The following is a 113,033-nucleotide window of genomic DNA, read 5'->3' as shown; positions in this document are numbered from 1 at the left end:
AGCGGCGTTCCGACGAGTGCGAGCGGCGACCCCGCAGCATCGGGCATCGGACCCCGGTGCGCCGCTCTGAAGTCCGCCCGCAGACCCCGCCGCAGTAGCCCCGTGGGCCGACCGAGGGCGCAGATCCGCACGCGAGGCCGGGCAGGCGACGGCCGGGCGAGCGGTCGTCCGGGAGCGGCCCGGCCGATCCGACGGCGGATGACCGACTGACGGTCCGTTCCCGGTATAGGATGGGGAGGCGGCGTGTCCGTGCGCAGCGTCTTCCCGAACCCACCCTGACCCCGCCTGTGTCGGACCGTCGTCGCGTCGTCTGGTACGAGGGCATGACCCTCGACCCCCACCATCTCCAGCAGTGGGACCGCGCCATCCGCGCCGACCTCGACGCCCGCGTGGACGCCGTGTCGCGCTACGGCTGGGGCCTCGCCCACCTCGACCTCGACGCCGACCGGCTCGCCAACGGCGAGGTCGCCGTGAGCGCCGTCCGCGCGGTCATGCCGGACGGGCTGCCGGTGCGCCTGCCCCAGGACGGCCCCGTGCCCGCCGCCCGCGACGTGCGCGACGGGCTTGGCCCCACCGCAGACCGCGTCCGCGTCTACCTCGCCGTGCCGTCGGTCCGCGCCGGGGGCGCCAACGTGCTGCTGGACGGCGCCGCCGCGCGCCGCGAGACCCGCTTCATCGCCGAGACCGCCGCCGTCGTGGACGACACGACCGGAGCCGACGAGCGAGACGTGCAGGTCGGCCGCCTCAACGCGCGCCTGCTGTTCGACGGCGAGCCCCGCGCCGACTTCGTGACGGTCCCCATCGCCGAGGTCGTCCGCGCCGCCGACGGCACGTTCGCCGCCGACCCGGCCTACCTCGCGCCGTCCGTCCAGACCGGCGCGACGCCCGCGCTCGACGGGCTCGTCCGCGGCCTGACCGAGCGGCTGGCCGCCCGCGCCGGCGAGTTCGCGCGCCGCTGGCAGGCCGTCCGCAACCAGCGCGAAATCTCGCCCGCCGACGTGACCGCGCAGGCCGTCCTCGCCGCCGCCGCCGCGTCCACGCCGCGCCTGGACCACCTCCGCCGCACCGAGGCGCACCCCTCCGCCGTGTTCGGGGAGATGCTGGGCCTCGCCGGTCGCCTCTGGGCCGCCGTTCCCGGCACCGGCCCCTCGCCGAGCGACCTGCCGCACTACGACCACGCCGAGCCCACCGGCCCCTTCCGCGAGCTGGTCGCCGCCATCGACCAGCTGCTCGGCGGGCGGGCGCCGAAGCAGAACTACACCCGCGTGCCCTTCGTCCGGCGCCGCGCCAACCTGTTCCAGGCCGCGCTCGCGCCCGAGCTGATGGCCGCGCCCGACCTCGTGCTGGCCGTCCGCCGCGAGGGCGTCTCCCCGGAGCACCTCCGCCAGATGCTGCCGCAGATGCTGCGGATCGCGTCGCCGGACACCATCGAGGCCGTCATCCGGTCGGCCACGCTGGCCCTCGCCGTGCAGGCCGCGCCGACCCCACCCTCCGGGCTGCCCGTCGACCCGCGCGCCGCCTACTTCGTGCCGCGCCGCAGCGGCCCCTTCTGGGACGCCATCCGCGACGCGGGTGCGATGGCCCTCTTCACCCCGAGCGAGTTCGCCGACGCCGAGTTCGAGCTGCTCGCGCCGACGCCGGGCTGACCCCCTCCCCATGGCCGACGACGCCCCCCGCCCCGACGACGACGACGCGACGCGGATCTACCGCCCGTACGGAAGCCCTCCGCCCGAGGAGAGCGAGCCTGCGCCGAACCCGTTCGCGCCGGACGCCCCGTCCTCCGGGTCGCCAGACCCCTTCTCGGCGGACCCCTTCGCGCCCTCCCGGCCGTCCGCTCCGGACCCGTTCGCGTCGGACCCCTTCGCCCCGGACCCCCCCGCCCCGCCCCCGGGACCGCCCGCCTCGAGGGCGCCGTCGGCCGACCCGTTCGCGCCCGATCCCTCGCCCGAACCGTCTGCACCAGATCCGTCACCGACCGACCTCTTCGGGCCGCCGGTCGACTTCGACCCCCCTGCGGCGCCCCCGTCGCCCGCGGCGAGCATGGTGGACCCGTTCGCGCCGGATCCGCCCGCTCCTGCCGCGCCCGACCCGTACGCGCCGCCGCCTACGCCCCAGCCGCCGGACCCGTTCACGCCGGTCTCGGGGCCGCCCCCGGCCGATCCCTTTGCGCCGCCCCCGCCGGACCCGTTCGCGCCCCCCGCCGAGGACCCCTTCGCGCCGTCAGCGCCGGATCCGTTCCGTGGCGGCGAGGCCGCGTCCGACCCGTTCGCGCCCGCCCCGTCCCCGGCCGAGGACCCGTTCGTGCCTCCGGCACCGTCCCCTCCGACCCTGGAGCCGCCGCCCGCACCCCGGCCCGGTCCGTTCGCGGTGACGCCGGCCGACCCGTTCGCGCCGCCGCCGCCGGTCCCCGCGCCCGCGCCGCCCGAGCGCGCGCCCGACCCGTTCACGGTCCAGCCCGGCACCGCTACCGACGACCCGTTCGCCGCGCTCAAGGGCCCCGGCCTCGGCGGCGGGGGCGGCGGCTTCGACTCGTCCATCCGCGACCACCCGCTGGGCGGCGACGGGGCGATGGACCTGCCCGACGCGTTCGGCACCGAGCGGACGTTGGCGGGCGCCTTCACTCCGGTCTTCTCGCTCATTCTCCAGCTCCGCGCCGCCGACCGGCTGGGCGACGGCACCGCGCTGCGCCAGCGCATCGAGGCGCTCCTCTCCGACGCCGCCCACGCCGCCCGCGACCTCGGCGTGCCCACTGCCGACATCGACGAGGCCACGTTCGCGGTCGTCGCCTTCCTCGACGAGGCCATCCTCGCGACCGACTGGCCGGGCCACGGCGCGTGGTCCTCGCAACCGCTCCAGCTGACGCACTACGACCGCTACGACGCGGGCGAGCAGGTCTTCGAGCGCCTCAAGCGGCTCCTCGACGAGGGCGGCACGCGGACGGCCGTGCTGGAGGTCTACTACCTCTGCCTCGCGCTCGGCTTCAAGGGCCGCTACGCGATCCACGGCCGCGAGGTGCTGCGACGGCTCGTGGATGATCTCCACGGGCGCCTGGAACGGGCGCACGGCGCGCCGGGCGTGTTGTCGCCGCGGGGCCGCTCGCGCGAGGTGCCCACCGAGGCCGAGAAGGGCGGCATCCCGACGTGGGCCCTGTGGGTCGGCGCGGCCGTCCTCGTGGCGCTCCTCTACATCGGCCTCAGCGTGTCGCTCTCGGGCGCCGCCCGCGACACCGCCGACGACCTCCGCTCCCTCTCCGCCGCTCCGGCCGAGTAGCCCCGCCCTGGCATGACGCCTCGCTCCATCCTGTTCTCCGTGCTCGGCGCCGCTGGCATCGGCGGCGTGCTCCTGACGCTGCTCCGCTACGGGATGCCGATGACGACGATCCTGCTGCTCGTGATCGGGCTGCTGGTGACGGCCGTCGGCGCGCTGGCCGCCTCGGCCATGAAGGCCCGGCGCAACAAGGGCGGCAACATCGAGGACGCGCTCAAGGCGCAGTCGGCACGGGAGGCGGCGCAGGTCGCGCCCGACCGCAAGGCCGAGATCGACCGGATGCAGACTTCGTTCGACGAGGCCATCGCCCGCCTGAAGGCGTCCAGCCTGGGCGGCGGCGGGTTCTTCGGGAAGGGCAAGAAGGCGCTCTACGCGCTGCCCTGGTACCTCTTCGTCGGCCCCCCCGGCGCGGGCAAGACGACGGCGCTGCTGGAGAGCGGGCTTCGCTTCCCGGCCGGTGCCGAGCGCGTTCGTGGCGTCGGCGGGACGCGCAACTGCGACTGGTTCTTCACCGACGAGGCCATCCTCCTCGACACCGCCGGGCGCTACACCACCGAGGACGAGGACCGGGAGGAGTGGAACGCTTTCCTGGACGCCCTCAAGGACAGCCGCCCGGACCGTCCCGTCAACGGCGTCCTAGTCGGCATCTCCGCGCAGGACCTGCTGGGCGACGAGCGCGACCTGGAGGACCACGCCGACACCATCCGCCGCCGCGTCGACGAGCTGGTCGGCCAGCTGGGGCTGCGGCTGCCGGTCTACCTCGTGGTCACCAAGACCGACCTCGTGCCGGGCTTCGTCGAGTTCTTCGGCGAGCTGGACCGCGAGGCGCGCGAGCAGGTCTGGGGCGCCACCGTCGAGCCCTACTCCACCGCCGACCCGCAGGAGGTCGTCGAGCGCGAGTTCGACGGGCTCATGGAGCGGCTCCGGCCGCTGCGCAACCAGCGCCTCTCGCGCAACCTGCGCCGCGAGGAGCGCCAGCGCGTCTACGACTTCCCGCTGGAGTTCGGCGCGATGCGTGACCGGCTCGCCAGGTTCTCCGGCCTCGTCTTCGCCCCGAGCCCGCTCGCCGACGGGCCGCTCTTCCGCGGCTTCTACTTCACGAGCGGCACGCAGGAGGGCGCGCCCATCGACCGCGTCATCGGCGCGCTCGCCCAGCAGTTCGGCCTGCGGACGCCACCGCCGCCGCGCCCGCCCGAGCAGCCGAAGAGCTACTTCCTGAAAGATGTCTTCACGGACGTCGTCTTCCCCGACCAGCACGTCGCCCGGCGGACGAAGCGCGCGGCCGGGGCTACGTGGCGGGCCATGACGCGGACCGGCCTCGCCGCCCTCGGCGTCGCCGCGCTGGCGGCCATCCTGCTCGGCTTCGCGGGCGCCCGCAGCAGCCTCCAGATGCGCCGCGTGCTCGACCGTGCCCAGGAGGCCACGCAGGCCGTCTTCCGCACCGACGGCGCCCGGTACTCCGACGTGAACCGCCTGGAGCGGATGCGCGAGGAGGTGGATGCGCTCATCGCGCCGAGCCCGCTCCGCCGCACGTTGCTGCTGGGCCTCGACCGGTCCTCGACCCTCAGGGAGCCCGCCCAGCGGCTCTACTACGCCGAGGCGCGCGAGCTGGTCGCCGTCTACGCCATGACCCGTCTGCGCGCGTCGCTGGAGCGGTCGCGCCGCTTCAACGAGCCCGACACGCTCGACACGCCGGGCGAGACGCTCGCCGCCCAGCGCGCCGCGCGCCGGGTCGACATCGAGAACGACCTGGAGGCGTACCTCCTCCTCACGTCGCATGCCGACTCGCTCCGCTCCAGCGAGTACTACCGGGACGCGCTCAAGACGCGCCTCGCCGAGCTGGCCCCGCGCAGCGCCCTCGGCGAGGCGTCGGGCGACCGCGAGGAGATGACCGGCCTGATCGTCCGCCAGACCGATGCCTTCGTAGACGGCCTCGCCGCGGGCCTGGCCGAGCCCTTCGAGCCCGACCGCTCCCTCATCCAGGCCGCCATCGCGGTGGTCGACGTGCCGCCGACGCTCGACGGCCTCTACGGGCGCATCCGGCGCGAGGCGCTCGCCCGGCTGCCACCCCTCGGCCTGCCGGACGCCGTGCCCGAAGAACACCTCGGGCTGTTCGCCCCGGCCGGGATCGTGCCGGGGTTTTTTACTCGTGACGGCTGGGACCGCGTGGTGAAGGACCGCTTCCAGCAGGCGTCCGCCAACCCGGCCGCCGAGTACTGGGTCCTCGGCCGCACCGCCGACGACCTCCCGCCCGAGCTCCGCGACCCCGACGCCGTCTACGACGGCCTGATGAGCCGCTACCAGGCGGACTACGTCGAATCGTGGACGCGCTTCCTGCACTCGGTCCGCTACAAGGACGTGTCCGGCTCGGCCGCCGAGGCGCGGCTCGCCATCCTGGGCTCGGCGACCGACTCGCCCATCGGCTGGCTGCTGGCCGTCGTGACCGAGCAGACGACGCTGCCCGCCGAGGACACCGCTCCTCGCCAGCAGGGTCTCCTGGACCGCGCCGCCAGCGCCGTCGGCCTCGGGGACGACGAGGAGGAGGGCGAGGAGGAGGCGCCCCGCAACCCGATCGCCGAGGCCTTCGCGGGCATCCACCGCCTCAACGCGCCCGGCCTGCCCGCGGGCGAGGCCGACGAAGGCCTGTACGCCGCTCTGGAGGCGCTCTCGCAGTTCGGCCGCCGCATCGCGGGCGCCGCCGGCGACCCCGGCATGGCCGCCGACCTGCTGGCCGTCACCAAGGACGAGGTGGAGCAGGGCACCCGCGGCATGGACCGCCAGACGCGCTTCAACCTGTTCTTCGCGCCGCTCGACATCTCGCAGCAACTCGCGGTCCGCGAGGCCGGGGCTGCCGCCGCCGCCGGGGTCGCCGAGGCGGGCGCCGCCGCGGCGCAGGAGGCGCTCGACACGGCCCTCGAAGCCTACGGCCGCATCGCCGGGCGCTACCCGTTCGACCCGTCCAGCTCGCGCGACGCGGCCCTCGACGACGCCCGCGCCTTCTTCGACCCCTCCGGCGGCGAACTCGTCACGCTGGAGGCCGCGCTCGGCGGCGGCGGCTCGCCCGCCCTCCAGAACGCCATCACCCGCGGCAAGGCCATCGGGCGCGCGCTCTTCGGCGGCGACATGACGTTCCGCCTCCAGCCGGATCTCCCGACCTACTCGTCCGACGCTGCCCGCCGGGCCCTCGCCGTCGACGCCGTCGCGGTGGGCATCCAGGGCACCAACAGCGTCTACCAGCTCGGCACGCCGCGCTGGGCGGACTTCCGCTGGCCGGGCGCGCCGGGCGCCTTCGTCACCGTGCAGCGCCAGCTGGGTCCGCTCACGCAGGACTTCGAGGGCGACTGGGCTGTCTTCCGGTTGATGGAGGCCGCGTCCATCCGTCCGCGCGGCGGGACGGCCTACGACGTCTCGTGGTCGTTCCGCGACGGTCCCCACACGGTCACGGTGCGCTACGAGATGCGAACGACTTCGGAGAACTCGCCGCTGGCCAACCCCTCGGGCGTCCTCCGGTTCTCGCTGCCGCGGTCGGCGAACTAGGCGCCGTGCGACCCACCGCTCCGACGGGTCCGACCCCGCCCGCCTCGGCCGATGGCCGAGGTGGAGAGGACGAGTGGGCGGCAGAGGCGGACCGCCAGCGTCTCCTCGCGTGCTGTCCTGCGGCCCCATGAGCAGCCTCGGTCCGGTGCTCGTCGGCAAGATTCCTGCACGTGCGGACTTCGTGCGGCGCGGTCCCGCCAGCCCGGCGCTCGACACCTTCGACGCGCTCGTGCAGCGCGCCCTGCGAACGGGGTCGAGGGCGCGGAGCGGACCGCTCTACCGGATGGTCTACGCGCCCCCCGGTGCCGACGCCGTGATCGGGGCGATGCGGCTGAGCCACGACCGCGTGGGCCGGGCGTATCCGCTTCTCGCCGGGCGGACCGTGGCGCGCGAGGCCCTCGACCCGGCGACCTCGGCGTCGTGGCCGCTCCGCTGGAGCCCTCTGCTCGACGCGTCCGCGAACCTGGTGGCGGCGGCCGTCGGGGGCGCGGCGCTGGACGACCTCGCGGAGGGACTCGGCCGGTTTCCCGCGCTGGCAGCCTCGTCCGGTCGTGCGCCCGAGGTGGACAGCCACGTGCGCGCCATCGGGACGATGCGGGCGCACGAGTTGTGGCGCCGGACGTGGGGCGGCAGTGGGGCGTCGGGGGCCGCCGTCGTGTTCCATCGGCTGGCGAAGGCGCCGCCCGGACCGCCCGCCTACGGGCTTCGCTTCCCGCTGCCCCCGCCTGCCTCCGACTTCGCCAGCCGCGACGCCGTGGCGGTCTGGCTGGCCGTCTGCTGGCACCTGATCCCGACGCCCGCCGTCCCGCTGACGCTCTTCTGGACCGACGGGCCGCCGTATGCGCTGTTCGTCTTCTTCGCCAGTCCCTCGGCCTCGGCGCTCCGGGCGATGCTCGGCGGCACCTCCGACCCCGACCGCGTCGCCCACGTGGACCGGGACGCGGCCCGGGACGCCCGGCGTGCCGCCGACCAGATGACGCCCGCCTTCCGCAAACTCCTCCGCGACCCGCAGGCCTCCGTCGCCGACGTGCTCGCGCGCCTCCACACGCTCCGCTGACCCATGGCCGACGACGACGCCCCCGAGCCCCTCTCCACGCCTCGCCTCGACGCGATCCGCGCGGCCCTGCCCGGCGACGCCCCGGCGGGCATCGACATGAAGTACGAGAGCGAGTTCGAGACGCTCAAGGCCGAGGTCGACGCCCTCGGCGCGGCCACCGGCGACGTGGACTTCGGCGCCATCGTGGACCTCGCCTCGCAGATCCTGACCGAGAAGTCGAAGGACCTCACCGTCGCTAGCTACCTCGTGCTCGGCCTCACACGGACGGCGGGCTACACGGGCATCGCCGAGGGGCTGGCCGCGACGCGCGCCGTGGTGGAGGGGTTCTGGAAGGACGCCTTCCCGCCGCTCCGCCGGATGCGCGGACGTCAGGCCGCCCTCCAGTTCGTCGCCGAGCGGACGAGCACCTGGATCCAGTCGGAGCGTGCCACGCCCGACGACCGCGAGTCGCTCCTCCATGCCGAGGCGGACACGGCCGCGCTCCAGGCGTTCGTGACGGAGGCGATGGGGGAGGATGCGCCCGCCTTCAGCGGCCTCCTGCGCGAGATCCGCGAGCAACTGCGCCGCCTGCCCAAGCCCGAGCCGCCGAAGGAAGAGACGCCCGAACCGGACGCCCCCGAGCCGTCGCCCCCATCTGCCTCGGCCGACGGACCGGCCCCCGCCGCCGTGGCCCCGTCGCCTGTCGCATCGTCGTCTCCGGCGTCCGGCGCCGACGCGACGTTCAGCACGGCCAAGGAGGCCGGGGTCGTGGTGATGAAGGTGGCGCAGTTCTTCCGCGAGGCGGACGCCTTCGACGCGGTCGCGTTCGGACTCGTGCGGGCGCTCCGCTGGGGCGCCATCACCGCCCCGCCGCCGACGGGCAAGATCCCGGCCCCGCCCGCTGCCCGCCGCAACGCGCTCGCGGGCATGCTGACGGCGGGCAACCACGCCGTGCTCGCACGCGAGGGCGAGGCGTCGTTCCAGCAGAGCCCGTTCCACTTCTGGCTCGACCTCCAGCGCCTCGTCGCCAGCGCGCTCAAGGCCCTCGGGCCGCCCGCCGCGCCCGCCCACGCCGCCGTCGTCGACGCCACCGCCGCGCTCGTCCGCCGCTTGCCGATGCTACCGACGCTGACGTTCCAGGACAAGACGCCCTTCGCCGACCCGCTCACGGCCGCGTGGCTGGACGAGATCGCCGCACCCGCCGAAGGCGGCGGCGGGGCGTCGGCCGACAGCGCCAGCGCGGAGGCCATCCAGGCCGCCCGCGAGCAGGCCTCCGGGGGCGACGTGCCCGGCGCGGTCGCGGCCTTGATGGCGGGGGCCGGCGCCCCGCGCGACCGCTTCGAGCGCGGTGTCGCCGCGGCCGAGATGTGCCTCGGCGCGGGACGCCCCGACGTGGCCCTGGCTCTCCTGGACGACGCCGACGACGCACTCCGCGCCCACCGACTCGACGTGTGGGACCCCGTCGCGGCTGCCCGCGCGCTCCGCCTGCTCTACACCTGTGCCACCGCGCTCACCGGGACCGCCGGGAGTCCGCAGCGGAAGGCCGCTCTCACCGAGCGGGCCGGCGACGCCTTCGCCCGCCTCGCCCGCCTCGACCCCGCGCTGGCCATGCGCAGCACGCCGCCTCCGGCGAAGGGGTAGGGAGCGTGGCGCTCGCGAGGACCGGGCCGAGGCGGGGCGCCTCCTCACCCGTGCGAGGGTGGCGGTCCCCATCTCCACCCCCTAAAAATCCAGGGGGGCATGACGCTCGGCGTCGGCCTTTCCTGTAACACAGACCAGACGCCTCACTGCCCCCTCGCCGATGTCCCAGAGTTTCCAGCACGAGAAGCCGCCCGCCCGCGTCAACCTGTTCCTCGAAGTCGCCAAGGGCGACGCGACGGAGCGCGTCGAGCTCCCGATGCGGATGCTCGTCGTGGGCGACTTCACCAACCGAGAGGACGGCCCGCCCCTCGAAGACCGCGAGGTGATCAACCTCAACAAGGACAACTTCGAGGATGTCCTCCGGTCGCAGGAGCTGCGCGTCAAGACGGCCGTCCCGAACACGCTCACGGACGACGACGACCTCGCCATCGACCTGACGTTCGACTCGATGAAGTCGTTCAACCCGGACCAGATCGCGAAGCAGGTCCCGGAGCTCTCGCGACTGCTCGCGACCCGCAACCTGCTCCAGGATCTCCGCAACCGGCTCATCTCGGCGGCCGACTTCCGCAAGCAGATCGAGTCCGTCATCAACGACCCGGCTGCGCGCGAGCAACTCCTCGCCGAACTGGACAAGGTGATCCAGGAGGACGCCCCCAGCGACGACGCGGCCTAGACCATTTCCCCGACCGGGGCGCCCCGGCGCCCACTCCGTTTTCCCTTCCCCCGACTCCCCGTTCCTATGGCTGAGGGCCAGATGCAGACCGACGCCGCGGCGGCAGAAACCACCGAGGCCGAGGGCTCCCTCCTCGACTCCATCCTCGCGAAGGTCGACGTCCAGGCGCCCACCTCCGGCGACGTCCGGATCGACGCCTTCTCCGACGCCGACGCCATCGGCGGGCAGGACCGCGGGGCCATGATGTCGGCCGCGCTCCGCGTCTTCGTCGACGCCGTCGCCAAGTCCGGCGACCCGGTCGCGAAGATCGACAAGCACCTCGTCGACGGCCTCGTGGCCGACATCGACGCGACCATCAGCAAGCAGCTCGACAAGATCCTGCACAGCCCCGAGGTCCAGAAGCTGGAGTCGGCCTGGCGCGGGCTCAAGTTCCTGGTGGACCGGACGGACTTCCGCAAGAACGTCAAGATCGAGATGCTCAACGTGTCCAAGGACACGCTGCGGGAGAGCTTCGAGGACTCGCCGGAGTTGATCCAGAGCGCGCTCTACCGGCACGTTTACACGAACGCCTACGACCAGCCCGGCGCCGACCCCTACTCGGCCATCGTCTCGAACTACGAGTTCGACGCCTCGCCGCAGGACATGGCGCTGCTGGGCAACGTGTCGAAGGTGGCCGCCTCGGCGCACGCGCCGTTCCTGGGGGCCGTCGGGCCGCAGTTCTTCGGCAAGGAGTCCATGGAGGACTGGAAGAAGATCCCGGACCTCTCGGCCTACATGGAGCTGGCGGACTTCACCAAGTGGAACGCGCTCCGCGACACCGAGGACTCGCGCTACCTCGGCCTGACGTTCCCGCGCTACCTGCTCCGGTTGCCCTACGGACCGGACACGGTGCCCGTCAAGACGTTCAACTACCAGGAGGAGGTCTCCGGCGCCGACCACGATCGCTACCTCTGGGGCAACTCGTCGTTCGCGTTCGCGAGCAACATGGTGCGCGCCTTCCAGCGGGACGGCTGGAGCGTCCAGATCCGCGGCCCGCAGTCCGGCGGCAAGGTCGACGACCTGCCCGTCCACCTCTACGACGTCGGCAAGGGCAAGCAGGCCAAGATCCCGACCGAGGTGCCCATCTCGGAGACGCTCGAGTTCGAGGCGGCCAACCTCGGCTTCATGCCGCTGAGCCACTACCAGGGCCGCGACTTCGCCGCCTTCTTCTCGGCCAACTCGACCCAGCGCCCGAAGCTCTACGACGACGACGCGGCGACGGCCAACAGCCGCATCAACGCGCGCCTGCCGTACATCTTCCTGGCGTCCCGCATCGCGCACTACCTGAAGGTGCTCCAGCGCGAGAATATCGGCGCGACCAAGGACGCTGCCAAGATCGAGGGCGAGCTCAACCGCTGGCTGAAGGGCCTCGTGACGGAGATGGAGAACCCGAGCCAGGCCCAGGTCGCCAAGTACCCGCTCAAAGCGGCCGAGGTCAAGGTGGTCGAACTGGACGACAACCCGGGCTTCTTCCGCGTCCAGACCGCCATCAAGCCGCACTTCCAGATCGAGGGCATGGACATCAGCCTCTCGCTCGTGGGCAAGATGCCCAAGAAGTAGTGGGACGGCCCCTCCGGGGTCTCCCGTCTCCGCCGTGAGGGACTTCCGATCGGCATCCCGCCTGCGCGGGGGGCCCGGCACTCGGCCGGCGCCCCCGGGCTCGGGCGTCCTGTACCCAAGCCGCTCCTCAGGAGCACCGCTATGCCTACTCCGATTTACATGAGCATCAACGACGGGGGCGTGAAAGGCTCCGTCGAGATCGCCGGCCGCGAGGGCACGATCGAGATCATCGAGATGGACCACAACGTCCACATCCCGACCGACATCCACTCGGGCCGCTCCTCGGGCGTCCGCCAGCACGGCCGCATGACGGTCCGCGCGGCCATCGACGCGGCGACGCCGTACATCTACAAGGCGGTCACCGAGGGCGAGACCTACGACACGGTCAAGTTCAGCTTCTTCCAGATCGACGACACCGGCACCGAGGTGGAGTACTACACGATCCTGCTGGAGCGGGTCAAGGTGGCCGAGGTCAAGCTCGACGTGCCCAACGTCAAGAACGTCGAGAAGGAGCACTACCCGCACATGGTCGAGTACAGCTTCGTCTACGGCAAGGTCACGTGGACCTGGACCGACGGTGCACTGGAACACACCGACGACTGGGTCGCGGCGCGGTAGCCCACCGGTACGGGGTACGCGGTGCGAGGGACGTGGAGCGCTCCTCCGTGAGTGCAGGCCTCCCCTCGTGCCGTGTGCCCGGTACCCCGCTCGCCCATGACCATCCGCCTCGCGCTGTTCGACGTGCTGGAGAGCCGGTTCGGCGGGGTGACGCCCGTCGCCTCGGTGTCGCCGGACGAGCACCGCGTCCACAGCATCGTCGGCAACCTGCAGCGGCTCCTGAACACGCGTCAGGGGTCGGTGCCGCACCTGCCGGACTACGGCCTCCCCGACCTGTCCTCGATCCGCCGGGACGGCACCTACGACATCCTCCGCAAGGCCATCCGGCAGGCCGTGATGGACTACGAGCCGCGCCTGGCCCACGTCCGCGTGGAGCCGCGCGACGCCGACCCCTACAAGATGCGGGTCACGTTCGTGATCAGTGGCGAGGTGGAGCCGGGCCACCGGATCCGCCTCGAGACGACGTTCGGCTCGCAGGAGAAGACGGCCGTCCGCCCGACTGCCTAACCCCATGCTGCATCGCCACTACGAAAGCGAGCTCCGCTACTTCCGCGAGGGAGGGGCCGCCTTCGCCGAGGCGCACCCCGACCAGGCGCGGATGCTCCGCCTGGATGCGCTCGAAGACCGCGACCCGTACGTCGAGCGCCTGCTCGAAGGCGTCGCGTTCCTCTCGGCGCGCGTGCAGGAGCGGCTGGACGATGACCTGCCGGAGTACACCCAGCGGCTCGTCGGGCTGCTGTACCCGCACTTCCTGACGCCCTTCCCGTCCTGCTGCGTGCTGGCCTTCGACCCGAAGCCGGGGCTGGTGCAGGAGTCGACGACGCTGCCGCGGGGCACCGAGGTCCTGTCCGCGCCGGTCGGTCCCGAGCGGACGCCGTGTCGGTTCCAGACCACGCAGGACGTGCGGCTCCACCCGCTGGACCTGACCTCGGTGGAGCTGCGCTACGACCCCGACGAGACGAGCCGGGCGCGGCTGCTCTTTACGCTCCACAAGGGCGCCACGCTGGCGTCGCTCGACCTGTCGCGCCTCCGCCTGACGCTGCACGCCGAGGGCTCGGTGGCGTCCACGGCGCACCTCTTCTTGACCCGCCACGTGACGCGGACGGAAGCTCGTGCGGGCGAGAGCCTCGCGGCTCGCCCCGGCGAGGGAGCCGCCCCCGACGTGGTGATGCGAGGCGCCTCGGGCGTCCGCCCGGCGGGGCTGGCACCCGACGAGGCGCTGCTGCCCCACGGCGACGCGCTGCCGTCCGGCCTCCGGCTGCTGCAGGAGATGCTGCTGTTCCGCCGCAAGTTCTGGCAGGTCGACCTCCTCGGGCTCGACACACTCGCCGAGGCTGCGCCCACCGCCGAGCAGTTCGCCGTCGACCTCGTGTTCGACCGTCCGTACCCGGAGGACCGGCGCCTGAAGGCCGAGCACGTCCGGCTCCACTGCACGCCGGCCGTCAACCTGTTCGACCACGACGCGGAGCCGACGCGCGCCGAGCACACCTGGGCCGAGCAGCGGGTCCTCCCCAGCCTTCGCCACCGCGCGGGCATCGAGCCCTACGACGTGTCGAGCGTGGTCGGCGTGGAGCAGGGGACGGCGCGGCGCCGGACCTACGCTCGTGCCTTCGGCCTCTCGTCCGACGCCGAGCGCTCGTTCGACGTGCTCCGTCGGCCAGGCTCAGGCGCCGCGCATGACCTCTACCTGCTGCTCGCTGGGCCCGACCTCGACGCGGGGGAGCCGACGCCCGAGACGCTCTCGGTGTCGCTCCGCTGCACCAACGGCTCGCTCCCCTACGAGGCGCTCCAGCCGGGCATGGTGGACCGTCTCTCGCCGGTCGCTCCCCAGATCGCGACCGTTGGCAACCTGGACCGGCCGTCGATGACGCGGCGCCCGCCGCTCGGCCGCCACCCGGACCTGCTCTGGGCGCTCCTGGCGCACTGGTCGTTCAGCCACGGCTCCGTCGCGACCCACGACGCGCTGACGGGCCTGCTCGACCTCTACGACTGGGCGGACACGGAGGCCAGCCGCCGCCGTCGCCGCGGGCTCCGAGCCGTCCGCTGGGAGCCCGCCGAGGTCCTGCGCCGGGGCGCGGTCCGCCGGGGCGCCCACGTGACCGTCGAGGTCGCCGACGGCCACTTCGCCGACGACGGCGACCTCTCCCTCTTCGGCCTCGTGCTGAGCGAGTTCCTGTCGCTCTACGCCACGATCAACGCCTTCGTCCACCTGACCATCGAGACGGTCCCCTCGGGCCGGACGATGACGTGGACGCCCGACCGCGGCCACCGCCCGCTGGTATGACTGACCCCACGCCCCGCGCGGACCGCGCCGATGCCGACCGCACGCCGCGGCCGGAGGGTACGCTCGGTGCGCTCGTGCGCGAGGGGCACCGGTACGAGTTCTTTCAGGCCGTCCGCCTGCTGGCGGCGGCGCGCGGTGGCCCTCACACGGTGGGGGGGGCAGAGTTTCGGAAGGAGTCGGTCCACATCAGCCCGGACGCGGCGAGCGTCTTCCCGGCATCCGACGTGCGGCACGTCCGCGCGCCGGAGGGGCCGGGGCAGCCGGTGCCGGTCGAGGTCGGTTTCGGCGGCCTGTTCGGCGTCGACGCGGCGCTCCCGGCGGCCTTCCACGAGCGGATCTCGACGCGCGAGGCGCATACGCGGCCGCTGCGCGACTTCCTCGACCTGCTCGGCCACCGCACGTACGCCCAGCTGTGGCGGGCGTGGGCGCGGTACCGTCCCGAAGTCCGTGGCTGGACGGTCGACCGGAAGGACGCGCACGCGACGCGTGCCTCGGCGCTGACCGGCGCCGGGACGACCGACGAGGCGGTGGTGCCGACGCGCGAGTTGCTGCCGCTGGCGGCGCGTCTGTCTGCGTGGGCCCGCAACGCCGAGGGCCTGCGGGCGGTGCTGGAGCACGCGACCGGGTTGGCGGTGCGCGTGATCGAGAACGTGCCGCGGCTGGTGCGCCTGGGCGACCGCCCGCGCCTCGGGGCCGCCCGCCTCGGCATCGACGCTGTTGTGGGCGAGCGCATCTACGACGAGTCCGGCAAGTTCCGGCTGGAGATCGGCCCGCTGGGTCTGGACGCCTTCCGCGACCTGTTGCCCGGCCGCGGAGGGGCCAGCCGCGTGGCCGCCCTCGTCCGCCTCTACACGTCCGACACGCTCGACTACGATGTCGACCTGCTCCTCAAGTCTGCCGAGGCGCCGCCGCTCGTCCTCGGAGACACCGAGAGCGCCCGCCTCGGTCGCAACGCCCACCTCGGCACGCCGACGACGCCCCTGGTGCGTCGGCGCGTCCGCTACGTCCCGGTGTGATGTCGACTGTACCCATCATCCCTCCGTTTCTGACGCCTTGCGTGTTCCGGGTCGCGTCTCGTGCCGAGCGCTTCGGCGATGGAGCGGCACGCGACACGCACTACGAATCCCTCTCGCCGACCGCGTAACGCAGGCGCCCTCGACCTTCCCGGCCAACGACTCCCCGCCCCTATGATCTCCAAAGACGTCAAGCGCCTGCTTCTGAAGCTCAACGACCCCATGACGCGGGCCCTGGAGGGCGCCGCCGGTCTGGCCGTCGGGCGCGGCCACTACGAGGTGACCGTCGAGCACCTGCTGCTGAAGCTGCTGGAGGACGGCACCGGCGACGCCGCGCTCATTCTCTCCCGCCTCGATGTGGACCCGGGCCGGGTCGGCAAGGCGCTCCACGGCGTCGTCGAGGCGTACCGGACCGGCAACGCCGGTCGGCCCGCGTTCTCGCCGTTGCTGCTGGACCTGATCGAGCGCGCGTTCGTGGCCGGGTCGGTGCACCACGGGCTGGCCGAGATCCGCTCGGGCGCGTTCCTGGAGGCGTTCCTGGAGGCGGATGCGTTCGCGGCCTCGCCCGTCCGCGAGGCCATGGCCGAGGCGAAGGCGGACGACCTGCGGGACCGCTTCTTCTCGCTCGTGGAGGGGTCCGAGGAGAGCCGCCCCACGGCCCGCGGCGGTCGCCCCCTGGCGGACGCCACCGGCCAGGAGGGCGAGACGGCGCTCGACATCTACACCGAGTCGCTCACGCAGAAGGCGCGCGACGGCGCCATCGACCCCATTTTCGGGCGCGACCGCGAGATCCGCCAGGTGATCGACGTGCTGTCGCGGCGGCGCAAGAACAACCCGATCCTGGTCGGCGAGGCGGGCGTCGGCAAGACGGCGGTCGTGGAAGGGCTGGCCCTGCGGATCGCGGCGGGCGACGTGCCGGACAGCCTCAAGGGGGCCGAGATCGCGGCGCTCGACCTGGGCTCGCTCCAGGCGGGCGCGGGCGTCAAGGGCGAGTTCGAGGCGCGCATGAAGGCCGTCATCGACGCTGTCAAGGACGCGCCCAAGCCGACCATCCTGTTCATCGACGAGACGCACACGCTGGTCGGCGCCGGGGGCGCGGCGGGCACCGGCGACGCGGCCAACCTGCTCAAGCCCGCGCTCGCGCGCGGCGAACTGCGCACCGTCGGCGCGACGACGTGGAGCGAGTACAAGAAGCACATCGAGAAGGACCCCGCGCTCGCCCGCCGCTTTCAGATGGTCAAGGTGGACGAGCCCGACGTGGAGACGGCCGTCGTGATGATGCGCGGCATCCGCGACCGCTACGAGGACCATCACGTGGTCCAGATCACCGACGCCGCCGTCCGCGCCGCCGTCGAACTCTCCGACCGGTACCTCTCCGGCCGCCAGCTGCCCGACAAGTCGGTCGACCTGATCGACACCGCCTCGGCGCGCGTGCGGATGTCGCAGGACGCGACGCCCGCTGCGCTCGACGACCTCGGCCGCCGCCTGCACGAGGTCGAGACCGAGCTGACGGCCCGCCGCCGCGACCTCGCCGCCGGGCTGGGTGACGACGAGGGCGTGGCCGAGCTGGAGACCGAGCGTGAGACCCTCACCGCCGACAAGGAGACGCTGGAAGCACGCTGGCGCGAGGAGCAGAGCCTCGCCAGGGAACTTGACACCGCCCGCCGCGCCGCTGCGACGGCCGGAGGCGACCTGCCCGACGACGTCCGCGACCTGCACGCGCGCCTGGACGAGATGCAGGAGGCCAACGGGCCGCTCGTTCACGCCGAGGTCGGCCAGCGCGTCGTCGCCGAGGTCATTGCGGACTGGACGGGCATCCCCATCGGGGACATGATCAAGGACGAGGCGCAGATGCTCCTCGAACTCGAGGACCGCCTCACAGAGCGCATCCGCGGCCAGGACGAGGCGCTCCAGGAGATCGCCGACGCACTCCGCACGGCCAAGGCCGGGATGCGGAAGAAAGACGCGCCCATCGGCGTGTTCCTGCTTGCCGGGCCCTCGGGCGTCGGCAAGACGGAGACGGCCCGGGCTCTCGCCGAGCTGCTGTTCGGCGGCGAGCGCTTCCTCGTGTCCATCAACATGAGCGAGTACCAGGAGAGCCACACGACCAGCCAGCTCAAGGGCTCGCCTCCGGGCTACGTCGGCTACGGCGAGGGCGGCGTGCTCACCGAGGCGGTCCGCCAGCGTCCGTACTCGGTGGTGCTGCTCGACGAGGTCGAGAAGGCTCACATCGACGTGATGGAGATGTTCTACCAGGTGTTCGACCGGGGCATCCTGCGCGACGGCGAGGGCCGCGAGGTGGACTTCTCGAACTCAGTCATCCTCTGTACCTCGAACGTTGGCAGCGCGCTCGTCCAGCAGGCGTCAATGGCCGAGGAGGCGCCCCGGCTGGACGAGTTGCGGCAGCTCATCCACGAGCCGCTCGCGCAGCACTTCCAGCCCGCGCTCCTCGGGCGCATGAACGTGATTCCGTACCTCAGCCTCGACCGCGACGCGATGGGCGCCATCGCGCGCCTCAAGCTCAACAAGGTCGACCGCCGCCTGCGGGAGGCGCACGGCATCCGGTTCGTGTTCTCGGACGACGTGGTCGAGACCATCGCCGACCGGTGCACGACCATCGACGCGGGCGCGCGCAACATCGACGCCATCATCGACCGGACCGTCCTCCCGGCCGCCAGCCGCGCGCTCCTGACGCGCCTCGCCGAGGAGCGCCTGCCCGCTGCCCTCCACCTGGGCATCGACGAGGCGGGCGACTTCACCTATACCTTCGTCGAGCCCGGCGAGGGGCTCCCCGAGCCGTCCGACGCCACGCCCGAGGCGGCCGATGCTGCATCGGACCCGGGGCAGGCCCCCGGCGGCGATGGCGCCGTGCCCGAGCCGACCCTCGGCGCGGAGCCCGTGGCTGAGAAGGCAGCGGCCGACGCCCCCGCCCCGGAGGAGCCCGTGACGAATGACGCCGATCCGGCCGACTCCGACCCGGCCGACTCTGACCCGACCGCCTGAGCCCATGGCCTCTATCCACCGCATCGCTCGCCACGAGTTCTCCTGCGGCCCGCTGTCGCCGGAGACCTGCCGCGTGGTCCGCTTCGAGGGCGTCGAGACCATCTCGCAGCCCTACCGCTTCGAGATCGACCTCGTCTCGGACGACCCCGAGGTGGACTTCGAGGCCGTCATCGACAAGGCGGCCACGCTGACGATGTACCGCGGCGACGAGCCGTCCGAGGTCAACGGCATCGTGGTCGACTTCCAGCAGTCGCACGAGGCGGGCGGCCAGTCGGAGTTCCGCTACGCGTACCGCGCCGTCGTGATGCCGCGCCTGCACCGGCTCGCGCTCTCGTTCCAGAGCCGCATCTACCAGAATCTGTCCGTCGAGGAGATCGTGGGCAAGGTGCTCGACGAGGCGGGCGTGGACCACGAGTTCCAGCTCTCCGGCAGCTACGACCCGCGCGAGTACACGACGCAGTACAAGGAGACCGACCTCGCCTTCGTCCAGCGGCTGCTGGAGTTCGAGGGCATCCGCTACTGCTTCGAGCACGAGGGAGGCACCGAGACGCTCGTCCTGAGCGACGACGCGGGCAACGCCAAGCCTGTCGCGGGCGACCCGACGGTCGGCTACAGCCACGCCGACGGCCTCCGGCCGACCGACAGCCTGGAGACGATCCGCGACTTCCTCGCGCGTCAGCAACTGGTGACTGCCAAGACGCGCGTCACGAACTACAACTACCGGACGCCCGAGACCGAGATCGCGTCCGAGTCGGAGATCGACGGCGCGCAGGCGGTCGGCATCCACTCCGACTCCAGCATCCACGTCATGGACGGCGGGCGGAGCGCGCAGATCGCGAAGGTCCGCAACGAGGAGATTGAGACCACACGGCTCGTCATGACCGGCACCGGCGACTGCCTCCGCTTCCGGACGGGCTTCACGTTCACCCTCGCCGACCACTACCGCGACGGCCTCAACCAGGACTACCTGCTCACGCACGTCCACCACCGCGGCTCGCAGCCCGATGCCTCCGAGGCGGGGGTGACCAACGAGGCGCTCGCCGAGTACTCGAACGCGTTCACCTGCGTCCCGGCGAGCACGCCCTACCGTCCGCCCCGGCTGACGCCCGAGCCGAAGCTACCCGGCGTGCTTACGGCGCGCGTCGAGAGCGCCGGCGGCACCTACGCGCCCGTCGATGACCAGGGCCGCTACCGGGTCCGCTTCCCCTTCGACCTCGGCGACGCCGGGGACGCGGGCGCGACGAAGCCCGTCCGCCTCGCGCAGCCGTACACCGGCCCGGGCTACGGGCAGCACTTTCCCGTCCACAAGGGCGCTGAGATGGTGGTCGCCTGCCTCGACGGCAACGTGGACCGCATCGTGGGGCTCTCGACCATCTACAACCCGACCCAGTTCTCGCCGGTCACGAGCAGCAACGCCGCCCACAACGTGATGCGCTCGTGGGGGGAGAACGAGCTCACCTTCGACGACACGCAGGGCGCCGAGTTGGTGTTCATGCACGCCACCAAGGATCACCTCTGCGAGGTCGTCGACAACCAGAAGAACACCGTCGGGACCAATCGAACCCAGACCGTCGGCAACGACGAGGCGCTCTCGGTGGGGCGGGACCAGGTCGAGGATGTAGGACGAGACGCCTCGCTGGAGGTCGGCCGCAACCAGGCAATCCAGGTGGCGAGCGACCGGACGATGGACATCGGCGCGAACCTGTCCGAGAGCGTCGGCACGTCGATGACCCTGTCCGTCGGGTCCACCAAGACGGAGACGGTGGGTGTGAGCAGCTCCGTCACGATCGGCGTTTCCTACACGCTGGGGGTGGGCGGCGCAAAGTCCGAAGCCATCGGTGCCGAGAGTTCGGTCACCGTGGGGGGCAACCATTCCATCACGGTCGGCGGCAACGCCAGCGTCAGCGCGGGTTCCGACATCTCGTCGCGCGCGGGGAAGAACTACGATCTCAAGGTGGGCAAGAACGCGACCTTGAACATCGCGGACGACGGGGTCTTGCAGGCCGGAAAGAACCTCACGGTCACTGGCGGCAAGAAGGTCGTCGTGGACGCGGGGGATCAACTCACGCTCAAGTGCGGGAGCGCGGAGATCATCATGAAGAAGAACGGTGACGTTTCCATCAAGGGCAAGAAGATCGACCTGAAAGCCTCGGGCAAGATGACGCTCAAGGGATCCCAGATCGCCGAGAACTAGCCCGCCCGCAGGACGCCGACCTCCCACGCAGACTTCCAGCCAGCCATGTTCGACCTTCTACAGAGTACCCAGATGAGAGAGGCGACCGTCTGCGCCGTCGGTGACGCGGGGGAGGTGACCGTGCGCCACGACGACGGAGCCGAGAGCCTGTGCCGTCTGCTCCAGATGTCCGAGGACCGTCCGCTTCAGGCCGTAGAGGGCGACCGCGTTCTCGTCGTCGCGCCGACCGGGGCTGACGAGGGCTATGTGCTCGGCCGGGTCGGCCTGCCTCGGGCTCCCGCCGGGCCCGCCACCCGCGTCGTCGAGGTGGTGATCCCGGAGGGCGTCGAGACCGTCCGGATCGCGGGCCGCAAGGTCACGATCGCGGCCGACGAGTCGCTCTCGCTGGAGTGCGGCGGCGGCTCCATCCGCATCGACAAGCGCGGCAAGGTGGTAGTGCTGGGGACCGACATCACGAGCCGGGCGAAGCGGCTCCACAAGGTCAAAGGCGCTAGCGTCGCCATCAACTGAGCGCCTCCGATGGAGATCGTCAACCCCACGCCGTTCGCCGCGCTGCCCACCGTCGTCTCCGACCTCGACGGGGCGGATCTCCTCGTCGTGATGCTCAAGGCGACCTACGCGCTCGATGGGGCCGGGGGGATGGTCCCGGCCGAGGCCCAGCGGGAGGTGGCACTCGCCGACGCGTTCACCGGCGAGCCGGGCGTGTCGAGCCTCGTCTATGCGTCGGACCTCGCCATCCGGAAGGGCTCGACGGACGTGGTGCTGACCGGCTCGGCCTATCCTGTCCGACCGGGAGACCGAGAGGGCGACGTAGGGATTCAACTCGGGGCGGCGAAGGCGTCGTTTCGTGTGTTCGGGGAGCGCGAGTGGCAGGCGGCCCTGGGCATCACGCGGATCTCCCGGCCCATGCCCTACGAGCGGATCCCGCTCGCTTACGAGCGCGCCGCCGGGGGCACTGACGCGTCGTCGAGTGCGGAGCAGGATCACGACTTCGATCCTCGCAATCCCGTCGGGGTCGGCTTCCGCGCCAAACGGAGCCAGCAGGTGGTGGACGCGTCCCGGCTGCCCAACTTCGAGCGCCCCGATGCGCTGATCCGGTCCCCGGAGGACCGGCCTGCCCCCGCCCCCGTCGGGTTTGTCGCTCCCGGATGGCAGCCCCGGTCGGCCTTCGCCGGCACCTACGACGAGGCCTGGATGGAGACGCGCCGTCCGCTTCTGCCCGACGACTTCGATGGCCGCTTCTTCGACACGGCGCCTCCGGGGCTGTCGGTTCCGGGCCGTCTCCGCGGCGACGAGCACGGGGCGGCCTTGGGGGTGTCGCCGCAGGGACTGCTTCGGTTTACCCTGCCCGGCCTGTCGCCGTCGGCCACCGCCGAGAGTCGTGCGAAGGGCGCGTTGCCCGTCAGCCTCGGCCTGGACCGGGTCGTGGTGGACGGTGACGGCGGGCGGCACGGCGAGGTGGTCCTCGTCTGGAGCGGCGGACTGCGCCTGCCACGCGACCTCTACGACCTCGGCGACATCACGATCACCCTCAACTAGCCATGCCCTCCTCCGTCGGCGTCAACTTTCTCTCGGTGGTCCACAAGGCCAGCACCGGCATCACGACGGCCTTCCCCGACGTCTGCAAGACGCCAACCCCGGGCGGCCCGGTCCCGATCCCGTACCCGAACATCGCGATGTCGAGCGACACCGCGAAGGGCAGCAAGAAGGTGAAGATGGACGGCAACCCGATTTGCACAAAAGACTCCAACTTCAGGATGAGCACCGGCGACGAGGCCGGGTCTGCGGGAGGGGGCGTGGTGAGCAACAAGATCAAGGGCAAGGCCGAGTTCGTGATGTTCTCCTTCGATGTCAAGGTGGAAGGCAAGAATGTGGCACGGGCGTTCGACATCATGCTCCACAACGACAAGAACACGCCGCCCTTCCCGGTCATCCAGCCGCCTGTCGTGGCCGTCGGGCTGCCTCCGAAGCCGGACTGCGCGATCTGCGGCAAGGCGTACTGATCCGTGGAGACGCCGCCCCTCGCTGTCACGGCCATCGGCCTCGTGTCGAGCCTCGGTTTGGAGGTCACGACCGCCTGTGCGGCCGCGCGCGCTGGCCTGTCGCGCCCGTCGCTGCTGGACGGGTTCGTCACGCCGCCCGCGACCGAGGACCCGGTTCCGGCCGTCGGGCACCCCATCGGCCCGTTCACGCGGGGCTTCGACGGCGCCGGGCGGCTCCTGCGGGTCGCCGAACTCGGGGCGCGGAGCCTCGCGGCGTCGGCCCCGGCCGAGGTGCTGGCGCGCGCGCGCTGGGTCGTGGCTGCGCCGGAAGGGCTCCCCGTGGAGCCCCCGTATCCGGACGATGACCCCGACGAGGTCGACCCCGACGAGGTGCCCGAGGCCGACCCGGTCGCGGCCGAGGTGGCCCTGGCCGCGCACCGGCTGGGCGACGCGCTCGCCGCGGGTGTCGGGATGCCTGTCTCGCCGGAGCGCCTGACGCTCTTCGAGGGCCGCGCCGGGTTCGCGCTGGGCCTCCGCCTCGCCCTCGACCGGCTCCGCGTCGGGGAGGCGTGCGTCGTGGGGGCCTTCGACAGCCTCATCCGAAGCTCGGTCGTCGGTCGGCTGGCCGAGCACGAGCGCCTTGACCAGTCGGGGCCGACGCCGGGCCTGGCCCCGGGCGAGGCGGCGGTCTTCCTGCTGCTCGAACGCGACACCAGCGGGACGTGTGTGGGCCTGGTCCGAGACGCGGCGGTGGCCGACGAGGCCGCACACCTCTATGCGGGACGCCCGCCGACGGGGCGCGCCCTCGCCGCGCTCGCGCAGTCGCTCGCGGGTGCCACCTCCCCCTGGCTTCTCTCCGACTGCAACGGCGAGCCCTTCCGGTCGGCGGAGTGGGGCCATGCGCTCTCGCAGGCACCGTCGCTTCGGGAGGGGCTGGAGGCGGCCACCTATCCCGCCCTCGCGTTCGGCGACACCGGTGCCGCGAGCGGGGCACTCGGTGTTGCCGTCGCCTTTCGCGCCTTCGCTCGGGGCTACGCTCCGGCCCCGACCGCCCTCGTGCTTGGTGCCGAAGCGACCGCTCGCCGTAGCGCCGTCCTCGTGTCTGCCCTCTGACCCTCCTCATCTATGGCTGCTCCCGCTGCTACGACCCACTTCCAGAAGAACGCCAAGCGGCAGAGCACGCTCACGCGGCGCTCGTCGCGGACCTACCGGAAGCGCTGCAAGGCGGGCGGGAAGGGCTTTATGTCCGGTGGCGGCAAGAAGTGGCAGGCCCACCACATCTTGTGCGATCACGCAATGGGCGGCCGCGTGCTGCCGTCCGGGAGCGAGGAGTTCATCGAGAACTGCCTCTGGGTGATGCCGTGGGACATCAACGACCCTCCGAACATGTACGGGATGCCGCTCAAGCGCCAGTATGCCGCCTCAGGCGGGAAGGTGCCGCTGAACATCCCGGCCCACGACGTAGACCACAACACGCGAGACGGCTACACCGACGAGTGCAAGAAGTGGCTCAAGGACCACGTGTGGGATGTCATCGACTCGAAGAAGCGGAACCCGCACAAGGTCGAGGTCAAGGCGCTCAAGCGGCTCGTGGAGCAGTGCACGGCGACGTTCCTGGCCCGCCTCAAGGCTCGAGGCCTGCGTGCGCTCGGCACGTACGCATGCTGGAAGATGCAGAATAAGTGGCGGAACCACTGGTACAAGCCCTTTTCCATGGCCGCGACGCCGACCAAGCGCCAGCCGCTCCCGCTGGATTCGTCGGGTGCCGTGATCGGCGGGCTCGACGACATGTGGAAGGCCATCTCCTGATCCTCCGATGAACGACTTCCCCGACGGCTTCCCGGACGAGTTTCCTGGCGACGACGGCCCGGACCTCGACGCTCCCGCGCTGATCTGGGAGCCTGCCCCCGTGCGCGGCTACGCGTCCGCCCAGTACCTCGACAACGTCGAGGACGTGTGGGAGCTCAAGCGCGGCATCTCGGTCGCCGAGCGCTTTCCGTCCGACGCGGCGTTTCGCATGGACCCGGCGTACCCCCGCGATGTCCGCCTGCCCGACGTGCTGTACAACCTCGACAGCCTGCTCGTGGTCGCACGGGATGCGGCCGAGGCGGCAGGTCTCGCGGAGGCGGCGCACTTGGAGCTTCTCGACGTGGCCGTGTACAACCACAAGGACCGGCCGACCGAGCGCGCCTACGTCATCGTCAACCCGCTCGGGACGGTCGACTGCCTCGACCTGGGGGCGTCGCAGGTGGAGATGAACCCTATCGACCCCGACCTCATCTCCGTCTGCTACGGTCTCGCTGTCGATGCCGATCGCCTCGACCCGGAGCGCTCCGTGTTTCGTCCGACACACCTCCCAACGCGCCTGTTCGTGACGGCCGAGCAGATGCACCGGCTCCAAGCCGAGGCCCCGGTCGGCTCGGCGTTCTCGTCTCCGGCGACCTACACTCTCTAGACGCTCGTGGAAACGCTGGAAGATGTCTACGACGCGTTGCTCTCCGACACCCGCATGGCGGTCGGAGGGGCTGTGTCGGGGCCTGGCCCGGAGGACCTGGGGAGCGTGGCCGAGGAGATCCAGGACGCCTTCGAGGGTCTCGCGCTGTGCAACCTGCTCGTCCGGTACGACGCCCACAAGTACCGGGAGGACCTCGTGCACAGCGCGAGGGCGCGGATCTGGTTTCTCGAGCAGTGCGCGCGAGAGGGACTGGACGCGCCCGAGCGTGCCGTCTCGCGGACGCCCGCGCTGTTCGCCGCCCTCTGTGCCCGACATGACGCGCTCGCGGCTGACCTGGTCGCGTCCGGGCCCGGCGCGTGGATCCCGGAGGGCGAGTACGAGGATGACTTCTGCTACGTCGGGTTCCTCTCGCACGCCTTCGCCGACGCCGCGGCCGAGGCCGGGCTGCCTGCCCCGGCAGCGCTCGTGGAGCGCTACGAGCGCGTGGCGAACGGCGCCCGGGACCCACGGCTCGACGTGTGCCGTGCCTTCCAGGCCCGCGACGAAAGTGCCTTCCGCGATGCGTTCGAGGGCGTGCTCGACGCTCACACGGCCTGGGTCGCCGCCCTCACGCCCGACCGGCTGAGCGACCCGGTGTTTCGCGTCCGCCAGCACGTCTCCATCGAGGCTATCGCGCTCCTGCATCTCGCCGAGCGCGTGGGGTGGTCGCTGGAGGAGGACTACGTCTACTGCCCGCGTCCGGCCCGGCTCGGACCGACGGACGCCTGGCCGGACGATCTCTTCCGCCAGATCGACCGCCTCGCGGCGGAGTACCGCCGGTCCCACCCACCCTCCTGATCCCGTGCTCGACGATCTCCACGAAGACGGCTCCGAGCAGGGCTTCCGCATCGGCCTCTACCTCGAGCACCTCTCCGAGGCCGCCGCGCTCTGGGAGCAGCGCCCGGCCGACCGCGAGAACCCGGACCTCGCCTGGTTCGACCTCGGCGACGAGGAGGCCCGCCTGGAGGCCCACCTGGACGCGCTCGTGCTCGGGGGCGACCTCGCGCTCGCCGTCTGCCGCCAGCAGGCGCTCGACGGCGACGCGGGCGAGCTGCACACCGGCCTCCGCGTGTTCTGCCGCCACGGCCGCAGCGACCTCGTCGGCGTGGCCATGGAGGGCGTGGACCCGGACGACGACGAGGCGCTCGACGCGATGTCGGACGCGCTCGTGGCCGAGCTGCCAACGGCGTGGGAGCCCGGTGCCTTGCGTGCCGACCTCCTCGGCGACCCGCGACGCCTCCGCCTCGCGGCCGACCTCGTGACAGCCCGCCAACTGCCTGGCCGCGACGGCCTGCTGGACGCGCTCCCGGAGGCGCCGCCGTCGCTCCGCGCCCGGATCGTCCGCGCGCTCGGCCAGACGGCCGACGGACTGGTGGACGGCGTCGTCCGCCCGCTCCTGTCCGACGAGGATGCCGAGGTGCGCCTGGAAGCGGCCGTCGCGCTCTTGCGCAGCGGAGCCCCGGACGCGCCTGCGACCGTCCTCCGAGCCGCCCGCACCGACCCCGCGCTCCTGCCGACGCTCGCGCTCGCCGGGCACGCGGCCGCCGTCCCGTGGCTCCACGAGGTCCTTCAGCATCCGCCCTCCGCCTCCGCCGCCGCGGATGTACTGGGGCTGATGGGCGATCCGCGCTCCGTCCCCGTCCTCATCGCCGCGCTCTCCGGCGAGGCTGCCCCCGCCGCCGCCCGCGCCCTCGACCTGATCACCGGCGCCGACCTCACCGCCGACACGTTCGTCGAGGACGTGCCCGACGAGGACGAGCTGTTCGACGACGAGAAGGAGCGGCTGGCGAATGGCGAGCCGCTCGTGCCGCCGGGTCAGCCGCCACGGGGCACCACGGTCACCGGTCCGAGCACCGACCCGGAGGTCTGGCAGGCGTGGTGGGCCGACCACGAGCCGCACGTCGCCGAGACCCCGCGCGTCCGCCTCGGGAGAGCGGCGGGACCGGAGAGCCAGGTGTCGTCGCTGTGCGCGCCGTTCGTGCCGCATCGGCTCCGCCGCTGGATCGCCGACGAACTGGCGGTCCGCTACCGGATGACGCTGCCGTTCGAGCCGACCTGGGAGGTCCAGCGCCAGCGGGCGGCCCTCAGGGCGATGGGGGAGTGGGCGGCGGCTCAGCGCTTCGTCCCCGGCCGCTGGTACGTGGCCGGGCACTACGCGGACTGAGGGCGACAGGGAGCTCGCCCCCGTGCCGAGGCGGGCCCCCGCCTCGCTCGTGGTTCACCGGTCACGCCTCACTCCTGTGACGGGGAGGGCGGAGGTTTCCGGTGTATAGGGTCAGTCGGCTGCGCCATGTCGGAGCGGCCCCGTTCCCTCTGCCATGTCCGAGTCTCCGTCTGTCGGCTTCACGATCACCTCCGACCCGGACCGCACGACGGCCGAGGCGCCGACGGCGGGGGCGTCACCGCGCGAGCGCGGCGGCGCGTTCCGCCTCCTCCTCGTCGCCGACCTCGACCCGCAGGCCCCGGTGCCCGACTGGGCCGACGGCGACCGCGTCTGGGAAGTCGACCCGAACACGGTCGCCGAGCGGATGCGCGAGCACGGCCCGATGCTGGCTGTTCGCGTGCCCGGCCTCGACGGTGCGCCCACCGAGGTGGAGTGGACCGCCGACGCGCTCGACGCCTTCACCCCGGCGGGCATCGTCGCTCGCGTGCCGGCCCTGACCGCGGCCGACCGCGCGCGCGCCGTCCTGGACGAGGCCCGGCGGGGCGGCGTCACGCTGGAGGCCCTCCGCGACCGCCTCGCCGAGACTGGCGTCGCCGGAGCCGACGGGCTGGCTGCGGCCGTGGCGGCACGTCCGGGTGGCCCCTCGGCCCCTCCGAGCGACGACGGCGGCCTCGACGCCTTGCTGGGCATGGTCGCCCTGGACGGCGACGACCCTGCGACGCCGCCGAAGGACCCCCTGCTGGGTGCCCTCGTCCGCGCGGCCTCCGAGCCGACCGGCGACGTGGACCGCGCCGCTGCCGAGCGCGTCGCGACCGACCTCGCCTCGCGCCTCCGCCGCACCCTGTCCGCCGTCGTCGAGCACCCGGACGTGCGCCGCGCTGAGGCAGCCTGGACGGGGCTGAGGCGACTCGTGGACCGGCTCGCGTTCCGCCAGGGCGCGCGGCTGTCGGTGCTCGCCGCGTCCAAGACTGCGCTCGCTGAGGCGGTCCACCATCAGGTGCTGCTTCCCGAGTACGCGCACGGCGTCGAGCGGACGCCGCTGGCGGCCGTGCTGGTCGACCACGCCGTCGAGACGACCTCGGCCGACCTGACGGCCCTGGGGGACCTCGCGGCCTCGGGCGCCAGCCTTCAGGTACCCATCGTGGTGAGCGCGTCGCCCGCCTTTTTCGGGCTCTCCGCGCCGACCGATTTCTCGCGCCTGCCGCCTGCGACCGCCCTGCTCCGGCAGCCCGAGTACGCTGCCTTCCGCTCGCTTCGGACGCGCCCCGACGCAGCGTTCCTGGCGCTCGCCGTCCCGCCGTTTCTCCTGCGCCACGCCTACGGCCCGGACCACGTGGACAAGACCCACGGGGTCGAGGGCGGCGAGCGGCTGTGGGGGGGCGGCGCGCTGCTCGTCGGCCTCGCGATGGCCGCGGCGCACGCCGACCGCGGCTGGCCGACGGCGTCGGCCGGGCAGACCGTGCCCGACCTGCCGGTCCGCACCACGCGGATGGGGGCGATGCCGCTGGCCGCGGCCTTCGGCGACAGCGTCCTCGACGACCTCGCGCGGGCGGGCGTGCTCGGTTTCTCGGGTCCGCTCCGCACCGACCGCGCCGTGATGGGGCCGCCCGCGACCACCGCGACTCCCGCCGACGCCTCGGGCGACGCTCGCGCCCGTGCCAGTCTGCCCGCGGCCGTCCTGACCGCACTCGCGTCGCATCGCGCGCTCGTCATCGGTCCCGCCTGCGCCGGGCTCGACCCGGACGCTGCCATCGCCGAGATCGACCGTCGCTTCCGCGCCTTCCTCCGCGGCGACGGTGGGCCGGTCGAGCCCGACGCCGTGACGGTCCAGTACCTCGACGAGCACGACACCGAGACCACGCGCACGTACGGCGTCCGCCTGCGACCACCACGCGCGGTGTTGCCCCACCCGGTCGGCGTGGTGTTCGGGGTCGAGGTCCCGAACGCGGCCCCCGCAGCGACTGCCGATGGCGGCTGATCCCCCCGGCCCGTCGGTCGCGTCGGCCCCGCTTCGCGTCGAGGCGGGGGGGCAGGTGTGGACGTTCGACCGACCGTTCACGCTCGGCCGCGACGCCTCCTGCGACGTGGCGCTGCCCGAGGAGGCGCGTGTGAGCCGCCGTCATCTGGAGATCGCCCCTGCCGACGACGGGTGGTGGATCACGGACCTGGGCAGCGCCAACGGCACCCTGGTCGACGGCGAGCGGGTCGCGCGGGTCCATGTGACAGCGGCGCAGGAGGTGCAGGTGGGAGAGGGGGGGCCTGTCCTCCGGTTCACCCCGTCCGCCTCGACGGGCGAGACGGTGGGGGCACCCGTCGCCGAGGCGCCGCCTGCGCCTGGGGAGGTCGAGGCGCCCGACCTAGACGACCCCTTCCGTCCGTCGCCCGAAGCGGTGGAGGCACTGCCACCCGTCGCCTCACCGCGGGTCGACCCGCCGGTGCCCGACCTGGGGGAGATCGCCTCGCCCCCCTCGGAGCCGGAGGCCCCGTCGTCCCCCTCAGGGGACAGTGCCGCCGACGGCCCATCCGCAGCCGCCGGAGGCGGCCCTTCTACCGACGCGCTCTCCTACGACGCCGTCGTCGAGCACTACTTCGGCGGTGACGAGGACGACGAGAACATCGGCGAGCGGACGCGCTTCATCCGCAGAGCCTACGACGACCTCCAGCAGGCGCAGGCGACTGTCCAGAAGAAGGAGCGGTCGCGGTACCAGACCATCGTGATCGGCGTGCTGGCCGTAAGTGTGCTCGCGATCGGCTACGCGGGCTACCTCCAGTACCGCATCAACCAGCTGCGGGCCGAGGCGCAGGAACTGTTCTACGAACTCCGCACCTACGAGATCGCGGTGGCGAACGAGGTCCAGCGGGTCCAGGCGCAGATCGAGGCGGACCCGGAGAACGCAGACAGCCTGACCGTGGACCTGGAGCGTGCCCGCGAGGCCCGCCGCCGGACGGCATCCCGCTACGACCAGTTCGTCCGTCGCCTGGGGGTGTACGACGGACTCTCCTCCGAAGAGGAAGCCATCTATCGCGTCGCTCGGGCGTTCGGGGAAAGCGAGCTGACCATCCCGGACGCGTTCGTGGACGAGGTCCAGGTGTACGTCAACAAGTGGAAGCGGAGTGGGCGCTTTCAGCAGGCCGTCCGCCACGCCCAGGTCAACGGCTTCGACGTGCAGGCGGTCAACGCGCTGCGCCGCCACGGCATGCCGACCGAGTTCTTCTACCTGTCGCTGCAGGAGAGCAACTTCGACACGCGCGCCGTGGGGCCGTGGACGCGCTACGGGCATGCGAAGGGCGCCTGGCAGTTCATCCCGGAGACTGGGCGCCGGTACGGCCTGGAGCCCGGGCCGCTGGTGGCCACCAGCCAGTACGACCCGCTCGACGAACGCCACGACTTCGGCCTCGCCGCCGACGCCGCGGCGCGCTACCTGCACGACATCTACTCCCACCTCGCGCAGGCCAGCGGGCTGCTCGTCTGCGCGTCCTACAACTGGGGCGAGGGGCGCATCAAGAACCACATGCGGGGCATCGCCAACGACCCCGCGCACCGGACCTACTGGCGCTTCCTGACCGAGTACCGCAGCCGGATGCCTGCCGAGACCAAGGACTACGTGCTGAACATCTTCGCGGCGGCCGTGATCGGCCAGAATCCACGGATGTTCGGCATCGACATGGACCCGCCGGTGCAGGTCGCGCTGGCAGGCGGGCGCGGCGGCATCGCGCCCGAGACCGGCCCGACCTCGGGCCGCACGGTGCGCTTCGGCACCGGCGCGCTCCAGCAGCGCCGCTCCGAGAGCGCCCCGGCGCCCGGCGACTAGTCCCCCGACCCCACCCATCGGTTCCGTGGATCCTCTTCCCCGCTCCGCCCCCGCCCCATCCCCCGCCGTCGCCCAGACGCTCCGCATCGCCGCCGGGGCGCGGACCGACGTGGGGGCCGTCCGCAGCGAGAACCAGGACGCCTTTGGCGTGCTGCCGGCCATCGCCATCGCCTCGGGCGACGTGGTGGGCCGGGTGGTCCCGCAGCCCGCCGTGTTCGCCGTCGCCGACGGGATGGGCGGCCACGAGGCGGGCGCCGAGGCCAGCAACGTCGCCGTGGACGCCATGATGGGCGCCTTCGGGCCGGGCTTCCGGTCCCAGCCGGACCGCCTCGCGCTGATGCAGGCTGCGATCACGGCCGCCAACGACGCCGTCTGGGCGCGCGCCAACGCGGGCTCGTACGTCCGCCAGATGGGCACCACCTGCACGCTCCTGCTCGTCGCCGACGGGCAGGCCTACCTCGGCCACGTCGGCGACAGCCGCGCGTACCGCGTTCGGGGCGAGGAGATCGTCCAGATGACGACCGACCACACGCTCGGCGAGGCCGCCCGCCACGATCCCTCGCTGGCGGAGATCGCGCGCACGCGCGCCCACCACCTGACGCGCGCCATCGGCATCCGCGAGCACGTCGAGGTGGACGTGGTCCGCGCCGGGGCGCTCCGCGCGGGCGACCGGTTCGTGCTCTGCTCCGACGGCCTCGCCCCGGTCTCCGCCGACGAGATCGTGCGCTCCGTCCACCGCTACTCGCCGCAGGAGGCCGCCGACTGGCTGGTCACCCTCGCCAGCACCCTCGGCAGCCGCGACAACGCGACGGCAGTCGTGGTCCAGGTGGCGCCGTGATGGCCGTGTCGGCGCCCGCCCTCCCCCGCCCCAGTCGCTCCGCCTCGGTGAGCGACTCGGCAGATCGACAGGGATGAAGGAAAGCGCCTTCTCCTCCGTCCTGTCCACTCTCTCCGGCCCTTTCAACTCCGTGACTGCATGAGCGCCGCCTCTCCTCCCTCCGACCCGCTGATCGGCGCCCGCGTGGGCGAGTACCACATCCAGGGCGTGCTCGGGCGCGGCGGCATGGGCGTGGTGTACCGAGCCGAGGACACCGCGCTCGGCATCCCGGTCGCGCTGAAGTCGATCACGGCCGGGATGACGACCGATGCCTCGTTCGTCCGCCGCTTCCGGACGGAGGCGCGGGCGATGGCGCGCGTGGCCAGCCCCCACATCGTGCGCGTGATGGCGCTGCGTGAGACCGAGCACGGGCTGTTCATCGTGATGGAGTACGTCGACGGCGGCAGCCTCCACGACCGGATGGCCGACGGGCCGATGCCGTGGGCCACGCTTTGGCCGCTGCTTCGGCAGATGCTGCTCGGACTGGAGGCCGCCCACACGGTCGGCGTGGTGCACCGCGACATCAAGCCGCGCAACGTGCTCCTGACCACCGACGACACGGTCAAGCTGACCGACTTCGGCCTCGCCCGCCTCCAGTCCGACGGTGACGCGACGCGGACGCAGGCCGTGGCGGGGACGCTGGCCTATATGTCGCCCGAGCAGGTCCGCTCGCTGCCGACGCTGGACCACCGCAGCGACCTCTTCTCGCTGGGCCTGACGGCCTACGAGGCGCTCGTCGGGCGCCTCCCGTTCGACCGCGACGGGGGCGACTTCACCATGATGCGCGCCATCGTGGAGGACGAGTTTCCGGCGCCGACCGCGTTCGACGACCGTGTGCCGCCTGAGGTGGCGACGGCGCTCATGCGGGCGCTCGAAAAGGATCCCGACCGGCGCTATGCCTCCGCGGCGGAGATGCGCGAGGCGCTCGCGGGCGTCGGCGACGACGCCGCGCCGACGCGGACCCGGATGCCGCCCCCGCCGCCACCGGTCGTCCCGCCCCCGAGGCAGGCCCCCGACACGGCCCCGACCTCGCCCGCTTCGGGCCGTCGCCCGTCGCCCGCCATCCTCAGTGGGATCGCGGCCGGCGTGCTGGCGCTGCTGGCCCTCGGCTGGTGGCTGACGCGGACCTCCACGCTCACCCTCGTCCCTCTCGCCGAGGTCACCTACTTCCTTGATGGGGAGCCGGTCGCCGGCGAGGTCGACGTGAGCCCCGGCACGCACGAGGTCCTGTGCGTGGCCCACGGCGCCTCGGCGACGACCGAGGTGGAGGTGGGTCGCGGCGCCGAGCGGCGGGTCGCCTGCGCGACGCCCGACCAGGCCGTCGACGTGTCGGCGTTCTGGGACGGCACGGCCGAGCCCGCCTCGGTGCTCGTGGACGGCACCCAGGCGGTGCCCCTGCCGACGCGGCTGTCGCTCGGGACGGGCCACCACACGCTCCGCGTCATCTCGACGCGCCTCGACACGACGCTCACCGTCGATGTGTTGCCCACGTTCGATCCCGCGCCCCCCCCGCCGCAGACCGTCGCGGTGCAGGCCGGAACGGCGCCGCCGCCGCCCACCGACACTCCCGTCGCCCAGTCTGGCCCCATCGCGCAGCCGATGCCGCAGCAGACGCAATCGCAGCCTCCGCCACAGGTCCAGCAGCCGTCCCCTCCCCTGCAGAGCACCGGCCCCGCGCCCGCGCGCATGGGGACCGTCGATGTGACGATGGACGCCGGGGTGACGCTTTCCCTCGACGGTTCCAGTATGTCAGGGGGGAGCCGGGAGATGAGTCCCGGCACCTACACCGCCCGCTGTCAGGCGGGCCCGCTCTCTGAAACGACGCGCGTGACCGTGACCGCCGGCCAGCGGTCGGCCGTCCGGTGCTACGCGCCGTCTCGGGTCGTCCGCGTGACCACCACCGGCGCAGAGGGCGCCTGGATGACCGTCGTGGTGGACGGCCAGCCGGGAGCCCAGACGCCGACGCAGGTGACGCTGCCCGTCGGGCGCCACACCATCATCGTCCGCCGCCGCGGCTACGAGGTCGTGGGTCAGGACATGATGACCGTCGACGTGCCGCCGCGCTTCTCGCCAGACCCCCTGCCGCCGGTGCCTCTCGCCTTCGAGATCCGGTCGGCCAACTAAGCACTCCGTTCGCATGACACGCTTCCCGGCTTTCCTCTCGGCCCTCGCGCTCGCTGGCTTCGTGCTGGCCGGCTGCGGCGGCTCCGGCGCCACCTCCTCGATGTCCGGCTCGTCCGCCGGAATCGCGGCGTGTGACGCGCCGCGCACGACGACGACCGCGCAGGCTCCGCCGCCGGCACCCGATCCGCCGTCCGTCGAGCCCAACTACTCCGACGTGCGCGGCCAGAGCGCGGCCCTCGACGCCGCCATGGTCGCGTACAGCGGCGCCGACTTTGAGGCCGCGGCGAGCCAGTTCGACGCCGTCGCCGGATCCGCGGGCGACCCGGTGCGTCGCGTCGCGCTGCGGATGCTGGGGCGGACGCGGCTCGCGATGGGCGACCGCGCCGGGGCGGGCGACGCGCTGCGGCGGCTTGTCGAGACCGAGCCCCCGGTCGTCCGTCTGAACCCGGACGTGGAGCCGCTGGCCTTGCTGGAGACCTTCTACGAGGTTCGCCGCCATACCGATGGCTCGTACGCCGTCCGCACGGATCGCGCGCGGACGCTGGCCATCGCCGACTTCACGAACGGCTCCATCACCGATCACGCGCAGGTCGACCCGCTCCGCCTCGGCTTCGCGTCGCTCATGATCGACCGGATGCGGGGCGCCACCGAGCTGGAACTGGTCGAGCGCGTCCGCCTGCAGTGGCTCCTCGACGAGCAGTCGCTGGGGACCGGCGAGGCTGCGGGCCGGGAGGCGGGCCGCCTCCTCGGCGCCGACCAGGTCGTGTTCGGGACCTACATCAAGTCCGGGGAGAACATGCTCCTGACGGCTCGGGTCGTGGACGTCGAGACCGGCCGCATCCTGATGGGCGAGCGCGTTGAGGGCCGTGCCGACCAGTTCGACGCGCTCGTGTCGTGCCTCAGCGAACTCGTCGCCGAGGCGGTGGACGCCCGCCTGCCCGCCGCGCCGACCTCGCAGGCCGCCGAGTCGCTCGACGCCGTGATCGCCTACGCTCGCGGGCTGGCCCTGGAAGAGACCGAGGACTACGGCGCCGCGCTGGAGCAGTACCAGCTGGCGCTCTCGCTGGACCCGGACTACGAGCCCGCCCAACTCCGCATGGACGAGGGCGTCGTGCCCCTCGTCGCCGCCAACTCCCGATGACCGTCACGCCGCACGTCCGCCCCCCACGCCCCCTCGCTCTGTGACCCGTCTCGTCCCTGGCCTCCTCGGGCTGGCCCTCGGGCTGGCGGCCTGCGCCGGGCCCACCGTCGGTGTCGTGCCGACCCGCGCCGACCTGGAAACGCGCGTGCTCGAAAACCCCGGCGACATCGAGGCGCTCCGCGACCTCGGCGCGTTGCTGGCCGTCGAGGAAGCGTACGGGCCTGCGCTCGGCGCCTTCGAGCGGGCGCTCGCGCTCGCGCCGCGCGACGGCCAGACGCTCTACTTCACAGGCCTCGTCCACGAGGCCCTCGGCCAGACCGCCGAGGCGGAGGACGCCTACGCGCGCTACCTCTCGGTCGCCGCCGGAGACGTCTACCGCGACTCGCTGCGGGGCCGCCTGGACGGGCTCGTCCGCGCGCGCCTCCAGCGCGAGTTCGCGACGGCGCTCACCGTCGAGGACTCGGTCACCACGGCCGCCGGGACGGGCGCCGTCGGCGTGCTGCCGTTCGCGTACCGCGGCGACAATGCCGAGTACGCCGCCCTCGGGCGCGGCCTCGCCGAGGTCCTCGCCATCGACCTCGCCTCGGTCGGCTCGCTGACCGTCGTCGAGCGGGCGCGGCTGCAGGCGCTCCTGGCCGAGTACAACCTCGCCCGCGACGGCATTCTCAACCCGGCCACCGCCCCGCGCATGGGGATGCTGCTCCGGGCCGACAAGCTGGTCGGCGGTGAGGTGGACGTGCAGGGCGAGTCGCTCCGCATCGAGTCCGCGCTCTGGGAGGGGTCGCTGCGCGACGTGGAGACCACCGAGGGCGGCGTGGCCGACCTGTTCCAGATCCAGAAGACGATCACACTCGGTGTGCTGTCCTCGCTCGGCGTGACCGTCGCCGCGGCGGACTCGGTACGGCTCCTCCAGGCGCCGACTACGGACCTTGTTGCATTCCTGCTCTACAGCCGTGGCCTGCTGCTGGAGGACGACGGTGACTTCCTCGGCGCGCGGCGGCTCTACGGCGAGGCGCTCCAGCGTGACCCCGGCTTCTCGCTCGCCGGGAGCCGGGGCACGTCTGCTACGCTCTCCGCCGCGACCTCGGCCCCCGCCGCGCCCACGCTGACCGCCACGGCGGCGGCCACCATCGACCCCGTCCCTCTGGCCGGTCCCTCGCTCGTCGGTCGCCGTGCGGACCAACTGAGAGCCGCGCTCGGCGGGCACGTCACCCCGGGCACCGAGACACGTGAGCCCGGTGTCGAGGGGAGTGACGCGGGCATCCTCGGCACGCTCCCGGATCCTCCCCCTCCGCCGCCCACCCCGCCGTCGGGAGGCAACCGCCCATGACCCTCCGCCCGCTCCTGCTCGCCGCCCTCCTGGTCGCGCTGGCCTCATCGGCCGGGGCGCAGGCTCCCCTCCAGATCCGCCTCGACCCGCAGATCCCGGTCGTCGGTCTCTCGGCCGAAGTCACGGCGCAGTTCTTCGAAACGCTCCCCGAGTCGGCCTCACTCTTCGTCCGCGCGGTCGGGGAGACGGCCTATCAGGAGTTCGTGGGGGTCGACCAGGGGGACGCGTTCTGGACCGTGGTGATCGATGAGATCCCGCCCTCCGGCCTGGAGGTCTACGCGTCGTACGTGCTCGACGGCGAGACCTTCACCGAGCCGCTCCAGAACCCCGAGGCGTTCCCGTTCCGGGTCCCGGTGCTGGTGCCCGCGATCACGTCGGCCGTGGATCTGCCGAGGCGGCAGTACCGGATGGTGTCGGTGCCGTTCGTGCTGGGGGCGAACTCCGGCCTGCCCGCCGTCCTCGGCAGCGACGCCCCCATCGACGTCTTCGGCGACGACTTCGGGGAGACCGGCGACCCGGCACAGTGGCGGCTGCTCCGCTGGGACCCGCTCGTGGAAGACTACCGGGATGCGATCCCCGACGGGGAGCTGTTCGAGCGCATCCGCCCCGGCGCGGGCTACTGGCTGATCACGAGTTCTGGTGGGACGTTCGACATCGACCGCGGGCTGTCGACGGGCGTGACCATCGGCAAGGGGGGCATCTTCGCGGCCGACGTTACCATTCCGGTGCGCACCGGCTGGAACCAGATCGGCAACCCGTTCCTCTTCTCGATCTCCTGGGACGACGTGCGGCGGCCGATCGCGGTCGAGGACCCGGTGGCCTTCACCGGCTCGTTCGTCGGGGGGCAGGCGACGCTCCAGCCGTGGGAGGGCTACTTCGTGTTCAATCCGGGCCCATCGGGGTTGCTGCGGTTCCGTGCGTCGCCCAGCCAGCCCGTCGCCGAGCGGACGCTGTCAGAGCGTGTCCAGGCGCGGGCCGGAGCAGGGGCTGCTGCGCTACGCGTCACGGCCGTGTCGGGCACGTCGACGGACGAGGTGACGCTCGGCCTCCAGGGGACGGACGCGCCGCTGGACGGTCCGCCGGCCGACCTCCGCAAGCCGCCGCCGGTCGACGGTAGCCTCCGCCTCGCCGCCCGCGCCGACGGCGAGGACTGGATCAGCCACTTCCAGCCCCGCGAGGCTGCCACGTGGGCGCTCACGGTGACGCCGCCCGCCGGGGCCGCCGTGGACCTCCGCCTGGACCGCCTCGGCGACTGGCCGGACGGGCTCGTGGTGGAGGATCTCGACACGGGCCGCGTGCTGGAGGTCGTTGACGGGCGCGTCCGCATAGAGACCCTCGCCGACGTGCCGACGCGGCGCCTCGCCGTCCGCGCCGGGGCCGCCGCCGTGGTCGATCCCGAGGTCTTGGCGCCGACTCTCGGCGCCCCTCACCCCAACCCGACCGCCGGAGCGGTCACGCTCCCAGTCCGCCTGTCGACCCCTGGTCCGGCCCGCCTCGACGTGGTCGACACGCTCGGTCGCACGGTCCGCTCGCTCGCTCTGGATCTGCCCGAGGGCACCTCGGCCGCCTCCTGGGATGGCCTCGACGCGTCCGGCCGGCCGGTCGCGGCGGGCCTCTACCTCGTCCGCCTCACGACCGAGGCGGGCACTGCCGCCGTGCGCGTCACGCGCCTCCGCTAGCATGAACGCCCTGCGCCACGCCTTCGTCCTCCTCGCCCTCCTGGCTGCTGCCGGAGCGTCTGCCCAGACCGCGCCCCGCGTCGTGGTGGACGCCGGGTTCGTCTCGCAGACTTACTCGACGGGCGACGAGCAGTCGGTGAGTCAGCTCAGCGTGCCGGTCACCCTCGGCGGGCGACTCGCTCCCGGCGTCACGGCGAGCCTGCGGACGGTCTACGCGTCGGTCAGCGGGGACGACTTGGAGTCGCTGAGTGGCCTCGGCGACACCCAACTCGGCATCGGCTATCAGCGCCCGCTCGGGCAGGCCATCGTGGACCTGTCGCTGACGGCGAGCCTGCCGACGGGCCAGACGGCGCTCACCGAGGACCAGTTCGCGACCTCCGCGCTCCTCGCCGTCGACGACTTCGCCTTCGCCCTGCCCACGTTCGGGCAGGGCTCGGTGGTCTCGCCAGGACTCGCGATCGCGGTGCCGGTGGGGACCGGGCTGGCCCTGGGCGCAGGGGTCGCGTACGCCTCGCGGTCCCCGTACACGCTCTTCGAGAGTGATACGTCGAGCTATGCGCCGGCCAACGAGACCATCCTGTCGGTCGGCCTCGACGCCGGGAGCGAGACGGCGTCGTTCACGCTCGAAGGCTCCTACGTGGTGTACGGGGAGGACGGCTACCGCGGCGAGACGTTCAGCCCCGGCGACAAGGCGGCGGCGATGATGCGGATCGCGGTCGGCGGGAGCATGGTGCGCAGCCAGTTGATGGCACGCTACCGGCAGGTGTTCGACGGCACGCTCGGTGCGGCCGAGCGGCCGGTGACCTACCTCCGACCGTCGCAGGCCCAGGTCGCGCTCGGCCTCGGGTTCGGCCCGGAGGACCTGGAGGTGGCGTTCTCCGTCGGCGCCCGCTACTACGGCTCCATCGAGGCGCTGTCCGATGACGCCTCCAGCGGCGACGTGGCAGGCGCGCTCGCCGAGCAGCAGGTGCTCCTCGACCTCGGCGTCACGCCGACCGTCGCCATTGGCCCCAACGCCCGGATCCGGGGCGGCTTCACATACACCCTCGGCCTCATCGAGCCCGACGCCGCCTCCGCGCTAACCGGCTATCGCGTCGGCGGGAGTCTCCGCGTGGGGTTCTAGAGGGCCGCGCGGGTCTCGCCGAATCGGCGCCGGAGCGTCGGCAGGAGGAGGGTCATGATCACGGCTGCGCCGCCGACCAGCGCGGCCGCGCCTCCCCACAGCGCCGACGACCCGTACCCGGCGAACACGAGCCCGCCGAGCGCCGGGCCGAGCATCTTCGCCAGCCCCCAACTCGCGTGGTAGACGCCCTGGTAGGAGCCGCGCAGGTCCGTTGGGGCCAGCTTCGAGACCAGTGTCGGGACGACGGGCAGGAACGCCATCTCGCCGAGCGTCCAGATGATCGCGCAGGCCGCATAGGCGCCGAACGTGTGGGCTGGGATCTGAAACGCCAGCCCGATGGCGACCAGCGCAACCGCGACCGGCACAGGCCACCGCGTCGCTCGGTCGCCCACCCACGCCGCCACCGGCAGGCCGATCAGCACGATCAGCGCGCCGTTGACCGTGACCACGAAGCCGAAGTAGCGCTCACTCAGCCCGTCGGCCTCCATCGCCAGCGGGAGCGACGTGAACAGCTGGTAGAAGCCGATCCCGACCAGCAGCACGACGACGGCGAGGGCTGCCAGCGCACCGTCACGCGCGACGGGCCGCAGGTCGATGCGCGGGCGCACCACGCCCTCGGCCACCGCCGGGCGCGTCTCGGGTACCGACACCAGCACGATGGCCGCGTAGGCGAACAGAGAGACGCCCTCCAGCACGAACAGGCCGGTGTAGGACCGCTCGGCGATCAGGCCGCCCAGCGCGGGCCCCACGGCCGCGCCCAGGTTGATGGCCCAGTAGACGATGGCGTACGCTCTCGGCTGCCGTGCCTCGGGGACGAGGTCGGCCACGGCGGCCGACACGGCGGGGCGGTACATCTCGCTCAGCACGCCGAAGGCGAACACGAGCGCGAGCACGGCCGCGTACGACGCCACGAACGGGATGCCGGCCATCGGCAGCGCCGCGCCGCCGAGGCTCGCCAGCAGCACCGGCCGCCGCCCGACGCGGTCCGACAGCCACCCGCCGACGAAGCCGCCCGCGAACGCCCCCGCTCCGTAGATCGACACCGCGGCGGTCGCCTGGGCCACGCTGAAGGCACGCGGGCCGCTCATGTAGAGCGCCAGGAACGGGAGCACCACGAGCCCCGTCCGGTTCACGAACGTGCCCACGACGAGCATCCAGAACGGACGGGGGTAGGCCGCGACGGCGGCGCGGAGCGAAGCGCGAGACACGCCCGAACGTACCGCGCCCCGAACGACTGAGGCCGTCCGGGGCGCAGAGGATCTGGCGAAGGAGGGCTAGCCGCCCAGCTTGTCCGCCGCCTTCCCGAGGAGGCCCGTGGCCTTGTCCGCGGCCTTGTCGGCGACGTCCCCCGCCATCTTGGCGGCCTTGTCGGCGACGTTCTTGGCCTGGTCCTTGACCGCGTCGGGCGCGAGGTCGGAGGCCTTCTCAGCGAGGCCCTCGGCGGCGTCGCCCGCCTTGTCGGCGACGTTCTTGGCGAGGCCGCCGGCGGTGTCCTTGAGCTTGTTGAAATCCATGGTCTGTGGGGGAGGTGAACCCCCAACCTACGAGGCCGACACGGTTTGGTGCCCGGCCTCGTAGGGAAGCGGTGGTCGCTAGGTCAGCTTGTCGAGCGCGTCCTCGGCGGTGTCGGCCGCATCCGCGTGGGCGTCGCCCGCCGTCTTGCGCGCCTTGCCGGCGAGCTCCTCGGCCGCGCCCTTGGCCTGCATGCTCTCGTTGCCGAGTGCGTCGCCGACGTTCTTCTTGACCTTGCCCTTGAGTTCGTCGAAGGCACCCTTGGCCTGCTCGGTGCGGCCTTCGGCTTCTTCCTTGTGGAGCTTCCGCTGGGCGTCGTTGGTGAGGTCGTCCATGTTGAGAGGGGGAATGTGGAAAGGATGTCTGAGACCCTGGTGGAAACCCGAAAGGTCCACTGGCCGGTCGTCTTCATCCGGCTCCGGGGTTCGCCCTACTCCGCCTCGGTCTGCCGGTCGTGGTAGCGGCCTCGCGAGCGGACGTAGTCGTCGGCGAGGCGGTCGGTGATGCGTTCGGCGGCGAGGTCGGCGAGGCGGCGGAGGCCCGTCGCCATCTCGGCCGACGAGAGCGCGGCCAGCGACCGGCCCGTGAACACGTTGCCGACCGACACCGGCAGCCCGAGCAGCACCCGATCCACCACCTCGCGCTCGCGAAGCTCGGCGTCCCACAGCGGGGCGCCGGTCTGCGCGTCGAGCAGGTGGACGTCGCCGACGAGGACGAAGTAGACGGCGCCCTCGTACGAGTCGGCCACGAGGGCATAGTCGGCGATGCGGAGGTCGAGCACGAAGTCGGCCGCCTCGGGACGGGAGGCGGGCGCAAAGCGGAGCAACTCGGCCGTCCGCGCCAGCGACTGGCGCGCGATCCGGTCGGCCACGTCGACCGTGGCCACGACGCTGTCGAGGCGGGCCTGCGCGCGGCGCGCCTGGCGCCGCTTCTCCAGCGACGTGCCCACGCGGACGGCCGTCCCGATGGGGTCGTACAGGTCGATGCCCGACTCGATGGGACTCCCGGCCTGCACGCGCGGCGCGGGCGGGATGGCGGCCGTCACGGCCACGCGGCGGCCGTCGAGCGAGACCTCGTCCAGACGGTTCGACGTGCCGCAACCAGACGCCGCCAGCGCGGCAGTCAGGAGAATCAGGGGGAGGAAGCGATGGAACACGGCCGGGGGCAGGGGGTGTGGACGCTAGCTTAGCCGCTCCTCACCCGGTTCCGGTAACCCCGCCGCACTATGCCGTACGTCGTCTCCCAGCCCTGCATCAACTGCAAGCACACGGACTGCGTCGAAGTCTGCCCCGTCGACTGCTTCTACGAGGGCCCCAACTTCCTCGTCATCCACCCCGACGAGTGCATCGACTGCAACGCGTGCGTCCCGGCCTGTCCGGTGGAGGCCATCTACGCGGACGACGAGCTGCCGGAGGATCAGGCCCACTATGCCGAGTGGAACACCTACCTCGCCACCCAGTGGCAGGCGCTCGGCTACAACATCACGGAGAAGAAGGAGGAACTGCCCGGCTGCGGCGACTCCAACGACGCGACCGAGGAGGACATCCTCACGTGGGAAGGCGCCGAGTAGCAGCTACAGCAGCATCGCCACTGCGCCGACGGCGGCGACCAGGGCCGCCAGCGTCGTCCGGAGAACAGGGCGGGAGGGGAGGGGCATGGCGTGGGGCGTGGGCCTGACGGCAAGGTGGGGCAGAGCCGCCTCGCCCTCAAGGCCCGAAACCTGAGCCTTTCCTGAGGATCGGCCCGTTTTCCCGCACCAGGGCGCAGACGGCGACGCGTCGGCGGACGCTTGTGTCGGTGTGTGGCTCTCCCAGGCGGATCTTGCGCCACACCTCCTGCCTGCCGCCGATGCCCACCTGCGCCTTCCTCACGACTGACACCCTCGACGCGTTCGTCGCCTACGACCACCTGGCCGTCGCGCCCCTGGCCCGCCTCGGGTGGACGGTCGAGATGGTCCCCTGGCGCGCCGAGGCGGACTGGGAGGCCTACGACGTGGTCGTCGTCCGGTCGCCGTGGGACTACCAGGACGACCCCGACGCCTTCCTCGACGTGCTGGGCGCCATTGACGCCTCAGCGGCGCGGCTTGAGAACCCGCTCGCGGTGATGCGCTGGAACCTGCGCAAGACCTACCTACGCGACCTAGAGGCCGCGGGCGTGCCCATCGTCCCCACGCGCTGGGCGGAAGGGCTCACGTCCGACGCGCTGGCCGCGGCGTTCGACGCATGGGGAACCGCCGAGGTGGTCGCCAAGCCGGTCGTGAGTGCCAACGCCGATGGCACCTTCCGCCTCGGTCCAGACGCGGAGACGTGGAACGCGGCCGTGTCGGCACTCGCCGACCGGGCGTGCATGATTCAGCCGTTCGTTCCGTCGGTCGTCGCCGAGGGGGAGTGGTCGGTGTTCGCGTTCGGCGGTGCCGTCAGTCACGCGATCCTGAAGACGCCCGCCGCGGGCGACTTCCGCGTGCAGGAGGAGCACGGGGGCGTGATCCGCGGGGTCGAGCCGGGGGCGGATCTGCTGGCACTCACCGGGGCGGCGCTGGCCGCCGTGCCGCATCCCGACCCGCTCCTCTACGCCCGCGTCGACGCGGTCCGCCTGACCGACGGCACGCTGGCGATCATCGAACTGGAACTGATCGAGCCGTCGCTCTACTTCCCGTTCGCGGACGGCTCGGCGGAGCGGTTCGCCGCGGCGCTGGACGAGCAGGGACCCGGGGTGTAGCGGGCGTCCGCCGTCGGGACCCGTACGCCAGAGGCGCGTTGGAGGGCGGCCCCACCGCCCGAACCATGCCGACCGCCCCGACCCCACCCGACAGCACGACCGCCGAGATGGACGCGGCCCTCGCCGACCTCCAGGCGCACGCGACCGAGTGGGCGCAGCGTTCGCTCAGCCACAAGATCGAGATGCTGGAGGGCCTGCTCCCACGCATCGCCGATGTGGCAGGGCGGTGGGTGACCGCCGCCTCGCGCGCGAAGGGCCTCGCCGTCGGGTCGCCGCTCCGGGGGGAGGAGTGGACCTCGGGCCCGTGGGCGCTCGCCAACTACATCGCGCCGCTCGCCGAGACGCTCCGCCACATCGAGGCGGGCACGGTCGCTGAAGCGCTCGCCGACCGCACCCGCCAGCGCGAGAACGGCCAGACGGTGGTCCGTGTGATGCCGGACGGGCTGTACGACCGCGTCCTCCTGGCCGGCATGACGGCCGACGTGTGGATGCAGCCGGGCGTGACGCCCGAGGCGCTCGCCGAGACCGTGGGCACGTTCTACCAGCGCGAGGCGCCCGAGGGGCGTGTGGCGCTCGTGCTCGGCGCGGGCAACATCGCGTCCATCCCGCCGCTCGATGTGCTCTACAAGCTGTACGCCGAGGGTGAGGTGGTGCTGCTCAAGATGAACCCTGTCAACGCGTACCTCCAGCCGCTCCTCGAGGTCATCTTCGCCGAGTTCGTCGAGGCGGGCATGGTGCGCTTTGCGTCGGGCGGCGCGGAGGTGGGCCAGTACCTCACCGCGCACGACGCCGTCGACACGATCCACATGACCGGCAGCGCGGCCACGCACGACGCCATCGTCTACGGCACTGGCGACGAGGGGGCCCGGCGAAAGGCGGCCGACGAGCCGCAGATCGACGCACCGGTCACGAGCGAACTCGGCGGCGTCAGCCCGTGCCTCGTGGTGCCGGGCGACTGGTCCGAGCCGGACCTCGTTTTCCAGGCCGAGAACGTGGCCTCCCAGAAGCTCCACAACAACGGCTTCAACTGCATCGCCAGCCAGGTGCTGGTGCTCCCCGAGCGGTGGGCCCAGCGCGGCGCGTTCGTGGGGGAGGTGCGCCGTGTGATGGACGAGGCGGTCGACCGCCCGACGTACTACCCCGGCGCACCGGACCGCCTCGACGCCTTCGCCGAGGCGCACCCGTCCGCCGACCGCCTGGGCCCGTCCGGGACACGTCTGCTCGCGGTCGTCTCCCCGGACGACGACGAGCCGGCCTTCCAGAAGGAGGTCTTCGGCCCTGCGCTGGCCGTGACCGCCCTCCCTGGGGGTGGCACCGATGAGGACCCCGGCGACTGGCTCGAACGGGCCGTCGACTGGTGCAACGAGACGCTCACCGGGACGCTCGGGGCGACGATCCTCATCCACCCGCGGACGCGGCGCGCGCTCGGCGACCGGTTCGAGGAGATCCTGTCGCGCCTCCGCTACGGCACCATCGGCGTGAACGTGTGGTCGGGCACGGGCTACTTCGTGGCGCAGGGCATGTGGGGCGCCTTCCCCGGCCATACCCGCGACGACGTCCAGAGCGGCATCGGCGTGGTCCACAACAGCTGGCTGTTCGAACGCCCGCAGAAGACGGTCGTTCAGGGGCCGTTCGCGCCGTTCCCGCGCTCGCTGCTGCTCGGGGAGGTCCACACCGCGCCCACGCCGATCTACTTCGTCACCAACGAGACGGCCGAGACGACGGCCCGGCGGGTCACCGAGTTCGCCGTCGCCCCCAGCCCGACGCGTCTGCCCGGCATCGTGGCGTCGGCGCTGCGGGGGTAGCTCCTACGTGAGCGCCTCGGCCACAGCCTCACGGACGGTCGCTGCGAAGGCGTCGATGAGCCCCTCCTTCAGATGAGCGCGGACGGTCAGCAGGCGGACCTCCCGGCGGGGCACGGGGGCCGTTAGCGGGCGGACGCGGGCGGCTTCGTCGCCGGTCAGGTAGAGCGTCGAGAGCTCAGTGAGCAGCGTGACCCCGCCCGCGCGGTCGGCCATGCGGCGCAGGGTCTCGAGGCTCCCACTCTCGAACCGGACCGCCCGGCCGCCCTCGTCCGGCGCGGTGCCGCACAGGTGGAGCACCTGGTCGCGGAAGCAGTGGCCCTCGCTGAGCAACCAGACGTCGGTGGGGGAGAGGCGGGCCGGGTCGATCTCGTCGTGGGCCGCGAGCGGGTGTCCGGAGCCGATGTAGGCGACGAACGGCTCCGAGAAGAGGAGCTCCGAGCGGAGCCCCGGCTGATTCTCGTCCGTCGCCACCAGCGCCGCGTCGATCCGTTCGGTGACGAGGTGGTCGAGGATGGCGTCGGTGGTGAGTTCGATCAGCGTCAGCCGGGCGCGGGGGAAGCGCGCCGCGAACGGCCCGGCCACGAGCGGCAGCAGGCACGAGGCGAGCGTCGGGATGACGCCCACCCGGAGTTTGCCCTCGGGCTCGGTGAGTCGGTCGCCCGCGTCGCGGGCCAGGGCGTCGGCCTCTCGCAGGACGCCGCGGGCGCGCGCCACGACCCGCTCGCCGGCCGCCGTCGGGACCACCGGCTGGCGGCTCCGGTCGAACAGGACCGCGCCGAGTTCGTCCTCCAGCTTCTTGAGCGCCGCGCTCAGCGTGGGCTGCGAAACGAAGCAGGCCGCCGCGGCCCGTCCGAAGTGGCGGTGCGTGTCCACGGCGACGGCGTAGCGGAGCTGGGCGAGGGTCATGGAGTATAGGATGTGGCTATCGAATGATAATGATTATCCATTTGATCTATTCCTGGGCGCGGCCTACTCTGTCCGGGACATCCTCCATTCGACCCACCCCTCTATGGCGACCGAGCCCACCAAGAAAGACGGCCCCCTCCTTACCACAGCCGACGGCGCCCCCATCGCCGACCAGGAGAACTCCCTGACGGCCGGCCCCCGTGGCCCGCTCCTCATGCAGGACGTGGTCTTGCAGGAGCAGATGCAGCGCTTCAACCGCGAGCGCGTTCCCGAGCGCGTGGTGCACGCCAAGGGCTCCGGCGCCTACGGCACGTTCACCGTCACGAACGACATCACCCAGTACACCAAGGCGGCGATGTTCTCGGAGGTCGGCAAAGAGACCGAACTCTCGATTCGCTTCTCGACGGTCGCCGGCGAGCGCGGCGCGGCCGACGCCGAGCGCGACCCGCGCGGCTTCGCGGTCAAGTTCTACACCGAGGAGGGCAACTGGGACCTCGTCGGCAACAACACGCCGGTGTTCTTTGTGCGCGACCCGTACAAGTTCGCCATGTTCATCCACTCGCAGAAGCGGCACCCGCACACCAACCTGCGCGACGCCGACATGCAGTGGGACTTCTGGAGCCTGTGCCCCGAAAGCCTCCACCAGGTGACGTGGCTCTTCGGCGACCGCGGCATCCCGAAGACGTACCGCCACATGAACGGGTACGGCTCGCACACCTACTCCCTCATCAACGCCGAGGGCGAGCGCGTCTGGGTCAAGTTCCACTTCAAGACGGACCAGGGCATCGAGTGCCTGACGAATGAGGAGGCCGCCGACCTCATCGCGCAGGACCGCGAGAGCCACCAGCGCGACCTGTGGGAGGCCATCGACAACGGCGACTTCCCGACGTGGACGGCCTACATCCAGGTGATGACGCAGGCCCAGGCCGAGGAGGTGGACTACAACCCATTCGACCTCACCAAGGTCTGGCCGCACGGTGACTTCCCGCTGATCGAGGTCGGCACGTTGGAGCTCAACCGGAACCCGCAGAACTACCACCACGAGGTGGAGCAGGCGGCGTACAACCCGAGCTCGCTGATCCCGGGCGTCGGGCCGAGCCCGGACAAGATGCTCCAGGGCCGCCTGATGAGCTACCAGGACGCGCACCTCTACCGGATCGGCGTCAACTACCGCGACCTGCGCGTCAACCGCCCGCGGGTCGAGGTGCGGAGCTACATGCGCGACGGCCAGTTCGGCGGCCAGCTCGACGAGGGCACCGGCCACCCGAACTACTACCCGAACTCGGTCGAGGGCGCCCCGCGCCCGGACCCGTCCTACGCGGAGCCCGCGTGGCACCTGGGTGACGTGACCGTGGAGCGCTACAACTCCCGCGAGGACCACGACGACTTCTCGCAGGCCGCGGCGCTCTACCACCTCATGGACGAGGACGCCAAGGAGCGCCTCGTGCAGTCGCTCGCCGGCGCGATGGCCGGCGTGACGCGCCAGGAGATCATCGACCGCCAGCTCGGCCACTTCGACAACGTTGATGAGGAGTACGGCCGCCGCGTCCGTGAGGCCGTCACGGCCGCCCGCAACGCCGGTGGCGACGGGCAGTCGCTCGACGCCGCGATGGCGGTCCGCGACGCCGTCCCCGAGGGCGAGGGCCAGCGCGACTAGCCCGCCCGTCTCGCGTTCTTGTGCGCCCCGGCGGCTTCGGCTGTCGGGGCGCCGTCCGTCCAGCCCCCCGCCTCGGGTCCTCCCTGGACCGACCGAGGCGACCTGACCCGCCCCCCATGTCTGAGCCCATCGACCCCGCCACCGTCGACTATCACGAGATCGCCCGGCGCGGCGACGCCGAGGTGCTGGCCGTCTTCCTCGACGCCGGCCTCGACCCCGACCTCCGCGACGCGCAGGGGTACTCGCTGCTGATGATCGCGGCCTACAACGACCAGGCGCCCACCACGGCGCTCCTCCTTGAACGGGGGGCCGACCCCGATGCGCCCGACCGGTCGGGCAACACGCCGCTCATGGGCATGGCCTTCAAGGGCCACCTCGACCGCGCCCGCCAGTTGCTCGACGGTGGCGCCGACCCGAACGTCCAGAACCCGGCCGGGGCGACCGCCCTCCACTTCGCCGCCATGTTCCGACAGGCCGACTTAGCGGCGTTGCTGCTCGCCCACGGCGCCGACGCGGCGCGCACCGACGCGCAGGGCATGACGCCAGCCGCACTGGCCGCCGCCCACGGCCACGCCGACCTCGCTACGATGCTCGCTGCCGAGTAGGTAGCCGACGCGGCCTTACATGCCGAGTCGCGGGTGCCGATACACGGTGCATGGATCGGTCTCCATCTGCTGCCTTCTTCGGACTCCTCTGCGTCGTCCTCGGAGCCGGGGTGATCGGGATCGGGGCGGGCGTGGTGCCCGCCGACCCGGCCTCGGTCCACGCGCCCGGGTGGGTGCTGGCCGTCTGCGGTGCCGTGTTCGTGCTCGCGGGCGTGGCGACGCTGGCGCACCGCTGGCCCGCCGTGCAGGCGGCGGCGGGCGGCGTGATCTGCCTGGCGTTCGGGCTCGTCGGCGGCTGGGTGGCCCTGTTCGGCGAAGCGGCACAGTTCTCGGGCGGGACGGGCCTGCTGTCGCGCGGCGCCGAGGTCGCCGTCGCGCGCGGCGTGTTCGGCGTCGGGGCCGTGCTGTGCCTGGCGATGTTCGTCTGGTCGACGGTCCTGCTCGCGCGAGGGCGTCCCCCCGCCGAGCGACGGGGGTCGGCTAGATCGCCGCGCCGATGAGCGCGAAGCCGACGATGGCGACGCCGCCCGCCAGCAGCGCGTAGGGCAACTGCGTTCGCACGTGCGAGATATGGTCCGTGGCCGCGGCCAGGCTGGAGACGATGGTCGTGTCCGAGATCGGCGAGGCGTGGTCGCCGAAGATGCCGCCCGCCAGGCTGGCCGCCAGGAAGGGCGCCAGCGGCAGCCCGAGCGCCATCGCTGCCGGGACCGCGATCGGGATCATGATGGCGAACGTGCCCCAGCTGGTGCCGGTCGAGAACGCGACGAAGGCGCCCGTGATGAACACCAGCGGCAGCAGCAGCATCGGCCCCACGCCCGCCTCGGCGACGCCGGAGGCCACGTAGACGCCCGCGCCGAGCTGACGGGTAATGCTGCCCAGCGCGAGCGCCAGCAGCAGCACGAAGGCCATGCCGAGCATCCCGCCCGCACCCTTCAGCCCGGTCGTCGTGAGTTGCTCGACCGTCATCCCTCGCTGGACCAGCATCAGGATCCACGCCACGAGGAGGCCGCTGAGCACGGCCCAGAGGACGCTCGTCGAGCCTGACCCCTCCAGGAGGTCGCCGCCGCCCGTGACCCACAGGCCGACGGGCATCATGACCACCATCACGCCCAGCGGCAGCAGCATGTTGACCAGCCGCGGCGGGATCGCGCCGATGGGCTCGGGCACGAGCGCCCGCTCGTCCACGTCGGGGCCCGCGCCGGGCTCGTGGCGCTCGCCGCGCATCGCGCGTTCCTCGGCCTTCTTCATCGGCCCCCACGCCCAGCCCGTCACGGCGACGAAGCCCGCCAGCGCGACCGCCGCCAGCGCGTAGACGTTGTACGGGATCGACGAGACGAACAGTGCCAGTGGCTCCTCGACGCCCTGCTCGTTGAGCAGCCCCAGAATGTAGGCGCCCCACGCGTTGAGCGGGATCAGGATGCAGACGGCCGCGCTCGTCGAGTCGATCAGGTAGGCCAGCATCTCGCGGCTGCGCTTCTGGCGGTCGAACAGCGGGCGGCTGACGGCCCCGGCCACGAGCACAGTGATGTTCGACTCGATGAAGATGACGACGCCCACCAAGAACGACAGCAGCCGCGCGCCCCGCGGCGACGACGCCCAGCCCTTTCGTTCGAGCGTGTCGATGAACCCGCGGACGCCGCCGCCCGCCTCGACGGTCGCGATCAGCGCGCCGATCACGAGCGTGAACAGCAGCACGCGCGTGTTGCCGGGGTCCTCGAACACCGTCACGGCCCCGTCGATGGCGCCGCCGAGGCCGACGAGCGGGTTCCACCCGTTGAGGATCGTGAAGCCGAGCCACACGCCCGCGCCCAGCGACAGGTACACCTGCCGCGTCCCGATGGCGAGGCCGATGGCGAGGATCGGCGGGAGGAGGCTGGTCCAGGTCGGGTCGATCTCGGGCGGCATCGGCAGAGGGGAGGGAAGTCCGCCCGATGGTACCACAGCCTGGCCCGCCTGGGCGCCGAGGCCGGCCGAGCGGCCGCGGCGAAACGCGTCCGACGAGGGAACGGGCTGAACCGGGAGCGTATCCCCCTTCCTCCCTCTCCGAGCCGATGCGAAAGACCGCCCTGTTCGTCGACTTCGACAACGTCTACCTCGGCCTCCGGCGGATCGACCCCCACGCGGCCGAGCGGTTCGCGACCGACCCCGGCCGCTGGCTCCGCTGGTTCGAGGCGGGCGACGACGCGCCGGGCGAGCGCGAGCGCCGCGTGCTCGTGCGGCGCTGCTACCTCAACCCGAAGTCGTTCTACAGCTACCGGCCGGACTTCGTGCGGGCGGCCTTCAAGGTGGTCGACTGCCCCCCGCTAACGGGCCAGGGCAAGACCAGCACCGACGTGTACCTCGTCATGGACGTGCTGGACGTGCTCGCGGAGCTCCCTCACATCGACGAGTACGTCGTCCTCTCGGCCGACGCCGACTTCACGCCGGTGCTCCTGCGCCTCCGCGCCCACGACAAGCAGACCGGCGTGCTAGCCGTCGGCCCGGCAGCCTCGGCGTACACCGCCGCCGCCGACGTGGTGATCACTGAGGAGACGTTCATCGAGGACGCTCTCGGCCTCGACGCCGACCGTGCGGCCGCGCCCGTCCGCGGCGACGCGCCCGACGGCGTGCTGGACCGCATCGCGAACCGGCTCTACCGCGAGGCCAGCGCTGCGGGCGAGCTGGCGGCTGTCGACGTGCCGCGCGTGCTCAAGGAGTTCGAGGAGTTCCGCGCGGGCAGCAACTGGCTCGGCTACTACGGCCTGGAGCCGCTCGTCCGCGCCGTCGTCGCGCGGCGGGCGGACCTGGCCGTCACCGGCGGCGAGACGTGGGCCGTCGTCGTGGACGAGACCGCGCCGACGGACCGCGCCGCGTCCGACGACGCCCTCGCCGACCAGATCAAGGGGCAGATCCGCACGGCCGTCACCACGGCCGACGGGCCGGTCGTGATGGCGACGATGGCGCACGCCGTGATCCGCGAGCTGGGGGCCGTCGTTACAGAGTCCAAGTGGGCGGGCTACGGATCGTTCCGGGCGATCGTCGCCGAGGTCCCCGAGGTGGGCGTGGTGACGGGGCCCGGCCACCCCGGCTTCCTGTTCGACCCTGCCCGCCACGAGGCGCCCGTCCTCGAAAGCCCGCCGGACCGCCTCGACGAGGTCTCGCCCGAGCTCCGCGACTTCATCCAGCGGATCCACGGCGTCACGCAGGCGCCCACGCTCACGCCCGACGAGTACCGCGCGGTGTTCTACGCCATCGCCGAGGCCGTCTACGACACGCCGTACCACCTCAGCGACACGTCGCGCCGGGCGCGCGACCTCGTCCTGGAGCAGGGCCGGTCGGTGCCGCGAACCGCCATCGGGTTCGTGCTCAAGGGCCTCGACTACCGCCGCTTCCCGTTCGGCGACCAGCCGTCGGCCCACGACGTGGCGGTTGCGTACCGCGACAACGTCGAGTTTCTGGCCGGGAACGCCCACATGGAGCTCGACGAGCGCCAGCGCACCTTCCTCGACGACTGGCTCCTCGGACCGGGCGCGGCGCCATCGTCCATCAGCGGAGAGGCGGCGGACATGGACGACGAGCCCATCGGAGACGCCGACGACGGCAGCATGACCCCCGATGAGGCCGACGAGGCAGATGGAGAGGAGCGCTCGGAAGGCGTCCGCCGACGTCGCCAGACGCGTCCGCCGGAGGACCTCTGACGGTCCGCCTCGGGACCGAGGCGGAGGGCAGGGGCCGGACGTGATCCTGGACGGCTGGCAAAGACGAAGGGAGGAAATCCACTTCCCTCCCCCCCCATGTCCACTCTTGGATCTCCGATCTCGCGCCGCGAGAGCCTCAAGCGCGCCGCAGGGGCCCTCGCTGTCGGCCTCGGCGCCCCCGCTGCCCTCGCCGCGGACGGCGCCGCTGCGGCCGTCACGCACCCGAACTGGACGATCGCGTTCTACGCCGGGCGGGACGCCCGCCCCGTCGCCTCCATGAACCTCCCGCAGGAGGTCGCCGAGAAGATCCTCGAAGAGGGGTCGTTCTCCTCGATGAAGATCGGCGACATCGCAGGGGAGATCTGGGTCGGGTACGATGTCCGTCCGAGACGGCGGTAGTGAGCAGGTCGGGTACGCACCTGCGGCCCGTCCTGCGGACCCGGGAGAACCCGTCTCGCCATGTCGGCAGGGGTAGCTTCCTGAATGCCGCCTCAGACCGCCCGTTCCTGGCTTCCCCGTCTCGGACCGTCGTGCCGATGACGGGCTTTCTGGCGCTGGTCGGAACGGATGGAGTTCGGGACCCGGGTGAGACCGCGTGGGCGTCCGGCCACGTCCGGCTGTTCGCCGAGGCGACCGCACGCCCGAACGGGCCTCGCGTCGCGACACGCGGGCCGCTCGCGCTCGCGGGAGACCTCCGCCTCGACAACCGGGACGACCTGCGCCGTGCGCTGCGCGCCCCCGAGGCCGACGACCCAGACCTCGTCCTCCGGGCCTACGAGCGCTGGGGAGACGCGGCCGTCGACCACCTGATCGGGCCCTTCTCGTTCCTGCTCTGGGACGAGGCCGCCGGGCGGGCGCTGGCCGCTCGCGACGGCGTCGGGCTGCGGCCCCTGTTCCGTGCGCGCGTCGGCGGCGGCTGGGCGTTCGGGTCCAGCCTGCCGACGCTTCAGGCCCTCGTCCCCTTCCAGGTCGACGCGGAGGGGGCGGCGGACTACCTCGCTGGGGACACGACCCATCCGACGCGGACGCTCGTCGCAGGCGTCGAGCGGGTTCCGGGAGGGTACCTGTCCACGTTCCGCCTCGGCGACGCCCCGCAGGACCGCCGGTTCTGGACGTTCGACCGGCCCGAGCGGCTGCCCGACGACGACCGGGTGGTCGAGGAGGCGTTCCGCGAGGCGTTCGACCAGGCCGTCCTCGCCCGCCTCGGCGGGAACGTGGGCGCGTTCCTGAGCGGCGGCCTCGACTCGTCGTCCATCGTGACGACGGTGCGCGCGCTCCGGCCCGACCGGCCGCTGGACACCTTCTCGCTCCTCTTCGAGTCCGGAAGCGCGCACGAGCGCCCGTACATCGACGCCGTGGCCGAATCCGCAGGCGTCCGGTCGCACCGCGTGGACGGGGCGTCGGCGCTGCTGCTGCCGCACCTCGACGCGGACCTCGCGGCCTTCGGCCAGCCCCCCATGGCGCCCAACCTGTTCCTCACGCGTCACCTCTACCACCAGGTGCACGAGGCCGGGCTGGACGCCGTCCTCGACGGATTCGGCGGAGACAACATCGTCGGGCACGGGCTGGACTGGCTGACGGAGCTGGCGCTCGGGTTCCGGTGGATCACCTTTGCGCGGACGACGGCGGACTTCGTCCGGCGCGCCCGGCATCCGGGGCGCCGCCTCCGGCGGCTGGTTCGGACGTACGCTGTCGAGCCGCTCGTCGGCTCGTTCCCGCGAGCAACGCCCACCGTGCAGTTCGGGCGGCATGCACGGCCAGACGACGAGCCCGTGCGGAGGCCACGGACAGCCCGGGAGGCGCACATGGCGGAGTTGGCCAGCGGGTCACTCGGCCGGTTGTTCGAGGAGGCGTTCGCGACGGCCACGGCCGTCGGCGTCGAGCCCCGGTTTCCGTTCCTGGATCGCCGCGTCGTCGAAGTCTGTCTCGCCGTCCCGCCGTCCCAGCATCTCCGCGACGGCCTGACGCGGTCCTACCTGCGCCGCTCCATGGCCGCCCGCCTTCCCCCCGCCATCCTTCAGCGATCGTCGAAGGCTCGATTCGGGGACAATTTCGTCGATTCCGTCTTTGCTCGCGACACCGACTTCGTAGAGCATGCGATCTTTGAGGACGCGCCCGGTTCGGCCGATATCCTCGATGTGAAGGCCCTCCAGGCCACCTACCGCGAGGCGATGCGCACCCCTCACCTGCGAGAGCCGATCGCGCCCTCGTTCTTGCGGGCTGTGTGCCTGGCTCGCTGGGCCGCGCAGGCTCGGAGCGGCTCCCAGCCGTCTGCCTGACCACTTTCTCCTCGCTCTCCAGACTCCCTCCCCCCGACTTCGTGCAGCCCTCCCTTTCGACCGTCGACCCTCTCGCCTCCGACGCCGCCTCCGCGCCCGACGCACGCCGGCCCTTCGTCGCGCCCGCCGTGATGGACCTGGGCACGCTCCACACGCTGACGGAAGGCGGGGGGCCTGTGCCTCTGGATGCGCTCGGGGAGTCGATCGGGGGAGGAGGGGTCTCGTGACCTCGTCCTTCTACGGAGCCGGCTCGGCCGCTGCGCAGGAGGACCAGACCCAGACCTACGAGGCCTTCGGGTTTCGCCTTCGGTCGTCGCTGGACCTGACGGGTCTCCGCCCGGTCTCGAGTGCCGGCGACCCGGATGTCGTGATCGAGCGGGGGGCCGTCGTGGCGCCCGGCGCCCTCGCGCCGGGCGGGTTTTCCGGCTGGCCCGGCCGCGACGGGGACGTCATCGCCTGGAAGCGAGGCACGCGCCTCCGGATCCAGGCCGACGCGATCACGGTGGACACCTCGGAAGAGGCGTTCGCTCGCCAGTGCGTCTCCGGTCCGGGTCTGGGCATTCTCGCGCATCGTCGTGGGCTCCTGACGCTCCACGGGAGCGCGGTCGAGGTCGACGGGCGCGCCGTCGTGCTGCTCGGCCCCAAACGGGCGGGCAAGTCGACGGCCGCTGCGGCACTCGTCGCGCGCGGCCACCGGCTCCTGACCGACGACCTGGTGGTGCTCGACCTGGACGAGGAGGGCGCGTGCGTCCGGCCGGGGCCGACGCAAGTCAAGCTGTGGCCCGCCTCCTCGGAGGTGCTCGGACTGTCGGACGCGGTCGAGCCGATCGTCGACGGGTTCGCGAAAGGCGTCTGGCACGGCGCGCCTCCAGCCGAGGCGAAGGCCCCGGTGGCGCTCGTCTGCTCGCTCGGCTGGGGCGACGCCATCGAGGTGACGCCGCTCACCGCGTCGGCGGCGTTCTCGGCCGTCTTCGCCCATGTCTACGCGCCCCGCTTCCTCCGGGCGGCCGTCAGCGGTTCGCTGGTGGCGCCGGTGGCACGGCTCGTGGCGTCGGTCCGGGTGGCGGACCTGTCGCGTCCCGCCGACCTGGGCCGGGTAGAGGAGACGGTCGCCGCTCTGGAGGCCGCGGTCGGAGGGTGAGGCCTGCAGGCTCCATGCCCTCACCGAGGCCGATGCACATCTCCCTGTCCGGGATGCCGGATGGGTCGAGGTCGCCTCAGCGGAGGCGCCAGCCGACGCCGAGCCGGGCCGTCGGTAGCGGTCCGCTCCCCCCGATGATCGCGCCGACCGTCGGCTCCACCCACAGCCGCCGCACCGCCGGGACTCGTGCGCCGAGCCCGACCGTCGCGGCCAGGCCTGTCGAGGGCCCGAGCGCGCCGCTCTCGTCCATGCACCCGACCTCCGGTGTGCAGCCCGACGAGTCACGGCCGTCGAAGTCGAGCCACGCGCCGCCGAGGGCGAGGTAGACGCCGTTGCGCCCGCCGCTGAGCGGGGCTTCGGCACCGAGGCCGAGCGCGAGGGTGCGGTCCACGCCGCGGTCGTCGCCGGGGCCGTAGGTCACCGAGGCAGCCAGCCGGACGCCTCGTGGCAGGTCGGGCGACGCCGCGACCGACACCGTCCCGAGCCCCGTGGTGCCCTCGATGACGCCGGAGCCGAACATCGCGGTCACAGCGCCTCCGAGCGCGCCCGACACGTCGATGGCGGGTTGCGCTCTGGTGGGCGCGGCGAGCAGAACGGCGCAGAGGAAGGCGAGGCGCATCGCGGGCAGGAATCGGGAGGGACAGTGTATCGAGGCCAGGCGGTCACGGTCAGGCAGTTCGCGGGGCACGGTGCTCACAGCCGAAGCGCTTCCGGCGACTTCGCGGACCGTCGCCGGGACGGCCGGGTAAGTTGGCTGCCCCCCTCCGCTGCTCCCGTGTCCGACTCCGCCCTCGCCGCCGCCCGTTCCGCCGGGCTCACCGACGTCCACGCCCGCCGTGTCGCCCTCGTGGAGCGGCTCGTGCTGCAGGTGGCGCGCGAGCGCTACGGCGACGCTCCAGCGGACCTCGCCGAGGGCTGGCTGGACCGTGTCCGCGCCGACGGACCGGCCGTGTTCGACGCCGTCGCCGCCGACATCGAGGGCCATGACGTGGACACGCTGAAGGCGGTGCTCCGGACGCTGACGGCGTACTTCCACCTCGTCAACAAGGCCGAGCAGATCGAGATCGTGCGCATCAACCGGGAGCGCGAGATGGCGGCCTCCGCCGAGGCGCCGCGCGGCGAGTCCATTCAAGAGGCCGTCGCCGACCTGAAGGCCAACGGGCGGACGCGCGCCGAGGCGCTGGCGCTGATCCAGACGCTCGACATCCAGCCGACGCTCACGGCGCACCCTACCGAGGCCCGCCGCCGGACGGTCCTGCTGCACCAGCAGGAGGCCGCCGCCGCGCTGGACCGCCTGACCGCCCCCGAGGGCACGTTCACGCCCGCCGAGCTGGACGCCGCCGAGGACGAGGCACTCGACCGGCTCCGCTTGCTGCTCGCCACCGACGAGGTCCGCCCCGCCGCCGTGACCGTGCGCGACGAGGTCCGCCACGGGCTCTACTTCGTCGCCACCACCATCTGGGACGTGGTCCCGCGCATCCACGCCGATCTCCGCAGGGCGCTCCGCCAGAGCTACGGCGAGGACGCGCCCGCCACGCTACCGCCCTTCCTCCGCTACCGCTCCTGGATCGGTGGGGACCGCGACGGCAACCCCAACGTGACCGCCGAGGTGACCGCCTGGACGCTCCGCGCGCACCGCGAGGACGCCCTCCGCCTGCACCGCCGCGGCCTGAACCAGCTCCGCCTCGACCTGTCCGTCAGCGACCACCAGGTCACGTTCCCGGACGCGCTCTGGAACTCGGTCCACGCCGACCGCGAGGCGGCGCCACTGCCCGAGCGCCGCTGGCGCCAGAACGTCAACGAGCCGATCCGGCTCAAGGTCATGCAGATGGCCACCAAGCTGGACCGCCTCATCGAAACGCTGCCGGATGGCGACTCGGGCCAACCGCAGGTCGGCGCCAGCCAGCCGCGGGCGGCCGGCGACGCACCGGCCTACGACGCCGCGGCCTTCACCGCGGACCTCGACCTGATCGCCGACAGCCTGACCGAGGCCGGGCTGGCGCCCCTCGCCGAGTCCGGCGCCCTGGCCGACGCCCGCGCGCGCGCCGCCACGTTCGGCTTCCACCTCGCCGCGCTCGACCTCCGCCAGCACAGCGCCCTCCACGAGGCCGCCGTGGCCGACCTCCTGGCCCGCGCCGAGGTCGAGGCGGACTACGCGGCGCTCGACGAGGACGCTCGCATGGCGCTCCTCACCCGCGAGCTGGCCAACCCGCGCCCGTTCATCCGCCTCGGCGGCGAGGTGGGCGAGACCACCGACCGCGTGCTCTCGGCGCTCCGCGTGGCGAAAGCGGCCATCGAGGCCGAGCCCGCCTCCATCGGCAACTACATCATCTCAATGACGGACGCCGTCAGCGACGTGCTGGAGGTGCTGCTGCTGTGCAAGGAGGTCGGCCTGTGGCGGCGGCTGGCCGACGGGACGGTCGTCAGCCCGATCGACGTGGCGCCGCTGCTGGAGACCATCGCCGATCTGGAGGCGGGCCCGGCGCTGCTCACCGCGCTGTTCCAGAACGAGGTCTACGCCGCCCACCTCGCCGCGCGCGGCGGGATGCAGGAGGTCATGCTCGGCTACTCCGACTCCAACAAGGACGGCGGCTACTGGCAGGCCAACTGGTCGCTCCACAAGGCCCAGGGCGCCATCGCAGAGACGTGCCGCGCCCACGACGTGGACCTGCGCTTCTTCCACGGCCGCGGCGGGACGGTCGGCCGCGGCGGCGGGCGCGCGGGGCAGGCCATCCGCGCCATGCCGCCGGTCGCCCAGACCGGGCGCATCCGGTTCACGGAGCAGGGCGAGGTCATCTCGTTCCGCTACGCGCTGCCCGGCATCGCGCGGCGCCACCTGGAGCAGATCGTCCACGCCCAGCTCGGCGCCCTCGCCGACGCCCAGCGACGGCCCGACACGGCGGCGGCGCCCTCCGATGGGGCGCACGCGCTCATGGAACGCCTCGCCGACCGCTCGATGGTCGCCTACCGCGACCTCATCGACGACGAGCTGTTCTGGCCGTGGTACGCCGCGGCCACGCCCATCGCTCACATCGCCGGGCTGTCCATCGCCTCCCGGCCGATCTCGCGCAAGGGCGTCGGCGAGCTGGACTTCGCGGGCCTGCGCGCCATCCCGTGGGTGTTCTCGTGGACGCAGCCGCGCTACACCGCACCCGGCTGGTACGGCGTCGGCACGGCGCTGGCGGACGCGATCACGGGCGACGACCTGGCGCTGCTGCGGGAGCTCCAGGACGAGTGGCCCTTCTTCCAGGCCATCACGGGCAACGCGCTCCGCGAGATGGCCCGCGCGCGGATGGTCGTCGGGCGCCGCTACAGCGCGCTCGCCGAGCACGCCGGCGCCAGCGCGGCTCCCTTCCAGTCGGTCGAGGCCGAGTTCTCGAAGGCCGAGACGGCGCTCCTGCGCGTCGCCCGGCGCGATACGCTCCTCGACCCGACCCGTGCCATCGCGGCCACCATTCGCTACCGCAACCCGGCCACCGACGTGCTCAACCTCGTCCAACTGGACCTGATGCGCCGCTGGCGGGCCACCGATGCGCCGTCCGACGACCTCCGGCAGGCGCTCCTGCTCTCCGTCAACGCCATCGCCGCGGCGATGCAGTCGACAGGGTGAGTGGGAGTGCGTGAGGGGGGATGCTGCGTCTCTCGGTGTCGCCGGCCTCCGTGTGCCCCTTCTGCCCGGTCACCGAGGCCGGAGGCGTCGGGCATGCCCCAGCGTGCCCGGCGCGAGGCCCAGCCAGTCCGCTGCCTCCCTCCGCGTCCGGGCGACGTGGTACGTCCGGCCGAGGTCGGCGGTGCGCAACTCGAACAGGCGAGCCAGCGCCGCGATGATGTCCCGCGGGGACACGAACACGACCCGGTTGCCGCCGACCAGGTGGCCGTACCGGTGGGTGACCTCGACGATCTCGTCCAACTCGTCCGGTGTGATGTCGATCTCGGACGCGCCGGAGAGGTCCCAGACCTCATCGAATCCGCCTCGCCAGTCCGGGTGGTGTCCCATGTCGAGGCACGCGCGGGCCAGGTCCGTGCCCGACACGAACTCGGCCCCGGCGATGAGGACGACCCGGCTCTCGGGGAGAACCGTGATGTGGAGAGGCATCGGAGCCCCACAGGGCGGAGAGTGGAGGCTGCAAAGTAGGAGGCCGGCGGACCGATTGATCTCCCCCGCAGGAGGGATCTAGCGATTCTCCTCCGGAGGCGCCACGGCCCGCCTCGGGACCGGCGTCGAGAGGATCATCTGGGTGACCGGCTCCCCCAGCGGAAGCAGCCGGTCGATGAGCGCCTCCAGAGCCTCCATCGACGCGACCGCCACGATCATCAGCAGCGACGAACTGCCCGTCGTCCGGTGGCAGACCAGGACCTCGTCCAGCTCCAGGATCCGCTCCAGGCTGCGGCCGTAGCGCGCGCGGTCCACCTGGAGGTGCAGCACCGCCTGCACGGGACGGCCGAGGCGGGCGGGGTCGACGGCGGCGTGGTAGCCCGTGATGACGCCGTCGGCTTCCAGTCGCGCGAGGCGCTCGGAGACGGCGGGCGGCGACAGGCCCACGCGGCGGCCCAACTCGGCGTACGTCAGGCGCGCGTCCTGCTGGACCTCGCGGAGCAGGCGGTGGTCGAGGGCGTCCATGGGGGAGGGGGGAGAGGGAGGGCGACCCCGGTGCCGAAGCGGGCAGCTGAGAGGTCAGATCCTCTGCGTCCGCTCAGGACGGCGGGCGGGAGAGAAAGAGGCGAGCCGCAATCTCTGGCCAATCGAAAGCGAGAGAGGTCGAAAACCGTGGATCGTGTCTTCGGAGCCCGGGGGCTCGTCCGCTACCCTGTGAGCGCACTCCCCACGCGAGCCCATGACCGTCGACGTTCCCACGATTCGCGCGCCCCGCGGCACCACGCTCACCTGCAAGGGCTGGCACCAGGAGGCCGCGCTGCGGATGCTGATGAATAACCTCGACCCGGACGTGGCCGAGCGGCCCGAGGACCTGGTCGTCTACGGCGGCTCCGGCAAGGCGGCCCGCGACTGGCCGTCGTTCCACCGCATCGTCGAGACGTTGCAGCGACTGGAGGACGACGAAACGCTGTTGATCCAGAGCGGCAAGCCCGTCGGCGTCTTCCGGACGCACGCCGAGGCGCCGCGCGTGCTGCTCGCCAACTCGTGGCTCGTGCCCCGGTGGGCGACGTGGGAGACGTTCCGCGAACTGGAGTCCGCCGGGCTGACGATGTACGGCCAGATGACGGCGGGCTCGTGGATCTACATCGGCACGCAGGGCATCCTGCAGGGCACGTACGAGACGTTCGCGGCGTGCGCGCGGACGCACTTCGGCGGCGACCTGAGCGGGCGGCTCGTGGTCACGGCCGGGCTGGGCGGAATGGGCGGCGCGCAGCCGCTCGCGGCGACGATGAACGGCGCGGCCTTCCTGGGCGTCGACGTGGACGAGACGCGCATCCGGCGACGCGTCGAGACGGGCTACTGCGACCGCATCTCCCACGACCTCGACGAGGCGCTGGGCTGGGTCGAGGCGGCGAAGGCGGCGGGCGAAGCGCTGTCGGTCGGGCTCGTCGGCAACGCCGCCGAGGTGCTGCCCGAACTGGTCCGCCGCGGCACCGAGGTGGACGTGGTGACGGACCAGACGAGCGCCCACGACCTGCGCGTCGGCTACCTCCCGGCGGGGTATGGGATGGCGGACGGCGAGGCGTTCCGCACGTCTGACCCGGCGGCGTACGAGCACGCGGTGCTCGACAGCATGGAGGCCCACGTCACCGCGCTGCTGGCGCTCCAGCGGCGCGGCACGGTCGCGTTCGACTACGGCAACAACCTGCGCGGGCAGGTCGCCGACCGACGCGGCCGGGCCGACGCCTTCGAGATCCCGGGCTTCGTGCCCGAGTACATCCGCCCACTCTTCTGCAAGGGCTCCGGCCCGTTCCGCTGGGCCGCACTCTCGGGCGACCCGGCCGACATCGCGGCGACGGACGCGGCGCTGCTGGAACTCTTCCCCGACAACGCCCACCTGCGGCGGTGGATCGAACTGGCGCAGGACAAGGTCTCGTTCCAGGGCCTGCCCGCGCGGATCTGCTGGCTCGAGTACGGCGAGCGGGCCAAGGCGGGCGCGCGGTTCAACGAGATGGTGGCGAACGGCGAGGTGTCGGCCCCGCTCGTGATCGGCCGCGACCACCTCGACACCGGCTCGGTGGCGTCCCCCAACCGCGAGACCGAGGGGATGCTCGACGGGTCGGACGCCATCGGCGACTGGCCCCTCTTGAACGCCATGCTCAACACGGCCTGCGGGGCGTCGTGGGTGAGCCTGCACCACGGCGGCGGCGTCGGCATCGGCTACTCGATGCACTCGGGCATGGTGTGCGTCGCGGACGGGACGGAGGCGGGCGGGCGGCGCCTGGAGCGCGTCCTGACCGCCGACCCCGGCACGGGCGTCATGCGCCACGCGGACGCCGGCTACGACCTCGCCATCGACACGGCGATGGAGCGCGGCGTCGACCTGCCGTCGCTGGACCGATGACCGTCGACGCCCTCCCCGCCCTCCGCCTCGCCACGCTCGACGCCGACCTCGGCGCGTCGCTGGCCGCCCTCCGCGCCGACCTCGCCGATCCCGACGGCCGCGTCGCCCGCAGCCGCGCCCTCGTCGACGCCGCCCTCGCCGACGGGCACGCCCACTACGGCCTCAACACCGGCTTCGGCGCGCTCAAGTCCGAGCGCATCGGCCCGGCCGACGTGGAGCAGTTGCAGGTCAACCTGTTGCGGTCGCATGCCTGCGGGGTCGGCGAGCCGACCGACCGCGCGATCACCCGGCGGATGGTGGCGCTCAAGGCCCACGCCCTCGGGCTGGGGGTTTCGGGCGCGTCGTCCGCCGTCGTCCGCGGCCTGCTGGACCTGCTCGACGCCGACGTGATCCCGGTCGTCCCGTCGCAGGGCAGCCTCGGCGCCTCGGGTGACCTCGCGCCGCTGTCGCACCTCGCCCTCGTCCTGATCGGGGAGGGGAGCGTCTGGGGCGCGCACGGACCCGTCCCGGCGGCCGACGCGCTCGCCGAGGCGGGGCTGGCACCCATCGCGCTCGGCGCCAAGGACGGCCTCGCTCTCATCAACGGGACCCAGTTCATGCTGGCCCACGCCGTCGAGGTGGTGCAGCGCGCCGCCCGCCTGGCGACGACGGCCGACCTCATCGCCGCGATGACGCTGGAGGCCCGCCTCGGCTCGGCCCGTCCGTTCGACGCCCGCGTCGCCGCGATCCGCCAGCACCCCGGCCACGCACAGAGCGCCGAGGTCGTCCGCCGCCTGCTGGAGGGCTCGGAGATCGGGCCGAGCCACGCCGGGTGCGACCGCGTGCAGGACCCGTACTCGGTCCGCTGCGTGCCCCAGGTCCACGGCGCCAGCCGCGACGCGCTCGCCTACGCCGCCGCGACCGTCGAGCGCGAGTTAAACGCCGTCACCGACAACCCGCTCGTCTTCGACGCCGACGGCCTGCCGGACATCGTCTCGGCCGGCAACTTCCACGGGCAGCCGCTGGCGCTCGCCCTCGACACCGTGTCCATCGCCGTCGCCGAGTGGGCCTCGATCTCCGAGCGCCGCACCTACCTGCTGGTCGACGGCGGCGACGGCCTGCCGCCGTTCCTGGTCGAGCGCTCGGGCCTCCAGTCCGGCTTCATGATCCCGCAGTACCAAGCCGCGGCGCTCGTGAGCGAGAACAAGACCCTGGCCCACCCCGCCTCGGTCGACTCGATCCCGTCCTCGCGCGGGCAGGAGGACCATGTCTCGATGGGCGCGTGGGGCGCGCGGAAGGCGCTCCGCGTCGTCGAGAACGCCGAGCGCGTGCTGGCGGTCGAGGCGCTGTGCGCCGCCCAGGCGCTCGACTTCCGGCGTCCGCTGCGGTCCGGGCACGGCGTCGAGGCGGCCCACCGTGCGATCCGCGCCGTCGTCCCGTTTCGCACCGACGACACGGTCTTCGAGCCCGACCTCGCCGCCGCCGCCGACCTCGTTCGTCTCGGCACGCTGGTGGAGGCCGCCGAGGCCGAAGTGGGCGCGTTGCAGTAACCCGGCGTCGGTCCCGCGCGTTCGACTCGATCATCCTCCACCCTCCCCATGCGACTCCTCCTCCTGTCCCTGATCCTCGGCAGCTGCACCGGCTCCGTCCAGAGCGCCGGCCCGACCGTCGCCGGTGAGGTGACCGCGGTCGACCTCTCGCCGATGGCCTACGACGGCAACGCGACCGTCGACGTCCGCACCGCGGCGGGCGAGACCGTCCGGGTGGCCGTCCCGGCGCGGACCAACCTGTGCCAGGCCCAGGGCCTCGGGGTGCTGGGCGAGATCGCCGTCGGCGACCGGGTCGAGGTGCAGGGCGAGCGCTCCGCCGAGGGCGTCGTGACGCCGTGCCTGGAGGCGACCCACTACCTCCGCGTGGTCGAGCGGGCCAACCCGGCCAGCCGGACGGTGCGCGGCGTCTACGAGGCCGGTTTCGAGCGGTCCGCCTTCCGCCCCTGCGACCAGCCCGACGTGGTCTGGTGGCTCGTGCAGGACGAGGCCTTCGCCGACCGTTTCGCCGCGATCCGCCAGGCCGAAGCGCCCGACGGCGGCCGCGGTCTGCGCCTGTTCGTCGAGGCGACCGTCGTCGGCGACCTCGCCTAGGGCACTGAGTTCGGCCACCTCGGCGACTACGAGCACCAGCTGACCGTCACCGAGACGCGCGACATGGTCTACCTCGGCCGCGACCTCGACACCCCGCCTGCCTGCCGCTGAGCGCACGGCACCACTTGGTAGGGGGCCATCGCGATCCGCCCCTACGGGACGGCACGACATCCGCTCCGCAGACCTCGCCCATGACCGTCCTCACCGACATCGGCCAGCTGGCCACCTGCCCGCCCGACGCCCCTGACGCCGGGCTCATCCCCGACGCCGCGCTCGTCTGGGACGCGGGCCGCATCGTCTGGGCCGGCCCCGAGGCCGACCTCCCCGACACGTTCGCCGACGCCGACCGTCAGTCGGCCGACGGGCGCCTCGTGATTCCGGGCCTCGTCGACTGCCACACGCACCTCGCCTTTGCGGGCGACCGCGCCGACGAGTTCGTCGAGCGCATCAAGGGCACGCCCTATCTGGAGGTCGCGCGCCGGGGCGGCGGCATTCAGAAGACCGTCCGGGCCACTCGCGCCGCCTCCGACGCCGACCTGGAGGCGGCCGCCCGCGAGCGGCTCGCCGCGATGGCCCGGCAGGGCGTCACGACGGTCGAGGCCAAGACCGGCTACGGCCTCACCTTCGCCGACGAACTCCGCGTCTTGCGCCTCTACCGGCGCCTGGGGGAGGAGGGACCCCAGCGCATCGTCGCCACGCTGCTCGCCGCCCACATCGTCCCTCCGGAGTACGCCGACGACCGCGCCGCCTACGTCCGCCTGATCGTGGACGAGATGCTGCCCGCCGTCGCCAACGAGGGGCTGGCCGACTTCGTAGACGTGTTCGTCGAGGAGACGGCCTTCACCGCCTTCGAGGCGTGGACGATCTTCGCCGCCGCGCACGCCTACGGCCTGGGCGCCAAGCTCCACGCCGACCAGCTCAGCGACGGCGACGGCGCCGCGCTCGCCGCCGAAGTCGGCGCCGCCTCCGCCGACCACCTCGAGTGCGTCTCGCCCGACGGCATCCGGGCGCTCGCCGAGGCGGGCGTGGTGGCGGTCAGCCTGCCCATCGCGACCCTCGTGCTCGGCCAAGAGCCGCTGCCCGCCCGCGCGCTGCTGGACGCGGGCGTCCGCGTGGCCGTCGCCACCGACCTCAACCCCGGCTCCGCGCCGTCCGCCAGCCTGGGCCTTGCGCTGTGGCTCGCCTGCACGCGCCAGCGGATGACCCCCGAGGAGGCCTTGCGCGGCGCCACCGCCGAGGCCGCCCATTCCCTCCGCCTCGCCGACGGCACCGGCTCCCTCACCCCCGGCAGCCCGGCCGACGTTGCCCTCGTCGACGCCCCCTCTCTGGACGCGTGGCTCTCCACCTGGCGCGCGGAGCCCGTCCGTCGCACCGTGATCGCCGGCGAGACGGTGTGGGAGCGGAGGGACGGCAGCGGGACGGAGGGATGACGGACCGCCGCCTCCGCGACTGGCTGACCCACGCGCCCCTCACCGACGCCACCCGCGTCGCTCTCCTCGGCTTCCCGTCCGACGAAGGCGTGCGGCGCAACGGGGGGCGCCCCGGCGCTGCAGGTGGGCCCGCGGCGATCCGCGAGGCGCTGTTCACGATGACGCCCGACGCCCGCCACCCCGCGCCGTTCGTCGAGGTGCTGAACCACACCGCCGACCTCGGCGACGTGGAGGTCACTGGCGACCTGGAGGCGGACCAGCAGCGCCTCGGCGAGACCGTGGCCGACCTGCTGGCGCGCGGAGTCGTCCCCATCCTCCTGGGCGGCGGGCACGAGACGGCCTATGGCCACTTCCTCGGGTACGTCGGCCAGGGGAAGCCCGTCCACGCCCTCAACTGGGATGCCCACGCCGACGTGCGGCCGCTCAAGAATGGGCAGGCCCACTCCGGCTCGCCGTTTCGGCAGATGCTCGACCACCCGTCGGGGCTGTGCACCGGCTACACCGTCGCCGGGCTCCTCCCGTGGCGCGTCGCCGCCGACCACGCCCGCGTCCCCACCGAGGGGGTCTGGGCCGAGGACCTCACCGCCGACCGCGCCGACCGGCTCGTGGCCTCCCTCGACGGCCCCACCCTCGCCACCTTCGACCTCGACGCCGTCGACGCGGCCCCCGGCGTCAGTGCGCCCGGCGTGGGCGGCCTGCCCGTGGCGGTCTGGCTGCGCGCCGCCGAGGCCTGCGGGCGCTCCCCGCACGTCCGCTCCGTCGACGTGGTGGAACTGAACCCGCTCCTCGACCTCGACGGACGCAGCGCTGTCCTGGCGGCCCTCACCGTCTGGCACATCCTGCGCGGGGTCGCCCGCCGAGAGACGGGATGATGCGCAGGGAGGGCTAGGCGTGGGATGGACCCGGCAGAGACGCTCGCCCCAGCCCTCCATCGTCCCGACTCCTACAGTGGGACCCGTCCGCACTTCGCCGAGCGCGTGCGAGCCGACTCGGTCCACGAGCGTGGCTTCCTGTCGCTCCGGTGCTTTCCTGACGGCCGCCACCGGACACCCCGCCTCGGGCCCGAGGCGGACCCAGCCAGACCCGCGTCGCGAGCCGCCACCCGTGAGACCCGCTCCTACCGCCCGTAGACGCCACCCGACGCCCTCTTGCGACCATCCAGCAGTTCGTTCCGGCCACTCTACGAGGTAGAGCCGCCGTCGTACCACTCGTAGTGTCCATCTGACGAGATGCAGCGGTCGTTCCACGGTCTGAAAGAGCCGTCTTGCACCCCGTAGCGGCCGTCTCACGGTCTAGAGCGGCCGTCTCACGGTCTAGAGCGGCTGTCTCACGGTCTAGAGCGGCTGTCTCACGCCGGAGCGCGCGCGTGCCCCCTCCGGGCTTCCCCCGAGCCCCCGAGGCGGGCCCGGCTATCTTCGCGGCTCCCCTCCCGCGCCCGCATGGACACCACCGGCCCCGCCGCCCTCATCACCGACCCGCTCCAGACGGCCGCCCTGCTGGCGTCGGTGCTGGCCGCCGTCTTCGCGCTCGCCCGCGTGCCCGCGCTGAAGCGCGTGTTCGACATCATCCCGCCGGTGATCTGGGCCTACTTCGTGCCGATGGTGCTCACCACGCTCGGCGTGACCCAGGCCTACGTGCCCGAGACCGCCACCTCGGCCGAGTACATCAACCCGGCCTACACCACCTTCGGGACCGTCCTCCTCCCGATGGCGCTGTTCCTGCTCATGCTCACCATCGACCTGCGCGCGATCCTGAGCATGGGGCGGCTGGCGCTCATCATGCTGGTCGTCGGCACGCTCGGCATCGTCATCGGAGCGCCCATCGCGTTCCTGCTCGTCGGGCGGCTGATCGGCGAGCCCGAGACGTGGCAGCAGCTCGCCGCCCTGAGCGGGAGCTGGATCGGCGGGACGGCCAACATGGTCGCGATCCAGGAGAGCGTCGGCCTGCGCGACCTCGGCCCCGTCATCGTCGTCGACACCGTCGTCGGCTACGGCTGGATGGCCATCCTCCTCTTCCTGTCCAACTACCAGGACCGGTTCAACGCCTGGGTCGGCGCCGACACCTCGGCGATGGACCGCGTCAACGCGACCCTCCAGGAGATCGACACCACCCGTCGGCCGATCGCCATTGACACCGGCGCCATCATCATCGGCCTGGGCATCGGCGCGGCCGTGCTGGCGCGCACCCTCGGCGGCGCCATGCCCAGCCTGGGCGACCCCACCATCATCTCCGGCGGCACCTGGGCCGTCCTGATCGCCGTCACCGCCGGGCTCGCGCTCTCCTTCACCCGGATGCGCAACCTCGAGGCCGACGGCGCCAGCCGCATCGGCTACGTCGCGCTCTACCTCCTGCTGACCTCCATCGGTGCCCAGGGCGACCTCGGCGCCGTCCAGGAAGCCCCGCTGCTCCTGCTCACCGGCGTCGTCTGGCTGGCCGTCCACATCGGGCTGCTGTTCCTCGCCGCCAAGCTCCTCAAGGCCCCGCTGTTCTTCGTCGCGACCGGCTCGATGGCCAACGTCGGCGGCGCCGCCTCGGCGCCCATCGTGGCGAGCGTCTACCACCCCGCGATGGCGCCGGTCGGCCTGCTGATGGCCGTCGCCGGGTACGTGCTCGGCATCTACGCCGCCCTCGGCTGCGCCTGGATGCTCGGAGCGCTGGGCGGATGACCGCGCGCGACGTGGGCCGGTCCACGTCGCACGTCACCCGAGCGTCCGCAGGAGCACCAGCGCCCGGCCGATGACGAAGAACTCCGGGTCGTCCGGCCGGGCCGACTCGTCGGCGTACGTCCGGTCGGCCGCGCGGAAGTGGAGCCGCTTGTCCGCGTACTCGAAGCGCCGGATCACGACGCGGTCGTAGAAGAACACCGCCGCCATCGCGCCATTGGGGATGTCCTTCCAGCTCATCTCCTCGACCACCACCGTGTCGCCCTTGCGGACGCCCGCGCCGTTCATCCCGTCGTCGCTCGCGGTCACCCCCAGGCAGTCGTCCAGGTCGGCGTCGTCGGGCAGCAGCTTCGGGTCGAGGAGCAGCGGCTTGCGCGAGCGCGGCAGCGGGTGGTCGGCCGTCTCGGACGTCATCACCCGAGCGCGCTTCCCGACGCCCTCCTTCAGCTTCAGCATCATCACGCCCGGCGGCTCGTCGTCGGCGAGCGCCACCTCGTCGACGATCTCGATGCCGCGCGCCTCGTGCTTCGTCCGCACGATGTAGCCCTTCGCCTCCAGCACCGAGAGCATCTTGAAGACCCCGTTGGTGGAGCGGATGTCGAGGTGCGCCCCGATCTCCTTGAGGGTCGGCGGCTTCCCGTTTCGGCGGACGTACGTCCGCAGGAACTCGTAGACTTGGTTCTGGCGTTCGGTGAGACGCTCGCGCATGGGGGAAAGCCGGGGGAGGGGGGGAGGAACAAGGTAGGTGAAATCATTTTCACCTGGGGGGCAAAGGGGGTGAAACCATTTTCACTTTGGGCTCAAAGTCGGTGGATGTCCGACTGGAGGGCGTGGGTAAAGGGGGACTTATCCACAAAAACGGGCCAATTCGGCCCTTTTTGAGGGGCAGGGGTACTTTGGGGGAGCAGTGGGGAAAAGTGGGGAATCGCCCCCGCAGCCTGGCGGCCCCTTCTGCGCAACCCAACTCCCGGCCATGGCCGGCTTCAAAGGACAAGCGGAGAACACCATCGACGGGAAGGGCCGACTGCCCGTCCCGGCGAAGATGCGGCGGGAGCTCACCCCCGACGCCAAGTCCACCTTTGTCGCTACGCGAGGCGTCGAGCAGTGCATCCTCCTCTACCCGCTCGACGAGTGGGAGGTCATCGAGGAGCGCATCCGGGAGAAGAACCAGTTCGTGACCGCCAACCGTGGCTTCGTCCGCACGCTCCTCCGCTGGGCCGACGAACTCACGCTCGACGCCCAGGGCCGCATCGCGCTGCCGAAGCCGCTGCTCAAGTTCGCCGGGCTCGAGCCGGGCCAGAAGGTCAGCGTCCTCGGCATCATGGACCGCCTGGAGGTCTGGAACACGGAGACGCTCGACGCCCACGAAGACGACCAGGAAGAGTCCTACGAATCGCTCGCCGAGCGAGTGATGGGTGAGGATGGGATCTGACCCCCCGGAGATCCCGCTCGCCCCCCTGTCCATGCCCGCCGCACTCCCCTCCATGACCCGCTCTCGCCGCCCACGCCGCGCCGATCGCCCCGACGTCTCGAACGTCGGGGTCGGCTCCGACGTGGGCGCCGGCGGCGCGACAGGGGACGGCGGGGTGGATGCCCGGACCGGGAGCGACGCGCTCCGCTACGCGACGCCGTACCACGCGCCGGTGCTCGCCACCGAGACGCTCGACCTGCTGGTCACCGACCCGGACGGACTCTACGTCGACGGGACGCTCGGTGGCGGTGGGCACTCGGCCGCGTTGCTCGACGTGCTCGGGCCGGATGCGCTGGTGATCGGCGTCGACCAGGACCCCGAGGCGCTCGCCACCGCCCGCGAGCGCCTGGCCGACGCCGAGGCCGCCGGCCGGTTCGTCGCACTGAAGGGAAACTTCGGCGACCTCGACAGCCTGCTCGCGCGGTCCGGCTACGGCCCCGCGCACGGCCGCCCCGCAGCGGGTGTGTTGCTCGACCTCGGCGTCAGCAGCCACCAGCTCGACGAGGGCGCGCGCGGCTTCGCCTACGGACAGGACGGTCCGCTGGACATGCGGATGGGCGACAAGGGGGAGACCGCCGCCGCCCTCATCGCCCGCCTCCGCGCCGACGACCTGGCGGACGTGATCTATCAGTACGGCGAGGAGCGCCGCTCGCGCGCCATTGCCCGCGCCATCAAGGCCGCCGCTCCCACGACCACCGCCGCGCTCGCCGACGTGGTCCGCCAGTCCGTCCCCACGCGCGACGAGCTGAAGACGCTCGCCCGCGTCTTCCAGGCCCTCCGCATCGCCGTCAACGGCGAGATGGAGGTGCTGGAGCGCGCGCTGCCCGCCGCTCTCGACGTGCTCGCCGAGGGCGGCCGCCTGGCCGTCATCGCCTACCACAGCCTGGAGGACCGCCGCGCCAAGCAGTTCCTCCGCACCGGCCGCTTCACGGCGCAGGTCGAGAAGGACTCCTTCGGCAACCCGCTCACCCCGTGGCGGGCCGTCACCCGCCGTCCCGTCGTGGCGACGGACGCGGAGACGGCTGCCAACCCTCGCGCCCGGAGCGCTCGCCTCCGCGTCGCCGCAAAGCACTCCCTCACCGAGCCCCCCGAGCGACACCCAGGAGCGTGAGCGGCTCGCGCGGCGGTTTTCGAGCCGCCGGTCACGCCGCCCCCGCCCCCGGGCCTCGCCCTCCTTCGCCTCCCACCACGATGCCCTCGACCAAGACGAAGCCGTCCACGACGAGCACGCGCCGGACGCCCACCAAGCGTCAGGCGGCGGCGAAGGCACGGACGGGAACGACGCTGCCCGGCTGGACCGACCTCCCGGCCTCGCCGCCGTCGAAGCTGGCGGGCGGGACGAAGCGGGCCCGGGCTGGTGCCAAGAAGGCCAGCACCGAGGCCGCCAAGAAGGTCCGCCGCGCCCGGCCCCTCGACGCCGTCCCCAGCCTCCGCTTCGGAATCACGACGCTGCTCGTCTGCCTCGTGATCACGCTCTTCCTCGGCCACGCCTACGCCACGCGCGCCACGCTGGACGCCCTCCAGGACGCCCGGCGCGACAACGAGCGTCTCCGCCTGACCCACCAGCGCCTCCAGGGCGACGTCGACCGGATGACGGGCCCTCGCGCCGTCCTCGGCCGGGCCGCCAGCCTCGGCCTGGAAGAAGGCGTCGCCTACGGCCCCACCATCCGACTGGGTGAATGAGTGAGGGGGCTCGCCCTCCCCACTCTCGATCCCTCACTGCTCACCCTCCACCTTTTTACCCGCCCGGTCATCGCCGCTCGCGACTCCATTCTCACCCGGCTCTACGTCGTCTTCGTGGTGCTCCTGGCTCTCCCGATCCTCGTGGTCGGGAAGCTGGTGCAGATCCACATGAGCGAGGGCGAGGAGCTGCGTGCGCAGGGCGAGCGCCAGTCGGAGAGCGTGATCGAGCTGGCCGCGCAGCGGGGCGCCATCCTCGACCGGCGCGGGCGGGCGCTCGTCGTCAACACGGCGCGGTACGAGGTCGCGGCCGACCCCACGGTGGCGGGCTTCGAGGCGCGGGCGAGCGAGCTGTACACGCTCCTCGGGCGGCTGACGGGCACGAGCGCCGAGTACTACCGGACGCGCGTCGCCGACCGGTCCAGCCGGCAGTACGTGGTGCTGGTGCGCGACCTCGACGAGGCGGCCAAGGAGGCCCTCGATGCGGGCGACTTCCGCGGGCTGATCGTGAGCGGTTCGTACCGGCGGCGCTACAACTACGGGACGCGCGCGGCGCACGTGCTCGGCCACGTCACCCGTGACCTCGACGGCGTCGCCGGGCTGGAGATGACGCTGGACGACGCCCTCCAGGGCACGCCCGGCCGCCAGGCCGTCCAGCGCGACCGCCGTGGCGTCGTCCGCGCCGTGGTCGGCGGGACGCGCGTGGAGCCGCAGCACGGCGACAACGTGGTGCTGACCATCGACCTCGTGCGGCAGGCCATCCTGGAGGAGGAACTGGCCCGCGGCGTCGCCGAGGCGGGCGCTGCGTGGGGCACGGCCGTCGCCCTCGACCCCCACTCGGGCGCCATCCTCGCGATGGCCAACGTGCCCACCTACGATCCCAACCGCGCAGGCGCGTACTCGGACGCCGCCCGCCGCAACCACGCCGTCGTGGACCGCATCGAGCCCGGCTCGACGTTCAAGCTCGTCACCGCCATCGCGGCGCTGGAGAGCGGCGCCGTCGCGCCGGACGACGTGTTCGACACCGGCGAGGGCTGGCGCGTCTTCCACGGGCGGACGGTGCAGGACGCCCACGGCTACGGCCGGATCACGTTCGCGCAGGCCATCGCCAAGTCGTCCAACATCGCGATGGCCGAGGCGGCCGAGCGGATCGGGGCGGGGCCGCTCTACCAGGCCGCCCGCGACCTCGGCTTCGGCCAGCCAACCTTCGTGGACATGCCGGGCGAGGTCGCCGGGTCGCTCCGCAAGCCCGAGGACTGGAGCGGCGCCACGCTGACCTCCATGAGCCGCGGCTACGGCGTCGAGGTGACCCCGCTTCAACTCGCCGTCGCCTACAGCGCCCTCGCCAACGGCGGCCTGCTCGTCCGCCCCTACGTCGTCGACCAGCGGCGCGACCCGACGACCGGGCGCGTGCTCTGGGCGGTCCAGCCGGACTCGGTCCGCCGCGCCTTCCGCGAGGACACGGCTCGGCGCCTGATGCCCTTCTTCGAGGACGTGGTCAGCCCCGAGGGCACGGCGCCGCTGGCGCGCGTCGCCGGGCTGCGCGTGGCGGGCAAGACGGGCACCGCCCAGCGCGCCGTCGGCGGCGGCTACTCGCGGACGTACCGCTCCTCGTTCGTCGGCATGTTCCCCGTCGAGAACCCGGAGGTCGTGCTCGCCATCGTGCTGGACAACCCGACCAACGGCTACGGTGGCGGCACCGTCGCCGCGCCCATCTTCGGCGCGACGGCGCGGCGCTGGATCGGCACGTTCCCGACCATCGCCGAGCGCGTGGCGCCCTCCGGTACCATCGCCGCGCGGACCGTCGGCCGCGTGCCGCGCGTGGACGGGATGCCGGGCACGCTGGCGGCGCAGCTCGTCCGCGCCGAGGGCTTCCGCGTCCGCTACGACGACGACCTGCCGTGGCAGCCCGTCTCGATGCACGACGACCGGGACTCGCTGGACCTGCACGACACCCTCCGCCTCGACGAGGCCGAGGACGCGGCGGCGCGGATGCCCGACCTGCGGGGCCGGAGCGTCCGGCAGGCGGTCGCGTGGCTGCGGATGCTCGGCGTCGACACGCGCGTGCAGGGGCACGGCACCGTCCGCGTGCAGTCGGTAGCCGCCGGGCGCCCGCTGCCCACCTCCGTGTCGCTCACCGCCCGGGCCCGATGAGCGCACTCCACCCCCTGCTCCCGACGGTCCACGTCGCCCCGAGACCCCTCGCGGACCTCGTGGACGGGCTGCGAGTAAGCGGTCTGCTCGCGGATGACGCCGTCGGCCCGACCGACATGCTGATCAGCGGCGTGACCCTCGACAGCCGCGAGGCTGCAGAGGGCGTGGTGTTCGCCGCCGTTCGGCCCGATACCCACACTGGCCGCGACGGCCACGACTTCGTCGACGACGCGCTCGCGCGCGGCGCCTCGGCCGCTCTCGTCTCCGAGAGCTGGCTGGCCGCGCACTCGTCGGCACCGGAACCCTTGGGGAAGGGTGAGCGCCTCCCCGGCGCGGCTTTCGTTCCGACGACGGATCCGAGAGCCGCGCTGGCGGAGGTTGCGGGGCACGTCTACGGACGCCCCGGCGACGCGCTCGCTCTCCTCGGCGTGACCGGCACGAACGGCAAGACGACGACCGTCTTCCTGCTCCACCACCTGCTGACCGCGCTCGGCCAGACCGCCGGGCTCGTCGGCACGGTCGAGAACCGGATCGGCACGGAGCGCTACGCGACCCAGTTCACGACGCCCGAGGCGCCCGCGCTGCAGCGGCTCCTCCGCGCAATGGTCGAGGGCGGCTGCTCGCATGCGGCCATGGAGGTGTCCAGCCACGGGCTCGCGCTCGACCGCGTCGGCGGGCTGGCCTTCGACGTGGCCGTGTTCACCAACCTGACCCAGGACCACCTCGACTACCACCGGACGTTCGCCGAGTACGAGGGCGCCAAGAAGCGCCTCTTCGACGGCCTCTCCGAAGGCGCGGTCGCCATCGTCAACGCCGACGACCCGGTGTCCGCGCGGATGACGGCCGACACGGCCGCGCGCGTGGTCACCTACGGCACGAGCCCCGACGCCGACGTGCGCGTGGAGGTGGTCGAGAACGCCGTCGACGGCCTGACCCTCCGCCTCGGGGGCACCGAGCGCCGCTACCAGATGGCGGGCCGCTTCAACGCACTCAACCTGGCCGCAGCCTACGCGGCGGGCGTCGCTCTCGGCTTCCCCGAGGCCGACGTGCTGGACGCGCTCGCGGCAGCGCCCGGCGTCCCTGGCCGCTTCGAGACGGTCCGCGAGGGCGGCGTGCTCGGGGTGGTCGACTACGCCCACACGCCGGACGCGCTCGACAACGTGCTCGCCACCGCCCGCGAGATCGTGCCCGCGGGCAACCAGCTCTGGGCCGTCTTCGGCTGCGGGGGCGACCGCGACGCGGGCAAGCGCCCCCAGATGGCGGCCATCGCCGAGGCCCGCGCCGACCGCGTGGTGATCACCTCCGACAACCCGCGCACCGAAGACCCGGACGCCATCCTCGACGACGTCGCCGTCGGCCTGGCGGATGCCGCCGCCGCGGACCGGATCGCAGACCGCGCCGAGGCCATCGCCTTCGCCGCCGCACACGCTGCCTCGGGCGACGTGATCGTGGTGGCCGGCAAGGGCCACGAGACCTACCAGATCGTCGGCACCGAGCGCCGCGACTTCGACGACCGTGCCGTCCTCCGCGACGCCCTCACCTCCCGCGTCGCCGCATAATGCTCTACCTCCTCTTCGAATGGATCGAGCGGACCTTCGCTCCGCCCGGCTTCCAGGTCTTCCAGTTCTCGACCGTCCGCGCCGGCTTGGCGGCGGGCACGGCGCTGCTGGTGGCGCTGTTCGCGGGCAAGAAGATCATCCGCTACCTGCGCACCAAGCAGATCGGCGAGACGGTCCGCGAGGGCGAGAACGCGGGCGTCGTCAGCCACGCGCACAAGAAGGGCACGCCCACGATGGGCGGCGTCATCCTGCTGCTCGCGCTGGCGTCGGGCGTCCTCCTCTGGGCCGACCTCCGCAACGCCTACGTCTGGATCGCGCTCGGCGCGACCCTCTGGATGGGTGCGTTCGGCTTCGCCGACGACTACATCAAGGTGGTCAAGAAGGACAAGGACGGCATCGCGCCCAAGGTCAAGCTCGCGGGTCAGCTCTCGCTGGGGGCCCTGGTGGCGCTCCTGATCGTGTTCGTGCTCCCCGCGGATGGCTACTCGGACACGTTCACGTCGCTCCCGCTCGTGCCGGACGGCGGCATCGACTACGACTTCCTCTCGCCGCTCGTGGGCGTCGAGGTGGGCTGGCTGATCTACATCCCCGTCATCACGTTCATCCTGACCGGCGTGTCGAACGCGGTCAACCTGACCGACGGGCTGGACGGGCTCACGGCGGGCACGGGCGCCTTCGCGACGCTCGCCATCGTGGCGATGGCCTACGTGACGGGCAACGTCAACCTGGCCGACTTCGTGAACGACGTCTACCTGCCGGGCACGAGCGAGCTGGTCATCTTCGGCGCGGCGCTGTCGGCGGCGTGCTTCGGGTTCCTGTGGTACAACGGCCACCCGGCGCAGGTCTTCATGGGCGACACCGGGAGCCTCGCCCTCGGCGCGGCGATCGGGACGCTGGCGATCCTGATCAAGAAGGAGCTCTACCTGCCCATCGTGGGCGCCATCTTCTTCGCCGAGACGCTGTCGGTGATCATCCAGACGGGCTACTTCAAGTACACCCGGAAGAAGTACGGCGAGGGGCGCCGGGTCTTCCGGATGGCGCCGCTGCACCACCACTACGAGGCGCTGGGCGTCCACGAGTCGAAGATCGTGATCCGGTTCTGGATCGTGACCGCGCTGCTGTCCATCCTGGCCCTCTTCCTGTTCCGCATCCGATGAGCGCCGCCGAGCTCCGTCTCCCGCCGGTTCTGCCCGAGGCGCCCGCCTCGGCGGAGGCGCTGCGCGCGGCCGTGCCCGGTGCGCGGGTGACCGTCGTCGGAGGCGCACGGTCCGGCCTGTCCGTCGCCCGCCTGCTGGCCCGCCACGGCGCGCACGTCTTCCTGACCGACCACGGCGCGGCCGAAGCGGGCGTGGCCGACGCGCTGGCCCGCGACGGCGTGGAGAGCGAGTTCGGCGGCCACACCGCGCGGGCGCTCGACTGCGACTGGGTGGTGCTCAGCCCCGGCGTGCCGACCACGAGCCCTCTCGTCCAGAGCGCGCTGCAGCAGAAGCGGCCGGTGTATGCCGAGATCGAGGTCGCGAGCTGGTTCTGCCCCGGCCCCATCGTGGCGGTCACCGGCTCCAACGGCAAGACGACCACCACGTCGCTGATCGCCCACGTCTGCGCCACCGACGGCCGCGCGCACGTCGTCGCCGGCAACATCGGCACCGCCTTCTCCGACTTCGTCGACGATCTCGACGAGGACACGGTCGTGGTGCTGGAGGTGTCCAGCTTCCAGCTCGACCACATCGTCACGTTCCGTCCGCACGTGGCGGTCCTGCTCAACATCACACCCGACCACCTCGACCGCTACGACCACGACCTGTCGCGGTACGCGGCGGCCAAGTTTCGCCTCTTCGCCAACTCCCAGCCGGGCGACTGGCTGGTCTACAACCAGGACGACCCGCTCGTCCGCGAGCACGTCCAGCATCTGTCCGCCGAGCGCGGGCTCGTCCCCGTCGCCTTCTCGGTGACCGACGAGCCCGCGCCCGGTGCGTTCGTACGCGACGGCCATCTCGTCCTGGACCTTCCCGCTATCGGCACCCCTCCCGGTGCGTCCCCCCCCATGATCCGTTCCGAGGACTTTATGCCCACGTCTGACCTCGCGCTCCGCGGGCGCCACAACCTCTACAACTCCCTCGCCTCGGCCATCGTGGCCCGCGCGGTCGAGATCCGGAGCGACGTCGTCCGGGAGAGCCTCACGTCCTTCGAGGGCGTGCCGCACCGCCTGGAGACCGTCCGCACGGTCGGCGGCGTCGCGTTCGTCAACGACTCGAAGGCGACCAACGTGAACGCGGTCTGGTACGCGCTGGAGAGCTTCCCGTCCACCGACGGCCCCAGCGTGGTGCTGATCGCGGGCGGGCGCGACAAGGGCAACGACTACGAGCCGCTCCAGCGCCTAGTGGCGGAGAAGGTCAAGGGCATCGTCGCCATCGGGGAGGGCGCCGAGGCCGTCGAGCAGGACCTCGGGCCGCACACCGCCCGCGTCGCCCGCGCCGACTCCATGCAGGAGGCCATCCAGTACGCCCAGCTCATGGCCGAGGCGGGCGACACGGTCCTCCTCAGCCCCGCCTGCGCCTCGTTCGACATGTTCGAGAACTACGAGGACCGCGGCGACACCTTCAAGCGCCTCGTCCACGCGCTCTGACTCCTCCCGCCTCGGTACCGAGGCAGCCCTCCTCGCTTCATGTCCACCGCTACCGCTGCTCTCCCGCGCCGTCCGGCCGACCGGGCCGTGATCTGGGCCGTCCTCGCGCTCTGCGCGATGGGCGTGCTGGCGGTGTACTCGGCGGTGTCGTTCCTGGCCGAGACCAAGTCTGGCGGCGACACCGAGGCGTTCCTGTTCCGGCACCTCGTGCGCGTGGCGCTGGCGCTGGGCGTCGCGGGCGCGCTGTCGCTCGTCAACTACCGCTGGCTGGCGAAGCTGTCGAAGGGCGCCATGATCGGCTCGCTGGGATTGCTGGTGCTGGTGCAGGTGCTGGGCGCGGTGACCAACGGCGCGCAGCGCTGGCTGGAGCTGGGCCCGATCTCGTTCCAGCCGTCCGACGTGGCGAAGGTGGCGCTCGTCCTGCACGTGGCCGTGCTGCTGTCGAAGAAGCAGGACTACATCGGCGACTTCGTGCGCGGCTTCGTACCGCTGCTGGTCTGGATCGCGCCGACGGTGCTGCTCATCGGCATGGAGGACCTGTCGACGGCGGCCGTGCTGTCGATGACGATGGGCGTGATGCTGTTCGTGGGTCGCGTGCGGCTGCTTCACATGGTCTCGGTCGGGCTCATCGGCGCGGTGCTGGCGGTCGGCTTCCTGGCGTCGAGCCCGCAGCGGGCCGCGCGGCTGGAGGCGTGGACCGGCCTGGAGCTGTTCGCCTCCAACGACGACGCCGTCGAGATCTCGAGCGACGACGAGAACTACCAGGCCGACCAGGCGCGCATCGCCATCGCCATGGGCGGCCTGACGGGCGTCGGGCCGGGCAAGAGCGTCCAGCGCGACTTCCTGCCGGCGCCCTACAACGACTTCATCCTGGCCATCATCGCCGAGGAGTACGGGCTGGTGGGCGCCTTCGTGGTGCTGTTCGTGTTCGTCTGGATCCTCGGCCGCGGCTTTCTGCGCGTCGCCCGTGGCGCGCCCGACCCGCTCGGCCTGTTCCTCGCGACCGGGCTGACGACGGCTGTGGTGCTGGGCGGCTTCGTCAACGCCATGGTGACGTGCGGGCTGCTGCCCGTGACCGGGCTGGCCATGCCGTTCGTCAGCTACGGCGGCACCTCGATGCTGGCGACCGGCGCGATGGTCGGCATCCTGCTCAACGTGTCGCGCCACGCCAAGCCCTCCTCGTGACCCTCCCTCGTGCGGGCGCATTGCAATACGCCCGGACCGACCTCGCCTCTTCGTGACCCCCACTCCCTCCGCCTCGACTGCCACGCCGACCGGCCTGCCCGCCGGGACGCCACGCGTGCTGTTCGCCTGTGGCGGGACGGGCGGGCACGTGTACCCCGCCATCGCCATCGCCGACGCCGTCCGCCGCCTCCGGCCGGACGCCGCGGTGGCGTTCGCAGGCACGCGCGACCGGATGGAGTGGGAGGCGGTCCCGAAGGCGGGCTACCCGATCCGCGCGATCACCGTGAGCGGTTTCCAGCGCGGCCTCTCGGCGAGCGCGATCGCACGCAACCTGACCTTCCCGTTCAAGCTCGTCAAGGGCCTCTGGGAGAGCTGGCGGCTGGTGGGCTCCTTCGACCCCGACGTGGTCGTGGGCACGGGTGGCTACGCGAGCGGGCCGGTCGGGCTGGCGGCGTCGCTGCGCGGGCGGCCGCTCGTGCTGCAGGAGCAGAACGCCTACGCGGGCGCGACCAACAAGCTGCTCTCGGGCCGCGCCGACAAGGTGTTCCTCGCCTTCGAGGCCGCCGTCCCGTACTTCGACGGCGCCGAGACGGCCATCTCCGGCAACCCGGTCCGCCAGGACCTGCTCGACGTGGACGCCGCCGAGGCGCGCGCGCACTTCGACCTCCCGGCCGACGCCCGTGTGCTGCTCGCCATGGGCGGGTCGCTCGGCGCCGGCCCGCTCAACGGCGCCCTGAAGCTCCACCTCGACGCCCTCCTCGCCGACGAGCGGACGGTCGTGATCTGGGCCGCGGGCAAGCGCTACTACGACACGCTGCGGGCGGCCGTCCCCGACCACCCGCGCCTCCGGCTCGTCCCCTACCTCGACCGGATGGACCTCGCCTACGCCGCGGCCGACCTCGCGCTGTGCCGCTCGGGCGCCATCACCTGCTCGGAGCTGGCCGTCACCGGCACGCCGTCGGTCCTCGTGCCGAGCCCCAACGTGACCGCCGACCACCAGACCAAGAACGCGCTCGCGCTCTCCGAGGCCGGCGCGGCCGTGCTCCTGCCCGAGCCCGACCTCGCCAGCCAGTTCGAGGCCGTCGTCGTCCCGCTCCTCCACGACCCCGCCGCGCGCCAGTCCATGACCGAGGCCGCCCTCGCCATCGCGCGGCCCGAGGCCGCCACCACCATCGCCGAGGCCGTCGTGGCCCTGGCGGACGCCGCCCCGACCCGATGACCGAGATCCGCAAACTGGGAGAGATGGGCACCGTCCGCCGGATCCACATGGTGGGGATCGGCGGCATCGGGATGTCGTCCATCGCGGAGGTGCTCATCAACCGGGGCTTCCTGCTCTCCGGCTCCGACCTCAAGAAGAGCGACGTGACCGCGCGCCTGGAGTCGCTCGGCGCCGTCGTGCACGAGGGCCACGCCGCCGAGCACGTCGCCGACGCCGACGTGGTCGTGTACTCGTCGGCGGTGAAGCACCCGGAGGAGAACCCGGAGACGGCCGAGGCGATGCGGCGGCTCATCCCCATCATCAAGCGCTCCGAGATGCTCGGCGAGCTGATGCGCGCCAAGCGCGGCGTCGGCATCGCGGGCACGCACGGCAAGACGACCACCACCACGATGGTCGGCCTGATGGCGCAGCACGCCGGGCTGGACCCTACCATCATCGTCGGCGGCAAGGTGGCCGTGTTCGGCTCGAACGCGGTCTCCGGCGGCGGCGAGATCATCGTGGTCGAGGCAGACGAGTACGACCGGACCTTCCTCCGGCTGGCGCCCATCGTGGCGGTCGTGACCAACATTGAGGCGGACCACCTCGACATCTACGAGGACCTGGAGGACATCAAGGACGCCTTCGTCCAGTTCGCCAACTCGGTCCCGTTCTTCGGCGCCGCCATCCTGTGCCTCGACGACGAGAACGTGCGGAGCGTGCTCGGGCGGATCCACCGGCCCGTCCGCACCTACGGCACGAGCCGCCAGGCGTCGCTGCGCGCCGAGAACATCGAGCAGGTGGCAGCCACGACGCAGTTCGACGTGTTCGAGGGCACCGACCGGCTGGGCGGCATCACGCTGCACGCGCCGGGCCTGCACAACGTCCGCAACGCGCTCGCGGCCGTGGCCGTCGGGCTGGAGCTGGGCGTGCCGTTCAAGACCATCGCCGAGGGGCTCTCCCAGTACGCGGGCGTCGACCGCCGCTTCCAGGTCAAGGGCGAGGCGCCGCTGACGCAGGACGGCGAGACGGGCACCGTGCTCCTGGTGGACGACTACGCCCACCACCCGACCGAGATCGAGGCCACGCTGGCCGCCGCCGCCAAGGGCTGGGCCGATCGCCGCATCGTGGCCGTCTTCCAGCCCCACCTCTACAGCCGCACCCGCGACCTCGCCGCCGAGTTCGCCAACGCCTTCTACGACGCCGACGTGCTGGTCGTGACGGACATCTTCCCGGCCCGCGAGGAGCCCATCGAGGGCATCTCGGGCCAGATGGTCGCCGACCTCGCGCGCCAGTTCGGCCACCGCGACGTCCACTACGTGTCGCAGAAGGGCGCGCTCCCGGCGCACCTTCAGAGCCTCGTCCGCCCCGGCGACCTCGTCGTCACGATGGGCGCGGGCGACGTGTGGCGCTTTGGCGAGGCCTTCCTGGAGGCCGTCCACACCACCACCCCCGAGGTCTCCTGATGGCCACGCGGACCAAAGAGCAGCGGATCGCACGGCGGCGCAAGCTCCTCCGGATCGTGGGGGGGACGCTGCTCGTGCTCGTGCTCGGTGCCGCCTGGATCTGGCAGCGGACCCTCCCGCTGGAGCGGGTCGAGGTGGCCGGGGCCGTCCACGCGCCCACCGCCGAGGTGGTCGCGCTCACGCATGCCGTCCCGGACTCGGTGGCGCTGTTCTCGCTCTCGCCCGCCCTCATCGCCGACCGCGCACAGCGGCATCCGTGGGTCGAGTCCGCCACGGTCCGCCGCCTGCCGACGGGGACGCTGCGGATCGCGGTCGAGGAACGCGTGCCGGTCGTGCTCGTGCTCGACGGGACCGGCCGGCCGAGCCACTTCCTCGACGCGGAGGGCTTCGCGATGCCCGTCGCCGCGGCCTCGCCCGCGCTGTTCGACGTGCCGGTGCTCACCGGTGCGCCGCCGTACCACCCCGCGCAGCCCGTCGCGAGCGACCACCTCCGGTCGTTCCTCGCCGCCCTGGACCGCGCCGACGAGGCCACCCAGGCGCTCGTGTCGGAGGTCCAGTGGGGCCGCCGCGCGACGCTCTGGACGACGCCCGTCGCCGAGCACGGCAGCCTCCCCGTCCGCCTCGATCCCACCGGCGACACGGCCGACCAGCTCCGACGCCTGCGTGCCTTCTGGGACCAGGCCATCCTTCCTCGTCCCGAGGTCCGCTTCGAGACCGTCGACCTCCGCTTCCGCGGGCAGGTCGTGACGCGCGAAGCCGACCCCGACGCCCCGACCGTCCCCCCCGACTCGACCGCGACCCCGCCCGCCTCGGCTGAGGCCCCGGCGGCGTCCGCGACGCCCTCCGCTTAACTCACGCTTCCCCCAACACCATGCCCCACCCGGACCGCACCCCCTCCACCGGCGACCGCGTCGTCGTCGGCGTCGACATCGGCACCACCAAGATCTGCGCCGTCGTGGCGTCGGCCGACGACCTCGACCGCATCCACGTCCGCGGCGTCGGCGTGGCCGAGTCCGAAGGCCTCAACCGCGGCGTCGTCGTCAACATCGACAAGACCGTCGAGGCCGTCAAGAAGGCCATCGCCGAGGCCGAGCACGCCTCCGGCGTCGAGGTCCAGTCCGTCGTCGTCGGCATCGCGGGCGACCACATCCAGAGCTTCCAGAGCCGGGGCGTGATCACGGTCTCGGGCGGCGAGATCGACCGCAACGACGTGCTCCGCCTGCTGGAGGACACCAAGCACGTCGCGATGCCCGCCGACCGCGAGATCCTGCACGTGCTGCCGCAGGAGTTCATCGTGGACGGCCAGGACGGCGTCGCCGACCCGATCGGCATGAGCGGCGTCCGGCTGGAGGCGAACGTGCACATCATCACCGGGCTCGTGAGCGCGGCGAAGAACGTGTACCGCTGCATCGAGAAGGCGGGCTTCGCCGTCGACGACATCGTGCTGGAGCCGCTGGCGTCCAGCCACGCCGTCCTCCACGACGACGAGAAGGAGGTCGGCGTCGTGCTCGTCGACATCGGCGGCGGCACGACCGACATCGCCATCTTCGAGGACAAGACGATCCGCCACACGGCCGTGGTGGCCGTGGCCGGCAACAAGGTCACCGACGACCTCCGCAAGGGCCTCGGCATCCTGCACGACCAGGCGGAGCGCCTCAAGCACGAGTTCGGCGTGGCGCTGGTCGACATGGTGGCCGAGGACCGCGAGATCCAGATCCCTGGCATCGGCGGTCGGCCCGACAAGTCGATCGGTCAGTCGACGCTGGCGCAGATCATCCAGCCGCGGCTGGAGGAGATCCTGGAGTTCGTCGCCATCGAGATCAAGCGCTCCGGCTACGGCCGCCACCTCTCGGCGGGCGTGGTGCTCACCGGCGGCGGCGCGCTGATCCCCGGCACCGCCGAACTGGCTGCCGAGATCCTCGGCCTGGAGGCCCGCGTCGGCCGCCCGCTCGGCCTGGCCGGCGGGCTGGTCGAGGAAGTCGACGACCCGAAGTACGCGACGGGCGTCGGCCTCGTGCTGCACGGGCTGCGCACCGGCGCCGGTCGCGGCGCCTCGCTCCTCGCCGCCGACCCCGAGCCGGCCACCCCGCTGGCGATGGCTGCCGACGCCCCTGGCCTGCCCGCAGAGGCACATGGGGACGGCTACGACTCGGACCCCGACGGGCTCGTCAACAAGATCGCCAGTCGCATGCGGAGCTGGTTCGACGAACTCTAGCCTCCTTTATCCACACCTCTCGTCGGCAGGGCTGCGGAGCCGGTACCTTACCGGTTGTCCTGCCGACGATCCCACCCAACCCTGGCAAGACACCCCATCCCGGAGGGAACTCATGGACGATTTCAGCACCCGATTCACGTTTGACGACGACGCGCAAGACACGGCCCTCATTCGGGTCGTCGGCGTCGGTGGCGGTGGCGGCAACGCCGTCAACAACATGCTCACGAAGGGCATCCACGGCGTCGAGTTTGTCGCCATCAACACGGACGCCCAGGCGCTCCAGGCCAACCAGGCGCCCAGCAAGATCCAGGTCGGCCGCGGGCTGACCAAGGGCCTCGGCGCGGGCGCGCGGCCCAGCGTCGGCGCGAGCGCGGCGCAGGAGAGCGAGCGCGAGATCCAGGAGGCCCTCGACGGCTGCGACATGGTGTTCGTGGCCGCCGGCATGGGCGGCGGCACCGGCACCGGCGCGGCGCCCGTCGTGGCCGCGATGGCCAAGAAGATGGGCATCCTGACGGTGGCCGTCGTGACCAAGCCGTTCACCGCCGAGGGGCGCAAGCGCTCCCGGATGGCCGAGCAGGGCATCGAGGCGCTCCGCGAGGTCGTGGACACGCTCATCGTGATCCCGAACGAGCGCCTGCTCGACGTCGCCGACGACGACACGACGCTCGTGGAGGCCTTCGAGATGGCCGACGACGTGCTCTACAACGCCACGCGTGGCATCTCGGAGCTGATCACGGTCCACGGCCTGATCAACCTCGACTTCGCCGACATCCGCACGACGATGCTCGACGGTGGCACGGCGCTCATGTCGAGCGCCATCGCGAGTGGCGACAACCGGGCCGGGCGCGCGGCCAAGGAGGCCATCTCCAGCCCGCTCTTGGACGGTATCTCGATCTCGGGCGCCCGCAACGTGCTCGTCAACATCACGGCGGGCATCGACCTCGGCGTCCGCGAGGCGACCCAGGCCACCTCCGTCATCCAGATGGAGGCGGGCGACGAGGCGGAGGTCATCTTCGGCACGGTCATCGACGAGACGTTGGGCGACGCCCTCCGCGTGACGGTCATCGCGACGGGCTTCGACCAGGCCGCGCGGGGCGCGGAAGACGAGGTCCCGGAGGCGCGCCCGCGTGTGGTGCTCGGCACCGGCGACGGCGCCCCGCCCTACAAGGGCGAGGACAACCTGCGCACGCTCGACGTGCCCGCCTACGAGCGCCGCTCGCCGCAGCCGCATCGGTCGCGCGAGGACGAGGAGGTCTCAGGGCGCACTGGCGAGGCCCCGCGGCCCGGCAACATCCGCCCGCTCCCGACGCCGCCTGGCACGCCGCGCCGCGAGCGCATCAACAAGGACGACACCGACGTGCCCGCCTTCCTCCGTCGCATGATGGACTAGGGCACGAGCCGCCCGCCGCCGACGTTCTCGTGGCGTCGCTCGGTGTGACGGACCCCTGACACCCGCCGTCCCGATCCTCTGGGCCGGGGCGGCACCGATCCCCCCGGACAACTTCGCCAGGGTTGTCCTGAGGCCCCGCCGGTTCTCCGCCCGGCGGGGCCTCTTCTGTCTGGCCGGCATGGCGAACGCGAGGGCGGGCCGTGCGTACTCTCGGCCGACCTCCCCATGTCCGTGCCGATCCTGACGACTCTCCGGCTCTCCGTCCTCGCCCTCGCGGCCGTGCTCGCCGTGGCGCCGCTGGCGGCTCAGGCGCCCCGATCCGCGCAGCCGGCCTCGGGCGCACCGTCGGCCGACTCGGTCGCCGTCGCGGACTCGACCGCCGTGCCTGCCTCGGTCGCGGTGCCTCGGGGCCCGTTTCCGCCGCTCGACCCCACGCTGGCGGGCGTCGTCTGGAGTGCCCCCAGCGACGCCGAGGCGGCCATCGCCGACCTGGAGGCCATGCACCAGGTGGGCGTCCGTGCCGTGCGGACGGAGTTGATCGCGGAGACGGCCGTGCTGGACGCCGCCAGCCGGCTCGGGATCGCCCTCTGGCAGGACCTGCCGGTGGAGGGACTCCCCGCGGCCTTCCTCCTGCGCCGCACCCGTGACGCCACGCGCCTGCTGACGGAGGCGCTGGACCGCGCCCGTCCCTACCCGGCGGCCCGTCACTTCGGCCTCGCGCAGTCGTCCGACACGAGCGACCCGCGCGTCCGCCCCTACTTCGAGGCGCTGACGGCCCTGGCGCACGACCGCGGGGCGCCGGGCACGAGGACGTACTACGTGAGCCGGTTCGTCGAGGACGACCGCGCGGCACAGACCGTGGACCTCGTGCTGGTGGACGCCCGGGAGAGCGCGCCCGTGGAGACGCTTCGCCGGTGGCGCGCCCGCCGCGACACGCCGGTCGGGCTGGCCTCGTTCGGCGTGGGCGTCCGGCCCGGGCAGCCGGGGGGCTGGCGCACGCTCGGCACGGAGGCCGCCCAGGCGCGCACGCTCGAGAACGTCTTCGGGGACCTCCTCGGCCTCTCCGACCCGCCCGCTGCTGCGTTCGTCTACCGCTGGCGCGACGCCGACGCCGACCGCATCGAGCGCGACCAGCGCTCCGAGGTCACCGGCACGCGCTTCGGCCTGCTGGGGGAGGGCGACGAGCCGCGTCCCGCGCTCCGCGTGGCGAGCGGCTTCTGGACGGGCGCCCAGCGCGTGTTCGCGTTCGACGCGGGCTCTGAGGCGCGGCAGGAGCGCCGCGCGTCGCCGCTCCTGCTGATCGGGTGGGGGCTCGTGCTCGGCCTCGGGCTGTTCTACGCCGGTGCGCCGCGCCTCAGTTCGATGGCGCCGCGCTACTTCGGCCGCCGCGACCTGTACCGCGAAGCCGTCCAGCGCGGGTTCGACCTGTCGGCCTTCGAGACCTCCGGCCTCGCCGTCGCGCTGGCCCTGTCGGCCGGCGTCGTCGGTACGTCCGCGCTGCGGGCGCTGGCGCGGACCGACGCGCTGGTCGCGGCCACGGCGTCGTGGTCGCTCGACGGGCAGGCGCGGCTGACGGGTCTGCTCGGCCAGCCGCTGACGCTGGTAGCCGTCCTCGCGCTTGCGTACGGCGCGTGGCTGCTGCTCACGATCATCTGGCTGAACGTCGTGACGGGACGGCGGCGGCTGCGCCCGGCGCAGGCGCTCTCGCTGGCCGTGTGGTGCCGCTGGGGCTGGCTCCCGCTGATGGTGGTGTCGCTCCTGCTCGGCAGCATCGACGCGGGCCTCGCCACCGTCCTGGCGCCGACGGTCCTGGGGGTCGGCCTGCTGATCGAGGTCGTGGCGGGCTACAAGATGATGTGGGATCTCCAGGCGGTGACCTACGCGCCGCCCGCCCGCGCCGTATTGCTCGGGTTCGGGCTCCCGTTCCTGCTGGCCGTCGTGGGGCTGATCGCGCTGGGCGTCACGTCGAGCGACGAGGTCGGCTTCCTGTGGCACCTCGCGACGCGCGGGTAGGCGGGGCGTCCGAGAAGCGGTACCCTTCGGCCCCCCTGCCCGATCCTCCATCCCCCGATGGCCTCCAAGAATCAGCCCCAGCCGCTCGGCGCCGTCCTGTCGGACCTCGTGGACCGCTACGGCTACCGCGAGCGGTTCGACGCCGCGCGGGCGGTCGAGGCGTGGCCGATCCTCGCGGGCGAGGCCATCGCGGGCGTCACCGAGCAGGTCTGGATGCGGCACGGGACGCTCTACGTCAAGGTCCGCTCGGCGCCGTGGCGCCAGCAGCTCCAGTTCCAGCGCGACGCATGGCGCGTGCGGATGAACGAGCACCTCGGCCGCGAGGTCGTGGACGAGGTGCTGTTCCGGTAGCGCCCGCCTCGGTGCCGAGGCGGATGCTCTGAGGGGCTACAGCCGCACCGACGCCGTCAGGCGGACGCTCCGCGGCGGGACGGGGTGGATGTGGAGGTCGTCCACGCCCGCGGCGGGCTCGCCGGGCAGGCGCGAGGCGTAGAAGTAGCTCACGTCGGCGGCGTCGGAGTCGAGCAGGTTCAGCACGTCGGCCGAGAGCGCGACGCGCCCGACGCGGGTGCCCACCTTCGCGCCGAGCAGCGTGGAGGCCGCGGCCGTCACCGCGCCGTCGGCCGTGAGCGGGCGGGGGCCGAGGTGGCGGACCTGCAGGCTCGCCATCCAGCCGTCGGGGCGGCCGAGGTACACGCCGCCCGTGACCACACGGCCGAGCGAGTTCTCGATCCGGTCCTCGCCCTCGGGCACGTCGAGGAAGCGCGAGCGCGTCAGCGCCACGTCGAGGGCGAGCTGGAGCCAGTCCGTGGCGACGAGGTAGTTGGCCCACTCCACGCCGACGTGGCGGCTGGCGTCGCTGGCCTCGGTCCCGCCCGCGTCGCCGACGAACACCAGCTCCGAGTCGAGCCCGATGGCCCACAGCGAGACCGTCGACTGCAGCCCGGCCACGGCGGCCGTGCGGACGCCCACCTCGGCGGCGCGCGTCCGCACCAGCGGGTCGACCGGGTCCACGGCCGCGCCCGAGGCGGGATCGACCGTGATGACGGTGCCGCGGGCGTCGTTGCTGTGGTAGCCCAGCCCGGCGTTCAGGTAGACTTCGGTATCCGCCCACGGCCCGAGCACGAGTCCCGCCTTCGGGCTCGCGAGGGCCGCCGTCCGCGTGCCCGAGTTGGCCGCCTGGTCGCTCGCCACGTCGAACCGGAAGGCGTCGCCGCGCAGTCCGAGTGTGGTCCGGATGGCCTCGGTCCACCGCGTCTCGACCTCGCCGTACACGCCCGCGTTCGTCTCCGTGACGGCGTCGTCGCGGACAGTCCCGATCCGCTCGCGGGCCTGCGTCCGGTAGAGCCCGACGCCCAGGATCTGGTCGTGGCGGACGCCCGCGCCCAGCGTGACGCGGCTGCTCCGCCCGAGCCCCGCAATCCGCCAGTCGCGCGCGAGGTCGGCGCCGCCATAGACGCGGCGGTCCTCCTGCTCGAACTGGTCGCCGCGGTCGGGGTCGTCGAGGAAGTAGGTGAAGTTGGAAAACAGGTTGAGACTGTAGAACGCCGCGTAGGCGGTCGCCCGCGTCGCGTCGCCCGTGTCGGAGGTCCGCGTCCAGCGGCCGACCAACGTGGCGCGGCTCGTGGTGCCGCCGACCGTCGGGTCGACGGTGCCCAAGCGGTCGTAGAGGCCGGGCACGGCGCGGCTGGCGATCTGGTCGGTCGCGTCCCAGTCGTTGTGGTAGGCCAGGGCCGTCAGCGACACGCCGTCGCGCGCGGTGCCCGTCGTGTAGCGGGCCATGCCGCTCAGCAGCGTCCCGTTCTCCGGGTTGACCCACGGGCCGTCGGTGACCTGCCCGCGGACGGCCCCCAGGATGGTGCCGTCGCCGACCGAGGCGGACCCGGCCACGAGCGCGGCGGCCGTCTCGTCCGAGCCCGCCTCGGCCTGCACGAGCGGCGCGTCGAGGCGGCGCACCAGGCGGATGTCGGCCCGGCCCGCCGTCGAGAAGTTGCCGCCGGAGGCACCCTGCGGCCCCTTCGCGAACGCGACCTCCTCGACCAGTTCGGGGATCAGGAAGTTGAGGTCGAGGTAGCCCTGGCCGTGCGCGTGCGTCGGCAGGTTGAGCGGGACGCCCTCGACGGACGCCGCGAAGTCGGTGCCGTGGTCCAGGTTGAAGCCGCGCAGGAAGAACTGATTCGCCTTGCCCGACCCGCTGTGCTGCGTCACGATGGCGCCCGGGATCGTCTCCAGCACCTCGCCGACGCGCAGCAGCGGCCGCTGCGCCAGCTGTGTCTGCCCGACGAGCCCCTCGGACGCGCTCCCGGCGGTGCCGACCAGGTTGACGGCGCGCCCCTCCACGACCACCTCGCCGATTCGAATGTCGATGGCGGCGAGTCGGAGCACGGCGCGCGTCGTCGCGTCCGCCCCCACGTCGGCGGTATGCCGGGCCTCCTCGTAGCCGACGGTCGAGGCGCGGAGAACGTGCGTGCCGATGGGCACGGCATCGAGGAAGAACCGGCCCTCAGCGTCGGTGACGGCCCCGCGGTTGAGGTCTGGCAGGGAGACGTTGGCGGCGGCCAGCGGGGCGCCAGTGTCGGCGTCGAGAACCACGCCGGCGAGGGTGCCGGTGGCCTGGGCGAGGGCGCTCCCGGAGAGTAGGAGGGAGAGGGAGAGGAGCCGCGTGAGGCGGCGGAGAGAGAGAGGCATCGGTCGAGAGATCGGGTAGGGAGGGGCGTCGCGCCCGGGCGTCCGGGCACAGATCGTTTGGCCGGGCACGTCGCCCGGCATCGGGCCGAAGCACCTCGCTCCGGCCATCGAGTCCCATCCACTCACCGGTGGACGGGCTCAGCTCCGCCCGATCGGTGGGGGTGTCTCTACGGTGCGGTCGACGGACGCTCCGGCCTCGGGCGGCTCGTCGACGGCGGCGACCGAGGCGGGGGGAGCGGGCACCGCCGTCGGCGCCGGCACCCGGTGCTTGTCGAGCGACAGCGTCGGGGGCACGGACGGCTCCGGCGCCGGCGCGTCGTGAGCGTGCAGCACGCCCTCGTGAGCACGGCGTCCGTCGGCTCCCCGCAGGCCCGCGTGGATCACGGGCAGCGTCGCGCGGACGTGCTCGCTCGCGTCCTCCGGGTCGTCCGTCGCCTCCGGGCGCAACGTCGTCAACGCCGGGCCCTCCTGCGGCTGCTCGACGACGAGCGTCGGCGCAGCCAGCGGCAGGCCGGGGTCGAGCGCGAGGTGGGGGAGGAGCGTCCAGCCCTGCCCGGTCGGCGTGGTGCCGAAGGCCACCAGGTAGCCTGCCACCACGAGCGCCACCGCGCCCACGCGCAGGGCGCGGGCGGTGAGGGGACGGCGTGTCGGGCGGCGGGCCATCGCTAGCGCGCGGCGCTGGTCGCGCGGACCGTCGCACCGGTGCCGAGCGACGCCAGCAGCGTCTGCGCCTCGGCGGCCGTGCTCGGGCTCTCGACCTCCAGGTGGCCGTCCAGCGCGAGCTGCAGGTGGCGGGCCGCCTCGGCGGTCTGCCCGGCAGCCTCGTAGATGCGCGCGGCGCGGTAGTGGACCATCGCGTCGCCCGTGCCGAGGCGCATCGCGCGCTCGATGTAGGGGATGGCCGCCTCGGCGTCGCCCGTCTTCATGAGCGCCCAGGCGTACGTCTCGTTGGCGTGGAGGTGGCCGGGGCGGCGGGCCTGCTGCTCGCGCGCCATCGTCAGGACGCGGTCGAGGTCGCGGTCCTGGTCGGCCAGGAAGTCCGCCTCCTCCATGTCCACCACCTCGCCCATCTCGCGGGCCGCCAGCAGGGCCTGGTGGACGCGCTCGGTGGCGGCGTCGGCCTTGCGAGTGTCTCCGGTGGCCGTGTAGGCCTCCACGAGCAACTCGTCGATCATCTCCAGCGGCTGGAGCGCCCGCGCCTCTTCGAGCTGGCGGACCGCCTCGGCGGCGTCGCCGCGGACGAGGGCGACGTGGCCCAGCCCGGCGAGGGCGGGGGCGAAGCCAGGCCGCTCTTCGAGGATGCCCTGGTAGATGAAGGCCGCCGTGTCGGGCTTGGCGTCGCCGAGGTAGAGAGAGCCGAGCTGGTAGAGCGCCCAGGCGCGCTCGGGGCGGCCCGAGGCCCCGGCGTCCGCCGCGAGGCGCATCGCGTCGATGGCGCCCGGCGTGTCGCCGTACAGCTCGCGGATGTAGCTGGCGCGCGAGTAGGCCGGCAGGCCGGGCTTCAGGCCCTGGAGGCGGTCCGAGACCTCGACGGCCTCGTCATACTCGCCCAGCTCGACCAGCGCGTCGATGAGCGTGCCGTGTGTGTAGGCGTGGTACGGGTAGTCCTCCAGCAGGTCGCGCGACAGGTCGCGGGCGGCCTCAAACTGGTGGAGCACGTTGAGGAGCGACGCCTGGAGGGTCCGCGCGTAGTAGTGGTCGGGCTCGCGCTCGATGGCCTCTGCCAGCAGCTCGCGCGCCTCGGGGATGGTCTCGCCCTGCGTGCCGCGCTCCGTGCCGAGCTGGAGCAGCGCGTGCGCGAGGCGGACCCGCGGCTCGACGGCCTCGGGCTCGCGGCGGAGTACCGCGCGGTAGTAGTCGACCGCCGCCTCGGCGTCGTCGAAGGTGTCGCCGGGGGCGATCTGGGCACGGTCCGGCGGTAGCGGGGCAGGCTCGCGGGAGAGCCACACGAACGCCACCACGGCGACGGCGGCGACCACGAGGCCAAGGGCCAGGAGACGGGCGGTAGTGGAAGACATAAAGAGAGGAGCCAGGGAGACGAGACGGTCGAAAGAAGGGGGGCGGAGCGTTACACCCCGCCCCCCCTGGAGTTGCCGACGACCGGGAGTCGTCGGCGGAGTCCTACGGGTCCGCTAGCGGACGACGGTCGCTCGCTTCGTGGCCACCAGCTCCCCGTCCACCATCAGGCGGTAGAGGTAGGTGCCCGCGGCCAGCGAGGTCGTGTTCCACGGCAGGTCGTGGGTACCCGGCTGGAACTGGCGGTCGGCCAGCGTCTGGACGCGGCGGCCCTGGACGTCGTACACGTCCACGCGGACCGTGCCCGAGCGCGGCAGCTGGAACCGGACCGTCGAGGTGGCGGCGGCCGGGTTCGGGAAGCTCTGATCGAGGATCAGGCCCGAGGGGGCACCCACACCGATGCCGCTCGACGTCGGGAAGTTGGCGGCCGGCGCCGAGGCCGTCAGCTGCTTCACGTAGTCGTAGCCGTTGTGCGGGTTGGCGAGGAACGGGAAGTCGCTCCGGATCGGGAGGTCGTTCTGCGTCGGACCCGCCAGGAAGGCCAGCTCGGTGAGCGTGCGCGGCGTGATCAGGCCACCGTCGGCGTAGTCGCTGCCGGTGAAGTCGTCCTCGAGGACGCCGACCGCGGTGAGCACCAGCCCGCCGACGGCCTGGAGCGCGATGCCGGTCACGTCATCCTCCAGGCGGCGCCCGTTCGGGAAGCCGTCCATGTGAGGCATGAACTCGACGTTCGTGTTGGCGAAGTCCGGCACGGTGAGGCCGATGGCCGCCGCGCGGATGAGCCCGAGGCGGGCCCAGTTCGTGAACTCCTCCGAGGACCGGTCGGTCGTCGGCGTGGCCATGTTCAGGCGGAGCATGTCGCCGCCGTAGAGGCCGTCGCCCGGCACGCTGGTGACGGGCAGGAAGTTGTGGATGAACGGCTTGCCCTGCGTGAGGGGGTTGCCGCCCGTCTTCCCGGTCACGAGCTGGTACGGGGCCAGGTTCGGGACGCCGAAGTAGAAGATCGGGAACACGTCCACGAGGCGCGGCTGGTTGTCACCGGCGAGCGCGGTCACGCTGCCGTCACCCAGCGGGCGGAGCGGCGCGATGCTGTCGTCGAAGGCGGTCCCGGCCACGAACTCCGCCGGCACGTCGCCGGCCACGATGGCCTCGACGATGTCGTAGACGCCGTCGAAGTCGGTCGAGCCGTCGACGAAGTTGGTGTTGAAGTTGAAGCCCGCCGAGCCGTCGCCGTCGAGGTCGCCGAAGACGCCCGCGAGCGAGTTCGCCTGGATCTTGAGCGGGTCGCTCAGGCCCGGCACCGCGGCTCCGAACTGGCCGTTGCCCATGTAGAGGCCCAGCTCCGGGTTGGCGAAGTACTGGATGAAGTCCTGCTCGGCCTGCGAGTAGGGCGACGTGTAGTTCCAGTAGTCCTTCTGGCCGATCGGGATGATGGCCTCGTTGGTCAGCGGCATCCCGAGGCGGGAGACCTGCACGAACGGGCCCGTCTCGATGGGCTTCGGGTTGGCCGGGTCCGCGGAGAGCGTCCGGACGCGGCGGCGCGAGGCCGAGGCCCAGACGCCGATCACGTAGTTCGGGTCGAGGATCGACTCGGCCTGGTCGACCGTCTGGCCGTCCTTCTGCAGGTTCTCGATCGGCACCTTGATGACGAGCGAGTGCGTGTTGAAGCCCGCCACGGCGTCGCGCGCGTTGTCGGGGTTGGAGGCGTCGCTGCCGAACTGGGAGCGGACGCCGCCCAGGTCGAAGATGCCGCCGAGGTCGACGAAGAACGGGTCGTCGCGAGGACCGGCGAAGACGGTCTCACCCGTGGACGCCTGGACGACGGCCGACTGCGTGAGCTGCTCGTAGGTCGTGCCGAGGCCTGCGCCCGACTCGATGGAGCGGGGCCCGATGTTCGCCGGCGGCGTCGGGCCGTCGGTCACGATCGTGGTGAACGACTGGCCGCCGTTGGTGCTCTTCTCGAGCGTGTAGCTCGTGTTGAGGTTCTCCGCGCCGAGGCGGATGTTGAAGAAGGTCGACGGGTCGCCGTTGTTCTGCTCGAACGTGAAGCGGTAGGTCACGTCGTCGGTCGCCGAGCCCAGCGCGCCGGCCGAGGTCTGGTTCTTGACGTGGATCTCGTACCGGATGTTTTCGCCGAAGTGGGCGTAGTTCGGGCCGCCCTCGGGGAGCGACAGTGGGATGTAGTTGGCGACGAGGATGACGCTGCCGTCGTCGGTCGGGTCGCGGAAGGCGTAGACGTCCGTGTTGTCGGCCAGCGGGTCGTCGGCGATCAGCGGCGCCTCGCGGTGACTGGAGGCGTCAGAGAACGGGGGGGCGAGCAGGCCGGCAGTCAGAATCAGACCGGCCGTCGCGGCCCCCGTGAGGAGGGTGCGCAAAGGACTCATGGAAGAGGGAGGAGGGAGAAAGGAAAGCGAGACCCCTAAGTAGGGGGGTGATCGCCGGGAGCGGAAGCCCATAGGTTGTTCATTCCTTGCTCACTTCCGTAGGATGAATCCTGACTCTCGCGTCGGATACCTGTATTCTGCACCTCTCCGTCATGGTTCTCCTGATTTGCCTCTCTGTATTTGCATGCCTCCCTCAACGCTAGGTGACCGGCTGGACCAGCGTCGTCACCGCCGGTTTGTCGGCCGCGCCGCTGAGCGGAGCCGCCTGACGACGGCGTTCGCCGATGCCGACTCACCCGTCGCGGTGGTCCACGTGTACGGGCCGGGGGGCATCGGCAAGAGCGCGCTGCTGGACGAGGCTGCCCGCCTCGCGGTGGCCGCGGGCCGGGGCGTCGCTCGGATCGACGGGCGCGACGTGGAGCCCGCTCCGGCGTCGTTCGCCGCCGCCGCCCATGCCGCGCTGGACGCCCTCGGGGACGGTCCGCGCGTCCTCCTCGTCGACACCTTCGAGCCGATCCAGGCCCTCGACGGGTGGCTGCGTCGCCGCTTCGTGCCGTCCCTCCGCGCCACCGACCTGATCGTCGTCGCGGGCCGCGTCCGGCCCGCCGCGGAGTGGCGGGCCGACTACGCCGACGCCGTCCTGCTGCTGCCGCTCCGCAACTTCGTCCGGGCGGACGCCGAGGCGTTCCTGGAGGCGCGCGGCCTCGCGCCCGAGGCGTGCGGGCCCGTCCTCGCCTTCACCCACGGCCACCCGCTCGCGCTCGCGCTCGCCGCCGAGCACGCGCGCCAGCCCGGCGCGGCCGCCTTCGACCCCTCCCACGCGCCCGACCTCCTGGCCGACCTCCTGGCGCGCTTCGTGGAGGCCGTTCCATCACCTGCCCACCGGGCCGCCCTGGAAGCCGCCTCCGTCGTCCGCTCGCTGACCGTGCCGCTGCTGGCGGCCCTCCTGGAGGCGACCGACCCGGGGCCAGACCCCGACGCCCTCTTCGCGTGGCTCCGCGACCTCGCCTTCGTGACCTCCGACGCGGACGGGGTCTCCCTCCACGACGTCGTCCGGGAGACGGTCGAGGCGGACCTCGGCTGGCGGGATGGCGCGCGCCACGCGCGTCTGCAGGCCCGCGCCCGGCAGTTCTTCGCCGACGCTCTCCAGGCGGCGCCCACGCCCGGCGCCCGGCACCTCGTCCTCGCCGACTTCCTCCACCTGTACCGACACCACCCGGTGGCGGGGCCGCTCCTGGCTCGCCTCCGCTCGGCCTGGGCGGATGCCGAGATCGACGCGGCCGTCCCGCTCGCCGAGGGTGAGGTCCCCACCCTCCGCGCGCTCGCGGCCACCCACCTCGGCGACGCCGAGGCGGACCGGGTCGCGGGTTGGCTGGACCGACGGCCGGAGGCTGCGGAGGTGTACCACACGCGTAGCGGCGGGGTGGCCGGTTTCCTGCTCACGCTCCCGCTGGAAGATCTCGACCCCGGTGCGCGGTCCGCAGACGCGGTCACGGCAGCCGTGTGGGAGGCGGTGTCCTCCCGGCTGCGCGAGGGTGAGACCGCCCTCCTGTTCCGCTGCTGGGTGGATGCCGAGGCGGGGCAGGGCGTCTCGGCCGTGCAGGCACTCGTGTTCGCGCGCACCGTCGAGCGCTACCTCACCGAGTCGGGGCTGGCGGCGTCGGTCCTCCTCACGACCGAGGCCGACCTCTGGGGAGCGGTGCTCGGTCTCGCCGGGCTGTCGCGCTGGCCGGACGCCGAGGCGCCCGACGGCCCGGCCGCCTTCGGCAAGGACTGGCGGGCGACGCCGCCACACGCGTGGCTGGATGCCCTGGCGTCCCGGGCCCCGTCCGAGCCTCCGCCCCCGCCCGCCCGCGAGGCCGTGGTGGTGCTCTCCGAGGAGGCCTTCACGGAGGCCGTCCGAGACGCCCTCCGGGCGTACGCCCAGCCGCACCAGCTCGCCGCGAGCCCGCTCCTGCGAGCCCGCCTCGTGCGCGAGCGAGGCGGCGACCCGGTGGAGGCCCTCCGCGCCCTCATCGACGAGGCGGCCGCCGAACTGGCGCGCGGCGGTCGCGAGCAGCGCTACTTCCGTGCGCTCGACCGGACCTATCTCCACCCGGAGCCGACCCAGGCCGACGCCGCCGAGGCGCTCGACCTGCCCTTCTCCACCTTCCGGCGCCACCTCGGGCGCGGCATCGACCACGTCGTGTCTGTCCTCTGGCGCGCCGAGGTGGGCGGGTAGAGACGGGGCGCGCGAGGAGGCGAGAGGCCCCGCTGCAGGCCTTATCGCCTCATCCTGCCAGCGCCTCGGCGCAGGCTGCGTCCGAGGCGCCCGCCAGCTCGCCCGTGGCGAGGAAGCCCTTCACGCGCTCCATCACGGAAGGGCGCATCATGAGGACGGTGTGGCCCGAGGCCACGACGGCGTGTGCGGCACCCTCCAGACACGTCTCCTCGACGGCCACCTTGCCGTCGCGCTCGCCTGCGATCACGGCCACCTCGACGCCCGGCGGCGGCCCGAGGTCAGCGGCCGTCCCGCCGGTCGTCCGCAGCTCGCGGATGGGGGGCAGCGCCCAGCCAACCCAGCGCGCCCAGCGGTCGGCGGAGTGGGCGCCCTGGTTCGGAGGCGCCAGCAGCACCGCGCGCCCCGCCGCCTCGGGCGGGTCGTGGACGAGCAGCCAGCGGATCACGACCGTCCCGAGGCTGTGGCCCACGAAGTGGACGCGGGAAGCGGGCTCGTCGGCCAGCGCGGCGTCTACCTCGGCGTCCACCTGGGCGCCGATCTCGGCCACGCTCGGGCCCTGGCTGTTGTAGCCGACGTTCAGGACGCGGTAGCCCGCGCGCCGCAGCGAGATGGCCATCGGCGCCATCGACAGCGCCGAGCGGCCCATGCCGTGGACCAGCACCACCAACTCGCGCGGCGCGGCGTCGGCCGGGCGGACGCTCGCGCACGCGGTCAGCGCGAGGAGAGGGAGGAGCAGGACGAGCGGGCGGAGCAGGCGGGTCATGTGGCACCCTACGGGCGAGCGAGGCTGCTGGTCTGGTACAGATGCACCACCCGACCCCTATCTCCCCAGGTCCAGCCTCTCGTCGCAGAGCCGGTCCAAGAGGTCGGAGCGGTGGCTGGAGAGAACCACCAGCCCGCCGCCGTCGCGGAAGGCCGCCAGCAGGTCCACGACCGCCTCGGTGGCCTCGGTGTCGAGGGCGCGAAACGGCTCGTCGAGCAGCAGCACCGCCGGCGCGCCGCAGAGCGCCGCGGCGACCTGCGTCTTGCGCGTCATCCCGGCCGAGTACGTCCGCGTGAGGGCGTCGCGGCGCTCGTCGAGGCGGACCGCGTCGAGCAGCGCCGCGTGGCGTGCGGGCGCGTCCGCGTCCCAGGTGCCGCGCTCGCGCGCGATCCACTCCAGCGTCTCCACGCCCGTCAGGTAACCCGGCAGATCGGGCCGGTCGTGGACCACGCCGACGCTCGACAGGAACGCATGCGGTCGGTCGTGCACGTCCCCCTCGGCGTAGCGGACCGTGCCGGTCGTCGGCGCGCTCAGCGCGGACAGCACGCGGAGCAGCGTCGACTTGCCCGAGCCATTCGGCCCGACGAGGGCGGTCGCGGTGCCGGGCGCGAACGCGTGCGAGAGGTCGCGCAGCACGATCGGGCCGAACAGGTACCGTTTCGTGACGCCCTCCACGACGAGGGACCGCTGCCGGTCCGGGGCGACGGTCAGAAGCGAGGCGAGGTCAGGCGACGGCACGGCGGAGGCGGAAGCGAGCGAACGAGGTCACGGCGACCGCGCTGGCGGCGGCGGCAAGGAGGTAGGCGGCCGTCCACAGGCCGACGGCGGCCCAGCCGAGGTCGGCCAGCCAGACGAGCAGCAGCAGCACCGCCACCAGCGGCGGCAGCCAGCGGACGTTCATGAGGAAGCGGGCGACGGTCCACCGGACGGTCCCTCCGAATCGGCGCGTGGCCTCGGCCGGGAGCATGTGGTCGTCGGCGGTCAGGGCGATGGCGCCGTTGAGTCCGAGGACCGTGAGCGCGAGCGCGGCGGCGGCGGCGGCGTGCGCGCCGGTCAGGTAGACGAGCGCACCGAGCCCCAGCCCGAGCGCGGCGAGGCGCCCGAGCGGCAGGCGCCGGTCCAGCGACACCAGCCCCGCCCACACCGCCGGACGGACCGACGGCGGCGCCCAGTACACCGCATCCACGCGGATCGGCTCGCGGCCGTCGACCTGCTCGACCTGCCGGAAGGCGTCCGCCCAGACGCCGTGGGAGGTCCAGAACGCGCGGTCGAACGTCGGCCCGAGGCGGACCGTGAAGGCCGCGGCGAGCAGCAGCAGAGCGACGGGCGCGACGAGCGTCGCCAGACCGCTCCCGATCGCCTCGCCCACGATCGAGAGGACGGCACCGACGACGAACACCTCGCCCGTGCGGAGAAGGCCCGGCACCATCGCATCGGGCACCTGGAAGCGGAAATAGGGCGTCTTCTGCTCGATCGCTTTCTGGTAGCCCGCGCGGTACCACCGACCGGCTTCTTCGCGCTCCCACACGCGCGCGGTCGGCCCCAGCGCGGCCGTCCGCGCGAAGGCGTACAGCCCGATGGCGAACACCGACAGCACGCCCTCGGCCATCTGCAGCGTGTCTGCGCCCGCGATCCCGGCGGCCGGCGCCGCGGCCAGCGCCACGAGCGGCAGCCACCGGCCGAGCTGGTATCGCAGCAGCCGCTCCGGCCCGGGGTTCGAGAGCTGGAGTCGCGCCGCCACCGCCGCCGGGTAGAGCACGTGCAGCACCCCCACGCCCATCGCGGCCGACACCAGGATGCCGATGTAGCGGATGAGGTGGGCCCGCGCGACCGGGTCGGCACCGTCCGCCGCCGAGGCGCCGAGCGCGACCAGCACGGCGGCACCGGCGAGCCACGCCACGACGCGTAGCCGCCGGCTCGCCGGACCGAGGGAGCCGGGGAGCAGGGTGCTCATCGGTACGTGCCCAGGTAGACCGTGCCCTCGGGGAAGCCCGCGCGGGCGTCGGCGGCGAGGCGCCCGGCGAAGGGCTCGGGGTAGAGCGTGAGCGCGTCCAGCTCGTCGAACGGGATCAGGCGGAGCTGACGCAGTAGCTGGGCGTCGGCGGGCAGCTCGGGGTCGCTTCCGAGGCGGGCCGTGTCGAGGCCGGGCGCGCGGCACTCGACGTAGAACGAGACCGCGTGCAGCGGCGGGCGGACGAAGTCGAGCACGTACCGCACCGCGCCCACCTCGGCGTCGAGGCCGGTCTCCTCGCGGACCTCGCGGCGCAGCGCCTCCGCCAGCGACTCGCCGAACTCGACGCCCCCGCCCGGCGGCGTCCAGAACGGCCGCTCCTCCCAGATCCCGGAGTGCTCCGCCAGCAGGACGGCCGTCGGCGCCTCGGCGTCGTCGAACAGCAGCGCGCCCACGCGCACGCGGACGTGCCCGGCGAGGCGGTCGGGGATGGACGAGGGGGAGGGCACCGTTGTTGAGGAGGAGAATGGAGGGGCGAGGGAGGTCTACGGACGCCAGAGCATCCGCGTGCCCCTTCCATCCTCGACTCTCCACCCTCTAGCCGTCCTCCGTCAGCACCCGCGCCGTCGCCCGGCGGACGCGGCGGGTGCGGCTGGGCTTCGTCGGCTCGTCGTAGGTGCCGCCCGCCTGGGCGTGCGCCACGGCCGCGCCGATGAAATGGACGAACAGGGGATGGGGCTCGCGGACGCGGCTCCGGTACTCGGGGTGGAACTGAACCCCGACGAACCACGGGTGCGCCAGCTCCGGCGCCCCGTCACCGTCAGGCTGCGGCAGCTCGATGATCTCGACGAGGTCACGGTCCGGGTTCATGCCCGAGAACACGAGGCCTGCCTCGCGGAGCCGATAGCGGAGGTCGTTGTTGACCTCGTAGCGGTGGCGGTGGCGCTCCTGGACGGTGGCCGCCCCGGCGTAGATCTCCTGCGCCAGCGTGCCCTCGCCGAGGGCGCACGTGTAGGCGCCGAGGCGCATGGTGCCGCCCTTGTCGGTGACCGTCTTCTGCTCGGCCATCATCGAGATGACCGGCGACGGGTTGTCGGGGTCGAACTCGGTCGAGTGCGCCTCGGGCAGCCCGGCGACGTGGCGCGCGAACTCGATCGTGGCGACCTGCATCCCGAGGCAGATGCCGAGGAACGGGACGCCCGCCTCGCGCGCCCAGCGGACCGCCTCGATCTTGCCGTCGATGCCGCGGTCGCCGAAGCCCGGCGCCACCAGCACGCCCGCGACGCCCGCCAGCTTGTCCGCCACGTTGGCCGCCGTCACGTCGTCCGAGAGGACGCTGCGGACTTCGACCTGGACGCCGTTCTTGGCCGCGGCCAGCAGCAGGCTCTCCGAGATCGACTTGTAGGCGTCCTGGTGCTCGACGTACTTGCCGACGAGCGCGATCGTGACCTGCCCCTCGGGGTTCTTGAGGCGGCGCAGGAAGTCGACCCAGTCCTCCAGGTCGGGCGTCGGGTCCACGTCCAGCGGCGCGTCGAGGCGGAGGCGCTTGAGGACCACCTCGTCGAGCTTCTGCTCGCGCAGCAGCAGCGGGACCTCGTAGATCGACTCGGCGTCGAGCGCCTCGATCACCGCCTCGGGGCCGACGTTGCAGAACAGGCCGATCTTGCGGCGCACGTCCTCCGGCAGCGGGTGCTCGGTGCGCGCCACCAGCACGTCCGGCTGGAGGCCGTAGCTCTGGAGCGTCTTGACGGAGTGCTGGGTAGGCTTGGTCTTGAGTTCGCCCGCCGCGGCGAGGAAGGGCACCAGCGTCAGGTGGACGAGCGCCGTGTTCTCCTTGCCCTCCTCCAGCGACAGCTGGCGGATGGCCTCCAGGTAGGGCAGGCTCTCGATGTCGCCCGCGGTGCCGCCCACCTCGGTGATGATGACGTCGTAGTCGCCGGTCTCGGCGAGGCGCCGCATCCAGCCCTTGATCTCGTCGATCACGTGGGGCACCACCTGGACGGTCTTGCCGAGGTAGGCGCCCGCGCGCTCCTTCGCGATCACGCCCGAGTACACGCGGCCCGTGGTCACGTTGTTGGCCTGCGACATGGGCACGCCGAGGTAGCGCTCGTAGTGGCCCAGGTCGAGGTCGGTCTCGGCGCCGTCGTCGGTGACGTACACCTCGCCGTGCTCGAACGGGTTCATGGTCCCCGCGTCGACGTTGATGTAGGGGTCGAACTTCTGGATCGTGACCCGCAACCCGCGGGCTTCCAGCAGCCGCCCGAGGCTGGCGGAGACGATTCCCTTGCCCAGCGACGACGTCACGCCGCCGGTCACGAAAAGGAACTTACAAGGGGTTCCGGCGGAGTCTGCGGGCATCGGCAGGGGGTGTGGACGCTCGCCCAGAAAGCTACGGGCCCACGGGCCCGGCAGCGGGAGCCGGACGAGGTTTCACGGGCCGCACGGCCCGCCTCGGTCGGGGCGCGGGACTGCGGCTTCTGCAACACCAGGAGAGACGGTCCGTTGACCCGAGGCTCATGGCTCCGGCTTGCGTCCCCCCCTCCCCACCTCTCTCGATGACTCGACGGCTTCTCCCGCTTCTCCTGCTCCTGCTCACCCCGCTGGCGTTCGCCCAGAGCCCGGTCGGCACCTGGAGCTACGCCCTCACCAACGACGGAGCCCCGTTCGAAACGGGTCTGATTTCGCTCCCCGCCAGCGGCGGCGACGGACGGCTCGTGCTCACGAACAACGGAATCGACTCGCCGCTCTCCGCCGTCACCGTCTCGGCGGACGGCGCCACCTTTGAGGCTGCAGGCTCCGTCGCGGCCGTCGGAGGGGCGCCGTTCACGCTCGTCGCCACCTTCGACGGCGCGGACGCCTTCGAGGGCACGTTCACCCTCGTCGGGCGCAGCCTCGGCATCCGCGCGACGCGCGACGACGACGCGTTCGCGGCCTACGAGGCCGAGCAGGAGGCGCTCCGCATCGCCAACGCGCCCGAGCCGGTCGAGATGTTCGAGCCCTTCGACCTGCCCGCCGCCAACACCATCCGCACCGGCAGCGGGCGCCCGGGCCCCGACTACTGGCAGCAGCGCGCCGACTACGACCTGACGGCCAGCCTCGACGAGACCACGCACACCATCACCGGCACCGTCCGGCTGACGTACACCAACAACAGCCCCGAGACGCTGGACTACCTCTGGTTCCACCTGGAGCAGAACCTGTTCGAGACCGACAGCCGCGGCGGGCCGGTCACCGGGCGCGCAGCCTCGTCGCTCGCCGATGAACACGGCTACCGCCTCGGCACCGTCACCGTCGACGGCCGCGCCGTGACGCCGTGGGTCACCGACACGCGGATGCGCCTCGACCTCCCCGAGCCGCTGGAGGGCGGCGGCGACCGCGTCGAGGTGGTGATCCCGTACTCGTTCGTCATCCCGGGCTCGCCGGGCACGCCCCGCATGGGCCGCCTCGACACTGAGTACGGCACGGTCTACAGCCTCGCCCAGTGGTTCCCCCGCGTCGCCGTGTTCGACGACGTGAACGGCTGGAACCACCAGCCCTACCTCGGCGCGGGCGAGTTCTACCTCAACTTCGGCGACTACGACCTCACGCTGACGGTCCCGGCCAGCCACACCGTGGTCGCGACGGGCGAGCTTCGCAACGCCGACGACGTGTACTCGCGCGCGCAGCGCGACCGCTGGGCCGCCGCCAGCCGCAGCGACGACGCGCTCCCCATCGTCACCGAGGCGGACCGCGACGCGGCGGCCTCCATGACGGGCACCAAGACGTGGCGCTTCCGCGCCGAGAACGTCCGCGACGTGGCATGGGGCTCGTCCAAGGCCTTCCTCGTGGACGGCGCCGTGGCCCGCGTCCCGCAGGAGGACGGGTCCATCAATGACGTGATGATCCTGAGCGCCTACCCGGTGGAGGGCATCGGGACGGCCGAGAACCCGGGTTGGGAGGAGGCCACGCGCTACGGCCGCGCCTCCATCCTCAACAACTCCTACTGGTACCCCTACCCGTACCCGGTCGCGATCTCGGTCGCGAGCCACATCGGCGGGATGGAGTACCCGATGATCCACTTTTCGTCCGTCCGCAGCCGTCACAAGGGGCTGTTCGGGGTCGTGGACCACGAGCTGGGCCACAACTGGTACCCGATGATCGTGGGCTCCGACGAGCGCCGCCACGCCTGGATGGACGAGGGCTTCAACACGTTCATCAACGGGCCCTCGGGGGTCACCTTCTACAACGAGGGCGACGACCCGACGCTGCCGGGCTACGGCGAAGGCGCGCTCACGAGCGCCGAAACCATCGCGCGGACGTTCCTCGCCAACGAGATCTCGGTCGACGACGAGATCCTGACCTACGCTGACCACCTCAACAACACCGAGCGAGGCTGGAACAGCTACCGCAAGCCGGGCTATGGCCTCCAGCTCTTGCGGCAGGCCGTTCTCGGACAGGAGCGCTTCGACGCCGCCTTCCGGGAGTACACCCGCCGCTGGGCCTTCAAGCATCCTCAGCCGGCCGACTTCTTCCGCTCCATGGAGGACGCCTCGGGCGAGGACCTCGACTGGTTCTGGCGCGGCTGGTTCGACACGCGCCACATGTACGACGCTGCGCTCCGCTCGGTCGTCCGGGACGGCGACGTGATCGTGCTGACGGTGGGCCAGGAGCGCGGGCTCGTGTTCCCGACCGAGATCGAAGTCACCTTCGCCGACGGCTCGACGGACCGCGTCGGGGTGCCGGTGGAAGGCTTCGCGCGCGACGCCGAGGTGTCGGTCATCCTGGCGTCGGGGGGCCGCACGGTCACGTCCGCGCGCCTCGACCCGGACGGCCTGCTGCCGGACGTGGACCGTGAGAATGACACGGCCACGCCGTCCGAGTAGCGCTCGCCACCGACCGACCGGTGGGGCAGTCTGCCAGCGTGCCCCACCGGAATCCGCGCCGGATGGGGCGTCCCGCGGGACGCTCCGATCTGCCTCGGCGCGAGGGCCGAGGGCCCTTCGAGCCTCCTCTCAAACAAAAACGGCCCGTGCGCGATGCACGGGCCGTTTTGTTTGTGCCCCCACCAGGACTCGAACCTGGGACACGCGGATTAAGAGTCCGCTGCTCTAACCAACTGAGCTATAGGGGCACTCGCAAGGTACCGAGCCTCCCGCCGGGATCAAGCGGAGGCGTTATGAAACTGAGACCGCCCGCCTCGGGGAGGACGCCGAGGCGGGCGGCGGCGGCTACCGTCGTGCGGCGCTGCCGAACGCGACCGGGAACGCGATGTCCACGTCGATCTCGTCGCTCGTCGCGGCCGAGCCTGGCTTCGGGGCGTCGTCGAAGTGGTAGAGGATGGCGTCCAGCGTGCCGATGCCCGACGCGCCTGCGGCGACCGCGACCTGGAACGTGAGGCCGACCGCGAAGTCGCCGCCGTTCTCGTCCTCCGACGAGTAGTCGCTCTCGGTGTCGGTGATCGTCACCGTCCCGGCCGAGGCGGGCGCGAGCGTGTAGCGGAAGAGGTGCTCCTCGGCCTCCTCCTCCACCTCCTCGGTGATGTCCTCGGCGTTGATCGTGTCGCGGAGCTCGATCGTGCCGTTGTAGGTCGTTCCCGGCGAGAGGGCGAGCGCCGAGGGCGAGAACGTGATCCCGGCGCCGTCCCCGTCGGGGTCGGACGCCACGATCGTGATCGCTGAGCCGCCGCCGACCGGGGTCAGCGTGAGGCTCACCTGCGTGATGAGCTCCTCCTCGTTGGGAGGACCATCCGGCTCGCCGGAGTCGCAGGCGCTGAGCGTGAGGCCCCCCAGGAGGGCCAGCGCGAGGGAGCCGCGCGTGAGAATGTGTGGAGTAAGCATGAGAGGGGGGGAATGAAACACGAGGTCGCCGTCCCGAGGACACGCGCCTGTCGGCCGGCGACCGGGATTGGCGGGAGCGAGTCCCCCGCCAAAGCGGTGGCCTAGCCGAGCGGGATCGAGACGCGCAGCGTTGCGTTGCGGCCGGGCTCGTCGACGAAGTAGCGGAAGCGGCTCAGCGCGTCGCGGTATCGGACGTCGAACAGGTTCTGGATGCCGAGCTGGACGCGGAGCGGCGTCTGTCCCCACAACACCTCGCCGCCGACGGTGATCGCCGTCAGCGTGTAGGCGGGCGGGTAGGGGGCGGCGAGGTAGGCGCCTGGCTGGACCCGGTCCTGCCGAGCCACGTGCCGTACCTCGACCTCCGCGAAGGCCCCCGACACGCGGGCCAGCCGCTCGGCCGTCACGCGCGCGTGCGCGCCGACACGGTTCGAGGGCACCCCGTAGAGCGGCCCGTCGAGGTCCAGGTTGTCGGCTCGGAGCACCGAGGTCTGGGCGCCCAGTTCGAGCCAGTCGGCCGGCCGCACGTCCACGGTCGCGTCGACCCCGACGAGGCGGGCGTCGGTATGCGTGGTCGTGTACGTGGGGAAGGTGCCGCGGATGGTGACCGTCGGCTCGGGCTGCTCCAGCGAGTAGATGTAGTCGAAGATGTGGTTGACGTAGCCCGAGACCTCGGCGCTCACGAGGTCGCTCTCGTGCCGGACCGTTGCGTTCACGTCCAGGCTCCGCTCCACGCCGAGGTCGGGGTCACCGATCTCGAACTGTGCCGTCCCGTGGTGGACGCCGAAGGAGTACAGTTCGCTCACGTTGGGGGGACGCCACGCGCTGCCCACGTTCGCTGTGAGACTCCACGCGTCTCCGATTCCGTACATCGCGCCGACCACGGCCGCGCCGCCCAGGAACGTCCGCTGGACGTCGTCGAAGGACCGCGTGGCGGCGTCGTAGGGGAAGGCCCGCTGCGTGCGGGCGTCCAGGCGTGCGCCCGCCTCCAGCGTCAGCGCGCCCGACGCAGCGAAGGCGCCGTGCGCGAACAGGCCCCCGTCGTACGCCCGGAAGTTGGGGACGAGGAATCCCGAAGCCCCGTTCTCGTTGAGCTGCGTCCGTCCCTGCACGCCGATCTTGAGCCGGAGGCGGTCGGCGAGTGCCGGCTCGATCGAGACATCCACCGACTGCGTCAGGAGCGACAGGTCGAACGACGGCGTGGCCCCGAGCGCCGCCAGCGAGTCGCTGTAGGGCCGGTGCGCGTCGAACTCCTGCCGCCGGTTCCGCTGGACGGCATACTGCGCGTCGACGTGGTGGCCGTCGCCGATGGTCGTGTGTCCGTGGATGCTCGCCACGTCGTGCGTCACCACCTGCTTCGGCGCGTCGATGTCGTAGGAGAACGCGTAGTTCCAGTCCGGGTCCGGCCCGCCGCGCTCGATGATGGCCTCCAGGTTGCGCGCGTTGCCGAAGTGCGAGCCCCGGTAGATGCCCAGTTCGGTGGTGTAGCGCCGGAGGTGCGCGTCCACTTCCAGCGGACCGCGCTGGTAGCCCAGCGTCGCATGGGCCGCGGCCTCGGCGAAGGCCGAGTTGCGGATGACCACGTCCGGTGTCCGCGCGTCGCCCGCGCGTCGGGCCGAGCCCTGGAACCGCCACGCGAGGCCTGGCACGGTCGCCGAGGCGCTCTCCAGCGTCAGCGACCCGGCGCCCTGCCCGCTGTTCGAGAACGCCTGCAGCGAGAGCCGCCCTCCCAGGCCGACCCGGTCGGGCAGGTCGGCCGCCTCCAGGCGGACCACCCCGCCGATGGCGCCGGCGCCGTACTCGACGCCCGCCGCCCCCTTCACGACCTCGATCCGCCCGGCCGAGAAGGGGTCGATCTCGGGCGCGTGCTCGCCGCCCCATTGCTGCCCCTCCTGCCGGACGCCGTCCTCCAGGATCAGCACGCGGTCGGAGTGCAGGCCGCGGACGACCGGCTTGGCGATCGTGGGCCCGGTCGAGAGAGACGTGACGCCGTTGAGCCCCTCCAGCGTCTCGGCGAGGGTCTGGCCGCGTGCGTCGTCGAGCGCCCGGCCTTCGAGGACGCCCACAGGGCGCGTGTCCCGGCCGAGCGCCTCCTGCGCCGCGTCGGCAGCGACGGTGACCTCGCCGAGCACGTCGGCCATCGGCGCCAGTCGGACGTCGAGCGGGGCGGACCGGCGCAGGTCCACGACCTCGCGCCAGGGGGCGTACCCCACGAACGTGACCGTGACCGTCGCCGTGTCTGGAGGGAGACCGGCGAGCGCGAAGTGACCGTCGGCATCGGCCGCGGCGCCGCGGTCGAGCACGCGGATGGCGGCGCCCGGAAGCGGGGAGCCGGTGTCGGCGTCGACCACGCGGCCGACGAGAGATTGGGCGGAGGCCGTACTCGCCAGCAGGGCGAGTGCGACCACCGAAAGGCGGAAGACCATCATGGGAGCTGTCGGAAACGCCACAGACGTGCGGCGGGCCAGGACCGGCCGAGGCCGGGGGATCCCTCACCGCGATGCGGCGAGGCTAGGCGACAGCAGGAGGCCCTCGGGCCGGACTGACAGCGCGGCGCATGTCGGCGTACGCCTCACGCGCCGCCATCTGCTGGGTGTCCGACGTCACGATGTCGACGTCGCCTTCCGGTCCGAGCGCGAACGCACTCAGGCCCGAGCACACGGCGCAGTCGATGACGTGCGCGTCCCCGTCGACACACGGCGCCTCGGCTCGCTCTCCGCCCTCCCGGTGATGGTCCGCCTCATGCGAGGTCTGGGCGTCGGCCCACTCGAGCGCGTGGTGCGCCTCGTGCACGATGCCTGTGCCGACCCCGAAGAGGAGGACGGCCATCAAGGCAAGCCCCCGCAGGGGGGCTTCGACGAGGAGGGCAGCGAGGTGCATGACGGTTCCAACGTACGACACGGCCCGTCGGTGCCCACGGTCGTTCTGACGCGTGCTTCCAGAGGAACGGGCTGGCCGGGGCTTCCATCTGGAAGGGTGTCCGACGCGCTCCGCCTCGGTGGCTCGCTCGACGGCGCCACCGAGGCGGCATGGGTCAGGCCGCGTCGTCCGCGGACGCGATCTGGAAGCCGATGGGACGACCGCCGCGCGGGTCCTCCTGCTTGAGCTGCTTGCGCATCCGCTCGTACTCCTTCTCCACCTCGACCGTCACGCTGGGGCGCGTGTCCTCCAGCGCCCGCGCGAAGTCGTCGGCGGTGACGGTCTCCGTGGCGAGGTCGGCGCGGAGGGCGAGCAGGCCCGCCTTGCGGACCAGGTTCTCGAGATCGGCGCCCGAGAATCGCTCGGTCTTCTCGGCGAGCGCGCCGAGGTCCACGTCGTCGGCGAGGGGCATGGGGCCGGTCTGGATCTCCAGGATGCGGCGGCGGCCCTCAGCGTCCGGCACGGGCACGTAGACGATCTCGTCGAAGCGGCCGGGGCGCAGGAGCGCCGGGTCGAGCAGCGTCGGCCGGTTGGTCGCGCCGATCACGACGACGCCCTGCAGCTCTTCGAGCCCGTCCATCTCCGCGAGGAGCGTGTTGACGACGCGCTCGGTCACGTTCGAATCCCCCATGCCACCGCCGCGCGACGGCGCCAGCGCGTCGATCTCGTCGATGAAGATGACCGTCGGCGAGACCTGGCGGGCGCGCTTGAACAGCTTCGAGACCTGCTTCTCCGACTCCCCCACCCACTTGCTCAGCAGGTCGCTCGACTTGGTGGCGATGAAGTTGGCCTCGGCTTCCCGGGCGACGGCCTTGGCGAGCAGCGTCTTGCCGTTTCCCGGAGGCCCGAACAGCAGGAAGCCTCTCGCCTGGCGGATGCCCAGCCGCTCGAATGCCTCGGGGTGCTTGAGCGGCAGTTCGATGCCCTCCCGCAACTGCTCCTTGGTCTCCTGCAGGCCCCCGATGTCGTCCCAGCGGACGTTGGGCACCTGGATCTGGATCTCGCGGAGCGCGCTCGGCTGGACGCGGCGGAGCGCGTCGGCGAAGTCGCCGTCCTTGACGATCAGTTCGTCGAGCACCTCGGCCGGGATCTCGTCCTGGTCGAGGTCCATGTCCGGCAGCACGCGGCGGAGGGCCGAGATGGCCGCCTCGCGGGCGAGCGCGCCGAGGTCCGCGCCGACGAACCCGTAGGTCGTCCGCGCCAGCTCCTCCAGGTCGACGCCCTCGGCCAGCGGCATGCCGCGCGTGTGGATGTTGAGGATGTCGCGGCGGCCCTGGGTGTCCGGCACGCCGATCACGATCTCGCGGTCGAAGCGGCCCGGCCGCCGGAGCGCCTCGTCGATGGCGTCGGGCCGGTTGGTAGCCCCGATCACGACCACGTTGCCGCGGCCTTCGAGTCCGTCGAGCAGCGTGAGGAGCTGGGCGACGACGCGGCGCTCGGCCTCCCCAGACTCGTCGCGGGCAGGTGCGATCGAGTCGATCTCGTCGATGAAGATGATCGCGGGTGCGTTCTCGGCGGCCTCCTCGAACACCTCGCGCAGGCGGCCCTCGCTCTCGCCGTAGTAGCGGCCCATGATTTCGGGCCCGTTGATGACGGCGAAGTGGGCGTTGGTCTCGTTGGCGACTGCCCGCGCCAGCAGCGTCTTGCCTGTGCCGGGCGGCCCGTACAGCAGCACGCCCTTCGGCGGGTCGATGCCGAGCCGCGCGAACAGCTCGGGGTGCTTGAGCGGCAGCTCGATCATCTCGCGGACCTGGTCCACGGTGTCGCCGAGGCCGCCGATGTCGTCGTAGGTGATGCCGACCGGCGTCTCGCCGCTCTTGGGCTCCTGGTATTCGGGCAGCAGCTCGATCTCGGTCTGCTCCGTCACTTGCACGATGCCGCGCGGCGCCGTGCCGGTCACGATGAGCCGGATCTCCTGGAGGCCGAACGCGCGCTGCTGGCCGAACAGCCGCTGGGCCACCTCGGGCGGCAGGCCCGGGATGCCGTCCTGCGGGCCGGGCTGGCTTCGGTAGACGCTCGTCGAGACGGTGTCGCCCGAGGTGAGCGGGCGGCCGAGCAACGTGCGGAGCAGCGCCTGGCCGCGGCCCTGAAGGCGGACGCCCGGCTGCGCGGGCGCCAGCGTCACCTTGGTCGCGGGCGCGACCCGAGCGGGCGCGATCTCGACGTGGTCGCCCATCCCGACGCCCGCGTTGGCACGCAGCAGGCCGTCCAGGCGGACGATGCCGAGCCCGGCGTCGGCGGAGTACGGCGGCAGCGCGATGGCGGCCGTCGCGTTCTTCGGCCCGCGCAGCTCGACGATGGCGCCCGGCACAATGCCGAGTTGGGCCAGCGCCTCCTGGCTCATGCGCGCGACGCCCTTGCCCACGTCGGGGTTCTGGGCGCCCGCCACCTGCAGGCGGACGGTGTCAGTGGAGGTCGGGACTTCAGCCATGTCGGTCGGGAGGGTCGACCGGTTCCACGAGCCCCCGCGTGACAGGTTCGCCCCCTCACCGAGGCTTCAGGGAGTGACGGCGCGCGGCGGTCGGCCGCGTGGGATGAGGCCGGGCTGAGCGCGCACGCGTCGCCAGGTGGGAGGCACCTGCGGAGCCCGAGTGGCCCCGCCTCGGCACACCCGCGGGGCTGTGGAAGCGGTCCCGCCGTATCCTCGGCAGATCCCTCGCCCGTGTCGCTGTGCTCCGCTGCCTCGTCCTCGCTGCCGCTCTCACCCTGTCGGCCTGCGTGACCGCCCAGCCGACCGCGGGCGACCCGGCGGCCTTCCGCGCCCTCGTCCCCGACGGCGCTGAAGCCGAGGTGCTGGCCGACGGCTTCTGGTGGTCCGAAGGGCCGGTTTGGCGTCCAGACGAGGGCGACCTCCTGTTCTCAGACGTGCCCCGGAACACGGTCTACCGGTGGGCCGAGGGCGACGGGCTGAGTGTTTACCTCCGGCCGGCCAGCCGCGCGTTCGGCTCCGAGACGCCCGGTGAGACCGGCAGCAACGGCCTCATCCTGGACGCCGAGGGGCGGCTCCTCCTCGCCGGGCACGGCTCGCGCGCCGTCACCCGCCTCGACCCCGGCTCGTTCGTCCAGGACGTGCTGGCCGACCGCTTCGACGGGCGCCGCTTCAACAGTCCCAACGACCTCGTCCTCGCGGCGTCGGGCGCGCTCTACGTCACCGATCCGCCGTACGGCCTCGCCGGCCACGACGACTCACCTGAGAAGGAGCAGCCCCACAACGGCGTCTACCGCATCGACCCGGATGGCACCGTCACGCTCCTCGTCGACGACCTGACGCGGCCCAACGGGGTCGTCCTCTCGCCCGACGGGCGGACGCTCGTCGTCGCCAACTCGGACCCCGAGCGGGCCGTCTGGATGACTTACCCGGTCCGCGCCGACGGCTCGGTGGGGGAGGGGACCCTGCTGTTCGACGCGACCGCGTGGGTGCGCGAGGGGCGCCCCGGCCTGCCCGACGGCATGGCGGTCGACACCGAGGGCAACGTGTTCGCGACCGGTCCGGGCGGTGTGCTCGTGTTCTCGGCCGGGGGCGCCTACCTGGGCACCCTCGAGACCGAGAAGGCCACGGCCAACGTGACCTTCGGCGGTCCGGACGGGCGGACGCTCTTCCTGACCTCCTCGGACCGGCTCCTGCGCGTACCCGTCGCGGCGCGCGGGCTGGGGTGGTAGAGGCGAGGGATGAGGCACCCGCAGGCCGTCTCCCCGGTGTCCTCCAGATGGACACGGCACGCCGTGCCCTTGCGGGCGCTCGAAGGAAGCCTTCCTCTCCGCGTCGCCCGCTGACGGCCGATCCCTGACCTTTCTGAGACCATGCACCCTCTCCTCATCCTCGCCCTCGGAATGGCGACCGTTCTCGGGCTGATCGTCGTCGGGCGCGTGCACGCATTCCTGGCGCTGCTGGCGGCGGCGCTGGTCGTGAGCCTGCTGGCCATGGGGCCGACCGGCGAAGCCGTGGCCGCGGTCGCCGAGGCGTTCGGGGCGACGGCGGCGGGCATCGGCATCGTGATCGCGTTCGCAGCCGTGATCGGCAAGGCGATGACCGACAGCGGCGCGGCCGACCGGATCGTGCGCTCGTTCACGGGTGCGGGCGGCGACCGGCGCGCGGCGCCAGCGCTGGCGGGCAGCGGCGCCGTGCTCTCGATCCCGGTCTTCTTCGACACCGTGTTCTACCTGCTGGTGCCGCTGGCGCGGTCGGCCGCGCGGGCGTCTCAGAAGCACTACCTGAAGTTCTTGCTGGCCGTCGCGGGCGGCGCCGTCGTGACCCACGCCCTCGTCCCGCCGACGCCCGGCCCGCTGGTCACCGCCGCCGAACTGGGCGTCGACCTGGGGACGATGATGGGCGTCGGCCTCGTGATCGCGATCCCGTGCACGGTGACCGTGCTCGCCTTCGCCGCGTGGGCCGACCGCCGGATGCCGCTCCCGCTCCCCGACGCCGACGACCCCGAGGCGGCCGGCATCCCCGAGGCCGAGGCCCCGCCGGCCGTGCTGCCCGGCCTGATGGCGTCGCTGGCGCCGATCGTCGTGCCCGTGGTCCTGATCACCGCGTCGACGGTGGCGACCGCGTTGGGCCAGGAGGTCGGGTGGCTCGCGGCGCTGGGCAACCCGAACCTCGCGCTCGGGCTCGCGACGGTGGCGGCGCTGATCGTCTACGTCCGGCAGCGACGCCCCAGCCGGGCCGAGGTGGCCGCCTCGGTGGAAGAGGCGCTCATGTCGGCGGGCGTCATCATCC

89 protein-coding genes and 1 tRNA gene (1 of these 90 cut by a window edge) are annotated in these 113,033 nt (G+C 72.6%); 66 read left to right on the top strand and 24 right to left on the bottom strand.

Annotated features, from left to right (window positions below):
- The first annotated feature begins 230 nt into the window (after positions 1 to 230).
- From tssK to B1759_RS08640, 29 genes are all read left to right on the top strand, one after another.
- On the top strand, positions 231 to 1,646 hold the full coding sequence (gene tssK / locus B1759_RS08780; RefSeq protein ID WP_095514635.1) for a type VI secretion system baseplate subunit TssK: 1,416 nt from the start codon (positions 231 to 233) through the stop codon (positions 1,644 to 1,646).
- Positions 1,647 to 1,656: 10 nt separating this feature from the next.
- Complete coding sequence (gene icmH / locus B1759_RS20460) at positions 1,657 to 3,270, top strand: type IVB secretion system protein IcmH/DotU (protein WP_095514634.1); 1,614 nt, start codon at positions 1,657 to 1,659, stop codon at positions 3,268 to 3,270.
- A 12-nt stretch (positions 3,271 to 3,282) separates the two neighbouring features.
- Entirely contained in the window at positions 3,283 to 6,804 is a 3,522-nt protein-coding gene (gene tssM, locus B1759_RS08770) for a type VI secretion system membrane subunit TssM (protein ID WP_095514633.1), read from the top strand.
- Between the two features lie 127 nt (positions 6,805 to 6,931).
- Positions 6,932 to 7,861: a type VI secretion system-associated protein TagF gene (gene tagF / locus B1759_RS08765; protein ID WP_095514632.1), complete on the top strand. Its 930-nt coding sequence runs from the start codon at positions 6,932 to 6,934 to the stop codon at positions 7,859 to 7,861.
- Between the two features lie 3 nt (positions 7,862 to 7,864).
- Complete coding sequence (gene tssA, locus B1759_RS08760) at positions 7,865 to 9,481, top strand: type VI secretion system protein TssA (RefSeq protein WP_095514631.1); 1,617 nt, start codon at positions 7,865 to 7,867, stop codon at positions 9,479 to 9,481.
- 160 nt (positions 9,482 to 9,641) lie between these two features.
- Positions 9,642 to 10,154, top strand: coding sequence for a type VI secretion system contractile sheath small subunit (tssB, locus tag B1759_RS08755; protein ID WP_095514630.1), 513 nt, complete (start codon positions 9,642 to 9,644; stop codon positions 10,152 to 10,154).
- Positions 10,155 to 10,220: 66 nt separating this feature from the next.
- Positions 10,221 to 11,753 carry a type VI secretion system contractile sheath large subunit gene (gene tssC / locus B1759_RS08750; protein ID WP_198948796.1) on the top strand — a complete coding sequence of 511 codons (1,533 nt, stop codon included), beginning with the start codon at positions 10,221 to 10,223 and terminating at the stop codon, positions 11,751 to 11,753.
- 141 nt (positions 11,754 to 11,894) lie between these two features.
- Positions 11,895 to 12,371: a type VI secretion system tube protein TssD gene (locus tag B1759_RS08745; protein ID WP_095514629.1), complete on the top strand. Its 477-nt coding sequence runs from the start codon at positions 11,895 to 11,897 to the stop codon at positions 12,369 to 12,371.
- 96 nt (positions 12,372 to 12,467) lie between these two features.
- Entirely contained in the window at positions 12,468 to 12,878 is a 411-nt protein-coding gene (gene tssE / locus B1759_RS08740; RefSeq protein ID WP_095514628.1) for a type VI secretion system baseplate subunit TssE, read from the top strand.
- A 4-nt stretch (positions 12,879 to 12,882) separates the two neighbouring features.
- Positions 12,883 to 14,655, top strand: a complete 1,773-nt coding sequence (gene tssF / locus B1759_RS08735; protein ID WP_095514627.1) for a type VI secretion system baseplate subunit TssF — start codon at positions 12,883 to 12,885, stop codon at positions 14,653 to 14,655.
- Positions 14,652 to 15,671 carry a type VI secretion system baseplate subunit TssG gene (gene tssG, locus B1759_RS08730; protein ID WP_095514626.1) on the top strand — a complete coding sequence of 340 codons (1,020 nt, stop codon included), beginning with the start codon at positions 14,652 to 14,654 and terminating at the stop codon, positions 15,669 to 15,671. Before tssF ends, tssG begins: the two co-directional genes overlap by 4 nt.
- A gap of 171 nt (positions 15,672 to 15,842) precedes the next feature.
- Complete coding sequence (tssH, locus tag B1759_RS08725) at positions 15,843 to 18,671, top strand: type VI secretion system ATPase TssH (protein WP_095514625.1); 2,829 nt, start codon at positions 15,843 to 15,845, stop codon at positions 18,669 to 18,671.
- Positions 18,672 to 18,675: 4 nt separating this feature from the next.
- A complete protein-coding gene (locus tag B1759_RS08720) occupies positions 18,676 to 20,865 on the top strand; it encodes a type VI secretion system Vgr family protein (protein WP_158225183.1) in 2,190 nt (729 codons plus the stop codon).
- 45 nt (positions 20,866 to 20,910) lie between these two features.
- The gene (locus B1759_RS08715; protein WP_143537316.1) at positions 20,911 to 21,375 is read left to right on the top strand and encodes a hypothetical protein; all 465 of its coding nucleotides are present in this window, start codon (positions 20,911 to 20,913) and stop codon (positions 21,373 to 21,375) included.
- Positions 21,376 to 21,384: 9 nt separating this feature from the next.
- On the top strand, positions 21,385 to 22,404 hold the full coding sequence (locus B1759_RS08710) for a DUF2169 domain-containing protein (protein ID WP_095514622.1): 1,020 nt from the start codon (positions 21,385 to 21,387) through the stop codon (positions 22,402 to 22,404).
- Positions 22,405 to 22,406: 2 nt separating this feature from the next.
- Complete coding sequence (locus B1759_RS08705; RefSeq protein ID WP_095514621.1) at positions 22,407 to 22,868, top strand: DUF4150 domain-containing protein; 462 nt, start codon at positions 22,407 to 22,409, stop codon at positions 22,866 to 22,868.
- Between the two features lie 3 nt (positions 22,869 to 22,871).
- On the top strand, positions 22,872 to 23,960 hold the full coding sequence (locus B1759_RS08700) for a hypothetical protein (RefSeq protein WP_095514620.1): 1,089 nt from the start codon (positions 22,872 to 22,874) through the stop codon (positions 23,958 to 23,960).
- A gap of 12 nt (positions 23,961 to 23,972) precedes the next feature.
- Positions 23,973 to 24,656: an AHH domain-containing protein gene (locus tag B1759_RS08695; RefSeq protein ID WP_095514619.1), complete on the top strand. Its 684-nt coding sequence runs from the start codon at positions 23,973 to 23,975 to the stop codon at positions 24,654 to 24,656.
- A 7-nt stretch (positions 24,657 to 24,663) separates the two neighbouring features.
- On the top strand, positions 24,664 to 25,302 hold the full coding sequence (locus B1759_RS08690) for a hypothetical protein (protein ID WP_095514618.1): 639 nt from the start codon (positions 24,664 to 24,666) through the stop codon (positions 25,300 to 25,302).
- Between the two features lie 6 nt (positions 25,303 to 25,308).
- Positions 25,309 to 26,139, top strand: coding sequence for an Imm49 family immunity protein (locus B1759_RS08685; RefSeq protein ID WP_095514617.1), 831 nt, complete (start codon positions 25,309 to 25,311; stop codon positions 26,137 to 26,139).
- Positions 26,140 to 26,143: 4 nt separating this feature from the next.
- Positions 26,144 to 27,505: a HEAT repeat domain-containing protein gene (locus B1759_RS08680; RefSeq protein ID WP_095514616.1), complete on the top strand. Its 1,362-nt coding sequence runs from the start codon at positions 26,144 to 26,146 to the stop codon at positions 27,503 to 27,505.
- A 154-nt stretch (positions 27,506 to 27,659) separates the two neighbouring features.
- Complete coding sequence (locus B1759_RS08675) at positions 27,660 to 29,483, top strand: type VI secretion system contractile sheath domain-containing protein (protein ID WP_095514615.1); 1,824 nt, start codon at positions 27,660 to 27,662, stop codon at positions 29,481 to 29,483.
- Entirely contained in the window at positions 29,473 to 31,317 is a 1,845-nt protein-coding gene (locus B1759_RS08670) for an FHA domain-containing protein (protein WP_095514614.1), read from the top strand. The genes B1759_RS08675 and B1759_RS08670 overlap by 11 nt, the downstream gene beginning before the upstream one ends.
- Positions 31,318 to 31,342: 25 nt before the next feature.
- A complete protein-coding gene (locus B1759_RS08665; protein ID WP_095514613.1) occupies positions 31,343 to 32,155 on the top strand; it encodes a PP2C family serine/threonine-protein phosphatase in 813 nt (270 codons plus the stop codon).
- A 138-nt stretch (positions 32,156 to 32,293) separates the two neighbouring features.
- Positions 32,294 to 34,318, top strand: a complete 2,025-nt coding sequence (locus B1759_RS08660) for a serine/threonine-protein kinase (protein WP_095514612.1) — start codon at positions 32,294 to 32,296, stop codon at positions 34,316 to 34,318.
- Positions 34,319 to 34,331: 13 nt separating this feature from the next.
- A complete protein-coding gene (locus tag B1759_RS08655; protein WP_095514611.1) occupies positions 34,332 to 35,459 on the top strand; it encodes a hypothetical protein in 1,128 nt (375 codons plus the stop codon).
- A gap of 40 nt (positions 35,460 to 35,499) precedes the next feature.
- Positions 35,500 to 36,789 (top strand): CsgG/HfaB family protein, encoded by a 1,290-nt coding sequence (locus B1759_RS08650; protein WP_095514610.1) that lies wholly within the window; start codon positions 35,500 to 35,502, stop codon positions 36,787 to 36,789.
- Entirely contained in the window at positions 36,786 to 38,468 is a 1,683-nt protein-coding gene (locus tag B1759_RS08645; RefSeq protein WP_095514609.1) for a FlgD immunoglobulin-like domain containing protein, read from the top strand. Before B1759_RS08650 ends, B1759_RS08645 begins: the two co-directional genes overlap by 4 nt.
- Before the next feature lies 1 nt (position 38,469).
- The gene (locus B1759_RS08640) at positions 38,470 to 39,591 is read left to right on the top strand and encodes a hypothetical protein (protein WP_095514608.1); all 1,122 of its coding nucleotides are present in this window, start codon (positions 38,470 to 38,472) and stop codon (positions 39,589 to 39,591) included.
- Here the strand turns inward: B1759_RS08640 and B1759_RS08635 are convergent.
- The 4 genes from B1759_RS08635 to B1759_RS08620 form a co-directional block, all read right to left on the bottom strand.
- On the bottom strand, positions 39,588 to 40,799 hold the full coding sequence (locus tag B1759_RS08635) for an MFS transporter (RefSeq protein WP_095514607.1): 1,212 nt from the start codon (positions 40,797 to 40,799) through the stop codon (positions 39,588 to 39,590). The two genes, B1759_RS08640 and B1759_RS08635, sit on opposite strands and share 4 nt — an antisense overlap.
- A gap of 66 nt (positions 40,800 to 40,865) precedes the next feature.
- Positions 40,866 to 41,105 (bottom strand): hypothetical protein, encoded by a 240-nt coding sequence (locus B1759_RS08630; RefSeq protein WP_095514606.1) that lies wholly within the window; start codon positions 41,103 to 41,105, stop codon positions 40,866 to 40,868.
- Positions 41,106 to 41,183: 78 nt separating this feature from the next.
- A complete protein-coding gene (locus B1759_RS08625) occupies positions 41,184 to 41,438 on the bottom strand; it encodes a CsbD family protein (protein WP_095514605.1) in 255 nt (84 codons plus the stop codon).
- A 95-nt stretch (positions 41,439 to 41,533) separates the two neighbouring features.
- Positions 41,534 to 42,259: a hypothetical protein gene (locus tag B1759_RS08620; RefSeq protein WP_095514604.1), complete on the bottom strand. Its 726-nt coding sequence runs from the start codon at positions 42,257 to 42,259 to the stop codon at positions 41,534 to 41,536.
- A 69-nt stretch (positions 42,260 to 42,328) separates the two neighbouring features.
- On the opposite strand from B1759_RS08620, the gene B1759_RS08615 reads away from it, so the two are divergent.
- From B1759_RS08615 to B1759_RS08605, 3 genes are all read left to right on the top strand, one after another.
- Complete coding sequence (locus B1759_RS08615; protein WP_095514603.1) at positions 42,329 to 42,673, top strand: ferredoxin family protein; 345 nt, start codon at positions 42,329 to 42,331, stop codon at positions 42,671 to 42,673.
- 278 nt (positions 42,674 to 42,951) lie between these two features.
- The gene (locus tag B1759_RS08610; RefSeq protein ID WP_095514602.1) at positions 42,952 to 43,821 is read left to right on the top strand and encodes a RimK family alpha-L-glutamate ligase; all 870 of its coding nucleotides are present in this window, start codon (positions 42,952 to 42,954) and stop codon (positions 43,819 to 43,821) included.
- Between the two features lie 65 nt (positions 43,822 to 43,886).
- Positions 43,887 to 45,626: an aldehyde dehydrogenase family protein gene (locus B1759_RS08605; RefSeq protein WP_198948794.1), complete on the top strand. Its 1,740-nt coding sequence runs from the start codon at positions 43,887 to 43,889 to the stop codon at positions 45,624 to 45,626.
- A gap of 3 nt (positions 45,627 to 45,629) precedes the next feature.
- Here the strand turns inward: B1759_RS08605 and B1759_RS08600 are convergent, their stop codons facing one another.
- A complete protein-coding gene (locus B1759_RS08600) occupies positions 45,630 to 46,532 on the bottom strand; it encodes a hydrogen peroxide-inducible genes activator (RefSeq protein WP_095514600.1) in 903 nt (300 codons plus the stop codon).
- Between the two features lie 103 nt (positions 46,533 to 46,635).
- On the opposite strand from B1759_RS08600, the gene B1759_RS08595 reads away from it, so the two are divergent.
- From B1759_RS08595 to B1759_RS08585, 3 genes are all read left to right on the top strand, one after another.
- Entirely contained in the window at positions 46,636 to 48,189 is a 1,554-nt protein-coding gene (locus B1759_RS08595; RefSeq protein ID WP_095514599.1) for a catalase, read from the top strand.
- Between the two features lie 116 nt (positions 48,190 to 48,305).
- Positions 48,306 to 48,794 carry an ankyrin repeat domain-containing protein gene (locus tag B1759_RS08590; protein ID WP_095514598.1) on the top strand — a complete coding sequence of 163 codons (489 nt, stop codon included), beginning with the start codon at positions 48,306 to 48,308 and terminating at the stop codon, positions 48,792 to 48,794.
- A gap of 50 nt (positions 48,795 to 48,844) precedes the next feature.
- Positions 48,845 to 49,294 (top strand): hypothetical protein, encoded by a 450-nt coding sequence (locus tag B1759_RS08585; protein WP_143537315.1) that lies wholly within the window; start codon positions 48,845 to 48,847, stop codon positions 49,292 to 49,294.
- Here B1759_RS08585 and B1759_RS08580 read toward each other — a convergent pair.
- The gene (locus tag B1759_RS08580; RefSeq protein ID WP_095514596.1) at positions 49,275 to 50,699 is read right to left on the bottom strand and encodes a Na+/H+ antiporter NhaC family protein; all 1,425 of its coding nucleotides are present in this window, start codon (positions 50,697 to 50,699) and stop codon (positions 49,275 to 49,277) included. The two genes, B1759_RS08585 and B1759_RS08580, sit on opposite strands and share 20 nt — an antisense overlap.
- Before the next feature lie 146 nt (positions 50,700 to 50,845).
- On the opposite strand from B1759_RS08580, the gene B1759_RS08575 reads away from it, so the two are divergent.
- The 5 genes from B1759_RS08575 to B1759_RS08555 all read left to right on the top strand — a co-directional run bounded on the left by B1759_RS08575 (position 50,846) and on the right by B1759_RS08555 (position 55,891).
- Positions 50,846 to 52,471 (top strand): NYN domain-containing protein, encoded by a 1,626-nt coding sequence (locus B1759_RS08575; protein ID WP_158225182.1) that lies wholly within the window; start codon positions 50,846 to 50,848, stop codon positions 52,469 to 52,471.
- Positions 52,472 to 52,567: 96 nt separating this feature from the next.
- Positions 52,568 to 52,870: a hypothetical protein gene (locus B1759_RS08570; protein ID WP_095514594.1), complete on the top strand. Its 303-nt coding sequence runs from the start codon at positions 52,568 to 52,570 to the stop codon at positions 52,868 to 52,870.
- A gap of 137 nt (positions 52,871 to 53,007) precedes the next feature.
- The gene (locus B1759_RS08565; protein ID WP_095514593.1) at positions 53,008 to 54,750 is read left to right on the top strand and encodes an asparagine synthetase B; all 1,743 of its coding nucleotides are present in this window, start codon (positions 53,008 to 53,010) and stop codon (positions 54,748 to 54,750) included.
- 41 nt (positions 54,751 to 54,791) lie between these two features.
- Positions 54,792 to 54,977, top strand: a complete 186-nt coding sequence (locus B1759_RS19675) for a hypothetical protein (RefSeq protein ID WP_095514592.1) — start codon at positions 54,792 to 54,794, stop codon at positions 54,975 to 54,977.
- Positions 54,974 to 55,891, top strand: coding sequence for an HPr kinase/phosphorylase (locus tag B1759_RS08555; RefSeq protein ID WP_095514591.1), 918 nt, complete (start codon positions 54,974 to 54,976; stop codon positions 55,889 to 55,891). Before B1759_RS19675 ends, B1759_RS08555 begins: the two co-directional genes overlap by 4 nt.
- Before the next feature lie 76 nt (positions 55,892 to 55,967).
- On the opposite strand, the gene B1759_RS08550 is transcribed toward B1759_RS08555, so the two are convergent.
- The gene (locus B1759_RS08550; RefSeq protein ID WP_095514590.1) at positions 55,968 to 56,510 is read right to left on the bottom strand and encodes a hypothetical protein; all 543 of its coding nucleotides are present in this window, start codon (positions 56,508 to 56,510) and stop codon (positions 55,968 to 55,970) included.
- A 156-nt stretch (positions 56,511 to 56,666) separates the two neighbouring features.
- On the opposite strand from B1759_RS08550, the gene B1759_RS08545 reads away from it, so the two are divergent.
- Positions 56,667 to 59,501, top strand: coding sequence for a phosphoenolpyruvate carboxylase (locus B1759_RS08545; protein WP_095514589.1), 2,835 nt, complete (start codon positions 56,667 to 56,669; stop codon positions 59,499 to 59,501).
- A gap of 69 nt (positions 59,502 to 59,570) precedes the next feature.
- On the opposite strand, the gene B1759_RS08540 is transcribed toward B1759_RS08545, so the two are convergent.
- On the bottom strand, positions 59,571 to 59,987 hold the full coding sequence (locus B1759_RS08540) for a hypothetical protein (RefSeq protein ID WP_095514588.1): 417 nt from the start codon (positions 59,985 to 59,987) through the stop codon (positions 59,571 to 59,573).
- A 78-nt stretch (positions 59,988 to 60,065) separates the two neighbouring features.
- Positions 60,066 to 60,512 (bottom strand): Lrp/AsnC family transcriptional regulator, encoded by a 447-nt coding sequence (locus tag B1759_RS20530; protein ID WP_095514587.1) that lies wholly within the window; start codon positions 60,510 to 60,512, stop codon positions 60,066 to 60,068.
- A gap of 214 nt (positions 60,513 to 60,726) precedes the next feature.
- Here B1759_RS20530 and hutU point away from each other — a divergent pair, with 214 nt between their 5' ends.
- From hutU to B1759_RS08505, 6 genes are all read left to right on the top strand, one after another.
- The gene (hutU, locus tag B1759_RS08530; protein WP_095514586.1) at positions 60,727 to 62,391 is read left to right on the top strand and encodes a urocanate hydratase; all 1,665 of its coding nucleotides are present in this window, start codon (positions 60,727 to 60,729) and stop codon (positions 62,389 to 62,391) included.
- Positions 62,388 to 63,920, top strand: coding sequence for a histidine ammonia-lyase (gene hutH, locus B1759_RS08525; protein WP_095514585.1), 1,533 nt, complete (start codon positions 62,388 to 62,390; stop codon positions 63,918 to 63,920). Before hutU ends, hutH begins: the two co-directional genes overlap by 4 nt.
- Positions 63,921 to 63,968: 48 nt before the next feature.
- Entirely contained in the window at positions 63,969 to 64,511 is a 543-nt protein-coding gene (locus B1759_RS08520; RefSeq protein ID WP_095514584.1) for a hypothetical protein, read from the top strand.
- Positions 64,512 to 64,702: 191 nt separating this feature from the next.
- Positions 64,703 to 65,941 (top strand): imidazolonepropionase, encoded by a 1,239-nt coding sequence (gene hutI, locus B1759_RS08515; RefSeq protein ID WP_095514583.1) that lies wholly within the window; start codon positions 64,703 to 64,705, stop codon positions 65,939 to 65,941.
- Positions 65,938 to 66,813: a formimidoylglutamase gene (locus tag B1759_RS08510; protein WP_095514582.1), complete on the top strand. Its 876-nt coding sequence runs from the start codon at positions 65,938 to 65,940 to the stop codon at positions 66,811 to 66,813. The genes hutI and B1759_RS08510 overlap by 4 nt, the downstream gene beginning before the upstream one ends.
- A 567-nt stretch (positions 66,814 to 67,380) precedes the next feature.
- Positions 67,381 to 68,607 carry a DUF819 domain-containing protein gene (locus B1759_RS08505; protein ID WP_095514581.1) on the top strand — a complete coding sequence of 409 codons (1,227 nt, stop codon included), beginning with the start codon at positions 67,381 to 67,383 and terminating at the stop codon, positions 68,605 to 68,607.
- A gap of 33 nt (positions 68,608 to 68,640) precedes the next feature.
- Here the strand turns inward: B1759_RS08505 and B1759_RS08500 are convergent, their stop codons facing one another.
- Positions 68,641 to 69,312 (bottom strand): LexA family transcriptional regulator, encoded by a 672-nt coding sequence (locus B1759_RS08500; protein ID WP_095514580.1) that lies wholly within the window; start codon positions 69,310 to 69,312, stop codon positions 68,641 to 68,643.
- Between the two features lie 265 nt (positions 69,313 to 69,577).
- Between B1759_RS08500 and mraZ the strand changes: the two genes are divergently transcribed.
- From mraZ to B1759_RS08425, 15 genes are all read left to right on the top strand, one after another.
- Positions 69,578 to 70,036, top strand: coding sequence for a division/cell wall cluster transcriptional repressor MraZ (gene mraZ / locus B1759_RS08495; protein ID WP_095514579.1), 459 nt, complete (start codon positions 69,578 to 69,580; stop codon positions 70,034 to 70,036).
- Between the two features lie 52 nt (positions 70,037 to 70,088).
- A complete protein-coding gene (rsmH, locus tag B1759_RS08490; protein ID WP_095514578.1) occupies positions 70,089 to 71,186 on the top strand; it encodes a 16S rRNA (cytosine(1402)-N(4))-methyltransferase RsmH in 1,098 nt (365 codons plus the stop codon).
- 80 nt (positions 71,187 to 71,266) lie between these two features.
- The gene (locus tag B1759_RS08485) at positions 71,267 to 71,758 is read left to right on the top strand and encodes a hypothetical protein (RefSeq protein ID WP_095514577.1); all 492 of its coding nucleotides are present in this window, start codon (positions 71,267 to 71,269) and stop codon (positions 71,756 to 71,758) included.
- Positions 71,759 to 73,909: a penicillin-binding transpeptidase domain-containing protein gene (locus tag B1759_RS08480; RefSeq protein ID WP_198948793.1), complete on the top strand. Its 2,151-nt coding sequence runs from the start codon at positions 71,759 to 71,761 to the stop codon at positions 73,907 to 73,909.
- Positions 73,906 to 75,468: a UDP-N-acetylmuramoyl-L-alanyl-D-glutamate--2,6-diaminopimelate ligase gene (locus B1759_RS08475; RefSeq protein WP_095514576.1), complete on the top strand. Its 1,563-nt coding sequence runs from the start codon at positions 73,906 to 73,908 to the stop codon at positions 75,466 to 75,468. The genes B1759_RS08480 and B1759_RS08475 overlap by 4 nt, the downstream gene beginning before the upstream one ends.
- Positions 75,468 to 76,625, top strand: a complete 1,158-nt coding sequence (mraY, locus tag B1759_RS08470) for a phospho-N-acetylmuramoyl-pentapeptide-transferase (protein WP_095514575.1) — start codon at positions 75,468 to 75,470, stop codon at positions 76,623 to 76,625. Before B1759_RS08475 ends, mraY begins: the two co-directional genes overlap by 1 nt.
- Positions 76,622 to 78,094 carry a UDP-N-acetylmuramoyl-L-alanine--D-glutamate ligase gene (gene murD / locus B1759_RS08465; protein WP_095514574.1) on the top strand — a complete coding sequence of 491 codons (1,473 nt, stop codon included), beginning with the start codon at positions 76,622 to 76,624 and terminating at the stop codon, positions 78,092 to 78,094. Before mraY ends, murD begins: the two co-directional genes overlap by 4 nt.
- 39 nt (positions 78,095 to 78,133) lie before the next feature.
- Positions 78,134 to 79,279 carry an FtsW/RodA/SpoVE family cell cycle protein gene (locus tag B1759_RS08460; protein WP_095514573.1) on the top strand — a complete coding sequence of 382 codons (1,146 nt, stop codon included), beginning with the start codon at positions 78,134 to 78,136 and terminating at the stop codon, positions 79,277 to 79,279.
- A gap of 52 nt (positions 79,280 to 79,331) precedes the next feature.
- On the top strand, positions 79,332 to 80,498 hold the full coding sequence (murG, locus tag B1759_RS08455) for an undecaprenyldiphospho-muramoylpentapeptide beta-N-acetylglucosaminyltransferase (RefSeq protein WP_198948792.1): 1,167 nt from the start codon (positions 79,332 to 79,334) through the stop codon (positions 80,496 to 80,498).
- The gene (gene murC / locus B1759_RS08450) at positions 80,495 to 81,940 is read left to right on the top strand and encodes a UDP-N-acetylmuramate--L-alanine ligase (protein WP_095514572.1); all 1,446 of its coding nucleotides are present in this window, start codon (positions 80,495 to 80,497) and stop codon (positions 81,938 to 81,940) included. Before murG ends, murC begins: the two co-directional genes overlap by 4 nt.
- On the top strand, positions 81,940 to 82,791 hold the full coding sequence (locus B1759_RS08445; RefSeq protein ID WP_095514571.1) for a cell division protein FtsQ/DivIB: 852 nt from the start codon (positions 81,940 to 81,942) through the stop codon (positions 82,789 to 82,791). Before murC ends, B1759_RS08445 begins: the two co-directional genes overlap by 1 nt.
- Positions 82,792 to 82,811: 20 nt before the next feature.
- Complete coding sequence (gene ftsA, locus B1759_RS08440) at positions 82,812 to 84,155, top strand: cell division protein FtsA (protein WP_095514570.1); 1,344 nt, start codon at positions 82,812 to 82,814, stop codon at positions 84,153 to 84,155.
- A 112-nt stretch (positions 84,156 to 84,267) separates the two neighbouring features.
- Positions 84,268 to 85,545, top strand: a complete 1,278-nt coding sequence (gene ftsZ / locus B1759_RS08435; RefSeq protein ID WP_095514569.1) for a cell division protein FtsZ — start codon at positions 84,268 to 84,270, stop codon at positions 85,543 to 85,545.
- 225 nt (positions 85,546 to 85,770) lie between these two features.
- Positions 85,771 to 87,558 (top strand): hypothetical protein, encoded by a 1,788-nt coding sequence (locus B1759_RS08430; RefSeq protein WP_095514568.1) that lies wholly within the window; start codon positions 85,771 to 85,773, stop codon positions 87,556 to 87,558.
- A 57-nt stretch (positions 87,559 to 87,615) separates the two neighbouring features.
- Complete coding sequence (locus tag B1759_RS08425; protein WP_095514567.1) at positions 87,616 to 87,909, top strand: DUF721 domain-containing protein; 294 nt, start codon at positions 87,616 to 87,618, stop codon at positions 87,907 to 87,909.
- Between the two features lie 36 nt (positions 87,910 to 87,945).
- Here the strand turns inward: B1759_RS08425 and B1759_RS08420 are convergent, their stop codons facing one another.
- The 4 genes from B1759_RS08420 to B1759_RS08405 all read right to left on the bottom strand — a co-directional run bounded on the left by B1759_RS08420 (position 87,946) and on the right by B1759_RS08405 (position 94,646).
- A complete protein-coding gene (locus tag B1759_RS08420; RefSeq protein ID WP_158225181.1) occupies positions 87,946 to 90,246 on the bottom strand; it encodes a TonB-dependent receptor in 2,301 nt (766 codons plus the stop codon).
- A 138-nt stretch (positions 90,247 to 90,384) separates the two neighbouring features.
- On the bottom strand, positions 90,385 to 90,909 hold the full coding sequence (locus B1759_RS08415; protein ID WP_095514565.1) for a hypothetical protein: 525 nt from the start codon (positions 90,907 to 90,909) through the stop codon (positions 90,385 to 90,387).
- Between the two features lie 2 nt (positions 90,910 to 90,911).
- Positions 90,912 to 92,264: a lipopolysaccharide assembly protein LapB gene (locus B1759_RS08410; protein WP_143537313.1), complete on the bottom strand. Its 1,353-nt coding sequence runs from the start codon at positions 92,262 to 92,264 to the stop codon at positions 90,912 to 90,914.
- Positions 92,265 to 92,378: 114 nt separating this feature from the next.
- Entirely contained in the window at positions 92,379 to 94,646 is a 2,268-nt protein-coding gene (locus B1759_RS08405) for a DUF4331 family protein (RefSeq protein ID WP_095514563.1), read from the bottom strand.
- A gap of 184 nt (positions 94,647 to 94,830) precedes the next feature.
- Between B1759_RS08405 and B1759_RS08400 the strand changes: the two genes are divergently transcribed.
- The gene (locus B1759_RS08400; RefSeq protein WP_158225180.1) at positions 94,831 to 96,867 is read left to right on the top strand and encodes an ATP-binding protein; all 2,037 of its coding nucleotides are present in this window, start codon (positions 94,831 to 94,833) and stop codon (positions 96,865 to 96,867) included.
- Between the two features lie 49 nt (positions 96,868 to 96,916).
- Here B1759_RS08400 and B1759_RS08395 read toward each other — a convergent pair whose 3' ends face one another.
- The 5 genes from B1759_RS08395 to B1759_RS08375 all read right to left on the bottom strand — a co-directional run bounded on the left by B1759_RS08395 (position 96,917) and on the right by B1759_RS08375 (position 101,939).
- Positions 96,917 to 97,630, bottom strand: a complete 714-nt coding sequence (locus B1759_RS08395) for a triacylglycerol lipase (protein WP_095514561.1) — start codon at positions 97,628 to 97,630, stop codon at positions 96,917 to 96,919.
- A gap of 57 nt (positions 97,631 to 97,687) precedes the next feature.
- The gene (locus B1759_RS08390; RefSeq protein ID WP_198948790.1) at positions 97,688 to 98,368 is read right to left on the bottom strand and encodes an ABC transporter ATP-binding protein; all 681 of its coding nucleotides are present in this window, start codon (positions 98,366 to 98,368) and stop codon (positions 97,688 to 97,690) included.
- Positions 98,355 to 99,584 (bottom strand): hypothetical protein, encoded by a 1,230-nt coding sequence (locus tag B1759_RS08385; RefSeq protein ID WP_143537311.1) that lies wholly within the window; start codon positions 99,582 to 99,584, stop codon positions 98,355 to 98,357. Before B1759_RS08385 ends, B1759_RS08390 begins: the two co-directional genes overlap by 14 nt.
- On the bottom strand, positions 99,581 to 100,090 hold the full coding sequence (locus tag B1759_RS08380; RefSeq protein ID WP_095514559.1) for an NUDIX domain-containing protein: 510 nt from the start codon (positions 100,088 to 100,090) through the stop codon (positions 99,581 to 99,583). Before B1759_RS08380 ends, B1759_RS08385 begins: the two co-directional genes overlap by 4 nt.
- An 88-nt stretch (positions 100,091 to 100,178) precedes the next feature.
- Entirely contained in the window at positions 100,179 to 101,939 is a 1,761-nt protein-coding gene (locus tag B1759_RS08375) for a CTP synthase (RefSeq protein WP_095514558.1), read from the bottom strand.
- A gap of 197 nt (positions 101,940 to 102,136) precedes the next feature.
- Between B1759_RS08375 and B1759_RS08370 the strand changes: the two genes are divergently transcribed.
- Positions 102,137 to 104,443: a M1 family metallopeptidase gene (locus B1759_RS08370; protein WP_095514557.1), complete on the top strand. Its 2,307-nt coding sequence runs from the start codon at positions 102,137 to 102,139 to the stop codon at positions 104,441 to 104,443.
- Positions 104,444 to 104,617: 174 nt separating this feature from the next.
- Here B1759_RS08370 and B1759_RS08365 read toward each other — a convergent pair.
- The 5 genes from B1759_RS08365 to B1759_RS08345 all read right to left on the bottom strand — a co-directional run bounded on the left by B1759_RS08365 (position 104,618) and on the right by B1759_RS08345 (position 110,744).
- Positions 104,618 to 104,691 (bottom strand) — tRNA-Lys (locus tag B1759_RS08365).
- A gap of 97 nt (positions 104,692 to 104,788) precedes the next feature.
- Positions 104,789 to 105,397 carry a type 1 periplasmic binding fold superfamily protein gene (locus tag B1759_RS08360; RefSeq protein WP_095514556.1) on the bottom strand — a complete coding sequence of 203 codons (609 nt, stop codon included), beginning with the start codon at positions 105,395 to 105,397 and terminating at the stop codon, positions 104,789 to 104,791.
- Between the two features lie 101 nt (positions 105,398 to 105,498).
- Positions 105,499 to 107,823, bottom strand: coding sequence for a TonB-dependent receptor (locus B1759_RS08355; protein ID WP_095514555.1), 2,325 nt, complete (start codon positions 107,821 to 107,823; stop codon positions 105,499 to 105,501).
- 82 nt (positions 107,824 to 107,905) lie between these two features.
- Entirely contained in the window at positions 107,906 to 108,274 is a 369-nt protein-coding gene (locus B1759_RS08350; RefSeq protein WP_095514554.1) for a hypothetical protein, read from the bottom strand.
- Between the two features lie 154 nt (positions 108,275 to 108,428).
- The gene (locus B1759_RS08345; RefSeq protein ID WP_095514553.1) at positions 108,429 to 110,744 is read right to left on the bottom strand and encodes a CDC48 family AAA ATPase; all 2,316 of its coding nucleotides are present in this window, start codon (positions 110,742 to 110,744) and stop codon (positions 108,429 to 108,431) included.
- A 239-nt stretch (positions 110,745 to 110,983) separates the two neighbouring features.
- On the opposite strand from B1759_RS08345, the gene B1759_RS08340 reads away from it, so the two are divergent.
- Together B1759_RS08340 and B1759_RS08335 are read left to right on the top strand one after the other, a co-directional pair.
- Entirely contained in the window at positions 110,984 to 111,973 is a 990-nt protein-coding gene (locus tag B1759_RS08340) for an SMP-30/gluconolactonase/LRE family protein (RefSeq protein WP_095514552.1), read from the top strand.
- Positions 111,974 to 112,114: 141 nt separating this feature from the next.
- On the top strand, positions 112,115 to 113,033 hold the 5' portion of the coding sequence (locus tag B1759_RS08335) for a GntP family permease (RefSeq protein WP_095514551.1). 428 nt of this gene lie beyond the right edge of the window; the window shows 919 of its 1,347 coding nt (coding positions 1-919); the start codon lies at positions 112,115 to 112,117; the stop codon falls past the right edge of the window.

The organism is Rubrivirga sp. SAORIC476, from assembly GCF_002283555.1.
Classification (GTDB): Bacteria; Bacteroidota; Rhodothermia; order Rhodothermales; family Rubricoccaceae; genus Rubrivirga.
This window is presented reverse-complemented; position numbering and strand designations above follow the sequence as displayed.

Bases quoted from the DNA above. Each gene is read 5' to 3' on its own strand.
- B1759_RS08510 (WP_095514582.1), top strand. From the start codon at position 65,938: ATGACGGACCGCCGCCTCCGCGACTGGCTGACCCACGCGCCCCTCACC.
- B1759_RS08375 (WP_095514558.1), bottom strand. From the start codon at position 101,939: ATGCCCGCAGACTCCGCCGGAACCCCTTGTAAGTTCCTTTTCGTGACC.
- tssK (WP_095514635.1), top strand. From the start codon at position 231: ATGGGGAGGCGGCGTGTCCGTGCGCAGCGTCTTCCCGAACCCACCCTG.
- B1759_RS08410 (WP_143537313.1), bottom strand. From the start codon at position 92,264: ATGTCTTCCACTACCGCCCGTCTCCTGGCCCTTGGCCTCGTGGTCGCC.
- B1759_RS08625 (WP_095514605.1), bottom strand. From the start codon at position 41,438: ATGGACGACCTCACCAACGACGCCCAGCGGAAGCTCCACAAGGAAGAA.
- B1759_RS08720 (WP_158225183.1), top strand. From the start codon at position 18,676: ATGGCCTCTATCCACCGCATCGCTCGCCACGAGTTCTCCTGCGGCCCG.
- tssC (WP_198948796.1), top strand. From the start codon at position 10,221: ATGGCTGAGGGCCAGATGCAGACCGACGCCGCGGCGGCAGAAACCACC.
- B1759_RS08585 (WP_143537315.1), top strand. From the start codon at position 48,845: ATGGATCGGTCTCCATCTGCTGCCTTCTTCGGACTCCTCTGCGTCGTC.
- hutI (WP_095514583.1), top strand. From the start codon at position 64,703: ATGACCGTCCTCACCGACATCGGCCAGCTGGCCACCTGCCCGCCCGAC.
- B1759_RS08445 (WP_095514571.1), top strand. From the start codon at position 81,940: ATGGCCACGCGGACCAAAGAGCAGCGGATCGCACGGCGGCGCAAGCTC.
- B1759_RS08400 (WP_158225180.1), top strand. From the start codon at position 94,831: ATGCCTCCCTCAACGCTAGGTGACCGGCTGGACCAGCGTCGTCACCGC.
- B1759_RS08385 (WP_143537311.1), bottom strand. From the start codon at position 99,584: ATGAGCACCCTGCTCCCCGGCTCCCTCGGTCCGGCGAGCCGGCGGCTA.
- B1759_RS08360 (WP_095514556.1), bottom strand. From the start codon at position 105,397: ATGCTTACTCCACACATTCTCACGCGCGGCTCCCTCGCGCTGGCCCTC.
- B1759_RS08430 (WP_095514568.1), top strand. From the start codon at position 85,771: ATGTCCGTGCCGATCCTGACGACTCTCCGGCTCTCCGTCCTCGCCCTC.
- tssE (WP_095514628.1), top strand. From the start codon at position 12,468: ATGACCATCCGCCTCGCGCTGTTCGACGTGCTGGAGAGCCGGTTCGGC.
- tagF (WP_095514632.1), top strand. From the start codon at position 6,932: ATGAGCAGCCTCGGTCCGGTGCTCGTCGGCAAGATTCCTGCACGTGCG.
- murD (WP_095514574.1), top strand. From the start codon at position 76,622: ATGAGCGCCGCCGAGCTCCGTCTCCCGCCGGTTCTGCCCGAGGCGCCC.
- B1759_RS08505 (WP_095514581.1), top strand. From the start codon at position 67,381: ATGGACACCACCGGCCCCGCCGCCCTCATCACCGACCCGCTCCAGACG.
- B1759_RS08350 (WP_095514554.1), bottom strand. From the start codon at position 108,274: ATGCACCTCGCTGCCCTCCTCGTCGAAGCCCCCCTGCGGGGGCTTGCC.
- B1759_RS08355 (WP_095514555.1), bottom strand. From the start codon at position 107,823: ATGATGGTCTTCCGCCTTTCGGTGGTCGCACTCGCCCTGCTGGCGAGT.
- B1759_RS08655 (WP_095514611.1), top strand. From the start codon at position 34,332: ATGACACGCTTCCCGGCTTTCCTCTCGGCCCTCGCGCTCGCTGGCTTC.
- B1759_RS08695 (WP_095514619.1), top strand. From the start codon at position 23,973: ATGGCTGCTCCCGCTGCTACGACCCACTTCCAGAAGAACGCCAAGCGG.
- B1759_RS08500 (WP_095514580.1), bottom strand. From the start codon at position 69,312: ATGCGCGAGCGTCTCACCGAACGCCAGAACCAAGTCTACGAGTTCCTG.
- B1759_RS08690 (WP_095514618.1), top strand. From the start codon at position 24,664: ATGAACGACTTCCCCGACGGCTTCCCGGACGAGTTTCCTGGCGACGAC.
- B1759_RS08615 (WP_095514603.1), top strand. From the start codon at position 42,329: ATGCCGTACGTCGTCTCCCAGCCCTGCATCAACTGCAAGCACACGGAC.
- mraY (WP_095514575.1), top strand. From the start codon at position 75,468: ATGCTCTACCTCCTCTTCGAATGGATCGAGCGGACCTTCGCTCCGCCC.
- B1759_RS08705 (WP_095514621.1), top strand. From the start codon at position 22,407: ATGCCCTCCTCCGTCGGCGTCAACTTTCTCTCGGTGGTCCACAAGGCC.
- tssB (WP_095514630.1), top strand. From the start codon at position 9,642: ATGTCCCAGAGTTTCCAGCACGAGAAGCCGCCCGCCCGCGTCAACCTG.
- mraZ (WP_095514579.1), top strand. From the start codon at position 69,578: ATGGCCGGCTTCAAAGGACAAGCGGAGAACACCATCGACGGGAAGGGC.
- B1759_RS08550 (WP_095514590.1), bottom strand. From the start codon at position 56,510: ATGCGCCTCGCCTTCCTCTGCGCCGTTCTGCTCGCCGCGCCCACCAGA.
- B1759_RS08675 (WP_095514615.1), top strand. From the start codon at position 27,660: ATGTCCGAGTCTCCGTCTGTCGGCTTCACGATCACCTCCGACCCGGAC.
- B1759_RS08645 (WP_095514609.1), top strand. From the start codon at position 36,786: ATGACCCTCCGCCCGCTCCTGCTCGCCGCCCTCCTGGTCGCGCTGGCC.
- ftsZ (WP_095514569.1), top strand. From the start codon at position 84,268: ATGGACGATTTCAGCACCCGATTCACGTTTGACGACGACGCGCAAGAC.
- B1759_RS08600 (WP_095514600.1), bottom strand. From the start codon at position 46,532: ATGACCCTCGCCCAGCTCCGCTACGCCGTCGCCGTGGACACGCACCGC.
- B1759_RS08640 (WP_095514608.1), top strand. From the start codon at position 38,470: ATGAACGCCCTGCGCCACGCCTTCGTCCTCCTCGCCCTCCTGGCTGCT.
- B1759_RS08595 (WP_095514599.1), top strand. From the start codon at position 46,636: ATGGCGACCGAGCCCACCAAGAAAGACGGCCCCCTCCTTACCACAGCC.
- hutU (WP_095514586.1), top strand. From the start codon at position 60,727: ATGACCGTCGACGTTCCCACGATTCGCGCGCCCCGCGGCACCACGCTC.
- ftsA (WP_095514570.1), top strand. From the start codon at position 82,812: ATGCCCCACCCGGACCGCACCCCCTCCACCGGCGACCGCGTCGTCGTC.
- B1759_RS08420 (WP_158225181.1), bottom strand. From the start codon at position 90,246: ATGCCTCTCTCTCTCCGCCGCCTCACGCGGCTCCTCTCCCTCTCCCTC.
- B1759_RS08580 (WP_095514596.1), bottom strand. From the start codon at position 50,699: ATGCCGCCCGAGATCGACCCGACCTGGACCAGCCTCCTCCCGCCGATC.
- tssG (WP_095514626.1), top strand. From the start codon at position 14,652: ATGACTGACCCCACGCCCCGCGCGGACCGCGCCGATGCCGACCGCACG.
- B1759_RS08605 (WP_198948794.1), top strand. From the start codon at position 43,887: ATGCCGACCGCCCCGACCCCACCCGACAGCACGACCGCCGAGATGGAC.
- B1759_RS08590 (WP_095514598.1), top strand. From the start codon at position 48,306: ATGTCTGAGCCCATCGACCCCGCCACCGTCGACTATCACGAGATCGCC.
- tssF (WP_095514627.1), top strand. From the start codon at position 12,883: ATGCTGCATCGCCACTACGAAAGCGAGCTCCGCTACTTCCGCGAGGGA.
- B1759_RS08630 (WP_095514606.1), bottom strand. From the start codon at position 41,105: ATGGATTTCAACAAGCTCAAGGACACCGCCGGCGGCCTCGCCAAGAAC.
- B1759_RS08460 (WP_095514573.1), top strand. From the start codon at position 78,134: ATGTCCACCGCTACCGCTGCTCTCCCGCGCCGTCCGGCCGACCGGGCC.
- B1759_RS08565 (WP_095514593.1), top strand. From the start codon at position 53,008: ATGACGGGCTTTCTGGCGCTGGTCGGAACGGATGGAGTTCGGGACCCG.
- B1759_RS08540 (WP_095514588.1), bottom strand. From the start codon at position 59,987: ATGCCTCTCCACATCACGGTTCTCCCCGAGAGCCGGGTCGTCCTCATC.
- B1759_RS08570 (WP_095514594.1), top strand. From the start codon at position 52,568: ATGTCCACTCTTGGATCTCCGATCTCGCGCCGCGAGAGCCTCAAGCGC.
- tssA (WP_095514631.1), top strand. From the start codon at position 7,865: ATGGCCGACGACGACGCCCCCGAGCCCCTCTCCACGCCTCGCCTCGAC.
- B1759_RS08610 (WP_095514602.1), top strand. From the start codon at position 42,952: ATGCCCACCTGCGCCTTCCTCACGACTGACACCCTCGACGCGTTCGTC.
- B1759_RS08405 (WP_095514563.1), bottom strand. From the start codon at position 94,646: ATGAGTCCTTTGCGCACCCTCCTCACGGGGGCCGCGACGGCCGGTCTG.
- B1759_RS08425 (WP_095514567.1), top strand. From the start codon at position 87,616: ATGGCCTCCAAGAATCAGCCCCAGCCGCTCGGCGCCGTCCTGTCGGAC.
- B1759_RS08660 (WP_095514612.1), top strand. From the start codon at position 32,294: ATGAGCGCCGCCTCTCCTCCCTCCGACCCGCTGATCGGCGCCCGCGTG.
- B1759_RS08475 (WP_095514576.1), top strand. From the start codon at position 73,906: ATGAGCGCACTCCACCCCCTGCTCCCGACGGTCCACGTCGCCCCGAGA.
- B1759_RS20530 (WP_095514587.1), bottom strand. From the start codon at position 60,512: ATGGACGCCCTCGACCACCGCCTGCTCCGCGAGGTCCAGCAGGACGCG.
- icmH (WP_095514634.1), top strand. From the start codon at position 1,657: ATGGCCGACGACGCCCCCCGCCCCGACGACGACGACGCGACGCGGATC.
- B1759_RS08485 (WP_095514577.1), top strand. From the start codon at position 71,267: ATGCCCTCGACCAAGACGAAGCCGTCCACGACGAGCACGCGCCGGACG.
- murC (WP_095514572.1), top strand. From the start codon at position 80,495: ATGACCGAGATCCGCAAACTGGGAGAGATGGGCACCGTCCGCCGGATC.
- B1759_RS08715 (WP_143537316.1), top strand. From the start codon at position 20,911: ATGTTCGACCTTCTACAGAGTACCCAGATGAGAGAGGCGACCGTCTGC.
- tssM (WP_095514633.1), top strand. From the start codon at position 3,283: ATGACGCCTCGCTCCATCCTGTTCTCCGTGCTCGGCGCCGCTGGCATC.
- tssH (WP_095514625.1), top strand. From the start codon at position 15,843: ATGATCTCCAAAGACGTCAAGCGCCTGCTTCTGAAGCTCAACGACCCC.
- B1759_RS08415 (WP_095514565.1), bottom strand. From the start codon at position 90,909: ATGGCCCGCCGCCCGACACGCCGTCCCCTCACCGCCCGCGCCCTGCGC.
- B1759_RS08710 (WP_095514622.1), top strand. From the start codon at position 21,385: ATGGAGATCGTCAACCCCACGCCGTTCGCCGCGCTGCCCACCGTCGTC.
- B1759_RS08575 (WP_158225182.1), top strand. From the start codon at position 50,846: ATGCGAAAGACCGCCCTGTTCGTCGACTTCGACAACGTCTACCTCGGC.
- B1759_RS08670 (WP_095514614.1), top strand. From the start codon at position 29,473: ATGGCGGCTGATCCCCCCGGCCCGTCGGTCGCGTCGGCCCCGCTTCGC.
- rsmH (WP_095514578.1), top strand. From the start codon at position 70,089: ATGACCCGCTCTCGCCGCCCACGCCGCGCCGATCGCCCCGACGTCTCG.
- B1759_RS08520 (WP_095514584.1), top strand. From the start codon at position 63,969: ATGCGACTCCTCCTCCTGTCCCTGATCCTCGGCAGCTGCACCGGCTCC.
- B1759_RS08745 (WP_095514629.1), top strand. From the start codon at position 11,895: ATGCCTACTCCGATTTACATGAGCATCAACGACGGGGGCGTGAAAGGC.
- B1759_RS08370 (WP_095514557.1), top strand. From the start codon at position 102,137: ATGACTCGACGGCTTCTCCCGCTTCTCCTGCTCCTGCTCACCCCGCTG.
- B1759_RS08345 (WP_095514553.1), bottom strand. From the start codon at position 110,744: ATGGCTGAAGTCCCGACCTCCACTGACACCGTCCGCCTGCAGGTGGCG.
- B1759_RS08395 (WP_095514561.1), bottom strand. From the start codon at position 97,630: ATGACCCGCCTGCTCCGCCCGCTCGTCCTGCTCCTCCCTCTCCTCGCG.
- hutH (WP_095514585.1), top strand. From the start codon at position 62,388: ATGACCGTCGACGCCCTCCCCGCCCTCCGCCTCGCCACGCTCGACGCC.